Origin of the sequence: Vibrio sp. TRT 1302, from assembly GCF_050113875.1 — a bacterium.
Lineage (GTDB): Bacteria > Pseudomonadota > Gammaproteobacteria > Enterobacterales > Vibrionaceae > Vibrio.
Genome location: NZ_JBNJOF010000002.1, coordinates 172,140 through 287,482, shown reverse-complemented (window position 1 = coordinate 287,482; position 115,343 = coordinate 172,140). Strand labels below are relative to the sequence as shown.

100 protein-coding genes, 4 tRNA genes and 1 riboswitch (2 of these 105 cut by a window edge) are annotated in these 115,343 nt (G+C 45.1%); of the genes, 40 read left to right on the top strand and 64 right to left on the bottom strand.

The genetic code is table 11. The features are described from left to right. The 6 genes from ACQEXP_RS04105 to cysB all read right to left on the bottom strand — a co-directional run. On the bottom strand, positions 1-251 hold the start of the coding sequence (locus ACQEXP_RS04105) for a diguanylate cyclase (RefSeq protein WP_426968374.1). 1,213 nt of this gene lie to the left of the window's left edge; the window shows 251 of its 1,464 coding nt (coding positions 1-251); the start codon lies at positions 249-251; the stop codon falls past the left edge of the window. 124 nt (positions 252-375) lie between these two features. Then, complete coding sequence (locus ACQEXP_RS04100; protein WP_269376053.1) at positions 376-1,170, bottom strand: ABC transporter ATP-binding protein; 795 nt, start codon at positions 1,168-1,170, stop codon at positions 376-378. Then, complete coding sequence (locus tag ACQEXP_RS04095; RefSeq protein WP_269376054.1) at positions 1,167-2,111, bottom strand: ABC transporter permease; 945 nt, start codon at positions 2,109-2,111, stop codon at positions 1,167-1,169. The genes ACQEXP_RS04100 and ACQEXP_RS04095 overlap by 4 nt, the downstream gene beginning before the upstream one ends. Before the next feature lie 65 nt (positions 2,112-2,176). Further along, entirely contained in the window at positions 2,177-3,142 is a 966-nt protein-coding gene (locus tag ACQEXP_RS04090; protein WP_269376055.1) for an ABC transporter substrate-binding protein, read from the bottom strand. A 327-nt stretch (positions 3,143-3,469) separates the two neighbouring features. Beyond that, a complete protein-coding gene (locus ACQEXP_RS04085) occupies positions 3,470-4,663 on the bottom strand; it encodes a methyltransferase (RefSeq protein ID WP_426968372.1) in 1,194 nt (397 codons plus the stop codon). Between the two features lie 54 nt (positions 4,664-4,717). After that, positions 4,718-5,692 (bottom strand): HTH-type transcriptional regulator CysB, encoded by a 975-nt coding sequence (gene cysB / locus ACQEXP_RS04080; protein ID WP_269376057.1) that lies wholly within the window; start codon positions 5,690-5,692, stop codon positions 4,718-4,720. Positions 5,693-5,985: 293 nt separating this feature from the next. Here cysB and ACQEXP_RS04075 point away from each other — a divergent pair, with 293 nt between their 5' ends. After that, positions 5,986-6,750 (top strand): DNA repair protein, encoded by a 765-nt coding sequence (locus ACQEXP_RS04075; protein ID WP_426968370.1) that lies wholly within the window; start codon positions 5,986-5,988, stop codon positions 6,748-6,750. Positions 6,751-6,824: 74 nt separating this feature from the next. Next, positions 6,825-7,601 (top strand): tRNA isopentenyl-2-thiomethyl-A-37 hydroxylase MiaE, encoded by a 777-nt coding sequence (gene miaE / locus ACQEXP_RS04070; RefSeq protein ID WP_426968368.1) that lies wholly within the window; start codon positions 6,825-6,827, stop codon positions 7,599-7,601. A gap of 56 nt (positions 7,602-7,657) precedes the next feature. Here miaE and pyrF read toward each other — a convergent pair whose 3' ends face one another. The 13 genes from pyrF to tig all read right to left on the bottom strand — a co-directional run bounded on the left by pyrF (position 7,658) and on the right by tig (position 21,934). Next, positions 7,658-8,353, bottom strand: a complete 696-nt coding sequence (pyrF, locus tag ACQEXP_RS04065; RefSeq protein WP_269376060.1) for an orotidine-5'-phosphate decarboxylase — start codon at positions 8,351-8,353, stop codon at positions 7,658-7,660. An 81-nt stretch (positions 8,354-8,434) separates the two neighbouring features. Then, entirely contained in the window at positions 8,435-9,604 is a 1,170-nt protein-coding gene (gene lapB / locus ACQEXP_RS04060; RefSeq protein WP_269376061.1) for a lipopolysaccharide assembly protein LapB, read from the bottom strand. Between the two features lie 27 nt (positions 9,605-9,631). After that, a complete protein-coding gene (locus tag ACQEXP_RS04055) occupies positions 9,632-9,910 on the bottom strand; it encodes a LapA family protein (RefSeq protein ID WP_006881263.1) in 279 nt (92 codons plus the stop codon). Between the two features lie 140 nt (positions 9,911-10,050). Continuing rightward, positions 10,051-10,332 carry an integration host factor subunit beta gene (ihfB, locus tag ACQEXP_RS04050; protein WP_006881264.1) on the bottom strand — a complete coding sequence of 94 codons (282 nt, stop codon included), beginning with the start codon at positions 10,330-10,332 and terminating at the stop codon, positions 10,051-10,053. 210 nt (positions 10,333-10,542) lie between these two features. Next, entirely contained in the window at positions 10,543-12,213 is a 1,671-nt protein-coding gene (rpsA, locus tag ACQEXP_RS04045; protein ID WP_269376063.1) for a 30S ribosomal protein S1, read from the bottom strand. Positions 12,214-12,315: 102 nt separating this feature from the next. Next, a complete protein-coding gene (gene cmk / locus ACQEXP_RS04040; RefSeq protein ID WP_269376064.1) occupies positions 12,316-12,996 on the bottom strand; it encodes a (d)CMP kinase in 681 nt (226 codons plus the stop codon). A gap of 142 nt (positions 12,997-13,138) precedes the next feature. After that, positions 13,139-13,432, bottom strand: a complete 294-nt coding sequence (locus ACQEXP_RS04035; RefSeq protein WP_426968366.1) for a ComEA family DNA-binding protein — start codon at positions 13,430-13,432, stop codon at positions 13,139-13,141. A 135-nt stretch (positions 13,433-13,567) separates the two neighbouring features. Then, positions 13,568-15,427 (bottom strand): peptidylprolyl isomerase, encoded by a 1,860-nt coding sequence (ppiD, locus tag ACQEXP_RS04030; protein ID WP_426968364.1) that lies wholly within the window; start codon positions 15,425-15,427, stop codon positions 13,568-13,570. Positions 15,428-15,605: 178 nt separating this feature from the next. Then, positions 15,606-15,884: an HU family DNA-binding protein gene (locus tag ACQEXP_RS04025; protein ID WP_269376233.1), complete on the bottom strand. Its 279-nt coding sequence runs from the start codon at positions 15,882-15,884 to the stop codon at positions 15,606-15,608. A 186-nt stretch (positions 15,885-16,070) separates the two neighbouring features. Further along, positions 16,071-18,422: an endopeptidase La gene (gene lon / locus ACQEXP_RS04020; protein ID WP_269376067.1), complete on the bottom strand. Its 2,352-nt coding sequence runs from the start codon at positions 18,420-18,422 to the stop codon at positions 16,071-16,073. A gap of 129 nt (positions 18,423-18,551) precedes the next feature. Then, a complete protein-coding gene (gene clpX / locus ACQEXP_RS04015; protein WP_138970764.1) occupies positions 18,552-19,835 on the bottom strand; it encodes an ATP-dependent protease ATP-binding subunit ClpX in 1,284 nt (427 codons plus the stop codon). Between the two features lie 65 nt (positions 19,836-19,900). Next, on the bottom strand, positions 19,901-20,527 hold the full coding sequence (gene clpP / locus ACQEXP_RS04010; RefSeq protein WP_426968362.1) for an ATP-dependent Clp endopeptidase proteolytic subunit ClpP: 627 nt from the start codon (positions 20,525-20,527) through the stop codon (positions 19,901-19,903). 105 nt (positions 20,528-20,632) lie between these two features. After that, entirely contained in the window at positions 20,633-21,934 is a 1,302-nt protein-coding gene (gene tig, locus ACQEXP_RS04005) for a trigger factor (RefSeq protein ID WP_269376069.1), read from the bottom strand. Positions 21,935-22,436: 502 nt separating this feature from the next. Here tig and ACQEXP_RS04000 point away from each other — a divergent pair. Further along, positions 22,437-24,215 (top strand): sensor histidine kinase, encoded by a 1,779-nt coding sequence (locus ACQEXP_RS04000; RefSeq protein WP_426968360.1) that lies wholly within the window; start codon positions 22,437-22,439, stop codon positions 24,213-24,215. A 13-nt stretch (positions 24,216-24,228) separates the two neighbouring features. Then, positions 24,229-25,572: a sigma-54-dependent transcriptional regulator gene (locus ACQEXP_RS03995; protein ID WP_138970768.1), complete on the top strand. Its 1,344-nt coding sequence runs from the start codon at positions 24,229-24,231 to the stop codon at positions 25,570-25,572. Positions 25,573-25,720: 148 nt separating this feature from the next. On the opposite strand, the gene ACQEXP_RS03990 is transcribed toward ACQEXP_RS03995, so the two are convergent. The 9 genes from ACQEXP_RS03990 to ACQEXP_RS03950 all read right to left on the bottom strand — a co-directional run bounded on the left by ACQEXP_RS03990 (position 25,721) and on the right by ACQEXP_RS03950 (position 35,844). After that, positions 25,721-27,082: a TRAP transporter large permease gene (locus tag ACQEXP_RS03990; RefSeq protein ID WP_269376071.1), complete on the bottom strand. Its 1,362-nt coding sequence runs from the start codon at positions 27,080-27,082 to the stop codon at positions 25,721-25,723. Positions 27,083-27,085: 3 nt separating this feature from the next. Beyond that, positions 27,086-27,757 carry a TRAP transporter small permease gene (locus ACQEXP_RS03985; protein WP_426968358.1) on the bottom strand — a complete coding sequence of 224 codons (672 nt, stop codon included), beginning with the start codon at positions 27,755-27,757 and terminating at the stop codon, positions 27,086-27,088. Between the two features lie 100 nt (positions 27,758-27,857). Further along, positions 27,858-28,853, bottom strand: coding sequence for a TRAP transporter substrate-binding protein (locus ACQEXP_RS03980; RefSeq protein WP_426968356.1), 996 nt, complete (start codon positions 28,851-28,853; stop codon positions 27,858-27,860). A gap of 411 nt (positions 28,854-29,264) precedes the next feature. Continuing rightward, complete coding sequence (locus tag ACQEXP_RS03975; RefSeq protein WP_426968354.1) at positions 29,265-30,380, bottom strand: ABC transporter ATP-binding protein; 1,116 nt, start codon at positions 30,378-30,380, stop codon at positions 29,265-29,267. Between the two features lie 5 nt (positions 30,381-30,385). Then, positions 30,386-31,243: a carbohydrate ABC transporter permease gene (locus ACQEXP_RS03970; RefSeq protein WP_006881279.1), complete on the bottom strand. Its 858-nt coding sequence runs from the start codon at positions 31,241-31,243 to the stop codon at positions 30,386-30,388. After that, a complete protein-coding gene (locus ACQEXP_RS03965) occupies positions 31,240-32,163 on the bottom strand; it encodes a carbohydrate ABC transporter permease (protein WP_269376075.1) in 924 nt (307 codons plus the stop codon). Before ACQEXP_RS03965 ends, ACQEXP_RS03970 begins: the two co-directional genes overlap by 4 nt. A gap of 117 nt (positions 32,164-32,280) precedes the next feature. Continuing rightward, a complete protein-coding gene (locus ACQEXP_RS03960) occupies positions 32,281-33,528 on the bottom strand; it encodes an ABC transporter substrate-binding protein (protein WP_426968351.1) in 1,248 nt (415 codons plus the stop codon). A gap of 143 nt (positions 33,529-33,671) precedes the next feature. Then, positions 33,672-35,132, bottom strand: coding sequence for an ATP-binding protein (locus ACQEXP_RS03955; protein ID WP_426968350.1), 1,461 nt, complete (start codon positions 35,130-35,132; stop codon positions 33,672-33,674). Continuing rightward, positions 35,122-35,844, bottom strand: coding sequence for a response regulator (locus ACQEXP_RS03950; protein WP_269376078.1), 723 nt, complete (start codon positions 35,842-35,844; stop codon positions 35,122-35,124). The genes ACQEXP_RS03955 and ACQEXP_RS03950 overlap by 11 nt, the downstream gene beginning before the upstream one ends. 290 nt (positions 35,845-36,134) lie before the next feature. Here ACQEXP_RS03950 and ACQEXP_RS03945 point away from each other — a divergent pair, with 290 nt between their 5' ends. Continuing rightward, positions 36,135-39,248 carry a response regulator gene (locus tag ACQEXP_RS03945; protein WP_426968348.1) on the top strand — a complete coding sequence of 1,038 codons (3,114 nt, stop codon included), beginning with the start codon at positions 36,135-36,137 and terminating at the stop codon, positions 39,246-39,248. On the opposite strand, the gene ACQEXP_RS03940 is transcribed toward ACQEXP_RS03945, so the two are convergent. Beyond that, on the bottom strand, positions 39,245-40,711 hold the full coding sequence (locus tag ACQEXP_RS03940; protein ID WP_426968346.1) for a protein adenylyltransferase SelO: 1,467 nt from the start codon (positions 40,709-40,711) through the stop codon (positions 39,245-39,247). The genes ACQEXP_RS03945 and ACQEXP_RS03940 overlap by 4 nt on opposite strands. A 454-nt stretch (positions 40,712-41,165) precedes the next feature. On the opposite strand from ACQEXP_RS03940, the gene ACQEXP_RS03935 reads away from it, so the two are divergent. Next, on the top strand, positions 41,166-43,163 hold the full coding sequence (locus tag ACQEXP_RS03935) for a methyl-accepting chemotaxis protein (RefSeq protein WP_426968558.1): 1,998 nt from the start codon (positions 41,166-41,168) through the stop codon (positions 43,161-43,163). 38 nt (positions 43,164-43,201) lie between these two features. Here the strand turns inward: ACQEXP_RS03935 and ACQEXP_RS03930 are convergent, their stop codons facing one another. Further along, complete coding sequence (locus ACQEXP_RS03930; RefSeq protein WP_269376081.1) at positions 43,202-43,813, bottom strand: DUF2913 family protein; 612 nt, start codon at positions 43,811-43,813, stop codon at positions 43,202-43,204. A gap of 204 nt (positions 43,814-44,017) precedes the next feature. Continuing rightward, positions 44,018-44,094, bottom strand: a tRNA-Arg gene (locus tag ACQEXP_RS03925). A 202-nt stretch (positions 44,095-44,296) separates the two neighbouring features. Between ACQEXP_RS03925 and folD the strand changes: the two genes are divergently transcribed. After that, positions 44,297-45,160, top strand: coding sequence for a bifunctional methylenetetrahydrofolate dehydrogenase/methenyltetrahydrofolate cyclohydrolase FolD (folD, locus tag ACQEXP_RS03920; protein ID WP_426968344.1), 864 nt, complete (start codon positions 44,297-44,299; stop codon positions 45,158-45,160). Positions 45,161-45,214: 54 nt separating this feature from the next. On the opposite strand, the gene ACQEXP_RS03915 is transcribed toward folD, so the two are convergent. The 4 genes from ACQEXP_RS03915 to ACQEXP_RS03900 all read right to left on the bottom strand — a co-directional run bounded on the left by ACQEXP_RS03915 (position 45,215) and on the right by ACQEXP_RS03900 (position 48,947). Further along, entirely contained in the window at positions 45,215-46,414 is a 1,200-nt protein-coding gene (locus ACQEXP_RS03915; protein ID WP_426968342.1) for a NupC/NupG family nucleoside CNT transporter, read from the bottom strand. 225 nt (positions 46,415-46,639) lie between these two features. Then, entirely contained in the window at positions 46,640-47,584 is a 945-nt protein-coding gene (locus ACQEXP_RS03910) for a LysR family transcriptional regulator (protein WP_269376084.1), read from the bottom strand. 56 nt (positions 47,585-47,640) lie between these two features. Further along, the gene (locus ACQEXP_RS03905) at positions 47,641-48,612 is read right to left on the bottom strand and encodes a lytic murein transglycosylase (protein ID WP_426968340.1); all 972 of its coding nucleotides are present in this window, start codon (positions 48,610-48,612) and stop codon (positions 47,641-47,643) included. A 44-nt stretch (positions 48,613-48,656) separates the two neighbouring features. Beyond that, a complete protein-coding gene (locus ACQEXP_RS03900; protein ID WP_269376086.1) occupies positions 48,657-48,947 on the bottom strand; it encodes a YcgL domain-containing protein in 291 nt (96 codons plus the stop codon). A 161-nt stretch (positions 48,948-49,108) separates the two neighbouring features. On the opposite strand from ACQEXP_RS03900, the gene minC reads away from it, so the two are divergent. Genes minC through minE form a run of 3 tightly spaced genes read left to right on the top strand, consistent with a single transcriptional unit; the run spans position 49,109 to position 50,866 of the window. Next, on the top strand, positions 49,109-49,771 hold the full coding sequence (gene minC, locus ACQEXP_RS03895) for a septum site-determining protein MinC (RefSeq protein ID WP_426968339.1): 663 nt from the start codon (positions 49,109-49,111) through the stop codon (positions 49,769-49,771). 18 nt (positions 49,772-49,789) lie between these two features. Then, positions 49,790-50,602 (top strand): septum site-determining protein MinD, encoded by an 813-nt coding sequence (minD, locus tag ACQEXP_RS03890; RefSeq protein WP_269376088.1) that lies wholly within the window; start codon positions 49,790-49,792, stop codon positions 50,600-50,602. Then, positions 50,603-50,866 carry a cell division topological specificity factor MinE gene (minE, locus tag ACQEXP_RS03885; protein ID WP_138971563.1) on the top strand — a complete coding sequence of 88 codons (264 nt, stop codon included), beginning with the start codon at positions 50,603-50,605 and terminating at the stop codon, positions 50,864-50,866. Between the two features lie 230 nt (positions 50,867-51,096). On the opposite strand, the gene adhE is transcribed toward minE, so the two are convergent. Beyond that, positions 51,097-53,796, bottom strand: a complete 2,700-nt coding sequence (gene adhE / locus ACQEXP_RS03880) for a bifunctional acetaldehyde-CoA/alcohol dehydrogenase (protein ID WP_269376089.1) — start codon at positions 53,794-53,796, stop codon at positions 51,097-51,099. A gap of 633 nt (positions 53,797-54,429) precedes the next feature. Between adhE and ACQEXP_RS03875 the strand changes: the two genes are divergently transcribed. Both ACQEXP_RS03875 and ACQEXP_RS03870 read left to right on the top strand, forming a co-directional pair. Next, on the top strand, positions 54,430-55,068 hold the full coding sequence (locus tag ACQEXP_RS03875; RefSeq protein ID WP_269376090.1) for a YchE family NAAT transporter: 639 nt from the start codon (positions 54,430-54,432) through the stop codon (positions 55,066-55,068). A 63-nt stretch (positions 55,069-55,131) separates the two neighbouring features. Further along, positions 55,132-55,968, top strand: a complete 837-nt coding sequence (locus ACQEXP_RS03870; RefSeq protein ID WP_269376091.1) for an ion transporter — start codon at positions 55,132-55,134, stop codon at positions 55,966-55,968. Positions 55,969-56,129: 161 nt separating this feature from the next. On the opposite strand, the gene asd is transcribed toward ACQEXP_RS03870, so the two are convergent. Beyond that, on the bottom strand, positions 56,130-57,245 hold the full coding sequence (asd, locus tag ACQEXP_RS03865; RefSeq protein ID WP_269376092.1) for an aspartate-semialdehyde dehydrogenase: 1,116 nt from the start codon (positions 57,243-57,245) through the stop codon (positions 56,130-56,132). A gap of 449 nt (positions 57,246-57,694) precedes the next feature. Between asd and nhaC the strand changes: the two genes are divergently transcribed. Next, complete coding sequence (gene nhaC / locus ACQEXP_RS03860; RefSeq protein ID WP_269376093.1) at positions 57,695-59,140, top strand: Na+/H+ antiporter NhaC; 1,446 nt, start codon at positions 57,695-57,697, stop codon at positions 59,138-59,140. A 70-nt stretch (positions 59,141-59,210) separates the two neighbouring features. Here the strand turns inward: nhaC and ACQEXP_RS03855 are convergent, their stop codons facing one another. From ACQEXP_RS03855 to yejK, 3 genes are all read right to left on the bottom strand, one after another. Further along, on the bottom strand, positions 59,211-60,359 hold the full coding sequence (locus ACQEXP_RS03855; protein ID WP_426968336.1) for a chemotaxis protein: 1,149 nt from the start codon (positions 60,357-60,359) through the stop codon (positions 59,211-59,213). Between the two features lie 74 nt (positions 60,360-60,433). Next, entirely contained in the window at positions 60,434-61,666 is a 1,233-nt protein-coding gene (locus tag ACQEXP_RS03850) for an Hpt domain-containing protein (RefSeq protein WP_426968334.1), read from the bottom strand. 108 nt (positions 61,667-61,774) lie between these two features. Next, positions 61,775-62,776, bottom strand: coding sequence for a nucleoid-associated protein YejK (gene yejK / locus ACQEXP_RS03845; protein ID WP_138973578.1), 1,002 nt, complete (start codon positions 62,774-62,776; stop codon positions 61,775-61,777). 84 nt (positions 62,777-62,860) lie between these two features. Between yejK and ACQEXP_RS03840 the strand changes: the two genes are divergently transcribed. The 7 genes from ACQEXP_RS03840 to ACQEXP_RS03810 all read left to right on the top strand — a co-directional run bounded on the left by ACQEXP_RS03840 (position 62,861) and on the right by ACQEXP_RS03810 (position 67,939). Next, positions 62,861-63,085 carry a YejL family protein gene (locus tag ACQEXP_RS03840; protein ID WP_269376096.1) on the top strand — a complete coding sequence of 75 codons (225 nt, stop codon included), beginning with the start codon at positions 62,861-62,863 and terminating at the stop codon, positions 63,083-63,085. Between the two features lie 28 nt (positions 63,086-63,113). Further along, a complete protein-coding gene (locus tag ACQEXP_RS03835) occupies positions 63,114-64,916 on the top strand; it encodes a DUF3413 domain-containing protein (RefSeq protein ID WP_426968332.1) in 1,803 nt (600 codons plus the stop codon). 54 nt (positions 64,917-64,970) lie between these two features. Continuing rightward, positions 64,971-65,047 (top strand) — tRNA-Pro (locus tag ACQEXP_RS03830). Between the two features lie 173 nt (positions 65,048-65,220). Continuing rightward, positions 65,221-65,311 (top strand) — tRNA-Ser (locus tag ACQEXP_RS03825). A gap of 422 nt (positions 65,312-65,733) precedes the next feature. Further along, positions 65,734-66,966, top strand: a complete 1,233-nt coding sequence (locus ACQEXP_RS03820; RefSeq protein ID WP_426968330.1) for a PAAR domain-containing protein — start codon at positions 65,734-65,736, stop codon at positions 66,964-66,966. Then, on the top strand, positions 66,963-67,361 hold the full coding sequence (locus tag ACQEXP_RS03815; RefSeq protein WP_426968328.1) for a hypothetical protein: 399 nt from the start codon (positions 66,963-66,965) through the stop codon (positions 67,359-67,361). The genes ACQEXP_RS03820 and ACQEXP_RS03815 overlap by 4 nt, the downstream gene beginning before the upstream one ends. Before the next feature lie 119 nt (positions 67,362-67,480). Beyond that, positions 67,481-67,939, top strand: a complete 459-nt coding sequence (locus ACQEXP_RS03810; RefSeq protein ID WP_426968326.1) for a hypothetical protein — start codon at positions 67,481-67,483, stop codon at positions 67,937-67,939. A 439-nt stretch (positions 67,940-68,378) separates the two neighbouring features. Here ACQEXP_RS03810 and ACQEXP_RS03805 read toward each other — a convergent pair whose 3' ends face one another. Both ACQEXP_RS03805 and ACQEXP_RS03800 read right to left on the bottom strand, forming a co-directional pair. Continuing rightward, the gene (locus tag ACQEXP_RS03805; protein ID WP_269376098.1) at positions 68,379-68,861 is read right to left on the bottom strand and encodes an NUDIX domain-containing protein; all 483 of its coding nucleotides are present in this window, start codon (positions 68,859-68,861) and stop codon (positions 68,379-68,381) included. Between the two features lie 12 nt (positions 68,862-68,873). Further along, positions 68,874-69,797, bottom strand: a complete 924-nt coding sequence (locus ACQEXP_RS03800) for a histone deacetylase family protein (RefSeq protein WP_426968324.1) — start codon at positions 69,795-69,797, stop codon at positions 68,874-68,876. Between the two features lie 302 nt (positions 69,798-70,099). Here ACQEXP_RS03800 and ACQEXP_RS03795 point away from each other — a divergent pair, with 302 nt between their 5' ends. The 7 genes from ACQEXP_RS03795 to ACQEXP_RS03765 all read left to right on the top strand — a co-directional run bounded on the left by ACQEXP_RS03795 (position 70,100) and on the right by ACQEXP_RS03765 (position 77,874). After that, complete coding sequence (locus tag ACQEXP_RS03795; RefSeq protein WP_426968322.1) at positions 70,100-71,113, top strand: LacI family DNA-binding transcriptional regulator; 1,014 nt, start codon at positions 70,100-70,102, stop codon at positions 71,111-71,113. 10 nt (positions 71,114-71,123) lie between these two features. After that, complete coding sequence (locus ACQEXP_RS03790) at positions 71,124-72,368, top strand: ABC transporter substrate-binding protein (RefSeq protein ID WP_426968320.1); 1,245 nt, start codon at positions 71,124-71,126, stop codon at positions 72,366-72,368. Positions 72,369-72,424: 56 nt separating this feature from the next. Next, positions 72,425-73,414, top strand: a complete 990-nt coding sequence (locus ACQEXP_RS03785; protein WP_426968319.1) for a carbohydrate ABC transporter permease — start codon at positions 72,425-72,427, stop codon at positions 73,412-73,414. Between the two features lies 1 nt (position 73,415). Continuing rightward, positions 73,416-74,297 (top strand): carbohydrate ABC transporter permease, encoded by an 882-nt coding sequence (locus tag ACQEXP_RS03780; protein WP_426968317.1) that lies wholly within the window; start codon positions 73,416-73,418, stop codon positions 74,295-74,297. A gap of 16 nt (positions 74,298-74,313) precedes the next feature. Continuing rightward, positions 74,314-75,663, top strand: a complete 1,350-nt coding sequence (locus tag ACQEXP_RS03775; RefSeq protein ID WP_426968315.1) for a GH1 family beta-glucosidase — start codon at positions 74,314-74,316, stop codon at positions 75,661-75,663. Further along, entirely contained in the window at positions 75,663-76,757 is a 1,095-nt protein-coding gene (locus ACQEXP_RS03770) for an ABC transporter ATP-binding protein (protein ID WP_426968314.1), read from the top strand. The genes ACQEXP_RS03775 and ACQEXP_RS03770 overlap by 1 nt, the downstream gene beginning before the upstream one ends. A 97-nt stretch (positions 76,758-76,854) precedes the next feature. Further along, positions 76,855-77,874 carry a LacI family DNA-binding transcriptional regulator gene (locus ACQEXP_RS03765; protein ID WP_426968312.1) on the top strand — a complete coding sequence of 340 codons (1,020 nt, stop codon included), beginning with the start codon at positions 76,855-76,857 and terminating at the stop codon, positions 77,872-77,874. Positions 77,875-77,928: 54 nt separating this feature from the next. Here ACQEXP_RS03765 and ACQEXP_RS03760 read toward each other — a convergent pair whose 3' ends face one another. Next, positions 77,929-79,437 (bottom strand): sulfotransferase, encoded by a 1,509-nt coding sequence (locus ACQEXP_RS03760; protein WP_426968310.1) that lies wholly within the window; start codon positions 79,435-79,437, stop codon positions 77,929-77,931. A 257-nt stretch (positions 79,438-79,694) separates the two neighbouring features. Continuing rightward, a complete protein-coding gene (locus ACQEXP_RS03755) occupies positions 79,695-80,999 on the bottom strand; it encodes an arylsulfotransferase family protein (protein ID WP_426968308.1) in 1,305 nt (434 codons plus the stop codon). A gap of 209 nt (positions 81,000-81,208) precedes the next feature. Between ACQEXP_RS03755 and ACQEXP_RS03750 the strand changes: the two genes are divergently transcribed. The 3 genes from ACQEXP_RS03750 to ACQEXP_RS03740 are packed head-to-tail and all read left to right on the top strand — an operon-like array spanning position 81,209 to position 83,558. Continuing rightward, positions 81,209-81,751: a YbhB/YbcL family Raf kinase inhibitor-like protein gene (locus tag ACQEXP_RS03750; RefSeq protein WP_426968556.1), complete on the top strand. Its 543-nt coding sequence runs from the start codon at positions 81,209-81,211 to the stop codon at positions 81,749-81,751. Between the two features lie 15 nt (positions 81,752-81,766). Next, entirely contained in the window at positions 81,767-82,579 is an 813-nt protein-coding gene (locus tag ACQEXP_RS03745) for an AraC family transcriptional regulator (RefSeq protein ID WP_269376111.1), read from the top strand. A gap of 1 nt (position 82,580) precedes the next feature. Beyond that, positions 82,581-83,558 carry a DUF3080 domain-containing protein gene (locus ACQEXP_RS03740; protein ID WP_426968305.1) on the top strand — a complete coding sequence of 326 codons (978 nt, stop codon included), beginning with the start codon at positions 82,581-82,583 and terminating at the stop codon, positions 83,556-83,558. Here the strand turns inward: ACQEXP_RS03740 and ACQEXP_RS03735 are convergent. Beyond that, positions 83,555-85,510 (bottom strand): DNA topoisomerase III, encoded by a 1,956-nt coding sequence (locus ACQEXP_RS03735; RefSeq protein ID WP_426968303.1) that lies wholly within the window; start codon positions 85,508-85,510, stop codon positions 83,555-83,557. The two genes, ACQEXP_RS03740 and ACQEXP_RS03735, sit on opposite strands and share 4 nt — an antisense overlap. An 85-nt stretch (positions 85,511-85,595) precedes the next feature. Further along, entirely contained in the window at positions 85,596-85,931 is a 336-nt protein-coding gene (locus tag ACQEXP_RS03730; RefSeq protein ID WP_426968301.1) for a Grx4 family monothiol glutaredoxin, read from the bottom strand. Between the two features lie 303 nt (positions 85,932-86,234). Here ACQEXP_RS03730 and sodB point away from each other — a divergent pair, with 303 nt between their 5' ends. The 3 genes from sodB to ACQEXP_RS03715 all read left to right on the top strand — a co-directional run bounded on the left by sodB (position 86,235) and on the right by ACQEXP_RS03715 (position 88,325). Continuing rightward, positions 86,235-86,819 (top strand): superoxide dismutase [Fe], encoded by a 585-nt coding sequence (gene sodB, locus ACQEXP_RS03725; RefSeq protein WP_069446954.1) that lies wholly within the window; start codon positions 86,235-86,237, stop codon positions 86,817-86,819. Positions 86,820-86,952: 133 nt separating this feature from the next. Next, on the top strand, positions 86,953-87,456 hold the full coding sequence (locus ACQEXP_RS03720) for a VC2046/SO_2500 family protein (protein ID WP_426968300.1): 504 nt from the start codon (positions 86,953-86,955) through the stop codon (positions 87,454-87,456). 206 nt (positions 87,457-87,662) lie between these two features. Next, positions 87,663-88,325, top strand: a complete 663-nt coding sequence (locus ACQEXP_RS03715) for an SDR family oxidoreductase (RefSeq protein ID WP_269376115.1) — start codon at positions 87,663-87,665, stop codon at positions 88,323-88,325. 41 nt (positions 88,326-88,366) lie between these two features. Here ACQEXP_RS03715 and ACQEXP_RS03710 read toward each other — a convergent pair whose 3' ends face one another. Next, the gene (locus ACQEXP_RS03710; protein ID WP_426968298.1) at positions 88,367-88,819 is read right to left on the bottom strand and encodes a low molecular weight protein-tyrosine-phosphatase; all 453 of its coding nucleotides are present in this window, start codon (positions 88,817-88,819) and stop codon (positions 88,367-88,369) included. A gap of 109 nt (positions 88,820-88,928) precedes the next feature. Between ACQEXP_RS03710 and cobO the strand changes: the two genes are divergently transcribed. After that, the gene (gene cobO / locus ACQEXP_RS03705) at positions 88,929-89,534 is read left to right on the top strand and encodes a cob(I)yrinic acid a,c-diamide adenosyltransferase (protein WP_269376117.1); all 606 of its coding nucleotides are present in this window, start codon (positions 88,929-88,931) and stop codon (positions 89,532-89,534) included. A gap of 59 nt (positions 89,535-89,593) precedes the next feature. On the opposite strand, the gene ACQEXP_RS03700 is transcribed toward cobO, so the two are convergent. The 3 genes from ACQEXP_RS03700 to apbC form a co-directional block, all read right to left on the bottom strand. After that, a complete protein-coding gene (locus tag ACQEXP_RS03700) occupies positions 89,594-91,732 on the bottom strand; it encodes an AsmA family protein (protein WP_426968296.1) in 2,139 nt (712 codons plus the stop codon). A gap of 154 nt (positions 91,733-91,886) precedes the next feature. Beyond that, a complete protein-coding gene (gene udk, locus ACQEXP_RS03695) occupies positions 91,887-92,528 on the bottom strand; it encodes a uridine kinase (protein WP_269376119.1) in 642 nt (213 codons plus the stop codon). 247 nt (positions 92,529-92,775) lie between these two features. Continuing rightward, the gene (gene apbC / locus ACQEXP_RS03690) at positions 92,776-93,849 is read right to left on the bottom strand and encodes an iron-sulfur cluster carrier protein ApbC (protein WP_426968294.1); all 1,074 of its coding nucleotides are present in this window, start codon (positions 93,847-93,849) and stop codon (positions 92,776-92,778) included. Between the two features lie 157 nt (positions 93,850-94,006). Between apbC and metG the strand changes: the two genes are divergently transcribed. The 4 genes from metG to ACQEXP_RS03670 all read left to right on the top strand — a co-directional run bounded on the left by metG (position 94,007) and on the right by ACQEXP_RS03670 (position 100,063). Further along, positions 94,007-96,082 (top strand): methionine--tRNA ligase, encoded by a 2,076-nt coding sequence (gene metG, locus ACQEXP_RS03685; RefSeq protein WP_426968292.1) that lies wholly within the window; start codon positions 94,007-94,009, stop codon positions 96,080-96,082. A gap of 199 nt (positions 96,083-96,281) precedes the next feature. Further along, positions 96,282-97,094, top strand: coding sequence for a hypothetical protein (locus tag ACQEXP_RS03680; RefSeq protein WP_269376122.1), 813 nt, complete (start codon positions 96,282-96,284; stop codon positions 97,092-97,094). A 296-nt stretch (positions 97,095-97,390) separates the two neighbouring features. Then, on the top strand, positions 97,391-98,353 hold the full coding sequence (locus tag ACQEXP_RS03675; RefSeq protein WP_426968290.1) for a transposase: 963 nt from the start codon (positions 97,391-97,393) through the stop codon (positions 98,351-98,353). 510 nt (positions 98,354-98,863) lie between these two features. Beyond that, positions 98,864-100,063, top strand: coding sequence for a type III PLP-dependent enzyme (locus ACQEXP_RS03670; protein ID WP_426968288.1), 1,200 nt, complete (start codon positions 98,864-98,866; stop codon positions 100,061-100,063). A 96-nt stretch (positions 100,064-100,159) separates the two neighbouring features. On the opposite strand, the gene udp is transcribed toward ACQEXP_RS03670, so the two are convergent. From udp to moaA, 9 genes are all read right to left on the bottom strand, one after another. After that, positions 100,160-100,918, bottom strand: a complete 759-nt coding sequence (gene udp / locus ACQEXP_RS03665; RefSeq protein ID WP_045953819.1) for a uridine phosphorylase — start codon at positions 100,916-100,918, stop codon at positions 100,160-100,162. A 255-nt stretch (positions 100,919-101,173) separates the two neighbouring features. After that, the gene (locus ACQEXP_RS03660) at positions 101,174-103,474 is read right to left on the bottom strand and encodes a zinc/cadmium/mercury/lead-transporting ATPase (RefSeq protein WP_426968286.1); all 2,301 of its coding nucleotides are present in this window, start codon (positions 103,472-103,474) and stop codon (positions 101,174-101,176) included. A gap of 57 nt (positions 103,475-103,531) precedes the next feature. Beyond that, positions 103,532-104,998: an MATE family efflux transporter gene (locus ACQEXP_RS03655; RefSeq protein WP_426968284.1), complete on the bottom strand. Its 1,467-nt coding sequence runs from the start codon at positions 104,996-104,998 to the stop codon at positions 103,532-103,534. A gap of 76 nt (positions 104,999-105,074) precedes the next feature. Further along, positions 105,075-105,491 (bottom strand): CBS domain-containing protein, encoded by a 417-nt coding sequence (locus tag ACQEXP_RS03650; protein WP_138973601.1) that lies wholly within the window; start codon positions 105,489-105,491, stop codon positions 105,075-105,077. Positions 105,492-105,808: 317 nt separating this feature from the next. Continuing rightward, on the bottom strand, positions 105,809-106,267 hold the full coding sequence (gene moaE, locus ACQEXP_RS03645) for a molybdopterin synthase catalytic subunit MoaE (RefSeq protein WP_426968282.1): 459 nt from the start codon (positions 106,265-106,267) through the stop codon (positions 105,809-105,811). Positions 106,268-106,269: 2 nt separating this feature from the next. After that, complete coding sequence (gene moaD, locus ACQEXP_RS03640) at positions 106,270-106,515, bottom strand: molybdopterin synthase sulfur carrier subunit (protein WP_426968280.1); 246 nt, start codon at positions 106,513-106,515, stop codon at positions 106,270-106,272. Beyond that, entirely contained in the window at positions 106,512-106,991 is a 480-nt protein-coding gene (moaC, locus tag ACQEXP_RS03635; protein ID WP_269376130.1) for a cyclic pyranopterin monophosphate synthase MoaC, read from the bottom strand. The genes moaD and moaC overlap by 4 nt, the downstream gene beginning before the upstream one ends. Before the next feature lie 15 nt (positions 106,992-107,006). Further along, positions 107,007-107,519, bottom strand: coding sequence for a molybdenum cofactor biosynthesis protein B (gene moaB, locus ACQEXP_RS03630; protein WP_138973605.1), 513 nt, complete (start codon positions 107,517-107,519; stop codon positions 107,007-107,009). Between the two features lie 76 nt (positions 107,520-107,595). Then, positions 107,596-108,585 carry a GTP 3',8-cyclase MoaA gene (moaA, locus tag ACQEXP_RS03625; protein WP_269376132.1) on the bottom strand — a complete coding sequence of 330 codons (990 nt, stop codon included), beginning with the start codon at positions 108,583-108,585 and terminating at the stop codon, positions 107,596-107,598. After that, positions 108,574-108,710: riboswitch (molybdenum cofactor riboswitch) on the bottom strand. (Overlaps the previous gene by 12 nt.) A 168-nt stretch (positions 108,711-108,878) precedes the next feature. Here moaA and ACQEXP_RS03620 point away from each other — a divergent pair. Beyond that, a complete protein-coding gene (locus ACQEXP_RS03620; protein WP_269376133.1) occupies positions 108,879-109,766 on the top strand; it encodes a YvcK family protein in 888 nt (295 codons plus the stop codon). On the opposite strand, the gene luxU is transcribed toward ACQEXP_RS03620, so the two are convergent. The 3 genes from luxU to uvrB all read right to left on the bottom strand — a co-directional run bounded on the left by luxU (position 109,752) and on the right by uvrB (position 113,783). Then, a complete protein-coding gene (gene luxU / locus ACQEXP_RS03615; protein ID WP_269376134.1) occupies positions 109,752-110,093 on the bottom strand; it encodes a quorum-sensing phosphorelay protein LuxU in 342 nt (113 codons plus the stop codon). The genes ACQEXP_RS03620 and luxU overlap by 15 nt on opposite strands. Next, positions 110,093-111,487 (bottom strand): quorum-sensing sigma-54 dependent transcriptional regulator LuxO, encoded by a 1,395-nt coding sequence (gene luxO, locus ACQEXP_RS03610; protein WP_269376135.1) that lies wholly within the window; start codon positions 111,485-111,487, stop codon positions 110,093-110,095. The genes luxU and luxO overlap by 1 nt, the downstream gene beginning before the upstream one ends. 265 nt (positions 111,488-111,752) lie before the next feature. Continuing rightward, on the bottom strand, positions 111,753-113,783 hold the full coding sequence (gene uvrB / locus ACQEXP_RS03605; protein ID WP_426968277.1) for an excinuclease ABC subunit UvrB: 2,031 nt from the start codon (positions 113,781-113,783) through the stop codon (positions 111,753-111,755). A gap of 537 nt (positions 113,784-114,320) precedes the next feature. Between uvrB and ACQEXP_RS03600 the strand changes: the two genes are divergently transcribed. Then, positions 114,321-114,396: transfer RNA gene (locus ACQEXP_RS03600), tRNA-Asn, on the top strand. A gap of 473 nt (positions 114,397-114,869) precedes the next feature. Here the strand turns inward: ACQEXP_RS03600 and ACQEXP_RS03595 are convergent. Next, complete coding sequence (locus ACQEXP_RS03595; protein ID WP_426968275.1) at positions 114,870-115,316, bottom strand: immunity protein YezG family protein; 447 nt, start codon at positions 115,314-115,316, stop codon at positions 114,870-114,872. A gap of 1 nt (position 115,317) precedes the next feature. Further along, a protein-coding gene (locus ACQEXP_RS03590) for a DNA/RNA non-specific endonuclease (protein WP_426968273.1) crosses the window boundary here: on the bottom strand, positions 115,318-115,343 show its 3' portion. The gene runs 2,341 nt beyond the window's last position; the window shows 26 of its 2,367 coding nt (coding positions 2,342-2,367); its start codon lies beyond the right edge, outside the window; its stop codon occupies positions 115,318-115,320.

The window sequence follows — 115,343 nt, the reverse complement described above, 5'->3', positions numbered from 1 at the left end:
TCGACAATTCGACGATTATGTTCAAGCAGCATAAAGTTTGCGGTCTTATCATGGTTGGAAAAACTATAGTCTATCGCGGCAACGACTTTAGCGGCGCGAGACGTGGCCTCAACGACACGAGTGTATTCATCATCGATATCGCGATTAACGGCGTCATAATAGTTTTTTAACGTCAATGCGAGCACGACTAAGGACAAAACCAAAGGTGCTAAAAATACAAACTTTAAACTAAAGTGCCTGTCAACCTGCATCTATTTCCTCACAAAAACTAAACCCATCAATACTGTAATACAATTGATGGGTTTAGTAGATATCCAGATTGAGATTATCTCATAGATTTGGTGGATATTTCGGTAACAATTTGTCAGCAACTCGTTAATTTAGCAGTAAGCTATCATCCGCCAGTTCTTCGCCACGAACCTTAGAAAACATCTCTAAAAGATCTGGAACTCGCATATTCGCTCGCTGTTCACCGGATACATCCAGAACAATCTCGCCTTGGTGAAGCATCACGGTACGGTCACCACAAGCTAACGCGTCTTTCATTGAGTGAGTAACCATCATCACAGTGAGGTTGAACTCCGAAACAATTTTCTTCGTCAAATCAATAATAAACGCAGCCATACGTGGATCCAGCGCAGCGGTATGTTCATCCAATAACAATAATTTGCTATCAGAAAGCGTCGCCATCACAAGGCTCACCGCTTGTCGCTGGCCGCCCGATAATAGACCAATGCTGTCACCTAGGCGGTCTTCCAGTCCCAACCCTAAGATACTAATACGCTCTTGAAAAAGTTTGCGACGCTGAGATGAAAGAGAAAGATTCCACCCTCTCTTTTTGCCACGCATATATGCAAGTGCCATGTTCTCTTCTATCGTCAACTCTCCACACGTACCAGCTAAAGGATCCTGAAACACGCGAGCACATTGCTTGGCTCGCTGATCCACCGTTTGACGAGTAACATCGAGTTCATCAATCACGACGCGTCCACCAATCATTGGCGTTTCGCCGGTAACAGCACCGAGCAGCGTTGATTTGCCTGCACCATTCGAACCAATCACGGTTAGGAATTGGTGCTCCGGAACCTCAAGAGAAACACCACGCAAAGCACGATTTTCTAAGATGGTTCCTGGATTGAACGTCACCTGAATATCTTCTAGACGAATCATGCTACTTCTCCTGACTCTTTATCCTGCTTGGATAGATTTTTGCTCTCCATCGCAGGGCTAAGCTTTTTTGATTTAAGGTTACCTTTAATCTTGGGCGCAATCAGCGCTGCGGCAACCAGAACTGCCGTGACCAAGTTGAGGTCTGAGGCTTGCAATCCGAACATCCCTGAACTGAGGGCAAATGCTACCGCCAGACGGTAAAGCACTGAACCGACGATAACTGCAACAACAGCCACCCATATTTTTCTTCCTGGAATAAGCGTTTGACCGAGTATCACAGCAGCTAAACCAACCACGATCGTACCCACACCAGAAGTCACATCAGCAAAGCTGTTCGTTTGAGCAAACAAAGCTCCAGCAAAGCCAACAAAACCATTGGATAACGCCAGACCAAAGTAGGTGTAAAAGGATGTGCTTGCCCCTTGCGCTGAAACCATGCGGGCATTGACTCCCGTCGCGCGTAGGCCAAGACCGAAGTCGCTGTTCAGTAGACGTACCACCAGCCAGGCAGAAACCAACACCAATATACCAACCACCAATGGGCGAACTAACATAGGATCGCCGTACGCCTCAAACGGGGTCAGAATAGTGTCCTCACCAAGCAGAGCTAAGTTTGGTCTACCCATGATACGGATATTGATCGAAAAGGCCGCGATCATCGTTAATATCGATGCCAGAAGATGGAGGATTCCACAGCGAACCGCTAAGAACGCGGTCACCCACCCCGTCGCGGCACCCGCTACGATCGCCATCAAGGTCGCCAGCCACGGATTTATACCAGCAACAATTGCGGTCGCTGCAACGGCAGCCCCCATAGGAAAGCTACCATCTACACTTAAGTCAGGAAAATCAAGTACGCGAAAGGTGAGATAAACGCCAAGGGCTACGAGACCATACAGCAAGCCAATTTCCAAAGCGCCAAAAAATGCAAAAGCAGACATAACAACTCCCTTTTCTGCTAAAGACTCAACACCCCCCAAGCAACGCGGTTGCTTGGGGGATTGGTTTATTTCACGCTTGTCGCACGGTCTAGTACAGACTGTGGAATTACCACACCAAGTTTGGTCGCTGCGCTTTGGTTAACAACCAGATCTGAGCCCTTTGCCACTTTGACATCAAGCGAACCAGGCGCTGCACCTTCAATGATAGCTGCAACATAATCGGCGGTTTGAACACCCACTTGGTAGTAGTCGAATCCTAAGCTCGCAATGGCGCCTTTTTCTACGTATGAAGTCGCCCCACCCAATACTGGTGTTTTAGCCTGATTAGCCGCAACGATCATACCTTCAATCGCACTCGCTACCGTGTTGTCTGTTGGCGCATAAATCACATCTGACTTCGCGGCGATAGCTTGAGTAGCAGATTGAACATCCGCACTTTTCAGAGCTGTCGCTTCGATAACTTGAATACCCTGCTCTTGTGCGCTGCGTTTTAGAAGTTCTACTAACGTCACCGCATTCGCTTCACCTGGGTTGAATACCACGCCGATAGATTTCACCTCTGGAAGAATCTCTTTGATCAATTCAACATGCTGGCTGACGGGAGAGAGGTCGGATAGACCAGTAACGTTCTTACCTGGTTGTTCCAATGTCTTAACTAACTTGGCACCAACTGGGTCAGTAACGGCGGTAAATACAACTGGGATAGTGCGAGTAGCTGAAACGAGTGCTTGAGCAGTAGGAGTCGCGATACCGACTAAAACATCCGGTTTTTCACCCACATATTGACGGGCAATCTGAACCGCAATAGCAGGATTGCCCTGTGCAGTTTTGTAGTCGAATTCTAGGTTTTTGCCTTGCTCGTAACCTTTGGCTTTTAGCCCGTCGATTAGACCTTGGCGAGTGGCGTCTAGCGCGGGATGCTCGACAATTTGTGATACGGCTACCTTAGCCGTTTTTGCCATGATGCTGGTTGATGAGAGTAACGTAACACCTGCGAGAACTGCGGTCGCAATAGCTTTTCCTGCTTTCATCTTGACTCCTTGATGTCGTACCAACGCCACTGACTATCTAAACATTCTTCGAGGCCAAGAGTGCAATCACTAAAATTACGGTGATGACGCCATAAGAATGACAAAGTAACCGCCACTGGTACGGTGCTCTCAGTCCCTTCTGCCTAGCAATAACCTGAGTACACAATTAATGGCGCTGGTATAAGCAATAATATGTTGTGTGAAGTTCTGTTTTGTATTTATAAATTGCACACTTTATGTGCACATCAATTATTATTACCAGCAAGCTGTACAAAAGAAAAGCACGTTTTAACATTAGAGCAACAAAAAGAGACACCACCTTGCTATCTACACTTTCACAGCATGAATCAGTATGTTACGCGGAGTCATCTCTCGTGAGCAAAACTCCGAGATTTGAACGCGATAGCCGTTCTCATTCAGGAAAAGTCCCTTATCCAGCACCAGCCACATTTCCAAACAACGCCTGAATGGTTGCTGAATCAAACTGATGCGTTCCATTTGCCAATACTTTTCCAAGCCCAATTGTTCAAAATAACTAAAATCAACATCCGGTAGAACGATACCTTTACTATCACTCGCCCAGCGACAAAACGCTTCAAAGCCTTGAGACAGTTGCGACTTCTTAATACTTGGCACAGGTTGATAGCGTTCGAATCCCAGCACCTTACGTAACAACAGATCAAAGCCAAGACGGTATGACATCTCTTCGATTCGGTGTCTTCTCACCCGCTCGCCACCGGTGACCGTTTCTTGAAGCGGGATCCGCAACTCAGACTTGCTCAACCCAAGCTTAGATTCTTTCCCTTGGATAGAGAGTGCTTGATAGTGCTCATTGGCGATCAAATGATAACAACAGGGAGAAAAAGTAATCGCAGGTAGCCTCTTGTCGGTAGCATGACTCAGAAGCGATACATGTAGGTCTCCGCAAGCATGCAGAGCGACGGCGTGCTGGCTTGAACTGAATACCTGTTGGGCTTCGCGACTCAACGCATCTCCCTGAACAAAATGCATCGGCAGATTCTGTTTGTCCGCTTCAAACTGCCCCGCGTCACAAAGCATTTGCTGAAACTCAAAACTGGTCACCTTATGCTGGGTTTGACTCGCGAGTATTCTGCCGAGAAATCCCTTACCTGAGCACCACTCTAACCATTCGCTACCGTGGTGATCGCGCAGTGCCGCCTCTCCCATGGATAGGATTTGCTCAAGCTTACGCCCCGGGACACCATTTTCGACACCACGCGCTAGTGCTAATCCCTGCTTATCGATAGGGGGCAATGTTGTCCACTGGGAAGTCTGCTCGACACACGCCAGATAGGGCTTTAAGGCGTTAATAAGACTTAGGTTATTCTGTTTATAGCCTTCAATTTCTTTTGGGCTCAAGCCGTCTAACCAAGCACACAGCTGTGGATTAGATTCTTTCCAGGGCAAATGGCTATCTAAACATGAAATGAAAGCTTCAAAACGCCAATATTGCTGATTTTGCGTTAGAAACTGATCGAGTGATTTGAATTGAGTATGCATGACTTCCCCCCGGTGTGCGTAGTGTAGAGGGAAGTCACTAGAGATGGTAGTCGCTTAACGAACCGGAAGGTCGATATCTTTGAACATTTCTTCGATTTCTGCGCTCGATTTAAGCGACAACGCCTGCTCAACAACAGGACGCGTTAAATGCGGCGCAAAACGTTCCATAAAGTCGAACATGTAACTGCGTAAGAAGGTGCCGCGTCTGAAACCAATACTTGTGGTGCTCGCACCAAAGATATGGCTCGCATCAATTGCAACCAAATCAGTGTCTTGCTCTTTGTCGATCGCCATACTCGCAATCACACCAACGCCAATACCCATACGCACGTACGTTTTAATCACGTCTGCGTCTGTGGCGGTAAAGACAACTCGTGGAGTCAGGCCATATTTATTGAACGCCGTATCCAGCTCAGAGCGACCTGTAAAACCAAATACGTACGTCACCAATGGATAGGAAGCCAGATCTTGAATGGTCACCTTTTCCTTCTGTGCCAAAGGATGGGATTTAGGCACAACAATGGAGCGATTCCAGTGGTAACAAGGCAGCATGATCGCATCTTGGTAAAGATGCAGGGCTTCCGTCGCAATGGCGAAATTAGCGGTACCCTTGGCAATCGCCTCTGACATTTGAGAAGGCGTACCTTGGTGCATATGGAGTGATACTTTAGGGTAACGAGCGGTAAATCCTTTAATAACGTCAGGAAGCGCATAGCGAGCTTGTGTGTGTGTCGTCGAGATATTGAGAGTTCCCATCTCAGGATGGGTATGCTCACCGGCAACGGCTTTAATGCTTTCGACACGAGCTAAAATTTCCTGAGAAATGCGAATAATATCTTCACCAGCACCCGTCACTTGAGTAAGGTGTTTTCCACTACGTTCGAAGATCTGAATGCCAAGCTCATCTTCCAGCAAACGCACCTGCTTACTGATGCCCGGCTGAGACGTATACAGACTTTCCGCAGTCGCTGATACATTTAAGTTATGGTTAACGACCTCAACAATATACTTCAATTGTTGTAATTTCATTCTCGACCTCGTAATCCCTTACTCTACGCCCCATAGCGAGCGAACATAGTTTATAATATTTAGTTATAACGCCTATGGGTTCAAATTGATAGTCCAATCGTTATCAAGCCGCAGAAAAGCAGAGGCTTATGGCTATTTTGCAATCAAATACGCAGAATCAACCTTGCATTGGTATTTTTCATTAATAAAATCGAACATTTGAGCGATAATACAAAACAGGTGCAGGGAGTGATTAGAATCGTGTATGCTTTCTTGCTAGCCAGTAAAATAATAAAACATAAGATACGGAATTTATGAATATAGGGTTAATCATAGCTTTAGTTGCCATCTTACTTGTATTGGTATTGGGCTATAACATAATGCTTCAGTACAAAGTCAAAGCTGAAACTGCACGGAAGCAGGAGAGTTCGCGCTATCTTCAAATCATAGATGCAACAGAAGAATTAATCGGTCACGCACACCATATGCCTTATAGTAAGGAGTTATTGGTGTGTCTAAACACCCGTATCTTAGACTCACTACAAAGTATGCATGAGCTGGATCCAAAGAATAAACAGCTTGAACAACGCGTCGAGCACGTCAAACAACAGATCAGACAACTTGACGAAAATTACCAAGGTGGCGAGAGCACAACCTTTAAAGTGCCAAGCAGTGATAAGCAAGCGATCGTTATGCTTAAGCTGGTTAAACGCCTTCGCGACACTATCCGTAGTGAACACAACAAAGGTCGTTTTGAAACTCAAGCCTACGTTACCGAGAATGCTCGCTTGGAAACCATCCAGATACGCATCAACATTGAAAACGTCATCAAACGTTCAAACGATGCGATCGTACGTGGTCAACCGGGTACGGCTGTGCAACTGCTTCGTAAAGGACTTGATGCTCTTAGCACCAAGAATGACAACTATTCGAACCAAGCACGCGAGAAACTTCAAGGAATGTACGACGACCTTGAATCGAAAAGACAAACTCGCAACGCTGAAGAGTTACACCAAATCGAAGAAGACCAACGTAAAAACGATATGGATGCGCTCTTTGGTGAGAAGAAAAAATGGTAATATAACTGCCATTACACATCCTCTAAAGGTCGCTGTTGCGGCCTTTTTCATTTCAATTGACAGATTTGTTCAAGATGATTGAGTTAAACCAATACCAAACCTTGTTAGAGCCGATAAACGGCTTCTTACACTGTTCTACGCCCGATGCATGGGTTGTGGAAGCCCGCAAACCCGAAAACCTAAAGGTGGTACTCATCGACCATCTCCTTTGCGAGCTCAAGGCCGGACAGTCCGCGATGTACCTAATCCGCAAGTACGCTGTCGATAAGGAAAGCGCACATAGCCTATTAGATTGGTTCCAACCCTACGAAAACTTCGCCTATCGTAAAATGGGAAGTCTGGAAACATTAAAGGGGAAAAGCCAAATATCGAAAACGATCATGGCCAAATCTGATTCGCCTTACAGCCAAGATCTAATCGACAAAATGGTGATGCTGATTAAAGAAGAGTTACACCATTTTTATCAAGTGCTGGAAATCATGGACAAGCGCAATATTGCCTATGAGCCTGTCCAAGCTAGTCGCTATGCAAAGGGGTTAATTGGCAGCATGGCAACGCATGAGCCCCAAAGCTTGATCGATAAGTTAATCATCGGCGCATACATAGAAGCTCGATCGTGTGAACGATTCGCTAAACTCGCACCGCATATGGATGAGGATATTGGCAAGTTCTATGTCTCTCTCTTACGCTCAGAAGCCCGTCACTATCAGGACTATTTAACGCTTGCAGAAGAGATTGCTGGCAAAGACATCCGTGAGAGAGTGGCTTACTTCGGTAAGATTGAAGCTGAGCTAATTACCTCTCCCGATAGCGACTTCAAGTTTCACAGTGGCGTTCCAGACCGCATTTAGCCTTAGATGAGTGACAAAAAAGCCAGCAAATGCTGGCTTTTTAGATGAATCAATCTTCACACAAGTGTCGCATTGATGTCTGCCAACACTGCGGCAGGATCGGCGGCTTGGGTAATTGGACGACCAATAACCAAGTAATCTGAGCCAGCCGCGATAGCATCTACTGGAGTCATAATACGTTTCTGGTCTCCCACTGCCGCACCAGCTGGACGAATGCCAGGAGTAACCAGTTTAAACGCCTTACCCAGCTCACTTTTCAGCATTGATGCTTCTTGTGCAGAGCACACTACACCATCCAAGCCTGAATTTTTTGTCAAATTAGCCAAACGAATCACTTGTTCCTGCGGCGCAATATTAAGACCAATGCCTGCCAGGTCGCTTTGCTCCATGCTGGTTAGTACAGTCACACCGATAAGTAGCGGACGATCTTTACCATAAGGCTCAAGAATCTCTCTTGAAGCCGTCATCATACGCTCCCCACCACTCGCATGGACGTTAACCATCCACACGCCCATTTCAGCTGCCGCACGAACCGCTTTCGAACACGTGTTAGGAATATCGTGGAACTTGAGGTCTAGGAAGACTGAAAAGCCACGTTTGTGCAGTTCTTTGACGAAGTCAGGACCAAATAAGGTAAACATCTCTTTGCCGACTTTTAGACGACATGAGCTTGGGTCAATTCTATCAACAAAAGCGAGTGCATCGGCTTGGTTGTCATAATCCAGTGCAACAATTACTTTTTGGTCGATCATTTCATCTCCTAACTATAAATAAATCGAAAAAAAGCAGCGGGATCACCGCTGCCATTTTGTAATGGGTCAAGCCCATAAAAACTATTCACCATCCAACCCGCGGATTGGCTTAATTGTTCCCCACCCCTTACACGAGGGACAATGCCAATACATTGAGTGGGTTGAGAAACCACATTTACGGCATCGATAATGCGGTTTCACTTTTAACTGTTCACCAACCAGTTTTTGTAGCGTACCCAAACTGGCCTTTGCCCGACCTTCTTCAGCCTCTGCTAAATGATAGTCCATCAGACGGTAAAAGCCCTTCATCGTAGGGTTTTTTACCAACTGTCGCGTCAATAGCTCTTGAGCGGCGCCCACACCATCGTGTTGAGCAACGAGTTGAGCCAGCATGAGCTCTGCTGATACACCGACTTTATTGACGATGCATTGGCGTAAAAAGCTCAGTAGTTCATCTTCTTGACCAAGATGGTGATAACATTCCGCTAATGTGGGAAGAACCTCACTAACAAAATCGCTATCTTGCTCTAGGACACGCTCCATATACTCAATAGTGCTGCGATAGTCTTCTATGTCTAGATAGAGTTTTCCTAAAGCGATTGAAGCTCGTACACACTTTGGGTCTTCCGCTAATGCACGTTTGAAGTACTGCATTGCCTGAGCGTCATGTCCTTCCGCTTTTTCCTGCATCGCCAATTCACACCAAAAGTGACCAATACTGGTACGCATTCGCTTACGACCCATCTTAACCAGTAGAGAGGCATAATTGATTGCCTTGTTCCACTCTCGGGTTTGTTGATAGATCGCGACCAGTTGCTGTAGCGCGGCTTCACGATGCTCCGGTTCATCCACCAGCTGCTCAAAGATTTTTTCAGCACGGTCAAGAAAACCCGAAGCCATGTAATCTTTTGCTAATTGCTGCAACGCAATGTTTTTTTGGTCGATGGTTAACCCAGAACGGGAAATGAGGTTTTGGTGGATACGAATCGCTCGGTCAACTTCCCCTCTCGATCGAAATAGGTTACCGAGAGCAAGGTGAGTATCAATCGTTTCGTTATCGACTTGGAGAAGTTCAATAAAGTGGTCGACCGCCTTATCAGACTGATCCGATAAAAGCAGGTTCAAACCCGTCACATATTGACGTGAGATTTGATTGGATTGTTTCTGCTTGTCTTGCTGGGCGCTGCGATTACCCATATACCAGCCGTAAGCGGCTGCGATTGGCAATAACAAGAACAGGATTTCTAACATCGAGTGACAGCCTACCTAATACTACTTTTAAGCTTTGCCTTGAGTTGGTTCACTTGCTGCTGGAGAGAGCTTAGTTAACTGTTTTCTTAGTTTGCGTACTTGCAACTGAGATTTAAGATGCAAGCTACCAAATATTAGCCATGCTAGGAGGAAACCAACAATAAACACACCACCCAACAGTGTGGATAGGTGGAACTCTCCCTGAGCTAACAAATAGTTAAATGTTACAATCGCTTGATTCTGAGAGCCTAAGGCCAGTGCAATCAAAAATAGGGCCAGTACAAGAACGATTTTTATAATTTTCATAGTCCATCACCTAAGATAAGTTCTGCCGTTACGATTATGCAGTAAAAGCATCAAACAAACCATGGTTATCTCTGTAATTCGAATGATAAAAAAGCGGCATACGCTATGTATGCCGCTCATTTTACAGTCAATTCGAGTTACTAACCGATGTTTACTCGCTCACGTAATTCCTTGCCAGGTTTAAAGTGAGGAACAAATTTTCCTTCAAGCTCTACTTTGTCACCTGTTTTAGGATTACGTCCCACACGTGGCTCGCGGAAATGAAGAGAGAAACTACCAAAACCACGAATCTCAATTCGGTCTCCACTTTCCAGTGTTGAAGCCATATGCTCTAAAATATCTTTTACAGCATCTTCAATCTCTTTAGCCGAAAGGTGAGTCTGTTCTGCACAGAGTCTTTCGATCAATTCAGACTTAGTCATAGTTGCCCTCATAGAGTAATTTATCACTTATTATAGTAAGTAATACCAGTTCCAACAAACACTTGCCTACAATTTTAGACAAAAATTGAGCAATGTGTGTAATGAAAAACTACATTTGACAAAACATCTTGCAGAGATTGGTATTACCACTAGCCATGAATGAAACATAAAAAAGGAGCCTTTCGGCTCCTTTTTCTTAAAAGCGACTAATTATTCGCCTTTAGCTGCTTTGAAAGCGTCAGCCATAGCGTTACCGAATGCCGCTTCATCAGCGCTGTTCAGTGTAGCCATTGCTTCTTGCTCTTCAGCTTCATCTTTAGCTTTGATAGATAGGTTGATTACGCGGTTCTTACGGTCTACACCTGTGAACTTAGCTTCAACACTGTCACCAACACTTAGGATTAGAGTAGCGTCTTCTACGCGGTCGCGAGAAACTTCAGAAGCGCGGATGTAACCTTCTACGCCTTCTTCAAGTTCGATAGTTGCACCTTTAGCGTCTACTGCAGTAACAGTACCGTTAACTAGTACACCTTTCTTCTTCTCAGAAACGTAAGCATTGAATGGGTCATTTTCCATTTGCTTAACGCCTAGAGAGATGCGCTCACGCTCTGCGTCTACTGCTAGAACTACTGCAGAGATTTCGTCGCCTTTCTTGTACTCACGTACAGCTTCTTCACCAGCAACATTCCAAGAAATGTCAGATAGGTGAACTAGACCGTCGATGCCGCCTTCTAGACCGATGAAGATACCGAAGTCAGTGATAGACTTGATCTTACCAGTAACTTTGTCGCCTTTAGCTTGCGCTTCAGCGAAAGATTGCCATGGGTTAGCTTTACACTGTTTCAGACCTAGAGAGATACGACGACGCTCTTCGTCGATTTCAAGAACCATAACCTCAACTTCGTCGCCAACATTAACAACTTTAGATGGGTGGATGTTCTTGTTAGTCCAATCCATTTCAGAAACGTGTACTAGACCTTCAACGCCTTCTTCGATTTCAACGAAACAGCCGTAGTCAGTTAGGTTAGTAACGCGACCAGATAGTTTGTGACCTTCTGGGTAACGCTTAGCGATTGCTACCCATGGATCTTCGCCTAGTTGCTTAAGACCTAGTGATACGCGAGTACGGTCACGGTCGAACTTAAGAACTTTAACTTGGATCTCGTCACCAACGTTAACGATCTCAGAAGGGTGCTTAACGCGCTTCCAAGCCATGTCAGTGATGTGTAGAAGACCGTCAACACCGCCTAGATCTACGAACGCACCGTAGTCAGTAAGGTTCTTAACGATACCTTTAACTTCTGCGCCTTCTTGTAGAGTTTCTAGAAGCTCATCACGCTCAACGCTGTTCTCAGATTCGATAACTGCACGACGAGAAACAACTACGTTGTTACGCTTCTGGTCAAGTTTGATAACTTTGAACTCTAGCTCTTTGTTTTCTAGGTGAGCAGTATCGCGGATTGGACGCACGTCTACTAGTGAACCTGGAAGGAAAGCACGGATACCGTTTAGTTCAACAGTGAAACCGCCTTTAACTTTACCGTTGATGATACCAACAACAGTTTCAGCTTCTTCACAAGCTTTCTCAAGTACGATCCAAGCTTCGTGACGCTTCGCTTTCTCACGAGAAAGTTGAGTTTCACCGAAACCGTCTTCTACAGCGTCTAGAGCTACGTCTACTTCAGAACCAACTTCAACTTCAAGTTCGCCAGCAGCGTTCTTGAATTGTTCAGCAGGGATAGCAGACTCAGACTTAAGACCAGCGTCAACAAGAACGAAACCGTTCTCGATAGCTACTACAGTACCTTTAACGATAGTACCTTGTTGGAATTCAGTCTCGTTTAGAAACTCTTCAAAGAGTTGAGCAAAAGATTCAGTCATTATTTAATCTTCAATAAATTAAACGTCCACGGGTGTCCTACCACATGGGGTTATTAACTTCGCCGGTCATCATCCTTGCGACCAACGTTCTTACCTAGCAGCCTAGGCTACTAGCTTAGATTCGATATATTGTAGTGCCTTTTCTACCACTTCGTCGATACTCATCGTAGTAGAATCTAGCAAAAGCGCATCCTCAGCAGGGCGTAATGGCGCTACTGGGCGGTTACGATCTCGGTCGTCACGCTCTTGGATCTCGCTTAAAAGGTCGTCAAATTTAACATCTAACCCCTTGCCTTGCAACTGTTTAAGACGGCGACTTGCTCGCTCTTCAGCACTTGCGTCCAGAAAGATTTTCACTTCAGCTTGAGGGAAAACAACCGTCCCCATGTCACGACCATCAGCCACCAAACCTTGACCTTCTGCAAAAGCGCGCTGACGACGCAGAAGGGCTTCACGAACACGCGGTAAAGCAGCGACCTTTGATGCAGCCATGCCCGTTTCTTCTTTGCGCAGCTCACCAGAAACATCTTCGCCTTCAAGGATCACTTTGACCAGCTCACCTTCAGCCACAAACTGCACATCCAAATGGGTCGCTAAAGGAACCAGCGCATCTTCCGACTCAAGATCAACGCCGTGATGAATTGCAGCTAGGGCTAAGACACGATAGATAGCGCCAGAGTCAAGTAAATGAAACCCTAGTTTTTTTGCAAGCAGCATACAAAGTGTGCCCTTGCCGGCACCACTTGGTCCATCAACGGTTACTACCGGTGTATGAGACGACATGTTTTACTCCGTGTTGTTTTCTGATCAACGTTCGACTCGTTGACCTTGTTTCGGCGTGGAATTATAGAGGGAAATGCCCACAGGTTCTAGGCAGGATTTGTCGTATGCGCAAAAAAGAGCGCCAAGGCGCTCTCCAATCCGTTTATAGCTTAATTCGGTCTCGGTTCTGCGCCACAATTGCGGCACCAATACCTTTGACTTTCTCGAGGTCCTCAGCACTTGTGAAGTTACCATTGAGCTGACGGAACTCGACGATTGCCTGTGCCTTCGCTAATCCAATACCTAACAAAAGGTCGGCGATCTCTTCAGCACTGGCTTGGTTAATGTTAACCGTGATCTCGATACCTTGATACTTGGCATCGGTGCTAGCTTCTTCAGCTTGAGTGATGGCAGGAAGTGATAGTAGAAGAGTCACTAGCAGTAGTTGTTTTAACATTTTGGTTTCCTTGTGTACTTATGTGCAGGCCCAGACTAACCACTCATCACTAAAAGGAAACCACGTAAACATTAAAACAAAACGGACTGCTGATGCAGTCCGTTAATATAGATATATCAATTACATTTGAGCTGATTATTGCGTCACAATGTAATATTCGATATCGATAGTCTTGCGCAGGATACTGATCAAACCAGAAAGGTCTTGCTGAGCATTCACTTGTGTCAGCTGTGCACCAATCTGCTGGTTGTATTGCGGGTCAAACTCTGATGCGACATTAACAAGCTCAACAACGATCACATCACCATTGAGGTCTTTCGCCTGAGCAAACTCTTTTCCGCCATCAGCAGGTTTCGCCATTGAGAAAACAACGTCTGCAAATGGTGAACTGCGGTCTAGTGTTTCCATCTCACCGAATGACAAACCACTCTCAGCCAATAGCTCTTGCTTACCTTGCTTAAGTTCAGCAACTAGGTTTTGAGCGAGTTCGATAGCAGCTTGCTCGCCTTTCACATTAGCGAGTGACTTAGTAACGTCAGCGCGGACTTGCTCCAACGGTAGAACCGTTTCATTGCGGCTATCTTCAACACGGACAACAACAACATGCTCTGGGGCAACTTCAATCACTTCTGAGTTGAGACCATCTTCTTTCACTTCAGGACTTACAATCGCTTGTAACACCGCTGGAGCTTTCAAAAGCTCAGGAGCGTCTACTTGTGAGATAAAGTCTGTTGTCTCGATCTTAGCGCTGATTGCTTTCGCAGCTTCATCGAGTGAATCCGGATACTCAAACGCCACTTTCTCTAGTTCACTTTGAAGCGCGTAGTATTGGTCAACAGCTTGCTGGTCTCGTAGCTCTTGTTTAACTTCCGCTGCAACTTCTTGGTACGATTTCGCAACTGAGTCTTTGAGCTCATCAAGTTTAATGATGTGGTAGCCAAAGTCTGATTTAACAAGACCTGTCATATCACCTACATTTTTAAGTGCAAACGCCGCTTCTTCGAATGAAGGATCCATAACATCACGTTCGATCCAACCCAAAGAACCACCTTCAGATGCACTGCCGAAGTCATCAGATTTCTCTTCAGCCAGTGCAGCAAAATCCGCACCTGCATTCAGTTCATCTAGGATGGCTTGCGCTTTTGCTTCATCGTCACCCTCAATTAGGATATGGCTTACACGACGTTGCTCTTCTGAAGAGTATTTATCGATGTGCTCTTGGTAGTATTTTTCAGCTTGCTCGTCAGAAATCTCAATGTTTTCTTTTAGCTTTTGAGCCGATAGTTCTACGTAAGCAACTTTAACTTGCTCTGGGCGCGTGTAACGCTCTGAGTTTTGTTGGTAATATTCGTTGATCTCTTCTTCTGATAGCTCAGCTTTAGCCGCAAAGTCTTCCAGAGAAAGGGTAACCTTTTTGATATCACGAGTTTGGGTCAGTAACTTGCTTTGAGCTTCTACTTCACCCGGCAATGAGAAATCACTACCTTGAATTGCGGTCATCAGCTGATTACGCACTAGGTCACGGCGTAAGTATTCTGCAAAGCTATCTGCTGAGAAGCCTGCTCGACGTAGCGCAGCCTGGTAGATTTCTTGATCAAATTTGCCATCAACTTGGAACTGAGGCATTTCTAGAATCAACGTACGAACTTGAGTGTCGCTTACGCGCAGCCCTAGCGATTCTGCGTGCTGCTCTAGAAGCAAGTCATTGACCATACGATCAAGAACTGATTTACGGAAAGATTCTACATAGCTTGGGTCAGCCAATAGGTTTGAGAAGTAATCACCAAGCTGAGCTTGCATACGATTACGTTCATTTTGGTAAGCCTGTTCGAACTCACCACGACCAATTTCAACATTGCCTACTTTCGCCGCAGAGTTGTTTGAGCCACCTACAATGTAACTACCAACACCTGCAAATACGAACGATAGGATGATAAGCCCTAGGATAATTTTAACCGCGATGCTGTTAACGCCTTCGCGTAATCGGTCCATCATACTTAAACTACTCTCCGCTTATGTGCCGTACTTAAGCCCACTTTAAATCCGTGAGTTCGGCACATTTCATAAATAAAAAATTGAATAGCGCGATAATACCAGAAAAAGAAATGCGCATCAGTATGATGCGCATAATTTAAAAAGGTTCTAAAAAATCACCTCAAGTGGCGATTTTTTATTAGTTGCAAGAATCTTTAAGAGCTTTACCAGCTTTGAATGCAGGAACTTTAGCTTCTGCAATTTGAATCTCTTCACCAGTCTTAGGGTTACGGCCTGTACGTGCTGCACGAGTACGAACACTGAAAGTACCAAAGCCAACTAGAGCAACTTGATCACCAGATTGAAGAGTTTCACCAACTGCTTCGATGAATGCATCTAGAGCACGACCTGCAGACGCTTTAGATAGATCTGCATTTTCTGCGATTTTTTCTACTAATTGTGTTTTATTCACTGTGATTCCCCTTTGCGCTGCCTGTTTATATTTTTATGGCAGCTATACGTTCCATTTCATTTCAAATTTGCGACAAACCCTTATTTTTCAAGGCTTGCAGCTATCGTCGATAACGTTAGCGTCCAAAAAAAACGCTGACAAGCATTTTTGTACTTATCAGCGTAATCTTTTACTTATTTTTGCTGCACATCACTATTTTGCGGCAGCAAACTCCACGCCTGAAGGCTCTTTCTCTAACGCGACTTTCAATACTTCATCAATCCACTGTACCGGAATGACCTTAAGATCGGCGATAACATTGTCAGGAATTTCCTCCAAATCACGCTCATTATCTTTAGGAATCAGTACTGTTTTGATGCCGCCACGGTGCGCTGCAAGCAGCTTCTCTTTAAGACCACCGATCGGTAAAACTTCACCACGAAGGGTAATTTCACCTGTCATCGCGACTTCGGCTTTTACAGGGTTACCCGTCAAGCTCGACACTAACGCTGTACACATCGCGATACCGGCACTAGGACCATCTTTCGGCGTTGCACCCTCTGGTACGTGAACGTGAATATCACGCTTCTCATAGAAGTCAGAGTTAATACCCAAGGCTTCTGCGCGAGAACGCACCACTGTCATTGCAGCCTGAATCGATTCCTGCATGACATCACCAAGAGAACCCGTCTGAGTTAGCTTGCCTTTGCCTGGCATTGATTGCGTTTCGATCGTCAGCAGGTCACCACCGACTTCAGTCCACGCTAAGCCAGTCACTTGACCGATGCGGTTACTGTCGTCTGCTTTGCCGTAGTCATGGCGTTGAACCCCTAAGTATTCTTTGAGGTTGTCCATGTTGACGGTGACCGTTTTAAGCTCACTGTTCAGCAAGATGTTTTTCACTGCTTTACGACAGATTTTTGAGATCTCACGCTCTAGGCTACGAACACCCGCTTCACGAGTGTAGTAACGAATAATGCCAATGATTGCTGAGTCTTCAATGGTAATCTCGTTGGCTTTTAGGCCGTTACGCTTGATCTGCTTGTCGACCAAATGGCGTTTAGCAATGTTGAGTTTTTCATCTTCTGTGTAACCCGACAGACGGATCACTTCCATACGATCCAATAGAGGACCTGGAATATTCATCGAGTTAGACGTTGCAACGAACATAACATCGGATAGGTCGTAATCGACTTCGAGGTAATGGTCGTTGAATGCGTTATTTTGCTCAGGGTCCAATACTTCCAATAGCGCCGATGATGGATCACCTCGCATGTCTGAAGACATCTTGTCGATCTCATCCAGAAGGAACAATGGGTTCTTCACACCAACTTTCGACATTTTTTGAATTAACTTGCCTGGCATTGAGCCGATGTAAGTACGGCGATGACCACGGATTTCCGCTTCATCACGTACGCCACCCAGTGCCATTCGTGTATATTGTCGACCAGTAGCTGCTGCGATTGAGCGGCCTAGGGAAGTTTTACCCACACCAGGAGGACCCACGAGACACAAGATAGGACCCTTGAGTTTGTTGATACGGTTTTGCACCGCTAAGTACTCAAGAATGCGCTCTTTAACGCGCTCTAATCCATAGTGGTCTTCGTTAAGGATCTCTTCTGCTTTAGCAAGGTTCTTCTTCACCTTAGTTCGTTTGTTCCAAGGAACCCCTAGCATCCAGTCGATATAACCACGAACGACCGTTGCTTCTGCCGACATCGGAGACATCATCTTGAGCTTTTGTAGCTCTTGTTCTGTCTTCTCACGCGCTTCTTGAGGCATCTTAGAATCGATGATTTTCTGTTTCAGAGTTTCAAACTCATCAACACCATCTTCACTTTCACCAAGCTCTTTCTGAATAGCTTTCATTTGCTCATTCAGATAGTACTCGCGCTGAGATTTTTCCATCTGCTTCTTAACGCGGGTACGAATGCGTTTTTCAACTTGTAACAGATCGATTTCTGATTCCATCTGACCCATGAGGAACTCTAAACGTTCTGTAACGTCAAGTAACTCAAGAACAACTTGCTTGTCTGCCAATTTCAGAGGCATATGGGCTGCAATGGTATCCGCAAGACGTGCTGCTTCATCGATACCGTTCAGAGATGTCAGTACTTCTGGTGGAATCTTCTTGTTGAGCTTAATGAAGCCTTCAAATTGATTAATTGCACTGCGGACAATGACTTCCTGCTCACGCTCATCTAACTCAGCAGTCGTGAGATACTCAGCATCAGCATAGAAAAATTCGTTTTCAATAAAGTGGTTAATGCGCGCGCGCTGCTGGCCTTCAACGAGTACTTTAACAGTACCATCTGGCAGCTTTAGTAGTTGAAGGATGGTCGCAACGGTACCAACGTCAAACATATCGCCTTGAGTCGGTTCATCGGTATCCGCTTCTTTCTGCGCTACCAATAATACTTGTTTGTTGTTGTCCATTGCCGCTTCTAAGCAAGCAATAGATTTTTCACGACCAACAAACAATGGAATTACCATATGCGGGTAAACGACTACATCTCTTAGAGGTAGTACGGGGATCTCGATACGTTCGGAACGTTCCAAGTTCATATTCTTCTCTCTTCCGCTTAGTCCTATGAGCAGTATATGGGGGCTAATTGGTTGGATTCAATGAAAGAATAAAAAAAAGGGAGTAATTGATTACCCCCTTTCTATCTACTTCAATTTCTGTGAATCAGATTATGATTCTGCACCAGCAGCTTGATTATCTGAGTTGCTGTAAATAAGCAGTGGTTCAGACTCACCCTTAATTACTGACTCATCAATCACAACCTTGCTCACATCTTTCATCGATGGTAGTTCGTACATGGTCTCAAGTAGCACGCTTTCTAGAATCGAACGCAAACCACGAGCACCTGTCTTACGCTCCATTGCTTTCTTAGCAATCGCGCGCAGTGCATCTTCGCGGAATTCAAGTTCTGAGTTTTCAAGCTCGAATAGTGCTGCATACTGTTTTGTCAGTGCATTCTTCGGCTCACACAGAATTTGAATCAGTGCTTCTTCATCCAGTTCTGTCAACGTTGTTGTTACTGGTAAACGACCAATAAACTCAGGGATCAGACCATACTTCACTAAGTCTTCCGGTTCTACCTGAGTAAACAGCTCGCCGACAGTCTTAGTTTCGTCTTTAGAACGGACTTCCGCTCCAAAACCGATACCCGTACCTGTCGCGACACGTTGTTCAATCACTTTATCTAGGCCAGCAAAAGCACCACCACAAATAAATAGAATCTTAGATGTATCTACTTGTAGGAACTCTTGTTGAGGGTGCTTACGACCACCTTGAGGTGGAACCGATGCAACCGTACCTTCAATAAGCTTCAATAGCGCCTGCTGAACACCCTCACCCGATACATCTCGTGTAATAGATGGGTTTTCAGCTTTACGAGAAATCTTATCGATTTCATCGATGTACACGATACCACGCTCTGCTTTCGCTACGTCGTAATCACATTTTTGCAGAAGTTTCTGGATGATGTTTTCTACATCTTCACCAACGTAACCCGCTTCAGTCAGCGTTGTTGCGTCGGCCATAGTGAACGGTACATCTAGGAAACGAGCCAGTGTTTCAGCCAGTAGCGTTTTACCACTACCCGTTGGACCGATAAGCAAGATATTACTCTTACCTAGTTCAACACCTTCGCTCGTTGTATCTCCGTTACGTAAACGCTTATAGTGGTTATAAACGGCTACTGCTAACACTTTCTTAGCGTAATCTTGTCCAATCACATAGTCGTCAAGGTGTTCACGAATGTCTCTTGGCACTGGTAGCGCCTCAGACTGCTTCTTAGGGAGAACATCCTTAATTTCTTCACGAATAATGTCGTTACATAAGTCGACACATTCATCACAAATATAGACTGATGGACCAGCGATTAGCTTGCGAACTTCGTGCTGGCTTTTACCGCAGAAAGAGCAGTAAAGAAGCTTACTACTACCGCTCTCTTTGCTTTTATCTGTCATTCGCTAACCTCTTAGCCTTTACTCATATGACTTGAGTGTATATCAATATATACCAATGTTGCTAGTTATTCGCCGCGATGAGTCAGAACCGCGTCAACTAAGCCATACTCTACTGCTTGTTCAGCCGCCATGAAGTTATCACGATCAGTATCGCGCTCAATCACTTCTAGAGGCTGACCTGTATGATCTGCAAGAAGTCTGTTCAACTTCTCTTTGATCGTTAGAATCTCTTGAGCATGAATTTGAATATCCGAAGCTTGGCCTTGGAAACCACCTAGCGGTTGGTGAATCATTACGCGTGAGTTAGGCAATACATAACGTTTACCTGGCGCACCACCAGCAAGTAGGAATGCACCCATTGAACACGCTTGCCCCATACATACTGTGCTCACGTTTGGCTTAATAAACTGCATAGTGTCGTAGATTGACATACCCGCAGTTACGCTGCCACCCGGAGAGTTAATATAAAGGAAGATATCTTTGTCAGGATTTTCTGATTCGAGGAAAAGTAGCTGTGCCACGACAAGATTTGCCATGTGATCTTCTACTTGACCAGTTAAGAAAATAACACGTTCTTTTAGCAAACGAGAGTAGATATCGTAAGAACGTTCACCACGGGAAGTTTGTTCAACCACCATCGGTACTAGCGCGTCTAGAATTGGCGACATTGCATTTTTTTCTTGGTAGCTCATATTCTTATGTCCCTAAAATAAATGGCCCGGATGATAATTATCATACGGACCATTGTTAGCAGAATAGTTAACGCTAAGTCAACCTTCTAAGCAATATATTGCTTATTACGCAGGCTGTTGGTTCATTAGCTCGTTAAAGCTAACCGCTTTTTCAGTAACCTGTGCTTTAGCGATGATAGCGTCGATCGCTTGCTCTTCTAGAGCAACGTTACGCATGTTGTTCATCATTTGCTCGTTTTGCTCGTAGTAAGCAACAACTTCAGCTGGATCTTCGTAAGCAGTCGCCATCTCTTCGATAAGCGCTTTCACTTTCTCGTCGTCCGCTTTTAGCTCTTCAGACTTGATCACTTCACCTAGTAGAAGACCTACAACTACGCGACGCTTAGCTTGCTCTTCGAACAGCTCACGTGGAAGTTGAGCAGCCGCTTCTGGGTTGCCACCGAAACGCTGTGCAGCTTGCTGACGTAGAGCACCAATTTCTTGGTCGATTAGAGCTGCTGGTACGTCGATTTCGTTCTCTTTAACTAGACCGTCGATAGCTTGCTCTTTGATGCGGTTCTTAACAGCTTGCTTAAGCTCACGCTCCATGTTCTTACGAACTTCAGCTTTAAGAGCGTCAACGCCACCTTCAGCAACGCCGAACTTAGCAACGAACTCGTCGTTTAGCTCTGGAAGCTCACGAGCTTCAACTTTGTTTACTTTGATTGCAAACTTAGCCGCTTTACCTTTTAGGTTTTCTGCGTGGTAATCTTCTGGGAAAGTCACGTCGATGTCGAATTCCATACCAGCAGTCTTACCTGCGATACCGTCTTCAAAACCAGGGATCATGCGACCAGCACCCATTTCTAGTGGGAAGTTTTCAGCTTTACCGCCTTCGAACTCTTCACCGTCGATAGAGCCTACGAAATCGATTGTTGCACGTTTGCCGTCTTCAGCCGCTTCTTCAACTACAACCCAAGTTGCTTGTTGTTTGCGTAGAGTGTCGATCATCTCTTCAACATCTGCGTCTTGAACTTCTGTTGCTGGTTTTTCAACAGTGATGTTCTCTAGACCTTTAAGCTCAACTTCTGGGTAAACTTCAAAAGTCGCGTTAAATACTAGATCTTCGCCTTCTTTAACTTCAACTGGAGCAAAAGTAGGTGCGCCTGCTGGGTTGATCTTCTCTTTAACGATCGCTTCGATGAAGTGACGTTGCATTACTTCACCCATTACGTCTTGACGTACTGCTTTGCCGTACATCTTCGCAACCATTTTTAGAGGCACTTTGCCTTTACGGAAACCATCGAAACGACGGTTTTTTGCGATGTTGCGTAGTTCCGCTGTTACAGCATCTTCGATGTTTGCAGCAGGAACAGTAATGTTTAGACGGCGCTCTAGGCCCTCTAGCGTTTCAACAGTAACTTGCATTATTCATTAACCTCAAAACTGGCTCAGAAAACTGAGCTTATGTGCTCTATCCTCTTTCGGACAGAACCCATCCTTGTTTGTACTCTATGAGTACTCTTTTATAAACCGAGTATCGACAATCGAACAAGCCAATTGTCGGACTAATGAGTGATATCTTTTCGAAGGATATTCGGTAAAGGTATCTCTGATTAGCCTCAAGATAAAATTCAGACGCAGCATTCTACCGAGCAGATCGTTAGCTGTCGAGCCGAACCCTACGATCGCTGCGGGATTACCCTAAAAACTCACTTAACTGCTAAAAAAAACACCAATAAAGCAGTCTTTGTTTCCAGAAATGGGGACATTAATGCCTTTTTCAATGGAAACTAACGTTTTTTTTTGATTAAAGATTAAAAGTCGATCTAAGTCCGGTTTTATCACTCAATTTATCATGATGAGTAAACACATTTGTAACAAAAACATTTACGCTATGGCGGAGTGATGTAGTTTGGCAAGGATTAAAATGTTGACGTATCGACGGGGTAAGTTCTCTCTGCTTGTTCTGTACGTAATTGCGATCGTAGGTGGCTCTAGTTGGATTTGGAATTCAAGCGAGAACAACCTTATCGTAACGCATAAGGAACAACTCGAACGCTTTGCTGAGTTCATTTCCAGCAAATTGGACAAATACGCACACCTGCCACAATTGATTGCTAAAGATAGTGAGTTAATTTCCGCACTTCAGTCGCCTAATAACTCCGCCCAAATCGATTTGACCAACCGTTATTTGCAGCACATCAACCAAACGATCCAGTCGACTGACGCCTATCTGCTCGACGAGTTTGGCAATACCATCGCATCAAGTAACTGGGACTTAGAACGCTCCTTTATCGGTCGAAACTATGCTTGGCGTCCCTATTTCTCCGACGCGATTCTCGGTAAGCCTAGCCAATACTTTGCGCTTGGTTCTAGCTCAAAACAGCGTGGTTATTACTTTTCGTACCCAGTCACTTATGCGGCCGAAATCATCGGCGTGATCGTTATTAAAATGGATTTGACTGCGATTGAAGCTAACTGGCAGGACAAGAACAATATCTTTGTTGCTACAGACGCCAATAACGTGATTTTTATGTCAAGCAACGATGACTGGCTATTTAAGAGTCTAACCACGCTCTCAGAATCAGCTCGCCAGTCCATCCTTAACAGTCGCCAATATCTGGATACACCGATCCGCTCATTTGGTCTGGTGGGAGATCTAACTCAGGAACATTCCGAGCTGAGAAACCCTAACCTATCTGGATTTGAAAACGACTATCTCGTTTCATCTCGTTCACTGGATAAACACAACTTAACGCTGCGTGTCCTCACCTCTAAAGTGACCCTGTTATGGTCCATGCTGAGTTACTCGCTCGTAATCAGTTTAATGTTCGTCATTGCGTATCTCTCGTTTGCACTGGTACACCAGCGTCAACTGAAAAAGCGTCAATTCGAACAGTTACAGTCAGAAGCGAAGCAGAAGCTTGAGTTTCTTGTTATGGAACGAACCTCTGAACTTCAAGCTGAAATCAGTGAAAGAAGCAAAACGGAGCAAGTGCTACGCCAAACACAAAATGAGCTGATTCAGGCAGCTAAATTGGCGGTATTGGGGCAAATGTCAGCCAGTATCAGTCACGAGCTCAATAATCCCCTCGCAGCAATACGCAGCTTTGCTGACAATGGACGGCGGTTTTTGGAGAGAGAAAGTTACGATCGAGTCGATGATAACCTCTCACGTATTTCTGCTCTAACGGAGCGCATGGCAAAAATCAGTAACCAGTTGCGCACGTTCGCCCGTAAAAGTGACAGTAATGATGTGAGCAAACTGGACGTGAAGCCACTGATTTGGTCGGCGAAAGAGTTACTCTCTCCCCAGTGCAAGGCCAAACAGGTTGAGCTCATTCTTGAACTTGACGAAACATTGCCCGCTGTGGAAGTCAATCCAATACAATTTGAGCAAGTACTAATCAACCTTGTTACCAATGCAATGCAAGCGGTCGAGGAACAAGAGAAACGCAGTATTAAGATCTCGACCTCGGTGTCCAATTGCCAACTGCACATTTTTGTCGATGATAATGGACCCGGTATCGCTTATAGTGAGCAACATCAACTGTTTGAGCCTTTCTATACTACGAAGAAGAATGGACTTGGATTGGGGCTATCAATTTCACAACAGATCACCCAAGCGATGGGAGGGGAACTCGACGTCGCGGACTCGCCTCTGGGAGGCGCCCGATTTGTAATCACTCTCCCCGTCGATGCCTAATCAAGGAATTAAGATGTACGATGTTATCTTCATTGATGATGAAAGCGATATTCGCCTAGCGATCGAACAGAGTTTCGAGCTGGAGGATATCAGTGCCCGTTTTTTTGCTAACGCTGAAGATGCTCTGTTGGCGATAAAAAGTGACGGTCTACCGAAAGTCGTAATCACCGATATCTGCTTACCTGGTTTGTCTGGCGAAAATATTCTATCCAGCATACTGCACCAAGACGAAAACATTCCGGTCATTCTGATAACGGGGCATGGCGATATCTCGATGGCAGTTAATGCCCTACGCAATGGCGCGTATGACTTTATTGAGAAGCCCTTCCCAATTGATCGTTTGATCGATACCACCAGACGCGCGTTGGAAAAACGCGAACTCACTTTAGAGAACCAAGAATTAAAACGCAGCCTTAAAGCGAGTCAAGCGCTGGGCCCTCGCATCATCGGTGACACCCCTTCTATTCAACTCCTCCGCGATACCATCGTCCATATTGCTGACACCAATGCGGACATCTTACTGTTCGGCGAGACCGGTACAGGTAAAGAGCTGTTTGCTCGTTCTATTCATGAGCAAAGCTCTCGACGCGACAATAACTTCGTAGCGATCAACTGTGGTGCCGTACCAGAAAACTTGATTGAAAGTGAACTTTACGGCCACGAGAAAGGCGCTTTTACGGGTGCAGACTCAAAACGAGTGGGTAAATTCGAACATGCTCAAGGCGGTACACTTTTTCTCGATGAAATTGAATCAATGCCCCTTCAAGCGCAGATTCGTTTACTGCGGGTTTTGCAAGAGAGGGTCATCGAACGTGTGGGCTCCAACGAACTGGTTCCTATCGATATTCGCGTCATTGCCGCGACTAAGGTCGATTTAAAACAGGCGGCAGCTGAGGGTTCATTTCGCGAAGATCTCTACTATCGACTGAATGTGGTCACTCTAGAGCTTCCTCCGCTCAGGCAGCGTAAGGAAGATATTCCAACTCTATTTCATCACTTTTTGCTGGTTGCCGCTTCACGCTATGGCAAGTCCGCACCAGCTATCGAAACTCAGCAAATTCATCAACTGATGACGCACGATTGGCCGGGGAACGTTCGCGAACTCAGAAATGCCGCCGAACGTTTTGTCCTATTGGGAAGATTAACTCAATTTGATTCAGAGTCTGCGTTTGCAAGCCGAGAAATGAGCCTCGCCGAACAAATTGCAGAATTTGAAAAGAGTGTTATAGAACAAGCGCTTAACCAGTGTCATGGCAGTATCAAGCAGACCATGGATAGGTTGCAACTCGCGCGTAAAACTCTATATGACAAGATGCAAAAATACGGTTTGGATAAAAGTAACTATAAAGGTGAATAAACGGTTCATCCTGTATTCAGACTAAAAGCGTTAAGTTAGATTCATCAAAAGGAACTGATACAAATGAGCTAAGAATTTAGTTCATCCACTGTCCTAAGAACAAAGCCCCGAATAACGAGTTATTCGGGGCTTTCTTTTTTTAGTTCAGTTATTTGGTGATGATTTCAGGTCCCATCAGGGTGGTTGGTAACCACGTTGACACCCAAGGAACATAAGTCACGATAATCAAGAACAAGAACATGACCCCAACCCAAGGCAAGGCGGCTTTCACCACTTGCATCATCGACATCTTAGCGACCCCTGCGGTAACAAACAGGTTGAGACCAACGGGCGGCGTGATCATCCCTATCTCCATGTTCACGACCATCATGATACCTAGGTGAATAGGGTCAATGCCTAGTGCAATAGCTATCGGGAACACCAGAGGTGCAACGATGATAAGTAGGCCCGATGGCTCCATAAACTGACCGCCAATCAACAACAGTAGGTTGACCACAATCAGGAAGGTAATCGGACCAAGACCAGCAGACAACATCGACTCAGTAATCATCTGAGGAATACGCTCTTCTGTGAGCACGTGCTTGAGGATCAAAGCATTGGCAATGATAAACAGTAGCATGATAGTCAGTTTACCGGCGTCATAAAGCGTATGTTTGGTGTCTTTATGCACAAAGGCTTGAACGACTTTAACCAATACAGGCTTGGTATTTTCCTTATCAGCAAACGGGCCCATATCCTTGTAGATAAAGTTCGCGATTAAGAACGAGTAAACCGCCGCCACCGCTGCCGCTTCTGTTGGCGTAAATACCCCACCGTATATACCCCCTAGGATAATAACGACCAGTAATAAGCCCCAGCTCGCATCTTTTGCTGAATCGAACATCTCCTTCCAACCAACAAACGGCTGTTTTGGAAGGTTCTTAACACGCGCAGCGATGTAGATGGCAATCATCAGCATCACCCCAGCCAGAAGACCTGGGATCACGCCACCTAGGAACATACGACCAACCGATACATCCGTAGCCGCAGCGTAAACCACCATCACGATAGAAGGCGGGATCAAAATACCAAGCGTACCTGCATTACAGATAACCCCAGCCGCGAACTCTTTTGAGTAACCGTTTTTAATCATACCTGCGATAACAATACTACCGATGGCTACAACGGTCGCCGGCGATGAACCAGACAGTGCGGCAAACATCATACACGCAACAACCGATGCCATTGCGAGACCGCCACGGAACCAGCCAACCATGGCAATAGCGAAACGGATAATACGTTTAGCAACCCCACCCGTAGACATAAAACTAGAGGCAAGAATAAAGAATGGAATCGCGAGTAGCGTGTAGTGGCCAGCAAATGCATTAAATAAGGTCTGAGCAACGGAAGCAAGTGACGCATCAGAGTGCATCATCAGGAAAATAATGCTCGATAAACCAAGGGAAATAGCAATTGGCACACCCACAAGCATAAAGCCAATCACCATGATGAATAAGAATAGAATTTCCATGGCTTAGCCCTCCTTGCTCTGGTTGTTATTGCTTTTTGGTTCCATTACTTCTCCAGCGTCTTTGAGTTCCTCTTTCAGAGCTTCGAGCTCTTCTTCAGCCTCATGACCTGCGATCAAGCGGTCCAACTTACCAGTAATAATTTGCAACGTAACTTGAACAAAGCGGAAAGTGAGTAACGCCATACCTATAGGCAGTGCCATGTACGGAATGAATCGAGGTAATTTTTCGTAACGCTCACCTTCATTCAACCAGTCAGCCAAAAACTGCAATATTTCCGGCATCGGAATATCGTCGGTTTCATACCATGCACGTTCAGTTGCGAACGGGTACCAGTAGTTCCAAGAGCCAATAAGCAGCAAGATTGAAAAAGCCAAACAGGATGCCGCAGCGATCAGCGCATAAACTTTACGCAGATGGTCTGGCGCTAGGTTAATAACAACATCAACACCAATGTGAAAATGTTTTTTCACGCCGTATGATGCCCCGACGAGTACCATCCAAGCGAACATGAACACGGTTAGCTCAAGTGCCCATAAAATGTTGTCATTAAATACGTAGCGAAATACTACATTGGCAAAGGTGAGCATGGTCATCGCACCCAAGAAGAACGCGATAAGAGTTTCCTCGATTGCGTCTGTCACCTTGCCAATTCTGGCAAAAATAGACTGTTCCATAAGTTACTTCACTTTCTCAAAAGAAAAGAAAGGCCCTCTTCCCGATATATCCCGAGAAGAAAGAGATACTAAGAGGGCCAAAGGTTAGGGGAAATTGTTATTATTTATTTGATGCGACAGCCGCGTCGATCAGGTCAGAGCCGATATCTTTCTCGAACTTCTTCCATACTGGCTGAAGCGCAGTTACCCACTGTTGGCGCTCTTCGGCAGTCAAGGTACGAACGACACCACCCGCTTCGATGATGTTATTTTTGTTCGCTAGGTCGACACGAGAAGATTCAGCATTACGCTCAGTCGTCACTTCTTCAATGATTGTGGCAAGCTGCTGACGTTGGTCGTCTGGTAGACCTTTCCAGAAGTCGTTCGAGGTAACGACTAGGTAATCAAGAATACCGTGGTTTGTTTCCGTGATACCGTCTTGAACTTCGAAGAATTTTTTACCGTAGATGTTAGACCAAGTGTTTTCTTGACCATCGATAACTTTAGTTTGTAGACCACCGTAAACTTCTTTGAATGACATTTTCTGAGGGTTGGCACCTAATTGCTCAAACTGAGCAACAAGAACATCTGATGCTTGCACGCGGAATTTCAGACCTTTTGCATCTTCAGGAGTGATAAGTGGCTTGTTAGCAGACATCTGTTTCATGCCGTTGTGCCAGAACGCTAGACCTTGAAGACCGCGACGTTTCATCGCATTTTTCAGCTTCTCACCCGCTTCTGAGTTTTGGAAACGGTCAACCGCTTCTACATCTTCAAATAGGAATGGTAGGTCGAAAATACGGTACTTCTTCGTGAACTTTTCAAACTTTGATAGAGAAGGGGCAGCAAGTTGCACGTCACCGTTAAGAAGCGCTTCTAGAACTTTGTCATCATCATACAGTGTTGAGTTAGGGAATACCTGAAGACAAACTTTACCGTTCATCTCTTCATTAACACGTTTTTCAAGTAATGAAGCCGCGATACCTTTCGGGTGCTTATCTGTATTCGTTACGTGACTGAATTTAATCACTGTTTCACCTGGATCACAGTTAGCCGCAGCGTTGAAACTGGTCACAGCAAGAATCGATGCAGATAGTAGGGTCAATGGCTTAAACATTATTATTCTCCTTGTTAAATGAACAACCCCATCACTGGGTGTTGATATTTCTATAAGGGCAATAACTAAGCCAACTTTAAACTAATTACAAAAACATTTAAAAATCATAAAGTTAATAAAAACCCTCTCTCCTACCAGCTATTTTTAAATCACACTTTTCAAAAAAATGGGTGGATTTCCACCCATCATATTTATCACAACGGGTGAATTTACACATATTTAACAAAGACTCATTATAAAAAACAAATGGCAGCCCAAGGGCTGCCATTTTTGTTACTAGAGATTCGACGAGCAATAAGGAGACGAAATCGCCCATCTCCCCTCAAATGTGCATGAAGCTCGTTCATGCTATAGCTCTAAGCATAGTCGACTATGTGCATTTTACTAACAATATTGTTAACAAATTAATCATTAATGAAAGTCGATGCGTTTCTCTGTTGTTGCATCAAAGAACACCGCTTTAGAGAGATCAAAGTGCAATGGTGCCACTTGGCCTGCAACCACATCAAACTCAGGAGAAAGACGACACGCGACTTCTTGCTCGTTGACTTTGATCATCGCAATCGTATCTGGACCCGTTGGCTCCAAAACTTCCAGCATCAGATCAAGCTTGGTGCTTGCTTGTGAATCTACATTCTCGCTATCTGTAATGTGTTCTGGACGAAGCCCAATAACGATCTCTCGTCCATCTTGTTCACGCATTGATGCCGGCAAACTAATGTGATGTTCTTGACCGTTGCTGCCTTTCACTTTGATCACTGGGTTATCCTGCACATCCAGATCGACCATAGTTTTGATGAAGTTCATCGACGGTGAACCCATAAAACCTGCGACAAACATATTGGTTGGCTTGTTGTAAATCTCTTGCGGAGTACCTAGCTGCTGAAGTTCACCATCCTTCATAACTGCAATACGGTCCGCGAGAGTCATCGCTTCAATCTGGTCGTGGGTTACGTACACAATGGTCGTTTTAAGCTGTTGATGAAGACGCTTAATCTGATGGCGCATCTCTACACGAAGTTTCGCATCAAGGTTCGATAATGGTTCATCAAACAGATATAGCTTAGGGCGACGGGCCAGTGCGCGTCCCATTGCGACACGTTGACGCTGACCACCCGAAAGCTGTGATGGTTTACGGTCTAACAGATGATCAATTTGCAGCATGGTTGCAACTCGCTCAACTTCTTCATCAATCTCAGCCTTAGGCATCTTGCGAATTTTCAAACCAAACTCAATATTGCCGCGAACCGTCATATTTGGGTAAAGCGCATAAGACTGGAACACCATAGCAATGTCGCGATCTTTGGGTTCAACCTGAGAGACATCTTTTCCATCGATAACAATTTCACCAGAACTGATGTTTTCCAATCCAGCAATGGTGTTCATCAAGGTCGATTTACCGCAACCCGAAGGCCCAACCAAGATCAGGAACTCACCTGAATCAATGTTAATGTCGATACCCTTTAAGGTTTCTTGCTCCGCTTTCGGGTAGGTTTTACGGATCTGTTTAAGTTCGAGTGTTGCCATGATAATTATCCTTTTACCGACCCAGCCGTTAGGCCGCGAACAAAGTATTTTCCTGCTAATACATAAACTAATAGTGTTGGCAGCGCCGCGATAATCGCCGCAGCCATATCAACGTTGTACTCTTTAACACCAGTACTGGTGTTAACCAAGTTATTGAGTGCAACAGTTATTGGTTGAGTTTCTGAGCCTGAATAAACCACCCCGAACAGGAAGTCATTCCAAATCGCTGTGAACTGCCAAATCACGGTCACCATGATGATAGGCGTTGATATTGGTAACAGGATCTTGAAGAAAATAGTGAAGAAACCTGCACCATCCAGCTTCGCCGCTTTAACCAGTTCATCAGGGATGCTGATATAGAAGTTGCGGAAGAACAGTGTCGTAAACGCCATACCGTAGATAACGTGAACAATCACCAGCCCAGCCGTTGTATTCGCCAAACCTAACTTGCCAAGTACTGCTGCCATTGGCAGTAGGATGACTTGGAACGGAATGAAACAACCGAACAGCAATAGGCTGAAAAACAGATTAGAACCACGGAATTGCCATTTGGTCACAACGTAACCATTAAACGCACCTAAAAGAGTTGAGATTGCCACTGCCGGAATAACCATCTGGAAAGAATTCCAGAAGTAACCTTTAACACCTTCACACTTAACACCAGTACAAGCACTGTCCCAAGCTTTAAACCAAGCGTCGAACACCCACTCAGTCGGTAAGCTCATCAAGTTACCCGCTTTGATATCTGGCAAGGTTTTAAAGGAGGTAATGAACATTACGAACAGTGGCATCAGGTAAACCAGACAGAAGAACACCAGTGTCGAATAGATAAATAGTCGAGAGAAATTCACACTACGCATCATGATTTTTTCTCCCTAAGTTCAGAGTACAGATAAGGTACTAAGATGGCTAAGATACCCGCTAGCATCATCATCGCACTCGCCGCACCCAGACCTATCTGACCACGAGTAAATGAGTGAGCATACATAAATAGCGCAGGCAGATCGGAAGAGTAACCAGGTCCACCGGCAGTCATAGCGGTCACCAAGTCAAAGCTCTTGATTGCAATATGCGAGGTAATAATCACCGCGCTGAAAAATACCGGGCGCAAACACGGCATAATGATTTGCCAGTAGATCGTCGGTAAACTTGCGCCATCAATTTGCGCCGCTTTTATGATCGAAGAGTCGATACCACGCAAGCCGGCTAAAAACATCGCCATTACAAAGCCAGAGGACTGCCACACCGCGGCGATGACCAAGGTATAAACAGACATATCCGAGTTAACCAACCAATCAAATTTGAACTCAGTAAAGCCCCAGTCCTGCATTAATTTTTCGATACCTAATCCCGGGTTAAGAATCCACTTCCACGCCGTACCGGTAACGATGAACGACAGCGCCATCGGGTAAAGGTAAATCGTACGAATCGCCCCTTCTTGGCGGATGTTCTGGTCGAGGAAGATAGCCAAAGCCACTCCCAAACCTATCGCCACCAACATAAACAGCAGGCCAAAAATACCAAGGTTTGTGATGGATGTGATCCAACGGTCGTTCTCCATTAGCTTTTCATACTGGGCAAAACCCACGAAGTTAAAGCTAGGCAGAAAGCGCGAGTTGGTCATTGAAAGTGCCGCCGTCCAGAAAATGTAACCATAGATACAAACCACAGTCACAAGCACTGTCGGGGCAAGAACGATTTTCGGTAGCCAATGTTGAAGTCGGTCACCTAGGTTAACCTTGGCTTTAGACTTCTTATCAGACCGATTGACAACATGCTCCATAACGAGTCCTTACGTCATAAGACCCTAATCAAATTCCTGATCAGGTAATAGAGAAAGGGCAGACAGGCTCCCCACAAGCCTGCCTGCCCTTTGGGGGTGTACTTAAACTAGCGAAGTTTAAATGGCTGCTTTAACGGCCTTAGCAAGTTTTTGAGCTGCTTGCTTAGGATCCGCTTTATCATCATTGAAGAAGTTGGTCACTACGTCGTAGATGGCGCCTTGTGCATAGCTCGTTGTTGATAGACCGTGTGCCATACTTGGTACTAGGTCACCAGACTGAGCACTCGCCTTAAATGTCGCCATAGAGTCCAGTGCACACTGGTCAAACTTAGACATATCCATATCTAGACGCACAGGAATTGAACCTTTGTTTAGGTTAAACACCTCTTGGAACTCTTTAGTTAGGATTGTACGAGCTAGGTCTTGCTGAGCTTTCTGATTGTCTTTGTTGCTAAGCTCGAAGAAAGCGAAGCTGTCGATGTTGAACGTGAACTGTCCATCCGTACCTGGAGCAGGTGCACAGATGTAATCTTTGCCTGGCACTTTGCCTGCTGCGGTAAATTCACCTTTCGCCCAGTCACCCATGATTTGCATCGCCGCTTCACCGTTAATCACCATTGAGGTTGCGACGTTCCAGTCACGTCCTGGTGAGTTTGCATCGATGTAGTCACGCATCTTCTTGAACTTGGTGAACACTTCCACCATCTTGTCACCAGAAAGCACATCCATGTCTAGGTCTACAAACGCTTTGTTGTAGTCTTCACTACCTAACACATCCAGTGCGACTGCTTCGAATACAGTGGCATCTTGCCAAGGCTGGCCACCATGTGCGAGTGGTACAAAACCAGCGGCTTTAATTTTTTCGGCCGCAGCAAAGAATTCATCCAATGTGGTTGGCAACTCTACGCCCGATTTCTTAAGCACTTCAGGGTTAGCCCAAATCCAGTTAACGCGGTGAACGTTCACTGGCACTGCGACGTACTCACCGTTGTATTTCATCACTTTAGTGACTACTGAAGGTAGGATTTCATCCCATTTTTCTTGTTTTGCAGTGCTCTCAAGAGAAGTCAGGAAACCAAGACCGCCCCACTCCTGAATGTCATGACCTTTGATTTGAGCTGCTGATGGTGGATTACCTGATACAGCACGAGTTTTCAAAACCGTCATAGCAGATTCACCGCCACCACCAGCTACTGCGAAATCTTTCCAAGAGTGGTTTTGCTCTTCTAGCATCTCTTTAAGAACAGCAGCAGATTTTGCTTCACCGCCCGCAGTCCACCAGTGAAGAACTTCAACTTCACCAGCAGTTGCAACATTAGCAGCAGACAATAGAGAGAGGGTAAGTAGGGTTTTATTAAGTTTCATTATTATCTTCCATGTATTGGATTAGACATTCAGGCCAACAGCTCAATGACCCCAAGCGTTCTTGCTTGTACTAAACAGAGTCTATCCAAATTGAAATTTAAGATTGAAACAAACGGTAAATGCCATGTAACAACTATGTTACATTACACCTCTAGGTTCGATGGAATATAGATTTGGGCGCGTAGCCCTTTTCTGGGTAAGTTGTCAATAATGAGATCTCCGCCATGTCCGTGAAGAATATTCCGGCAGATACCTAAGCCTAAGCCATGTCCATTTTCATCATTTGCCAATCTAAAATAGGGTTCAAAAACGGCTTCGAGCTTATCTTCAGGAATACCTGGACCATGATCCTCAATGACAACACTGACCCACTCCTGATTGGTGATCACTTCAATCTCAGCACGATGACCATATTTCACTGCGTTATCGACTAAATTACTGATCACTCGCTTGATCGCTAGTGGTTTCGCAACAATTGGCTCAATTGGATAAGGATCAAACTCAACCGTTTGCTGGTGTTGGTTTAATGGTTCAATCACACTCAGTATCATCTCATTAAGATCAATGTAAGCATTGTTTTCATGTAGGTCGGTGTCACGAACACACTGCAACGCCCCTTTAACCATCATTTCTAGTTCATCAAGGTCACGATTGAACTTGTCGCGTTTGGTGTCGCTTTCAAGCAACTCAGCCCTCAGCCTTAAGCGTGTGATGGGGGTTTTCAGGTCATGGGAAATCGCCGAGAAAAGATGCTCCCTATCCGCCACATAACGGCGTATCCGCTGCTGCATACGATTAAATGCACGCGTCGCGGTAATCAATTCGCTCGCCCCCTCTTCCTTTATAGGCGCTTGATCGATGTCCATGCTCATCTCATTCGCGGCCTTAGCTAATCGCTTGAGTGGCTTAACCTGACGCCGTACCAACAAATAAGTAAGAAACAATAAAATCGTGGTAGAGAAGAGCAGAAACATCATCTGTTCACGACCGATCAAAGTATCGTCAAGGGTGACATAAGGCGCGGGTAATAAAGCCGCAATATAGACCCACTCATGTGTTTTAAGCTCAATTTGTACCACGAGAATCGGTGGATCAATGGGATTGAGTGTCAGCGTATGGTGAGCCCACGACTTAGGTAAATCATGCAGATAAATATCATTTTTGAGGAGCCTTAAGTTATCTGGATGAGAAAAGTCGACTTGAATCGACTCCACCTTAGGTAACTTTTTGGCTAACACACTTTCAATTGCTTGCAATGAAGCCAATTTCAGCGGGGTATCCTCTATCGGCTCGACGACTAGCTGCTCTTTATTGAATGAGACGAAAAAACGAGTCCCGCCCATATTTCGGATTTGGTCCAATACAATATGGCGATACTTGACCGGCAAAGATTGAAAGAAGGTCACGGTCGAAGAGAACATATTTGCCATGCTTTCAGAAGCAGAGCGAATACCTTCCAGCTCCTTCTGTTTCGACTCGGCGTACCAAATTGTCGTCGCTACACCTTGAGCGAGCGCAACCGCCAACAGCGTTAACCCCAGAGTTCGGCTTACTAGCGAATTGGGCTTGAAACGGCGTAACCAATTTTGCAATTTATTGCTCATAACTCACAGGCACCGCAAGAATATAGCCATTGCCACGCATGGTTTTGATGTAATGCGGAAATCTTGCACTATCACCTAATCTTTGGCGCAATCGGCTAAGCTGAACATCGATACCGCGTTCAAAGGGCAACGCTTCTCGACCGCGAGTCGCGAAAGAGATGGTGTCCCGGTCAAGAACTTCATTTGGACGTTTAAGAAAGAGCATCAGCAATGCAAAGTCGCTGCCTGACAAGTCATGAGACTCATGGGTCTCGACATGAGTAATTCTGTGTGCCAAGGGATCCAATTTCCAATCACCAAATACGATGGTTTTAGCGGTAGCACTGGCAGGCAGTTCTTCTGCTACGTTAACTCGGCGCAACACGGCTTTTATCCGCGCGGTGAGGTGGCGTGGATTGAACGGTTTTGCGATATAGTCATCGGCACCAATTTCAAGGCCGATGATCTGATCGGTATCATCGGAGACCGCAGTGAGCATAATGATGGGGACAGAAGAGTGGCGGCGCACTTGCTGACACAAAGTAAAACCATCATCTCCCGGCAACATCACATCAAGCAGGATAAGTTCAGGGTAACCCTGTTGTTCAAGATACAACTTCATCTGTTCGCCGTCATTGACCGCGTCAACCTGATAACCTTGCTTCGTCAGGTATTCTTCCAATAACTCACAAATCTCTTGATCATCATCGACAACAAGAATTTTAGCTGACATACCCCTACCTACTACTGAGCGACTTTAATACTGAGGAGTGTAAACAGTTCTTATTCGGTGATTTATAGGATATTACGTAGAATTTGAACCCCTTGCGGACTCACATCACATCTTATTAACAAAAAACGAATAATCGAACCTTCTAATATATGACTTTGGGTCTAAGCTAAAACAATAAAACCTCTTTTTGCTGCGGTGTTTACGATGAAAACGGCCCCAAACGATGCGCTTAATGTCTGTTTTCAGCCCAACCTACAGCGATTTAGTCTATCAATTTTAATGAATGATCTATGCCGCTGACTCGGAAACTGCTTCTGATTATCGTTTTGTTAACTCTGGCCATTTTTGTTGGGACGGGGATTTATATTGTTGGTTTCTCTGAGCGAGTATTGCAGGATAAAGCCCACCAGCAACTCAGCGGATCATTAGAGCTCACTGAAGGAACAATCGACGGATACAACCAACGCATGAGTTCAATCTCCACCCTGAATGCGAGAAATCACAACGTCATTAAAGCACTAGAATCAGGCTCAAATCAGGGAGTATCGCTAGAACTGGACGACACGATAACCAACGGACAGTTTATCAACTATATCTTTATCCTCGACTCTCAAGGCCGCGTATTCTCCACTTCTACAGTGAATTATCTCAACAACGAATTTGCTGGCGACCAATGGCTCAACTACAACATCGCTAATAATGATAACTTCGCTTCATTACTGACGAGAAACACTGTCATCAGCACGCCGAGCGAAGATCCGTTTTTATCCCAACAGCCTTTAGTTTCTCAGTGGATTGTTAGCCCGATTTTTATGCGCAGTGAAATCTTGGGCTGGATCGTCATCTCTTTCGATTGGCACAAGAGCATGCTTGAGCTCCTTAATACCACATATGGCCGTTTAGAACGGGCCTACTACCCCATATCCCAAATAAAACTGGCCGACGAAATTAGTACCGACATCCAAGTAACGGTAGGCAGAGTCTTAAACGAAACGGAAACCATCACGGCAAGCAAAGACATGTTCTTTGACCAGTCCAACTACCTGATTACCGTGACTTTTAATGCGTCACAAGCGTTAAAAAGCTTAGACGACATTAAGCACACCATGCTGGTCATGTTTGCTACCTCCGCCATTTTACTCACCCTGACAATGTGGTTCGCACTGCGAGCCTCCATCGTTCAGCCAATTAAGTCTCTTAATAAACACATTCTGGCACTGAGTTCTCAGCGAGAAACCAATCCGCTGCCACCTTCTAGTACGATAGAAATAAATTCCATCGTGTCAGCGATAAACCTTTTATTAGAAAGGCTAAAAAACAACACAATATCGTTAAAACGACTCGATGAAGAGATTGACTTAAAACGCCAATCAGAACAGCAACAAAGCCTGCTCAGTCAAAAGCTAGAGGCCATTTTGGATACCGCGGCCGATGGCATCGTAACCATAGATAAACAGGGGCGAATTCTTAGCTTCAACCAAGCTGCACAACGAATGTTTGGCTATTCAGAACAAGAGGCGATAGGCATGCCAGTAGAGGTTCTCATGCCTGCCAAACAAGCCGCGATACACCAAAACCATATCGACTCATATCTCGCAACTGGGCACGGCAAGATCATCGGTGTGACCAACAAGGATGGCCGTCTTGGGCGTGAACTTGAGGCAATAGATAAGCAAGGCCAAACATTCCCAATTCTTCTTTCTATCGCGCGGGTCGATACGGCTGATGGCACTCTTTTCTCTGGTTTGATTAAAGATATCTCCATCCAGAAAAAGGCCGAGCTTGAACTTATTAATGCCAAAGAGCAGGCCGAAATGGCGGCGAAATCGAAAAGTGAGTTTCTTGCGGTGATGAGTCACGAAATTCGTACGCCGATGAATGGCATTATTGGTATGCTTGATTTGCTGCTAGAAAATGACCTCAACCACTCGCAATCACATCAGGCTTACCTTGCCCATAGCAGCGCACTATCACTGCTCGCTCTACTCAATGATATTCTTGATTTCTCGAAAATTGACGCAAACAAACTCGAACTCGAAAAACAGCATTTCAACCTGAGACATATGCTAGGCGAGTTTGCTGAGTCGATGGCCGCGAGCTTAACCAATCCCAATGTCGAAATTATTCTCGATACCATAGACGTCGACCATTCAATGGTCCTCGGGGATAGTACCCGTATCCGGCAGATCTTCTCAAACCTAGTGAGTAACGCCCTTAAATTCACGGAGCGTGGTGAAGTTGTCATTACCACTCGACTCCACGAACATGACGAAACAACGTGGAGACTTGAGGCGAGCATTCGGGACTCAGGGATCGGTATCCCCTCAAGCAGGCTCAGTTCACTGTTTGATAAATTCAGCCAAGTCGATGCGTCTACGACACGGCGGTATGGCGGTACCGGACTTGGACTTGCTATCGTCAAACAACTTTGTCAAATCATGGATGGCGACGTCAGTGTGACCAGTCAAGTTGGTCAAGGCAGTGAGTTTTCGTTCCATATTCTCGTCGGAAAATCTAATCAAGCGACGAAGGTAATACCAAGTATCGACATATCACAGCTTGAGATCCTCGTTATAGACGACAATGCAATAAACAGAGAAGCCATTGTGAGACAGATGCAATATTGGGGAGCCAAAGCACTTGCTGCATCTTGTGCGAGTGAGGCGTTGGAGATATGTCAGCGCCGTTTTGAGGACAATCTTGCCATGTTCGACATCGCATTTGTCGACATGCAAATGCCCGAGAGTGATGGGCTGGAGCTCGCAAGAAAATTCAAACAGCAAGCCGAAACGGAGTCGATAAAACTGATCATGATGACCTCAATCGAAGCCGTTTCGCAGCAAAATGCCTTTCAGAAGCTTGGCTTTAGCGGCTACTTCGTTAAACCCGCCACTACGCACGATCTGTTTAACGCTTTGAAAGTTATCGCCAGCCCAGATTTTGCTCCTGGTAAACAGCTGGTGACCCATAACGTCATCTCTGCGATGGAGACGGAAAAACCTCCTGAAATCGAGGTGGATTCCAATATCCGTCTACTGGTTGTGGAAGACAATCGTGTTAACCAAATCGTCATCTCGGGCATCCTGCAAAAATTGGGGCTACAAAGTACCATCGCGGAAAATGGCAAAGAAGCACTTGACCTCCTCGCCTCAACAAACACGTACGATATTGTCTTAATGGATTGCCAAATGCCCGTGATGGATGGCTACGAAGCGACTCATAGGATACGCAATGGCGCAAGTGGTGAGGACGTGAAAAACATTCCAATTATTGCTTTGACTGCCAATGCGATGGAAAGTGACCGTATTGCTTGCAGAAAAGCAGGCATGAACGACTTTCTAACCAAACCCATCAACCGTACTCTACTCAAAGAAAAACTCATCGCTTGGAGCCCACGCCATTAAGATGAGCAGCTAATCTCCATCTTTTTGCCCCAATCAGGTGGTAGGTTGGCATACTGACTCATCTCAGGCTGCTCATCAAAAGGGTTTCTCAACAAAGTGGCAAGGCGCTCTACTTCGCTGTAATCGCCCTCTTCTGCTCGATCAATTGCAATTTGAGCAAGATAGTTACGCAAGATGTACTTCGGGTTTACTCGACGCATAGCTTCACAACGTTCTGCTCCGGAAACCACCTCTCCATGACCATTATGTTCATGCTGACAGCGTTCTAGGTATTGTGCCAACCACTGATTTATCGCCTGCTGGTCGACAAAAAGATCCAGTACCGCTTGAGTCCCTTTGATATCGATCGATGACAATTCGCGTAAAAAACGTGTGTAATCAATACTCTGTTGATGTAACAACTCAAACATTGCGCCAAACAGCTGTGTGTCACTTTGCTGCTGACTATTGATGCCCAATTTACTTCGCATTAGACGACTAAACTCTTGACCTAACAATGGCTCAAACTGCGATAGTGCTTGTTCTAGATCCTCTCTCGATATAAGAGGAGACAAACTGTGAGCTAAGGCAGATAGATTCCAAAGCGCAATGCGTGGCTGTTGATTAAATGCATAGCGCCCTTGGTAGTCAGAGTGATTGCAAATATAACTTGGGTCATAATCGTCAAGAAAACCAAATGGCCCGTAATCAAATGTGTCGCCAATGATGGACATATTGTCCGTATTCATTACTCCATGCGCAAAACCATACGCCTGCCATTGCGCTATCGTTGTTGCGGTGCGTTGGACGATTTGATCAAACATTGCGAGATAAGGTTTCTCGCTGTCCCGTGCTGAGGGGAAGTGCCACTCAAGAACTCTGTCAGCCAGCAACTGAAGTTCATCAAGTTGATTGGTATAGAAGAAATGCTCGAAATGACCAAAACGAATATGACTTCGTGCCATTCTAATTAACAGAGCACCTTGCTCACACTTCTCTCTATAGACAGGGGTATCACTCACTAGCATCCCTAATGCTCGCGTCGTTGGGATACCAAGTCCTGCCATCGCTTCACTGCATAGATACTCACGAATTGTAGAGCGCAATACTGCCCTGCCATCCCCCATCCGTGAATAAGGCGTTAAACCGGCACCTTTAATATGCAAGTCAAAGACTTCGTTGTGATGATTAGTCAACTCACCGAGCAATAGACCACGGCCATCCCCTAACTCAGGGTTATAAACACCAAATTGGTGCCCCGCATACTTCATGGCAACAGGCGGCGAGTTTTCTATGATGTATTCACCCGTCAGAAACTGTTTCAGCTCTCCGTCAGGAGCCTGTAGGGGCAAATTAAATTGCTCAGCAAACTGTCCGTTCCAAATAATCCAACGCGTATTATCAAGAGGTTGCGGTGCGACAGGCGTATAAAAAACATCTGGTAAGGAGGCAAAACGATGAGAAAGTGACGACAGCGAAAACATATACAAACCATTAACAGTATGAGTCACTGCGAAACTAACATAGCAAATGGGTGAGATCCAGAGCTGCCTTGAGTCTCCGTACACTTAAGTGAGTAATTACTTCCTCATCAAGGCTTACTCAGAAAACTAAAGAATACTGAACACAAATACAATGCCGAACAATGAAAACAGACAAGTGCGGCTGATAACGCCAAAATTGGAAGGTTGGATCATTTCTTGATGCTGCATAAACCACTCTCTCTTTTTTGTTACATAGTCATTACAATATGATGAATTTTCAATATTTTCACAATGCACACTAAGATTAAATTTTTATGACAAGCGTCTACACTTTTTATTCCCCTTTTCTAACTATGGATAATTAGAACAATAGGGGGTAAATCACTTAAAAGTTTACTATGTTCATATACAATAAGTGGAACATTATTATAACGTATTTAGTCAGGAGGCCATGATGACAGCATTTTTGAAAAAATTCTCGCTTCATCATATATTTACTGCTCTAGCGGTTATTCCGCTGATCCTTGCATTGTCGATGTCTGTAGAGCTTTCACTCAATCAAAAGGCAACGGTAGAACAAGCAAACAAAGACAAAGAAATCATTCAGTTGACATTGCTGTACGATAACTTGGCCCACAATCTTGCTGTAGAACGTGGACTGACAGCTGGTGTATTAGGCAGTAAAGGCGCATCTGAGCAAGTCGCCAAACTTAAAGAGCAACGAACCACGGCAGATAAACATATTTCCGCGTTTAAAGCCTTTAGCCCACAATATATCTCGACTGACCTAGCCACCAAACTTAAGCAATCTGTCCTTTCCGAGCTTTCTCAGATCAATGATATTCGCAGCCAAGTCGATCGTTTATCTCCTCAAAGATCACCTTTCGCCTACTATTCGAATCTCAACCAACTTGCGATTGACAATGCAACACTACTTATCTCAGGTGTTGCGAACTCTGAAACCATTAGATTAGGTAACTCGCTGACTTCTATCATGACCATTAAAGAGAGAGCAGGACAAGTCCGCGGGGCTCTAAATGGTGCATTCGCGCGTAAGCAATCGTCACAAGGTCAATACACGGCGATTGAAAACTATCTTAACTCGGGTAAGTACAGTGAAAGAGCCGCGATGTTAACCATGCCTAGCGAATACTTAACCCTGTTTAATGACGCGAAGCAAAATCCGATTTGGAAACAAGTTGAAGAGATCCAAGAGCAGTATTTGGCGCAAAAAAATAGCCTAGACAATCTGCAAGGCCCATCAGCGTTAGCATGGTTTGGCGCGGCGACTGAACGCATTAAATTGGTCAATCAGATCCGCAATAGCCTAGTGGAAAAAATGACCACCATTGTAACTCAGCAGGCTGATGCTGCAATGTGGCAGATGAGCGTAATGATCGCATCGACACTCTGTTTAAGTATCATTCTTATCGGTGGTTTGGTCATTAGTCTTTCAAGCCTTAAATCCCGCGTTGGTGAACTGACCTCTGAATTGGCACATATGTCAGAAACCAACAACTTAAGCGTGGTACTCAACTCCGAAGGTAAAAACGAACTGTCACAAATATCGTTCAGTGTTAACGGACTAGTCTCAAGTATTAAGAGCTTGCTGCTTCAAGTCACCGACAGCAATAGCCACAGTAACGAAAGACTGGCACAAATGGTGAAAGGCGCCGACGACCTAGGAGACAGCAGCCGAGCGACAGCGGATAAATGCAGTAACATTGCCACCGCTATGACCGAGTTATCTCAGTCGAGTCTAGAAATTGCGGCCTCCTCTGAGCGTGCTCTTGAAGAGACCGAGCAGATGACCAACAAAGTCCTGACTTGCCAACAACAGAGCCAAGCTTCGTACGATATTGTAAAAGCGTTGGTTAGCCAGATTGAACAAACGCAAAGCTGTATGCTTCAGCTTGAGCAAGATGCCCAAAGCGTGAGCAAGATTGTTGATACTATTAATGGCATCTCGGAACAAACCAATTTGCTCGCACTCAACGCAGCGATCGAAGCGGCTCGTGCAGGTGAACACGGGCGTGGGTTTGCAGTGGTATCATCCGAAGTCAGAGATCTTGCTCAGCGCAGTAAAGAGGCGACGGAGCATATTTCTCAACTGCTTGGAAATATCACCAACAACACTCAAACAGCAGTGAGCAACATGCATAAGAGCCGTGAAGCCACAGACTCTACCTTTAATTCCGTGTCTGAGGTAAACAACAGCGTCTCTCAGCTAGAAACATTGATTGAGACGGTGAATCAACACATCACCAGTATTGCTAACTCAACTGTCGAACAATCTAAAGCGAGTGAAGCGGTCGATCTGGATGTCGATGTTCTCACTGAAATTGCCCAGACTACGGGGCATCTCGCTGACACAATGAACGATATTGTGGCGAGCTATCGAGAAGAAGTGAACGAAGTCAACGAGCAGTTACAAGAGTTCAAACTCGCTTAATGAAGCAAATCAAAAAAAAGTGGCCATGTGCCACTTTTTTATTTTTGTAAGCTCAAAGAGATACGTACAAAGTCGCCATCTTCAAATTCGACTTTATGCTCAAATAAGGATGACGAATAAATCGTACGCATAAAGGTATGCTTTTCACCGTGAGTCCCACGGAACAGCATAGAAATATCCGCAACCAAGCGATTACGATTGTTGAAATGTGCGTTGAGATCCGTAGAAAGCACACACAGCAAACAGCCTTTCGGGTTATGTTTTAGATCCACCTCTTGAGGACTTGAAACCAACACTGTGGTGTTTAACTCCCTCTCTAAGGTGTTAACCAACAGCAAAAAACTGTCGAGATGAGGTAACTCGTCCCCTTCTACCGGAGGGAGTAAATTTCCAAGCATCCCTTCCATATCTAAGCGCTGTGAGCGAGCATGACTGACTAACGAGCGTACTTTCTTCTTGAAGGGTTTGTATTTCTTGCTATTTGCAGCTTTGTTAAGCCAAGCAGAAAGAATATCGTTCACATCGGAACGTGGCTTTCTCGCCAAAGACACTGCGGTATGATTAGTGCGCAAATGAAGTAAAGCGTGAAGAGCAAGTTCTGCTAATAGCGGCTCAAATTCAGGTTTAATTTTAGTATGGATACTGCGCATGGTTCACTAAAGATAAGTACTCGGTTCGAACTTGGCCAAGACGGAAACGTCAGAGGAGCGACATGCTACCGAAAAGCGCAGCTTATGTACAGTGAGCATATTAAATCGGTTGAAATAGCGCCGAATATAGGTTGTGTATGTAACGATCCACTAGAAACGACAAAGCCCCGACAACTCATCGAGTTATCGGGGCTTCTGAATAAATGGCACGCCCTGTAGGATTCGAACCTACGACCACATCCTTAGAAGGGACGTGCTCTATCCAGCTGAGCTAAGGGCGCGCTACAGGGACAGGATTATACGAGTTCGAGGCGTTAAAACAAGAGCTTTTCTTAACATTCTGATCTGAATGACTAAAAAAAGGCCACTGAACTCTTATTTGATTAAAATCACCACAAAGCAAACGTTTGCTTATAGATGTTCGTCAAATAATTTGCGACAATGCGCTGCAAATACGTCGCCATTCATTTCTTAAGGAAAGTCATGACAGCTCAAAATATCGATGGAACTCTTATTTCACAAACTGTTCGTTCAGAAGTTGCAGCACGTGTTAAAGCTCGTAAAGAGGCGGGTCTTCGTGCACCAGGCCTTGCTGTTGTGCTCGTTGGCGAAGATCCTGCGTCACAGGTTTATGTCGGAAGTAAACGCCGTGCTTGTGAAGAAGTCGGTTTTGTTTCCAAATCATTCGACCTTCCAGCGACCACAACTGAGCAAGAACTGCTTGCGTTGATTGATGAGCTTAACGAAGATGCTCAGATAGATGGTATTTTGGTTCAATTACCCCTTCCTGCGGGTATCGACGCCACTCATGTTCTAGAGCGCATCCACCCAGAGAAAGACGTTGATGGTTTCCACCCTTACAACGTTGGTCGCCTAGCTCAACGCATCCCTAAGCTTCGCTCTTGTACGCCAAAAGGGATCATTACTCTACTAGACCGCTACAATGTCGAACTACGCGGTAAGCATGCCGTTATCGTAGGCGCATCAAATATTGTTGGCCGTCCAATGACTCTTGAGTTGTTGCTAGCAGGTTGTACAACAACAACGTGTCATCGCTTTACTAAAGATCTTGAAAGCCACGTTCGTCAGGCTGATGTGGTTGTAGTCGCAGTCGGTAAACCTAACTTTATCCCAGGTAACTGGATCAAAGAGGGTGCTATCGTGGTCGATGTCGGTATTAACCGTCTTGAATCAGGAAAGCTGGTCGGTGACGTCGAGTACGATAAAGCAAAAGAAAAAGCGAGCTTCATTACACCTGTACCTGGCGGTGTGGGACCAATGACAGTTGCAAGCTTAATCGAAAACACCATGCTGGCGTGTGAGCAGTTCCATACGAAGAAGAAATAGCGTAGAACTGGAGAAAGTTTGAAGGGTTGGCGCTTAGCGTCAACCCTTACCTCCTTAAAGGCTTAGAATCACACCCGCAATGGATGCGCTCATCAAGTTCGCCATCACACCAGCGGCAATAGCTCGGAAGCCGTATTTAGAAATAAACGAACGCTTTTCTGGCACTAGACTGCCTAGGCCACCAATAAGCATAGCCATGGTCGAAATGTTGGCAAAGCCGCACAAAGCAAAGGTTACGATTGCTTGTGAGTGTTCACTTAGCTGATCTTTCACTTCCATCAATTGGATAAAAGCAACAAACTCATTCACAACAATTTTGTTGCCAATCAACGAACCTGCTGTAATGGCTTCATTCCATGGGATACCTAGTAGCCATGCAATCGGTGCAAACAGGTAGCCCAAGATCAGTTCAAAGCTCAGCGGCATACCAATAAGGTCACCTACCCAACCAAGCATACCGTTCAGCATTGCAATAACACTCACAAAAGCCAACAGTGTTGCTCCTACTGCAACAGCAATTCGTAGTCCCGACATTGCACCGTCTGCCATTGCCTCGACCACGTTAGTCGCTCTTGGCATTTCAACATTGTCCAGTTCAGTTTCCGAGTCAATCGTTTGAGTTTCTGGCAGTAAAATCTTTGCCATCAACAGACCCGCTGGCGCAGACATGAAAGCAGCCGCAATGAGGAAGTTTAGGTCAACCCCAAGTGAGGCGTAACCCACTAAGGTTCCCCCGGCAACCGATGCAAGACCACCAGTCATCACAGCGAAAAACTGAGAATCAGACATATGCTTCAAGTAAGGTTTTACGACTAAAGGTGCTTCGATCATACCGACAAAAATATTTGCCGTTGCAGAGAGCGATTCAGCTCGACCGATACCAAGTAGTTTCTGTAAACCCCCACCAATCAAGTTGATCACCTTAGGCATTAAACCAATATGGTACAAACCTGAAATCAGAGCCGAGAAAAAGATGATGATACCCAGCACGTTAATCGCAAAGGTGAAACCGCCCGTGGCTAAACCACCAAACAAGAACGCGATGCCCTCTTGTCCATAGTTGATAAGATTAGAGACCGCACCAGTCACACTGTTCAGTACTTCTTTACCCGCTGGTACATAAAGAACCAACAAAGCAAAAGTGATTTGCAGAACGAATGCCAATGAGACCGTTTTATAGTTGATGTTTTTTCTGTTTGTAGAAAGCAACCATGCGGTTAGCAAAATGGCAATAACGCCAAAAATTGAGTTCATAAAGTGAATCCGACAAAAGGGGGAACAAGATTGGCGCCGGAGTGTAATCGGATAAAAATGAGATGCAAATCACAGTTGTTAATCGTATGTATTTTGTGATGCTCAAAACACCACCACAAATATAACCCTATGATTTATTTAAGGATAAACGTTTGCTTTGCTTGATATTTTCCATATAGAAAGGATGTTTCTAGTTTGAGAAACAATTCGACCCTAGCAATTGATTCATTGTGGCCTCTGAATGTAGGGCTGTAACCTTTGATCCCAGTGACAAGGCGTGCCTATCTTTTGCTTGATGAATTCAATCACGGCACTGGTCTTTTTAGGCAAGAAACGTCGACTCGGATAAACCGCATAAAATGGCATACTCTGCGATGCTCGCCATTCTGGTAGCAACTGTATGAGCTGACCATTTTTAAACTCATCACCGATTAAATAGGTTGCTAAGTAAGCTATCCCCCACCCTGCAACCGCAGCGTCTCGCACCGCTTCAGCCAAGTCCACGGAGTAGTTTCCTGAAACCTTGACGCTGAGTTGTTCCTCACGGTTAGAAAAGGCCCAACGTGTGTAATCTCGCTCCCAGCTACGATAAATAAGGCAGTTGTGCTCACTTAATTGGTTCGGATGTGTAGGAACATCCTGCTTAACAAGATAATCAGGCGAAGCCGCGACAACAAACTGCGAGTCTGCCAATCGTTGTGCAACATAGCCCTCAGGCAAGTGTTCGTTGTTTGTTATCCAGAGATCCAATCCCTCTTCGAGCATATCGACTTTGTAATCGAATAAATGAACCTCAACCTGAAGATTTGGATACCGCTGACGAAGTTCATCAATGGCTGGGATGATGTGCAACGTGCCAAAAGATTGTGAGAGTCCAATTTTCACAAGACCCGCGACTTCATCACGCTGACTCTCTATTTCCAATTGAGCTTCTCCAACAATGGTAACCAACTGGGCGCAATGATCGTAAAAATGCAGCCCTGCTTCCGTTGGCGTAAAACTACGCGTGGTTCTCTGTACCAGTTTGATACCAAGAGACGATTCCAACTGAGCCAGTTGCTTGCTCACATGAGAGACAGAGACACCCAGACTTTTCGCCGCTAAGGTGAAATTCTTATGTTTAAGCAAGGCGGCAAAGACCACCATTTGTGCTGCACGTTCTGAAAGCACGATAACTCCAAAAGAAAAAGGAGCTCTATGAGCTCCTTTGCTAACAAATTGATTCTCTACAGTGTAATCCTGTCTGCCAGATGGCTAACAGCAAGTGCAAAGTAATAAGAGCGATTCCACTTCATCAATACATTGTAGTTGTTGTAGACCAGATAAACGCGTCCATTCGCATCATCAGGAGCAATCAACCACGCCTTAATGTCGTTTTCAAGTCGCGGTAATGGTCGCCCGTCATAACGAGTGATGCCAAGTTCACTCCATTGCTGAAGGTACTTACCTTTATCTTCACCTCTTCCCTGAATACTGGTATCAAATCCCTTTGGCAGTTTAACCTGACGCCCCCAAGTATAGCTGTCATCCCAGCCGGATTGGCTCAGGTAGTTCGCCGCAGAAGCAAAGACGTCAGCTTCACTATTCCAGATATCTTTCTTGCCATCTCCGCTACCATCCGCAGCAAAGGAGAGGAAAGAGCTTGGCATGAACTGACATTGCCCCATCGCGCCAGCCCAAGAACCTTTAAAGTCCTCGACGGCGATGTGTCCCTGCTCAAGGATTTGCAATGCAGCCATAGTTTCTGCACGGAAAAATTCTTCTCTGCGACCATCGTAAGCCATGGTAGAAAGAGCATCAATCACACGGTAGTTACCCGTGAACTTACCGAAGTTACTCTCGACACCCCAGAGTGCGACAATAAATCGTGGCTGCACACCATATTCATCACCGATCTTCTTCAGATCAGCGTAATGTTTCTTATAGAGTGCCTTAGCTTGATCCACTTTCCAGTCAGGAACCGCGCGAGGGATATATTCATCTAAGGTGAGTTTTTTCTCTGGCTGGTTTTTATCCGCCTTAACTGCGCGTGGCTTATGAGTGACGTTATCAAACGCCTGTTCAATAACGGATTCGGAAATTCCGTTTTGGCGAGCCTCAACTTTTAAACCTTCAACGTATTCCTCAAAGCTAATTTCATTAGCGAAAACCGATGAAGCTAGCGTAACCCCTAGAGCGACTGACATTAGTTTTTTCACATTGCCCTCCTTGAGCAACAGAATCTAACAGTCCGAATATAATTTTATTCTTCTTCAGACTGCTGACGAGCTTGTTTTTGCTCTTTATATTCATCGAGTAAATTTTTCGGTGGTGGCGGTAGTTGAAGGAAAAAACCGTCATCTTTCAGTGACTGCTTTACTTTCTCTACGTCTACTTGAGCCAGTGTACGCCCCTCTAACTTCACCACCATAACCATAATAGGTTTGCCAAACATCTGCATTAATGTGTCAGGAACTTGTGAGAAATCATCCTTTTTAGGGATATATAAGTAAGCACCTTCTTTTTTAGAACTTTTGTATATTGCACAAAGCATTGGAAGCCTTTTATCGTTTTAATTCATGGAACGTCAATGTTTCGCTATTTTTTTAAGCAAAACGGTCAATTGGGCACAAGATAACTTGCTGAGCTTATTCTGGGAATATAACATGACAACCCTAGTCTCAGGCAACGCCCTTAAGAGGTTGTACGTAAAAGATGTCAAATACTCCAGACCTAAAAGGCAGTAGCTTCACTTTGTCAGTTTTGCACCTTTCTGACAACGATGTGGAAAAAACTATTCATTTCTTACAAGAAAAGGTCGAGCAAGCCCCTGCTTTCTTCGCTCACGCGCCCGTGGTAATCAATATCGCGAAAGTAGAAGGCGATCTTGATTTTTCGAGGCTAAAACAAGGCATATCTCAAGCTGGAATGATTCCTGTCGGCGTTACTGGCTGTAAAGACAAGCGTACGCAAAACCTCGCTTCTGAGGCCAACTTTGCCGTGATGTCTGCCAGTAAGTCGCCTGCTCAAGCACCTGCAAAAATGAGCGCGACAAAAATTGTTCGTACTCCAGTTCGCTCAGGGCAACAGATCTATGCCAAAGACAGCGATCTTATCGTACTGAATCATGTCAGCGAAGGAGCTGAGGTTATCGCAGATGGTTCTATTCATATCCTCGGAACACTTCGTGGCCGAGCGATTGCCGGCGCAAGTGGAAACACTGGTGCAGTCATCATCTGCAATAAACTTAATGCCGAATTAATGTCGATTGCCGGACACTACTGGCTTACGGAGCAATTCTCCGAAGAGTTCTGGCAACAAAAAGTTATGTTCAGTTTGAACGACGACTCGCTCAAGTTCGAGTTGTTAACGATTTAATATTATAAGGAACACATAATGGCACGCGTTATTGTTGTCACATCAGGTAAAGGCGGGGTGGGTAAAACAACCTCCAGCGCCGCTATCGCATCAGGCCTGGCTGTAAAAGGAAAGAAAACCGCTGTTATCGATTTTGATATCGGCCTACGTAACCTTGATTTGATCATGGGTTGTGAACGTCGCGTTGTGTACGATTTCGTTAATGTTATCAATGGCGAAGCGACGCTAAATCAAGCTTTGATTAAGGACAAACGTACCGACAATCTATTTATTCTTCCTGCTTCACAAACACGTGATAAAGACGCGCTTACCAAAGAAGGAGTGCGCCGCGTTCTTGATGAACTGGATGAGATGGGCTTTGATTTCGTTATCTGTGATTCGCCTGCTGGTATCGAGCAAGGCGCTCTGATGGCGCTATACTTTGCAGATGAAGCCATTGTGACCACAAACCCAGAAGTCTCTTCAGTACGCGATTCAGACCGTATTTTAGGTATTCTCGACTCTAAGTCACTTCGTGCCGAAGAGGGGCTTGAGCCTGTAAAACAGCATCTGCTGCTTACACGTTACAACCCAGCTCGCGTTAATCAGGGTGAAATGCTTAGCGTTGAAGACGTAGAAGAAATTCTGCATATTTCGCTTCTTGGTGTTATTCCAGAAAGTCAGGCAGTACTGAACGCATCAAATAAAGGCGTACCTGTCATTTTTGATGACCAGTCAGATGCGGGTATGGCCTATGACGATACGGTAGAGCGTCTGCTTGGCCAGCAAGTGGATTTCCGCTTCCTGACCGAACAGAAGAAAGGGATTTTCAAACGACTTTTCGGAGGCTAAATGTCATTACTAGAGTTTTTCCGTCCGCAGAAAAAAAGCTCGGCAAACTTAGCCAAAGAGCGTTTACAAATCATCGTTGCAGAGCGTCGCAGCCAAAGCGACCCTGCTCCGTCTTATCTGCCTCAGCTAAAGGAAGATATCCTTAAAGTCATCGGCAAATACGTCGCGGTTGATCCATCTATGGTCGACCTATCTTTTGAACACAAAGATGATGACATTTCCGTTCTTGAGCTCAATATTAAGCTTCCAGATGACGAAAAATAGAAGCTAGAAGCTTGAAAAAAGGGTTGACGTGTAAGCGTCAACCCTTTTTGTTTGTGAGAAGAGAAACTACCAACGTTCACCGTTAACAAAGCAAAATACGCTGACACATCTCGGAGCGAAGCGCTGGGGTATCTCAAAAAAAAGCCCCAGTCTATCGACTGGGGCTTGGTCTTTTCCCGATAAGTAGGTTTCGTGCTAGCGAAAACCTATCTCAAACTGAATCTTACTTATTACGCTTCAGCTTTTGCTTTTTTCGCTTTAGGCGCGTCTTTCGCTACTTGGTCAGCTTTCTTTTTGATAACTGTAGTACCTTCGAAAGTTTCACCTTCTACGAACGCTTTACCGTAGTAAGAAGCAAGTAGAACTTCTTTTAGTTCAGCGATTAGTGGGTAACGTGGGTTCGCACCTGTACATTGGTCATCGAACGCTTCAACTGCTAGTTCATCTAGTTTAGCAACGAAGTCAGCTTCAGATACACCAGCCGCTTGGATAGACATTGGGATATCTAGGTTAGCTTTTAGTTCATCCAACCATGCTAGTAGACGTTCAATCTTCTGAGCAGTACGGTCACCTTCTTGGCTTAGGCCTAGGTGGTCAGCAACCTCAGCGTAACGACGACGTGCTTGTGGACGGTCGTATTGAGAGAATGCAGTCTGCTTAGTTGGGTTGTCGTTCGCGTTGTAACGTACCACGTTAGAGATTAGTAGTGCGTTCGCCAGACCGTGTGGTAGGTGGAACTCAGCACCAATCTTGTGCGCCATAGAGTGACAAACACCTAGGAATGCGTTCGCGAATGCTACACCAGCGATAGTTGCTGCGTTGTGTACTTTTTCACGAGCGATTGGGTCGCCTGCACCGTTCGCGTAGCTTGATGGTAGGTACTCTTTTAGCATCTTAAGTGCTTGTAGAGCCTGACCGTCAGAGTATTCGTTCGCTAGAACTGATACGTAAGCTTCTAGAGCGTGAGTTACTGCATCGTAACCACCGAATGCTGTTAGAGACTTAGGCATGTTCATAACAAGGTTAGCATCAACGATCGCCATGTTTGGCGTGATTTCGTAGTCAGCTAGTGGGTACTTAGCACCAGTCTTGTCGTCAGTAACAACCGCGAATGGAGTAACTTCTGAACCAGTACCTGAAGTTGTAGTGATACATACAAGCTCAGCTTTCTTACCCATTTTAGGGAACTTGTAGATACGTTTACGGATGTCCATAAAGCGCATTGCAAGCTCTTCGAAGTGAGTTTCTGGGTGCTCGTACATTACCCACATGATTTTCGCAGCATCCATCGGAGAACCACCACCTAGAGCGATGATTGTGTCTGGTTGGAAGCTCTTCATTGCTTCAGCACCTTTCTCTACTACAGATAGAGTTGGATCCGCTTCTACGTCGAAGAACGTTTGAACTTCCATGCCTTGAGCTTTAAGTAGGCGTACTACGTCATCTGCATAACCGTTGTTGAATAGGAAACGGTCAGTTACTAGGAATGCGCGTTTCTTACCTTCTAGGTCGCTAAGTGCGATTGGAAGGCTACCACGACGGAAGTAGATAGACTTAGGTAGTTTGTGCCACAACATGTTTTCAGCTCGCTTCGCTACAGTTTTCTTGTTGATTAGGTGCTTAGGACCTACGTTCTCAGAGATAGAGTTACCACCCCATGAACCACAACCTAGAGTTAGAGAAGGTGCAACGTTGAAGTTGTACAGGTCACCGATACCACCGTGAGTCGTCGGGATGTTGATTAGGATACGAGCAGTCTTCATCTTGTCACCGAAGTAACGGATGCGGTCTGCATTTACGTCTTGGTTAGTGTATAGACCAGACGTGTGACCGATACCACCGATCTCAACCATTGTTACCGCTTGAGCAACTGCGTCTTCGAAGTTGTCTGCACGGAATAGACCAAGCGTTGGAGATAGTTTCTCGTGTGCAAATGCGTCGTCGTAAGATACTTTGCCTAGACCTTCACCAACGAGAACTTTAGTGTCAGCTGGTACAGATACACCTGCCATTTCAGCGATTGCTGGAGCTGGTTGACCAACGATTTTCGCGTTTAGTGCGCCATCGATAAGAAGAACTTTACGAACTTTCTCTGCTTCTGCTTTGCTTAGTACGTAAGCTTTGTGAGAAGCGAAACGCTCTTTAACTTCGTCATAGACTTCATCAACAACGATTGCAGCCTGCTCAGAAGCACATACTACGCCGTTATCGAAAGTTTTAGACATTAGGATAGATGCTACAGCACGTTTGATGTCTGCTGTTTCATCGATAACTACAGGAACGTTACCTGCACCTACACCGATTGCTGGCTTACCAGAAGAGTAAGCGGCTTTAACCATGCCTGGACCACCAGTTGCAAGGATAAGAGCGATGTCATCGTGCTTCATAAGAGCGTTAGAAAGCTCTACAGATGGCTGGTCGATCCAACCGATGATGTCTTTTGGAGCACCTGCTGCTACTGCTGCTTCTAGAACAAGTTTCGCAGCGTCGTTAGTAGAATTCTTAGCACGTGGGTGTGGTGAGAAGATGATACCGTTACGAGTCTTCAGAGAGATTAGAGATTTGAAGATCGCTGTAGAAGTTGGGTTAGTTGTTGGTACGATACCGCAGATGATACCTACTGGCTCAGCGATAGTCATAGTACCTAGGTTGTCATCCTCTTCAAGGATGCCACACGTTTTTTCATCTTTGTATTTGTTGTAGATAAACTCAGAAGCGAAGTGGTTCTTGATTACTTTATCTTCAACAATACCCATACCAGATTCTTCAACCGCTTGTTGAGCTAGCGGGATACGAGCTTGGTTAGCTGCAAGAGACGCAGCGCGGAAGATTTTGTCTACTTGCTCTTGAGAGTAAGTAGCGAACTCTTCTTGCGCTTTCTTGACGCGAGCAATCATTGCATCTAGTTCAGCCATATTAGTTACAGGCATAGGGATTCTCCTAAAATTAGCAAATATTAAAAACTTTTTATTAAGAGTGCTGTTCGGAAGTCTTCTTTGTCAGCAATCTGAACAGGCTTCTTAGTAAATTGCTTTCAAGGCTGAGTATATTATTTCAGGTTATGAAAAAAATTGACCCAGATCAGTTCTGAAAAACTATTTACCCAATAAGTGGTACGCCAATCCCAAAAACAATCGTAACCTAATGATAAATAACAATTTAGATCACATTTTGTCGTTGAACAAAAATAAAGCAAACAGTCAGGCAACCACGAAAAATCTCAACATCTTGTAAAAAAGTTTCATTTTTTGGCCACAAACTTACATGTAGTCCACAAACTTTGTGCTACTGAGAGTATATCCAATGGACCATTTCTCTCTACAATTGGACTTATTTTTTATTGAAAATGTGCAATTGTTAACGTTTGTGTAAACATCAGTCCGCAAGCTCGTCTATTCTACGTAACAAAGTGTGTCATTTGTGTTTACTATTCTTTCAATAATAAGATTTTCTCAGTAATGAAAGAGGTTCTGCTTTAGTTTTTTTCATTCGTCGATGAATATATTTTCGACTATATTCCGCAAATGACCTGTTCCCTCTGTTGATTACTTTTAGGATCACGAATGCAAACGTTCGAAATCGCTATATTTTTGCAGTTCTTTCTTGGCTTGGTGGCGGCGGTTAACCCCGTCGGGATCATGCCGGTATTTGTTTCATTGACTGGGCATATGACTCAGGAAGAGAAGCACAAGACTGCCGTTACCGCTAACATTGCCGTCGCAATTATTTTGATTGTCTCGCTACTCGCCGGACAAATGCTATTGGATATGTTTAGCATCTCTCTCGATTCGTTTCGTGTTGCCGGTGGCCTACTGCTGCTAAGTATCGCCTTCTCGATGATGAGCGGTAAATTGGGCGAAGATAAACAGAACAAACAGGAGAAAACCGAATACGTCAGCCGTGAACAGATTGGTGTGGTTCCACTGGCTATGCCTTTAATGGCGGGTCCGGGTGCAATCAGCTCAACCATCGTCTACGGTTCACGCTACCCTGCGATGTTCGACACAGTGGGAATTATAGTCACTATCCTGCTATTCAGCCTTTGTACTTGGCTATTGTTCCGCTCAGCGCCTTTAATTGTTCGCTTTCTTGGCCAAACCGGAATCAACGTCATCACTCGTATCATGGGTCTGATCCTCGGTGCACTGGGTATAGAGTTTATCGCGAACGGTCTGCGTAACCTGTTCCCTGGTTTAGCCTAATCTCGTTATCTTCTGGTATGATGTTGCCATTCATTTCGTGTTTAACAATGACAGTGCAACATCATGCCTCGCAAGCCTTTTAAACATCATTTGTATGTAATCATTTTCGGCACTCACACCCCTGCCGGTCGCGCTTTTGATATCGCGCTGATTATTGCCATCATCGCTTCATTGGCAGTGTTGATCATTGAGTCCCTACCTAATGTATTAGACGATTGGTCACAACAACTTCGATACATCGAATATACCTTTACCGCACTCTTCACGATTGAGTATCTTCTTCGACTCTATTGCTCACCTAAACCCAGTTCCTATGCAATGAGCTTTTATGGGGTGGTCGACCTACTCGCAATTCTTCCTACCTATTTGGCTATCTTCTTCCCTGGGGCGAGCTTTATGGGCGTGGTACGTCTGTTACGTGTGATGCGTATCTTCCGTATCCTAAAACTGGTGCGTTACCTTCAAGATTCAAACATTCTGATGCGTTCGCTATTGATGGCTCGGCGTAAAATTTTCATTTTCTTCAGTGCTGTGGGGATTTTAGTCACCATATTTGGTGCGCTGATATTTGTTATTGAAGGCCCTGAGAATGGATTTACCAGCATTCCTAAAAGCATTTACTGGGCAATCGTGACAATCACAACCGTTGGCTACGGAGATATGGTGCCACAGACGGATTTAGGTAAGGCGATTGCGTCGCTGACGATGTTGCTCGGCTACTCTATTCTAGCGGTTCCAACTGGGATTATTACCGCTGAACTAAGCAATGAGATGAGTGCCCACAAGCAACTGGTAAAGTGCCCTAACTGTAACCGAGCGGGTCATGATTCAGACGCTATGCACTGTAAGTACTGCGGTAGCCAATTGGCAGACCCAGATAAGCGTGTTGTAGTGGAGTAGAGGCGAGAAAAAATTGAAGGGTTGACAATAGTTGTCAACCCTTCTGTTTTCATTCAGATAATTAAGACCAACAGAACCAAGATACTCAGCGACTTTCGAGGCAATCACTGCTGTTGGTCTCGAAGCGAAGCCTTCTTGAAGGAATCAGTCTGTTCTAATTCTTACGCTTTCTCAGCCAAGATGATTCGCAATGTGCGGCGTAGCGGCTCTGCTGCACCCCAAAGTAGCTGGTCACCAACAGTGAACGCGTTTAGGAAATCATCGCCCATTGCCATCTTACGTAGACGACCAACAGGGATAGACAGCGTGCCAGTCACTTTAGCTGGCGTCAGCTCTTGCGCTGTGATGTCACGATCGTTTGGAATCACTTTAACCCAATCATTATGAGTTGCGATGATCTCTTCAATCTCATCCATAGGTACATTCTGCTTTAGCTTGATAGTAAGCGCTTGAGAGTGACAACGCATCGCACCGATACGTACACATGTACCATCGATAGGAACCGGTGAATCTTGGAAACCAAGAATCTTGTTCGCTTCAACACCCGCTTTCCACTCTTCTTTGCTTTGACCATTGTCGCGCTTCACATCAATCCATGGGATCAATGAGCCTGCTAAAGGAACGCCAAACTTGTCTGTTGGGAACGAACCACTGCGCATGGTATCAGCAACTTTCTTGTCGATATCAAGGATGGAGCTCGATGGGTTAGCAAGTTCACTGCTAACTGAGTCATTGATGACACCCATTTGAGAAATAAGCTCACGCATGTTCTGTGCACCAGCACCCGAAGCCGCTTGATAAGTCATGGCACTCGTCCATTCAACCAAGCCTTTTTCGAACAGACCACCAAGACCCATTAGCATCAAGCTAACTGTACAGTTACCACCAACAAAGGTGTTAGTGCCAGCGTGAATGCCTTGCTGGATTTGCGCTAAGTTTACTGGATCAAGTGTGATGATAGAATCTTGCGCCATACGTAGAGTTGACGCAGCGTCAATCCAGTAGCCCTTCCAACCTGCTTGGCGAAGTGCTGGATATACTTGCTCCGTGTAGCTACCACCCTGACAGGTAATAACAGCATCAAGCTGCTTTAAGCTTTCAATATCAAATGCGTCTTGTAGCATTCCAGCATCTTTGCCTAGATTTGGAGCTGGGATGCCAATTTGAGATGTGCTGTAAAAAACTGGTTCAATAAGGTCAAAATCTTTCTCTTCAACCATACGTTGCATAAGTACAGAACCGACCATGCCGCGCCAACCAACTAAACCTACTCTCATTCTCAACTCTCCGTGTAATCAACTTAAATAATGGGATACCCCAATATTCAATTTTCGAAGCAAAATCTCAAGGGAAAATTGCATCAAATCTGTAACTTTTATCTACTCCCACTCCAAATAAGTGCAAAACCTACATTTTGCTCCCTTTTTGTTCGATTGTTATTTTCACAAACAAAACAAATGCTTCTTAAAACATAAGTGAAAAATACGTGCCACACCCTGATTACATTTCAAAACATTTCAACTCATGAAAATTAACGATTAACCATATATTTAACCACAAAAAATTACCATTACAGACTCAAATCACATTGAATGGACATTTTATCGAAATATTATTCTAACTGCGGTAAAGTGCCACTCGTAACAAAAAGGAGTTAACACTCGTAAAGCAGATAGTGCAGTGGCTTCTATTTGCTCTTGCTCACAACATTTATAAGAGGCTCTGTATGACGCAACTTACCCCACGTCTACCCAGCTTGATCCAGGTTATCGTCTCCCTTGGATTGTTCCTATTGATGGCATTTTCGTTCACTGCCCAATTGGATCTTCCTATCCAGCTTGCCCTATACATTGGCTGGTTCATTATCATGGTGCTCGGCATCCGTTTAGGACACCAGTACAAGGATCTTGAGAAAGCGGCGTTGGACGGCATCTCCAACGGCTTGGGAGCAGTACTCATTCTACTGGCAGTCGGTGCGCTTGTTGGCACTTGGATTTCAGGCGGTATCGTTCCTACCATCATCTACTATGGTCTGAAAGCAATTCACCCTTCAATTTTCCTTCTTGCAACGATGATCATCTGTTCACTGACGGCACTCGCAACGGGCACATCATGGGGTGCAGCCGGTACCGCGGGTATTGCAATGATGGGGATTGGTCAGGGACTTGGCGTTCCAGCACCGATCACCGCTGGTGCGGTACTTTCTGGCTGTTACTTTGGCGATAAGATGTCACCACTGTCTGATTCCGTGATCCTTGCCTCTTCGATGTCCAACGTAGAAGTCGTAGAACACATTAAAGGGATGCTACCAGTGGCTTTAATCAGCTACATCATTACTGGCATCATGTTCACGGCGTTTGGTTTCCACTACGCTGGCAACGTTGACATGACTCAGGTGCAATCTGTTATTCAGGCAATGGAAGAGCAGTTCTACATCACCCCTTACTCATTCGTTCCTGTCGTGATCGTTCTTGGTCTACTGGCGATGCGTATGCCTTCATTCCCAGTGATCAGCTTCGGCTCACTTCTCGGGATTATCTGGGCGGTGATGATTCAAGATGTTAACTTCCTTCAAGCATTCAACACTGCATGGGCACCTTTTGAAATCTCATCTGGCGTAACGTTCATTGACTCAATCCTAAACCGTGGTGGCATGTCATCAATGCTAGGTTCAGTTGCAGTCATTGTGTTTGGTCTAGGATTTGGTGGCTTACTCGATAAAGTGGGTGTACTAGAGACCATCGCAAAACTATTTGAACGTCGAGTGCAGAGCGCGGGTTCACTTGCGACAAGCACGATTGCTACCGCCTTTATGGGTAACGTTTTCGGTTCAGCGATGTATGTGTCACTGATCCTAACCCCTAAAATCTGTGCTAAGAACTATGACCGCCTAGGTTACAAGCGTAAAAACCTTTCTCGTAACGCAGAGTTTGGCGGTACCTTGACTTCGGGCATGGTGCCTTGGAGCGACAACGGTATCTACATGGCGAGCATCCTTGGTGTCGCTACACTCTCTTATGCGCCGTTCATGTGGTTAAGCTTTGTTTGTATCCTCGTCACCATTATTACGTCATATATGGGTTGGTTTGTTGATAAATGCGAACCAATTGAAGAAGCTGAATTGGCTTCCGAGGCTCAACAACCAGAGCAGTTGGCTAAGCAAACGGCTTAACCTCCTTTGACTACGAAAAAAGCGCCTAATCTAAGGCGCTTTTTTTGCATTTTCGTTCTTAGAAACTCATCTAAGCACTCTTCTTCACCGCACTTCGTTTACCAAGCAAGTAACCTAGGCCTAGAGGTGCGAAGAATATCGCGACGATAAACAGGACAAAATAGATAATGGTACTCTTAATCAGTTCCACCAGCTTGTCCATCGCGAGTGTCAGCACGTCTTGTGACACCTTATCGAGATCCTGAGTAAACTTCTCTCTCTCCGCACTGACGATCAAAGCAATCTCTGCACGCTCTCGAGCGACCATCTCCTCTAGCGCCTGACGTTCAAGACTCAATTGGTCGAGGCGTGCCGCGGTGCGAACATCGATATCATTAACCAGTGGCTGTAACTGAATCGCCATCTGTTTGGCAAGGTTCTCCATATACTCTGGATTGTTTTCTACAAAGTCCTGAAAAGATTCAGAAGTGGCCTGCAAACTTTGCAGCGTCGCCGTTAATTGCTCACCACTAATACTGCTGTTCATCGCGATCAGTTGCGCTTTCCAAGTCATTATCTTTGGCGTCTGCTCAGAGACAAGACTCAAGCGGTCCGACACATCACCCAGCGCTTCTGGCATTGTACCCAACGTCGAGACAGCTTCACTTTCACTGATTTGGTTTGCTTCTAACCAAGCACGATATGCGGGGGTTCTAATAAAACTTAAGTCTTCAAATGGGTGCTTAGCGGCAAACTCAGTCACAAATGTCTTAGTCGTGTTGTAGCTACTTCCCTTAAGCAAAGAGTGAGCTAAGTTATCGATTTCTTGAGATAACCTTTGCGAGACTTGCTTGGCATCGGATGTGACAAATAGCTCATTACCCGCACCAGAGTTAAAGAATTGATTCATCTGCTCCGTGAAGACCCAGCTATCGATCAGAGCTGCGGTTGGGCAGACTTGATACGCCGAACGTTGTAATCCTTCTTCGGCGTTGATCTTCCATAGCAAGACATAAGATTGGTTAACCTTGTCTTGAGGCTGATAATTGGCAGAGATAGTATCCGCCGCTTGTTCAACCTGAGAAAAAAACTGCTGTGTGTATTCACGAGTGAGCAGCCTCATATTAAGTTCTTGCTGCGTTAACGGCGTCGTTTGACTATCCAGTTTAACTTCTAGCAGGGAACAACCACTCAATGGCAATAACAGTAAAAACAACCAAATGACGGAAGAGCGACGCATTAACTAAACCTCAGATTGAGCGAATAAAAACAAGCTCGATAGTTTATCGATTGAAAGTCAGTATACCGTCAATTTCACTGATTATTATGCTCTTTTAGGAAAAGTCTGGCTTCTGAGATCGCTCTTTCCAGACGCCAAGTCAGCTCATCTAGTAAATCTGGCACCAGCGTAATATCGTCTTTGATCGCCACCTCTACTTTACCGGCTGCTTGACGTAGTTTGGTCGCGCCGAGATTGCCGCCCACCCCTTTGAGACTATGGGCTTTTCTTTGCGCTTCTTCAGGAGAATCTGTCAACAATAGCGTAATCTGCTCACCGTCTTTATGATGGTCCTCTATGAACACTTCCAACAACATGCATACCGATTCCATATCGTTGTTCAACGATTCAAGCATTTTTGCAAAGTTAATCTCAGGTTCATCTGATGCTTTGTTAAAGGTATTTTTTCTTACTGGCGTATCATCCGGAACCGCTTCGATGACAGTGGATGCTTCAATCTCTTGCTCTGACTCCTCTTCCTGCTGAGGCTCCGCCTGAAGAGTATGACGATAAGCAAGGGGGATCATCAGCAAGACCGCCAGCATAAAAATCAAAGTAAGCAATAACCCCAACCAAATATGCTTCATCAACAATTGATTGTAAGCAACTCTTTGAGTATCAATTTGAGCATACACATCGTGCGTCATCAGTTTATCAACAATGTACTGTCCTTGCGCGTAGCCCCCTAAAACCAACGAAATCTGGGCTAAGACTTGTTGCAAATCCTGCCGTGCATCCTTTGGTAACTGGGCAGACAACGAATAGATTTGGTCTAATTCTCGGTAGATTTTAGGACTCGATTTCCGGTCGCTGAAAATCGCTTCTAGGACATTGGCACTGATTCGGTAATAGAGCAGCGATAATTCGGGATCATTTGAATATCGTTCACGCTTTAGGCGAACCTGTTCAACAAGGGTCAGCAGATCTAAATTGTTATCCAAGTAGATCTGTGTCTGCTCAATAAATCGGTCGGTAGTAAACAGTAACTGATTGACATCTGGTAGGTACCAGCTTTCCTGATAATGCGCATCGATTTGTAATCGAAGAGCATAGATAAGCTGTAGATCGAGTGATTGCGAGTCCGCCATATGGACGCGATAAGGCGTATCAAACGAGAAAGTCTCTCGCAAGTCTTGAATACTGCTGCCGAGCTCATAGATTTGCTCTTTCGTCGCATTGGTCGAGCGATAACTGTTTGCGAGTACTGCAATGCAAGCGACCCACACACACAGTAACAACCACCCGATTTTAAGCGCCTTACCTTCCATGCTCCCGCCTAAATAGATTATTTCCCTTTAATACAAGAATATACACTATACAGAGGAAGTGGAGGACTAACTGACAAAATATTGCAGTCAGTCCAGTTCTTGTACCAATTATCTATTTCGAGTCAGTTGATCACGTAGATTTGGTGGTGTGCCTTTGATGGTTAGCGTGTCTGTTTCTGGATCGTAGAAAATGCGCTCACCAAGTAACAAACTGTCGAAGCTGACATTCAAACCACCACCAGCACCAACGTATTTGGTGAGTTTGCGCACGGCGGCACGGTCACCAGGAAAGCTCTCTTCCAACTGATATCCCTGCTCTTGTGTGTAATCCAAGAAACTGGTGCCATCTTGTGATGGAGGTAACTCGCCAGATAATTCTCTCACCTGAACTTCATCGCCAGATTTGATTTGCTCATTACAGTAATCTGCCACCTGTTTCTTGTAGCTGATCACTTCCTCTTTTTCGAGCTTCGAATCCGCACAGAAATCTTCGACCGCTTGCATCAATACTTGGTTTTGCACTTTGGCGTCTAGACCCACTTCTGCTTGCAGAAAATCGAGGAAGAAATCCGCAACCTTACGTCCAACGCGTCCTTTGATGTAAGCGAGGTAACGGTTGGAATCTTTGTCCGTCTCGAAGCTGGTCAAATCGATTCGTGCGGCAATATCCATTTTTGATAAATCAAGATAATCTGTTGCGCTGATGTCCAAACCTTCAGTGACCTTCAAACTCTGGTTAGAAGGAATAATCGCCACAAACAGGTAGTCAGTAGCCAGTGACTGATATTCAGCAATAACCAAAATGCCTTCATCAGCAAATGGGTATTTAGATAGCTCATCCTTCAGACGGTTGGCACTGAGCTGAGAGAAATCATAAAAATTTTGATTTCCTTGACGTAATTCTTGCAACCAGACCTGAAAATCGCTGTCTGATTTAAAGCTGCCGAAGCCTTTGCCTGCTTTTGAATTGAACACTCGATGCAGTTCAGCTACTAGATTTTCGGTAGAAGAATCGTTAGCGAGAGACTCGGTTCGAAAGTTAACAACCAGTTCATCGGCATCGTTTTTTTGCAGTTGATGAAGAATAACGTTTGAAAGATGAAGACTCATGATGAAATTTATCGCTGCGTAGGTTTCAGTTGCGTGGCATTGTAGGTTATCATAAGCCGCTTTACTATCATCATAAGAGTCTTTATGCCGATTACATCTAAATACAGCGACGAACAAGTTGAACGAATCCTAACGGAGATCGCCGCAGTACTTGAAAAACATTCTGCTGGCCCAGAGCTTGCATTAATGATTGCGGGTAATATCGCTACCAATGTCTTAAATCACGATATTGCTGCTTCACAACGCAAAACAATTGCTGAAAAATTCGCAGAAGCGCTTGTTTCTTCTGTAGAAACGAAAAAACACTAAGAACAATAACGGATAATAGAACACTTACATGGTTGATAACGGAAATACATACGGCGAACGCGTATCGCGGTTAGTGGGTTGGGGGCACTGGTTTGCCTTTTTCAACATCATCGCAGCAATGCTGATCGGAACCCGTTATATCACTCAATCTCCGTGGCCTGAAACACTACTAGGGCAATTCTACCTAGCAGTATCGTGGGTTGGTCACTTTGGTTTCCTTGTATTTGCCTTATACCTACTTGTTCTATTTCCGCTGACCTTTATCATTCCGTCACGTAAGCTGTTCCGCTTACTGGCGGTCTGTTTTGCGACCGTCGGATTAACTGTGCTACTGGTCGACACGCAAGCCTATCAAACCATCAATTTGCACTTGACCCCTGTGGTATGGGAAGTGCTATTTAGCGACGAAGGCTCAACGCTAACCGTAGACTTGCAGCACTTATTTATCGTCCTGCCACTGATATTCTTATTGCAGCTTGCCTTATCTGAATGGGTGTGGCGCAAGCAACGTAAGTTGTCGCACAAACATGTTGGCCGTCCGATCGCGGCACTGTTTTTTGTCAGCTTTATCTCAAGCCATCTGATTTATGTCTGGGCTGACGCGTATTTTTATAACCCAATCACAGCTCAGCGCGCGAACTTCCCTCTCTCCTACCCTATGACGGCGAAGTCATTCATGGAAAGACACGGACTGCTTGACCGCGAAGAGTATTTATTGCGCTTAGAACAAAGCCAAGACAGCAACGAACTAGTACGCTACCCACTGGAAAAAATTGAGTTTGACCGTCGTGCAAACCCACTTAACGTTTTGGTTGTTAGCGTCAATAACCTACGTTCCGACGTACTGACGCAAGAAACCATGCCTGCGGCTTATCAGTTCGCACAACAGAACCAGAACTTTACCAACCATTACAGCTCAAGTAATGACTCATTTGGTACCTTCGGCCTGTTCTATGGATTACCTAGCAGCTACTCAAGCAGCATTAAGGCACAAGGCTCTAAGCCCATCCTTATAGACACTCTTATCGAAAAGCAGTATCAATTCGGTCTGTTTAGCGGCGATAACTTTGATGAACCTCTTTACGGTGAAACGGTTTTCCGCGGCATGAACTTCACTGGTATTGCTTTTAACGACACCCAATCACCAGACTCACTAGCGATTCAAGCTTGGGCTGATTGGGCAAAACAACAAGGCAATAAACCTTGGTTTAGTTACATTGAACTGACGACCGTCGATAACTTTAACGCATACGACAGCGGTGAAGCACAGTCAGCAGCAAACAAATTGATTGCTGGCTATAAAAAATCGGTGGCAACGGCTGATCTAGAGATCGCTCAACTGCTCAAAGAAATCAATACGCTTGAGCTGAGTGATTCAACCGTGATCATCATTACCTCTAACCACGCTACAGAGTTTAACGAGACGAAAACCAATAGCTGGGGTTCAAACTCAAACTACAGTCGTTACCAGTTACAGGTTCCAATGATCATTCACTGGCCAGGTAAAGTTGCCGCTGAATATCAACATAGAACAAGCCACCTTGATATGTCGGTCACTCTGCTTCAAGACTTACTCGGTGTATCGTCGAATCCAAGTGATTTCAGCAGTGGTCGTAATCTGTTTGACGAGCGCAAGCGTAGATGGATCTTGGCAGGTGATTCGCGCGATTTAGCCTTAATTACCACCAAAGACACCACGGTTATAGATAAGTTTGGTAACTACAAACTTTATGACGAGAATTACCAACGTCTAAAAGATGAGAACCCAACTTTGCCGGTTCTGATGCAAGGCTTGACTGAATTGCAGCGTTTTTACGCAAAAAGCAACTAAATCATAGCGTTATAGGATTGACCCACAGCTTAATTAAGATTAGATTAAGGGCATCGGACTGTAGCGCAGCTTGGTAGCGCACCGTCATGGGGTGTCGGGGGTCGGAGGTTCAAATCCTCTCAGTCCGACCATACACCTAAAAAAAGAGAGCTTCGGCTCTCTTTTTTGTTGCCTTAACGCAACCAAAAGTATAAAAAACACTCGCTTAAACACCTTTTTACTTTCAACCGCTCAATATTAAAGCAAACAATAAAATTAGGGGTTTACAAGATTTGTGAACCTCTATATTATTCGCTTCAACAACGGAGAGATGGCTGAGTGGTTGAAAGCACCGGTCTTGAAAACCGGCATACGTTAATAGCGTATCTAGGGTTCAAATCCCTATCTCTCCGCCACATTCAAAACCCTAGTCGAAAGACTGGGGTTTTCTCGTTTTTAGGGACTCGTAATCACCTAGCTGATTGCCCCACTCTACCCTCAGAAAAATTCTTAACGTCTAATTTTCATCGTCTCGATCTGTCTTGTTTCTTACTTCTCTAAAGTCACCTGAGATCCGCTGTTTTACGCCTTTTGCCATAAACAACAAGTAACCGTGTGATTACAGTTCATAGCTAAACATATTGATTTGATGAATGCTCCTTTTTGATATTCATTAAGCCAAGCATATGAGCCTGATTGGTCGATAGATTTCAATCGCTCCTATACAAATATATGCGACTCGGAAGGCTTGTTATTTTAGCGTTCATCATTCCATTTGAACCAACTTGCGCGCTTAGACCGAGTAGCCAGAAAACTATGTGCTTAAAGTGAGGTGTTCATGACAGCATATGCGAAGGGACGAGGCTTAATCCATAAGGGAGATAAAACCACAACTGGCGGTGTTGTTACCCAAGGTGTTGGTTCTGTCATGCTTGTTGGCGAAGGAGTCACTCAAGTCGGTATGATTGCAACATGCCGAAAATGTAAAAAAGGTTGGGGACATATAGTTGCCATAGAAAAGTGGGATGTCTTTGTAGCTAATGTTCAAGTTGCTCTAGATAAAGATGTAGTAATGTGTGATTGCGTCGCTGGCAGCAACACCGTTATTTCCTCTGCTGGTGCGATGAGATTTACTAAACTAGACGGGAAGATTCACGGCTTTAAACCTCACACCAGTAGAGCGGAAATGGAATCCGCTTATCAAACTATGGCAGATTCTATTGCGGGACGTTGCGCTGATATACCAACATCTAGCACTGAACAACAGAACTTTGGAGTAAATGATGAACCAATTCCCTCGTCACATGCTACAACGACAGAGAATCGCAAATACCAGCTCAATCCGAATAACGCTTATTGGCCGCCTTATAACCCTTTAGCCAAAAATGGTGGAAAAACACTTAATGTTGAGTATGTTAACCCTATGGAAAGCATTGCTTGGATGTCCCCTGAGGAAGCCCATGAGTTTTTAAAGAACTTATATGAGGACATAGGCTACAAACAGACTCTAAGCAACATGAAAGACTATGGTCTTGGTTTAGGTAAAGGAACATATGACGCTGTAGAAACTGCAAGGGGCTTAGGCAGTTTAGGTGTTCAAGCCTACACAAAAACGATCAACGGACAAGATTGGATTATCATTAAGAACTATCGAAAACACCTTAAAACTCTTGAACGTGGGCATAAATGGAAAGCCAATAATCCAAGGATCATTCAATTAGGCTTAGGTTTAAATGATTTAAAAGGTGCAGTTCGTTTTGTACGCTTTAATGTCGGTCTGGAAATTGCCGTATCAATCGGTATCAATGCTGTGGATTATGCCTTACGAGACGAAGCTACATTAGCGGGGTTTGTTGGTAGTTCCGCAGGAGACATCGTCAAAGGCATCTTGTCCATATCGGCTGGAGCCACAGTTACAGCAGCTTTTGCTGCACCAGTCGCAACAATAATGGGGACCACATTATTTTTTGTTGGTGCATCTTTTTTCTTTGGACAAGCCTTAAATATTGTAGATAAAGAGATAGGGTTCTCAGAGTATTTAGTAGATAAAGCAAAAGGACTATACGAGTGATCATAGTTAGAATTATTACTTCACTAATTTTATTTTCTTTGGGTTTTTGGATTACTAAAATAAATATATCACCATTATTCTCTAATAGCCTTCTTATTACGACCTCTGGACCAATCAACATTTGGGCAGGAATTGCTTGTTTTATGTGGGGCGGATATGGTTTAATTTATTATATATTTTATAGCTACAAAAGAAATCATCCCATATTTGATTTCAATAAAGTTACGATAATTATTGGAACAATAATATCTCCTTTGTTAGCGATGATTATTATTTACAATATAAATATCAACATCATTGGTTATACAGAATGCAAAAACTTAAGAGAGTTATCAAGCCGTTATTCGAGTAGAACTTATGCCAAATCAATAGAGCTTTGCCAACAAGAACAGTAATGTAAATCCTTACTTTCTTGTCATTCTTATTCTATTCCTTATTGTCAGCATCGGTTTATCTGTCATTGGCTCAATTTATTCTTTTAACTCTTAAATCTGCCTTTCATATGCATCTTCGTATGAATCTGGTTCTATTTTTTATTGTTTTATTTAATCTATTAGCTTGCCTGCTAACATCTTTATTGTTTCTATCTGCAAGTGCTATTTTTAATTTTGCTAATGACTTAAAAGGTGCGGCTCGTTATGTGCGTTTTAACGTTGGCTTAGAGGTTGGCGTATCTTTAGGTATCAATGCCGTAGATTATACATTAAGAGATGAAGCAACATCAGCCGAGTTTGTCGGCAATTCGGCAGCCGATATGATAAAAGGGATTACCGCTTTAGGGGCTGTTGTATTGTTTACTGCGGCAGTACCAATATCCATTGGTATTGTTGGTTCAGGTATATTTTTTGCCACGGCATCATTTTTTATAGGACAAGGCCTTAATCATATAGACAAAGAACGTGAATTCACAAAATCACTAAAAGATTTAATTAAAGAGAAACTTAATGAACAATTTAAGAATTATATTATTTAGCATTTTGTCCATAGCAAGTGGCATTGTTTCTTTTTATAACTTCAATATCATTAATGACCATGTAATAGAAATACCAAGTGTTATAAACATATACTCTGCATATACTGTTTTCCTTATTAGCACCTACATTGTTATATATACAGTAAAGGAACAATTTAAATTAAATTGGAATATAGGTGAGATTAATAAAATAATATTCATCATTGCACTACTAATATCTCCCACATTATCCATTGGGACTATTTTAAAAACAAATAGCATTGTCCATAATTATGTGGAATGTAAGAATCTACGAGAAATATCCAGCCGATATTCAAGCAGAACTTATGCGAAGTCAGCCGAGCTCTGCCAAAAGAGTGATTTGTAAAATCACACTAAATAGACATCCAAACAACAGCCACCTACTGAAGTCGATGGCTTAGAATCGCAAATCACCGTTCTATAGTTGATTGATGTTTTCATACTGACCTTGGACGTAACTACCTAGATGGGTGGAAAACAGTCCTGATTCAATCAAATCCAGCACCTTGTTTTTTAGCTCTTTGGGATAGATGCGTAAGTCAGCTAACTCGGGAATCGGAACCCATTCTACGGACTGAATATACCTTTCATCATTAAGACCACGCAGGTTTCCTGTATGCGGAACGCCAAGGTAGCTGTCGATAAGATAGAAAAACTCTGCATGATAACGATTGGTGTGTGTCTCTAAAAACTCCCTGACGCAGATAAGCTCTCCGACCTCGACCTCTATTCCTGCCTCTTCTTTAAACTCTCGCACCACACAGGCCTTGGAGCTCTGGTCACAAGCTTCCATTCCCCCACCTGGCGGAATCCAATATTCACCACTAAAGTCTTTCACTTTTAGCAGCAACATTGCACCATCTTTTATCAATAGCCCTGCCGCTCGGATGCGATGCTCCATGAGTGCTCCTTATTAACGTCCATAAGTGTTTATCGCCGCACGAATCAGTTGCATGTGGATTGGAACCAATTCTTGATGCTCACTTCGATAGCCGCCCCCAACCACACAAGCGATGGGGATCTGCTTCTGTTTCGCTAACTCAAACATAAACTGATCACGAGCGTAGATCGCTTCACTCGTTACATTTAAATAGCCTAGCTCATCATCCTGATGAATATCGACACCTGCGTCATAAAGAATGACATCAGGTTGATGAAGATTGATCGCCATCTCAACAACGGAAGTAAATGCCGTAAGAAATTCTTTATCATCAGCGTCTCTTGGCAGGGCAACATCTAAATCCGAATCGGGCTTACGCGCGGGAAAATTCTTATCACAATGAAAAGAGAGGGTAATAATCCGCGTATCTCCATCGCATAAGGTCGCTGTACCGTCTCCGTGGTGCACATCACTATCAACGATTAAAACCTTATCGACACCTTCTATATCTAGGCCTTGCTTGGCGGCAAGCACGAGATCATTAATTAGGCAGAAGCCACTGCCAAAATCGTAATGCGCATGATGATAGCCGCCGCTGAGATGAATCGCGACCCCATTATCGTATGCCTGTCGAACGGTTTCACAGGTTCCACCAGCGGACATTAAAGTCCGATTTATCAACTGCTCACTCCAAGGAAAACCAATTCGGCGCATCTTAGTAACGCCAAGCGTCCCCGATATCAATGAATCAATGTAGTCGGGGCAGTGGCACTGACTGACTTGCTGCTGCGATAATGGCTGAGGCTCAACATAGTGCAAACTTCGGTGCCATTGAGGATCTTTCCCTCTTTGTTCTTCAATGGCTTCAAACAATAAACGGTACTTGTTGATAGGGTAACGATGCCCAGCCGGTAAAGGCAATTGTGAATAGAGCGAGTGATAAATCAGAGGGATCATATTGGTTCAATTTGAGCAAGGATTACGGCTCATGTTATCAGTTGGTTATTTGGTTGCAAGGCTACTCATCGACTTCAGTGGTCAGAGAGTTGCTCAATTCTCCCCTAACCTTTCACGTACAAAAAACAGCCATTTCATGAAACTGTTTCATGAGCTCAATCTAAACTGCTCATCACCTCATCCTTTGATAGATTCAGTCTTTTTATCACCAGATCTGTGTGATTTTTCTCACGCTACTGCATTTTCAAATCCTCAATACTAGCCTCATGAAAACGGTTTCTAACAGGATGTGAGGAAAAAGCGTGGCAACGATAAAGGATGTATCTGAATATGCAGGCGTATCAAAAGCCACCGTATCACGTGTTATTAACGGTACCAGCAGAGTCAGTCCGGATAAAAAAAGTAAAGTCGAGCAAGCTATCGAAGTGTTGGGCTATCGTCCGAATGCCATCGCTCAAGCTTTAGCGTCAAGTAAGACTGGCAGTATTGGAATCATTGTCCCTGAACTGGGCGGCCCATTCTACTCTGGCATTTTACATAGCATCGAAGGCCAGTTACGCCGCTTAGGTTACCATGCGGTCGTCACCGCAGGTTCAAACTCTGAGCAAGGTGAACGGGAGTCCGTTGAGTTTCTGTTAGAGCGCAAAGTTGATGCAATGATCCTCCATCCACAACACCTTTCTGATGACTACCTAATCAAATTAGTCTCTCAGGGGGTGGCCTTGGTTGTCGTTAACCGTTTAATCGCTGAAATCGCACAAAACTGTATAGAGATAGACAACACGTTAGGTGGAAGACTCGCCACTGAATATCTGTTGCGAATGGGACATCGCAATATCGCATGTATTACCGGACCTCTGAATAAATCCGATGCCCGGGGGCGTCTGCAAGGTTATCGTCAAGCGTTAGAAAACGCCGATATTTTGTTTGATGAAGCATTGGTATCAGAGGCCGGTTTTACTGAGCAATCCGGCGCTCACGCGATGGAAGCGCTGCTCGCCACAAAGCGTTCTTTTACTGCCGTGTTTGCCTGCAACGATCACATGGCGTTTGGCGCATTTGAAACATTAAAGGAGCGAGGCATCAAGGTGCCCGAGCAGATTTCGTTGATAGGATTCGATGACATCTTGTTTGCTCGATACGTCACACCACCTCTGACAACCATTAACTTCCCTATCGAGGAGATGAGTACTCAGGCCGTTCTACTGACGATTCAGATCCTCAACAGAAATAAACGAGATGTGAGCTTCAAGCTGTCACCAAGGTTAGTGCAGCGTAGCTCGGTCAAACTACTCGACAATAATAAAGTCATTTAAGGACAATACGATGAAACTAAAAACCCTGACGCTTGCTACTGTCACAGCACTTGGAATGGCTGCAACAGTTAACGCTGCGGATTCTGAAATCCGATTTGACGGTTTCCCCGATTTTGATAGCAGCCTGAAAGTTCTGCTTCCTGATTTTGAAAAAGAGACGGGAATTAAAGTCGATTACCTGATGAACAATCATGGCGATCATCACACCAAGCTCACAACAAACTTAGCAACAGGGTCAGGCGCAGGTGACGTTATTGTCGTTGATGTAGAGAAAATCGGACCATTTGTTGCTTCAGGCGGCCTAGTTAATTTGTCAGAAAACTATGGTGCAGACAAATATCAAGAGCGCTTCGCCCCCTACGCTTGGGCTCAAGGCAAAGGCGCTGACGGGGATGTCTATGGTATGCCCGTCGACCTTGGCCCTGGCGTAATGTACTACCGCAGCGATGTGTTTGAGAAAGCAGGCATAGACGTAAACCAAGCGATTAAAGATTGGGATACTTACATTAAAGCCGGTGAGACACTCAAAGCGCAAGGCGTGTATCTTATCGCATCTGCCGCCGATGTCGCTCAAGCGATTATCTTTACTACCGTTCCCGAAGGTGAAGGGCTTTACTTTGACGCAGACGGCAATCCAGTCGTCACATCACCGCGATTTGTTCACGCGTTTGAAGTCGCAAAAGAAATTCGAGATAAAGGCTTGGATGCACGTGTTCTTGCTTGGTCAAACGAATGGTATGAGGGCTTTCGTAACGGTACGTTCGCCACTCAACTTTCTGGGGCTTGGTTACTCGGACATTTGAACAATTGGATTGCACCAGAAACCGCCGGGAAATGGGGTGTATCCAACCTTCCTGATGGTATCTATGGCAGCTGGGGTGGTTCGTTCCTATCGATCCCTACCCAATCCAAGCACCAAGATGAAGCGTGGAAGTTAATTGAATACATGACCACTCGTCGTGATATCCAGCTTAAACACTTCGAAACCATCGCGGCCTTCCCTGCCAACACCACCACATATGATGATGAGCTTTTCCAGCAAGAAGTCCCCTTCCTTGGTGGTCAGAAAGCACGCCTGTTATTTGCTGAAGTCGCCAAAAACATCAAGCCTGTGGCACCAGCCAAAGGAGACCATGTCGCACGCTCTATAATTTTAGAGAATGCGCTTATGGAAGTGCTTGATGAGGGTAAAGATATCCAAACGGCACTCAAAGAAGCAGAACGCATGATTAAACGTCGTACGCGTAAACTTTAATCCATAGCTCACAGACAAGGAAGGCGACCTCGCCTTCCTGACTCGAGGTCAACACTATGAACCAAGCAGCTAGCAAGGTTGTTGAAACACCACAGGGTAAGTCTTTTTTTTCTCGCTTGAGTTTGAAACCGCTTACACCGTATGGATTCTTGCTACCTTTTCTGATCATTTTCTCAGTCTTTGGGGTTTTTCCTCTGCTGTTTTCCATCTACCTATCCTTCCACGAATGGAACCCCGTAGAAGGACTTGGGGCCATGGATTATGTCGGGCTTGAGAACTATCACATTGCGCTTACCGATCCCTGGCTATGGCGCTCTCTGAAAAACACGCTCTGGCTGGCGATTACCTCTGGAGTCGCGCAACATTTGGTTGCTCTGCCTGTGGCTTACATTTTGGTCTCATTGGGCGACAAATTTCGTCATTGGTTAACCTCTGCTTATTTTTTGCCGTTTATCACTTCTACGGTCGCCGCGTCACTTATCTTTTTCAATATGTACTCACCTAACGCCGGTATTATTAACCAGACCTTAATCGCGCTCGCTGACAGTTCTCTGTTTGGTTGGGCTTTCTCTTGGGTCAATGATTTTCAGCCTATACGTTGGTTAGATGATGCCACCATGGTCAAACCGTCTATCGCGATTATGGTGTTTTGGAAGTACACGGGGTTCAATATCGTGCTTTACACCACGGGCTTAATGACGATTCCCAAAGACATTCTCGAAGCAGCAAGAATGGATGGAGCCAACGCATGGCGCCGATTCTGGAGTATTTCGCTACCCATGATTCGTCCATTTATTTTCTTCGCGGTCACCATGACCATCATTGGCAACCTCCAGTTGTTCGAAGAACCCTTCGTGCTAACACGCGGCACAGGTGGCACAGGCCAATCGGGTTTAACGATTTCGATGTATCTCTACAAGGTCGGTTGGGAGTGGTTAGAAATGGGCACGGCTTCTGCAATCTCGTGGCTGCTGTTTATTTTGATTGCTGGCTGTACTGCCATCCAGTTTTTCTTCTTCGGTAAAAAAGGTCTGGGGGAGCAATAACATGAGCCATCAAAACACACCGATTCCACGCTGGCGTCCAAGCACGCGTACTCTCGATATCTTAACCAAGGTGTTGATGATCTTGCTGGCGGTGATTTTAATTGTTTCCGCCATCATGACGGTTTTCCCATTCCTTTGGTCGGCACTGCTGTCCACTCGGGATAGAACCGAAATTTTCGGCTTGGGGATCAGCTTTGCGATTGGGGACAGTCTAGCCATCAACTACGCTAAGCTTCTTGAAATCATGCCTTTCTGGCAGGCGATGTTTAACTCTATCTATATCGCCTTTTTGGGTACCACTATTTCGTTGCTGTTTTGCAGTATGGGAGGCTATGCCTTCGCGGTATACCAGTTTAAAGGCAAAAACCTGCTGTTCGGTATGCTGGTAGGTTCAATGATGATTCCCCCAGTATTGAGCCTGATTCCATATTTTATGATCGTTAAGTTTCTTGGCTTACTCGATAACTCACTGGCGGTTTGGCTTCCTTTTACCACCACTCCTTTTGGCATATTTTTGATGCGACAACACGTCGTGGCATCCGTACCGAAAGAACTGCTCGAAGCTGCCAAACTTGACGGTGCTGGAGAGTTCAGAACCTATTGGAGTGTTGTCTTACCCCTGATGAAGCCCGCGCTGGCAACCCTTGCTATCGTCCAGTTCGTGTTCTTCTGGAACATGTTCATGCAACCCTTGGTGGTCTTAACCACTCCTGAGAATTATGTGATTACACAAGCTCTAAGAAGCGTTCAGGGGATTCCAAATACGCCTTGGGGAGCGGTAATGCTCGGCACCACGATTTCGATACTACCACTGGTTATCACTTACTTATTTGCCTCAAGGCAGATGATAAGTGGTCTGACGTCAGGCGCAGTTAAAGGCTAAAAAGGTAAAAATTACAATGAATAAACTCCTACTCCCTACCGATTCTAAATTACGTCATCCTGATTTCCTTTTCGGTGTGGCGACTTCCTCATATCAAATTGAAGGTGGAGCGCAACTCGGTGGTCGAACCGCCTCAATTTGGGATACCTTTTGCAATCAACCTGGTGCGGTAGACAACGCAGATAATGGGGATATCGCCTGTGACCACTTCCACTTGTGGCAACAAGATATTGAAATGATCGAAGGACTTGGTGTGGATGCTTACCGACTCTCTCTGGCTTGGCCAAGAATCATTCCTCACGATGGTCAGGTTAACCAACAAGGTCTGCAATTTTACGAAAGAATTATTGATGAATGCCACGCCCGTGGACTCAAAGTGTTTGTTACGCTGTATCACTGGGATCTCCCTCAATACCTTGAAGATAAAGGGGGGTGGCTTAACCGAGAGACTGCTTATAGGTTTGAATACTATGCCAAAGTGGTGAGTGAATACTTCGGTGACAAAATCGATTCGTATGCCACTCTAAACGAACCTTTCTGCTCCGCGTATCTTGGCTATCGTTGGGGTATCCATGCTCCAGGCATTAAAGGTGAAAGAGAAGGCTTCCTTGCCGCCCACCATCTGATGTTGGCACATGGTTTAGCTATTCCTCATATGCGCAAGAACGCGCCAAACTCGATGCATGGCTGCGTATTCAATGCGACGCCTGCTTATCCGCTCAACGACACGGATATCGGTGCTGCTGAGTATAGTGATGCTGAAGGTTTCCACTGGTTCATGGATCCCGTTTTGAAGGGGGAATATCCACAACGAGTCGTTGAGCGCCAGTCACACAACATGCCGATGATACTCGAAGGCGATTTAGACATCATTCGTACCGAACTCGACTTTATTGGTATTAATTTCTACACCCGCTGCGTGGTTCGTTATGATGAACACGGTGATATAAAAGAGGTTCCACAACCAAGCAGCGAACACACTTTTATTGGTTGGGAAATCTACCCTCAAGCACTGACCGACCTGTTACTAAGACTCAATGATCGTTACAGCAATCTTCCTCCACTCTATATCACAGAAAATGGCGCTGCTGGCGAAGATCACTGTGTCAACGGTGCAATCCACGACAGCCAACGTGTGATGTATTTCCAAACCCATTTGGAGGCACTTGATAAGGCGATCAAAGCGGGTGTTAACGTCAGCGGTTATTTCGCTTGGAGCTTGATGGATAACTTTGAGTGGGCGTTTGGCTACAAACAGCGTTTCGGCATTGTTCATGTCGACTATGAAACCCAACAGCGCACGCTCAAACAGAGTGCCATCGCCTATCGCAATATGTTGCTGGCGCGTAGAGAGGAGAACCAGTAATGGCCAAGGTTGAGTTCAAAAACATTAAGAAATCTTATGACAATGTTGAAGTCGTCAAACACTTCGACTTTACCGTCAATGATGGAGAGTTTGTCGTTTTCCTCGGTCCATCAGGTTGTGGCAAGTCTACAACGCTGAGAATGCTCGCAGGTTTAGAAAGTATCACCTCTGGAGAGATCTACGTCGGTGACAAGCTGATGAATAAAATCGATGCCAAAGACCGCGACTTAGCCATGGTGTTCCAAAGCTATGCCCTCTATCCGCATATGACTGTTTATGAAAACATCGCTTTTGCACTCAAACTTAAAGGTATGACAAAGCAACAGATAGATAGCGAAGTACGCAAAGCGGCTAAGATGCTTGAACTTGAGCCCCTACTCGATCGTAAACCGAAAGAACTTTCTGGTGGCCAGCGTCAACGCGTGGCGATGGGTAGAGCGATGGTTCGTACGCCGAAAGTCTTTCTCTTTGATGAACCATTATCAAACCTAGACGCTAAACTGCGTGGCACGATGCGTGAAGAGATTAAACAGCTCCACCGCGAATTAAAAACCACCACCATCTACGTCACCCATGACCAAATTGAAGCAATGACACTGGCCGATCGCATCGTCATTCTAAAGGATGGCTATGTGGCTCAAGTTGGAACACCCACCGACGTATTCCAAAGACCGGCGAATAAATTCGTCGCCCAATTTATCGGCAATCCATCAATGAATATGCTGGATGCAAACCTGATTGAGGATAAGGAAGAGTGGCATATCGAACTGGGAGATCTGCGCATTCCTTTACCGCAGCGCTTCCATGCCCATGCCTCTAAAAATCTTGCTCTTCACTTTGGTATTCGCCCGACCGACATCCACTTACGAGCAGAGCAAGTTGCCCATCAGCGAGTGCTACCAATTCCAGTGAAAATAAAAGATAAAGAACTGTTGGGTGCAAGCATTCTGCTCAAAACGGAAATTGCCGGACAGCCATTAATGGTGGAAACCCAAGCGACGGAAGTCGATGTCGATCAGTTAACCCTCTATCTCGATTTAGACGCTATTCATCTTTTCGATGCGTTGAGTGAAAACTCCCTCGCCACGTTCTAACCCCCAGCGTAGAGCTCTCATTTCTATTGCAGTCATGTTGAGCTCTCGCTTCCTCTTTTCTATATTCAAAGCCTAGCTTGCACAGTTACACCTGTTAATGAAAACAACCAGAAAACAAAAAACGCCATCTATTTATGATGTGGCTAAACAGGCCGAGGTCTCGCCTGCTACTGTATCTCGCTTTCTCAATCGTACTACCTATGTCTCTGACGCTAAGAGTTCAAAAATTGAGCAAGCGATTAGAGCATTGGGCTACAAGCCAAACTACAGTATGAATCAAGGCCGCAATACTCGGTCAATGACCATTGGCGTCCTAGTACAAAATCCTGAAAGCCCTCACACCAGTCGCTTTCTTAACGACATGGAAAAAGTCCTCAACGAGCAGGGCTACTCCTTAGTGATCGCTACAGGGCATTGGAAGAACAAACTTGAATCTCATGCCCTTGAATATCTTGAGCGAAGCAATGTGGACGGTATCATCGTCGTGACAGGAACGCTGACAGACAAGCAAATACTCGACTACTCCGAAACTATGCCTGTGGTCGCGTTTGGCTATGACGTGATTGGTAAGCGCGTTCGCAGTATTAACATCGACAACGTACTGGGCGGGTATATGGCGACACTTCATCTGCTTCAGCAAGGTCATCTGAATATTGCCCACATCAAGGGGCTATTAAATCAGCCTGATGCAGTCGCACGATTTGTTGGCTACAAAAAAGCACTCCAAGAAGCGGGAATAAAAGTGCAGTCAAAGCTGATAAAACAGGGCGATTTTAGTAGCGAAACCGGATACAAAATGACCAAGGAACTGATCGAATCAAATAACCACTTTAGCGCGATATTTGCTGCCAATGACCAAACCGCGTATGGAGCAATCAAAGCTCTGCACGACCACGGCTTACGCGTTCCTGAAGATGTTTCCGTTGTGGGATTTGATGATCTCCCAACCTCCTACTACTTTACGCCTGCGCTGACGACCTTACGTCAACCAGTGGAGGAAATTGGTGTTGTCTGCGCAGAGTCGATTCTGAATCTATTGAATGGCAACAAGCACGAGGTGCGTTTACCACCGATGGAGCTGATCGTCCGCCAGTCAACAAAATCGATTTACCGCTAAGGCTAGCTGCGTGTGAGCGCATAGGTTATGCAACGACTATCGATGCATTCCGCTTTAGTTATGGTCGTCAATCGAGGAATCAGTCGCTCGTTGCTTAAGGGTATGATAGAGGGAAGCGACGCGGTTGGCCAAATCAAGGGGAAGCACAGAGTCTTCCTCACCAGCCATGTTACTTGAATGCAACAGCCCAGCCTGCTGAACCAGTAACTGCGCATGACTAAGATCGATAAAGTCAGCAATCCGGCGAAGCTCAGCTTCAGGTTGCTGACAGAGCTTATCAAAATCGACAAAGCAGATTCTGTCAGACTCAATGGCAACAAGGTGTCGATAGCAAGCACACCAGTATTCATACCAATACACGATATCTTCAGCACACCTTGACGTCGAGTGTTCCACCCAATGTTCGAAGTTCACTGGTTTAAGATTATCGCCAAAGTCAAAGTGCCCTACACCTGCCATATAGAGTTTTGAAAACTCATCTTGCTGATGGATGGTGAGAAAGTTTAAATGCTGGCGCAGTAAAGATTGGCAGTGTGCTGTTGGCGATCTGAATGGGATCAACACTTTAGCATCTGGCAACATCTGCAATAGAAACTCAACTCGGGCAATATTGAGGTTGTTTTTTGATAAGTAGCGTAGATCCCTATCACGACCTGAAGACGAACTAATTAACTTGCGCTGATGACGGATAAAAAAATCATCAAAACGACTTTTTGCGTGATCAGGCCAAACCGCTATCTGTTGACCATGATACTGCTCCTGCCAAAATGTCATCCACAATATTTCTTCAAAGGCTTCAGGACTATCCAGACCGACCAGCATGCCATCTCCGTGAGCTCTTTCTACTTCAGAAGCCTTACTCATAAACCGCTGAGCAAACCTTCTCCACAGCAAAGGAACAAGTACAAATGGCATATCTCGATAGGTGTGGGTAGCAAATTTGCCAGTATTAAAGCAGAGATCCATCAACAAGGTAGTGCCTGCTCGAGGCAACGCCGTAATAAAAACTGGCTGTGAGGATTGTGGGCTCACCGTTCGAAGCAAAAATCTATCTTCAATCTTAGCGAGGGCAAGCTGAATATCTCGAGTTGCAAACGCAAACAAGTGCAGCACTTTTTCGACAGAAGAATACCGAACTTCAAACCCTTTCCCTACTTTAGTCACATGGCTTTTTGAGCGCTGTTTCACCACTATCCAAACTAAGATACCGACTAGGGTCGAAACGATCAGAAAAGGGACAGACAACAGCTGCTGTGTCACCTGAGCAACCACAACCAACTCTGCTTTCTCGAGGATATACAGAGCAATTGCAGGCAGCAGGAATGCAACCATCAAACCTGCTAAAAATTGAACGAGTTTGACCAATAACTTTAGCGTTATTGACTGTATTTGAGATTCTTTCTGTTCATCGTCTAATGAAACATCACCAAATACGACCAGTACAGATAGTGCGGTTGTCCCGATCTGCCGGGCTCTTTTCGGTAAGTGCAAGACAAAAAACAGCACCAAAAAAAGGGCTAAAAATAGCCCTGAACAGAGATAGGCTAGTTGTTCATCACTCATTATCTATGCTCTTTTGTGCCTTCCTGCGCTTCCATGCTCTTTTAGCCGGATACCAAACAAACCCTACCAGAGCAAGAATGACAATCAGCACCAAAGCGACAAAGGTTCCGATCGCAGTGAGCCCAACGCCAGGTCCAATGTAGGCGTCAGCTCTAAGCGGGATAAACATCGTTAGAACAAAGAGATAGCTAAAACAATCTCGAAAAACTAGCCTATAGTTGGCATTCAATCTACTCATACAGCAACGGTTTCCTTCGTTATTGTTCCTTGTTTGCCCCACATTGTTGACTCACCCGAGTAAAAAAAGCAGGGTTAAACTCTGGCCCAAGGCGCTGAACTTCATCAATAAAACCGATAAGCCCATCTGGCAAAACATTGAAAAACTGCCAAACAATATCATCGCCTTTCAGCTCAAACGCTCTCCCGTTAGCCGCTTCCGTGATCAGTAAATTGCCATTGTCGAGCAGTTGATGTTTACCCATGATATGGCTAAAAAACGGTTTGTCATGACTGCCTTGATATCGAACAACAGGTTCGAGGCTATCACGGTTTAAATAGAGAATGCGGCTGAATGGCATCTCTGTGCCATAAGTATGAGTATAGTTATCAAATACTGAGATCGTGTTGCCATCAATAAAATCTGCATCATGCTGGCGGACGAAACTGCCGGTAAAGACCTTTTTGATTTTCATACTAGAATCAAACACCGCAACACTATGAATATTGCGCATGGATATCATGATATCTCCAGGTTCAAAGAATCCAGCGTTGAGACTAGAAGGAAACACTTTGACATCATTGAGATGCAAAGTATCACCGCTCAGCAACGGAACTCCTGCCCTATTGCTCGACATATACATTAAGCTTTCCAGATGGTTTTGCTTAAGAATGTCAAACAAACTCCACTCGTTGAGCAGCTCTCCATCAGAGGATAACTTGAATATTTTGAAGTCGTGATAGCCCGGAGCATAGGCAGGTAATGACTCCGATACCTGTTCTAAATAGTCCAGACCAAGTGTCCAAATATCGCCGTGTTCATCAAGAAAGACAGAATGGTGAGTCATCCTTGGAAAACGCCAGACCACTTGGCCGCAAGGGTCGATACGAAACAGCCCCGCATATTCAAGGCTAAAAATCAGATCTCCATTGCTCATGAGCTTTACCCCATGCGTAAAAGGTGTCGTCGTTTTTTGAATTTGTTGATGAACGTGTGTGGCATTTGGCCATAGCTGATGCCAATTGAGTTGCCAGTTGTGGATGACATTCCCGTCGGTATCAATCACTGAGGCTTGAGAGTGGCCATAGGGCCCTAATCCAGACACTAATGAAAGTCCCGGCTGAATTGAATCTCGCTCTAACACCTCCACCCTCGACACGCGGTGAGTTTGATGGAGATACCAAGGCAAATCACCTTGCAGTTGACTTCTGATTTCTCCAAAGCCTGCTTTTGCTAATTGATAGAGTTGATAAGGAAAATAGAGGCGCATGTCCGTGGTAATGACACCCAAAATAAAGGCTAGGACGGCAAGAGCGAGGTATTTTCGGATTCTATGCAATGTCACTGACTTACCTCTACTAAATCGACAACCTTAGTGGTACGTATCGTTTGGGGTCCAACACAAACATGCTATTCAAATCACTGTAAGTATCAAAATTCATCATAAATTAGATTATGATGATACTTATTGTTGAGTTACCACCTTACGCTTTCTCTAATCTGTACTGGTTAAAGACATTTTAAACATCAGATATAAGGAAGGTTAGTATGAAAATGAGTAAGCACAAACTTGGCTTGGTGTTACTTTCAGCCACCAGCATCGCTTTTTCGGGCGCGGCAAGTGCACTACAGCTCACCAGTAGCGATATTCAGGAAGGTCATCCAATGGCGAAAACCTTTGAGTATGCTGGCTGGGGATGCGATGGGGGTAACCTCTCACCACAATTGAGTTGGAAAGATATTCCTCAAGGTACCAAAAGTTTCGCTATCACCGCTTACGATCCAGATGCCCCAACAGGCAGCGGTTTTTGGCATTGGATTGCCATTGATATTCCAGTAGAAACAACTCAACTGCCAAGAGCGGCGAACATCAGTGAGCTTGGTGGGAAAGAAGTCCGTATAGATTATGGTTCGGTTGGATTTGGTGGTGCCTGTCCTCCTATCTCTGACGGCATGCATCGATACCAGTTTACCGTTTGGGCTCTGCCTAAAGCTGAACTCGGGCTCAACAAAGACACACCTGCTGCCGTAGTAGGATTTACTCTTAATAGTATGGCTTTAGATAAAGCGACACTAACCGCCACATACACTCGCTAAGCAAAAGGAGAAGTGATGACTCACCTCTATCAAGTGACAACGTTTCGAGCACAGCAGCTCCAAAAGCTCCGTAATGTGACGATTCACTCTCCTAGCCTGATTCAAATATTATCTGGCAGTAAAAGGCTGTTCCTTAATCAAGGTACGGTAGATCTTGCCTCGTCAACCTTGTTGCTGTGCGAGGCATCTTCTCGATTTAGCTTTGAGAATCTTCCAGATAAAGGGGCTTTTCTTTCTCGGGTATTCAGTTTTCACCACCCTGCCCCAGAAAGTTTGATTCAACTCAGTCATGACAATGCCAATAGGCTTCAACAATCTTGGATTAAAAACGATAAAGCGATTGAACAGACGCTAAATATTCTTTTTACTCTCGACTTAAAAACAATGAGTCACGCCACGCAGCGTCTGTGGCTGGCTCCGCTGTATCAGCAGTTAGCTGAGCGAGGAGCGCTTCACTGCCTGTTTAGTAGCGAGCAAACCTCGTTTAGCCAGCAACTGACTCGTTATCTTGCCCAATCTCCCAGTGAGGATCATCCATTAGAAGAAGTCGCTAGTCACTTTGCGATTAGTCGAGCGACCTTTATGCGCCGACTCAAAAAAGAAGGCACCCAATATCGCGATGTGCTTACCGAAGTGAGGCTCAATCATGCACTCAATTTAATGCAAACAAGGAACTGGAGTGTCCTTCAACTCGCTTTTATGTGTGGCTATCAATCTGAACAACGTTTTACGCAACGATTTAGATCTAAGTTCGGTTTAACGCCGACAGACTACATGCAGACCGTGAACAGCGATACATCTCACACCGCTCAAGCAAAGGTACATTAGAATGAAAAAGCTGACATTGGGATTGGTCGTCGTGGCTTGTTTGATTCTGAGCGCCTGTCAATCTGATAGCCCCAGCGTGTTCTTCGATGACTATCTTACTCGGGTGGTACGGGTTCAAAATGCGCCTCAAGTGGAGAGCACATTGGAAGAATATGTCAATCTACCTCGCAAGCGCGACCTATATATTGAGATACCCTCGATATCTATTGGGCTGCTCGATAGCTATCAACTGCGTCAGTGTGGCTTATTTAACTTGATTGCTGAGCGGAACTCCGTACTGGGTAAAGTCGCAGATGAGTTTCGCAACTACGATTATCAAAATGCACTATTGGGTGGCTTGTCACGTTGTATTAACAGTCCGCAACTTGATCCAGAATTACAGCAAGTGCTCACGGAGATAGGGACACAAAAGCGCGCACAGTTGGCATTGCATCAGTGGAATTTGCTCTTTGCCAGTGAAGCGATGCAAAAACAGTTACAAGGAAGTCAGTGGTTAGAGGCTAATCTTGGTCAAACGGTATCTGAGGTTAATGAGGCGCTGACTAGACTCAATCTCGCCTTCCATCAATCCGAAGAGAAAACCATCGACGTTCAAGAAATACTGGAGAAAAATAACATCATTGGCAATCTAAATTACTCTCTTGTCATGGCGACCAGTAAGCTCAATCTGGTCACGCAACAGCTTACCGAATATGACCATACTGTTATCTGCCAGCCCAACCGCGATACCACAAAATACCAGTACTTGAACAACGTCTTCGAACAGCAGTATGTCGCCAAAGTCCAACCTTATATGGCTCAGCTCGACCGCTATTATCAGACCCTATCCGCAAATTTGACTCTGCTTGCTCCTCAACCTGATATTCACAATTATGTTTATCCGTTAACGCAAAACCATCAAGCTTTTCGGTTAGCCATACGCCGCCACGTGGACTACTGGCAGCAGCTCTTTAAACGCTGTGGTCGTAAGCTCGGCTAACCGGACTTAGACGCCGTTTTCGTCGCAGGCTTTTTGCGATATCCACCCTTTTTGCGCTTGTAGGCAGGGCGCTCTACTTGCGGTAAGTAACGTAGAGATTGCGGGACGTCACCACTGCGAACTTGAATCATAAGGTCATCAATTCGTTGCTGTAGCGCCTGCATAAACGGTAGATATGCCTGATTGCGATCAGCCATACCTTGCAACTGGTGCTCCCAGTTTGCCGTCATGTCTGGGAATGTAGACTCACTCGGCAACGCGTGGATCAAACCACGACCCGCTGGCGTACTGAGAATCGATTTACCCTGTCGTTGCAGTAACTGGCGCTTAAACAGAGTATCAAGAATCCCTGCGCGTGTGGCTTCTGTGCCTAAGCCGTCGGTTTCTTTAAGAATCTTCTTCAGCTCTTTATCTGCGACAAAACGGGCAATACCCGTCATAGCTTGTAGCAGCGTCGCTTCCGTAAAGTGTTTCGGCGGCTCAGTCTGGCGATCTTTTATTTCACCCTCACGGCAAGTGAGTACACTACCTTCAGGCAGTGGCGGCACCGTATCTACCCCAGAATCTTCATCATCCACTTTGCCCATCAACTCTTTCCAGCCCGCGGACACCAACTGACGACCTTTAGCAATAAAGGTTCCTCCAACAATATCAAACACCAATTTCGCTTCGGCGTAGACTGCTGCTGGGTAAAACTGCATGAGATATTGTCTGGCGATCTGTTGATAGATCTTCATCTCGTTCGCAGAAAGCGCATTGTGTGAGGCTTTCTTTGGCGTCGGAATAATCGCATGGTGAGCGTCGACTTTTTTATCATTCCACGCTTTTGATTTAAGACTAAGGTTCGCACCCTTTACCGCCTCACCAAGCTCCTTGGCATTGTTAGCGATAGCGTCACAAACACTAGCGGCTTGACCATAGTGCTCAAGCGGCAAGTAACGGCAGTCAGAACGAGGATAGGTAATCAGCTTGTGTTTTTCATACAGCGATTGACAGGTATCCAGAACCTGCTGAGCACTCATGCCAAAACGTTTTGCTGCGTCAATTTGCAGTGCTGAAAGCGAATATGGCAGTGGCGCTGATTGTTTCGTCTGTTTCTGCTCAGACTCAACCACTTTGGCTGGTTGATTCGCTATTCGCTGAGCAACATTTTCGACCAACTTGCGGTTTAACACCCGCCCTTCTTCATCTTGCCACGGTTTACACGCTTCACTTGGCTTCCAACGCGCTCGAATATCAAACTGGTGCGAGCCATCTTGGTAAGGAATCAGTGCGTGTAATGTGTAGTAGTCACGAGGGATGAAGTTCTCGATCTCTTCATCACGACGTACAACCAGCCCAAGTACCGGCGTCTGCACTCGACCGACAGACAGTACCCCCTGATAGCCAGCCTTTTGACCAAGCAAGGTATACGCACGTGACATATTCATACCGTAGAGCCAGTCTGCACGGGAGCGAGCTAACGCGGAGATTGACAGTGGAATAAAGTCACGATTGCTGCGCATTTGGTTCAATGCTCGTTTAACGGCGGGTAAGTTAAGGTCGCTGATCAACAGACGTTGGGTCGCATCCTTCTTCGATTTGCTTACTTTGCAATAATCGAGCACCTCATCCACCAGCAGTTGCCCTTCTCGATCTGGGTCTCCAGCGTGGATTATCTGACTCGATTCTTTTAGCAATTTCCGCACGACGGTTAACTGTTTGCTGGCAGACTTTCGTGGTCTTAATTGCCACTGTTCCGGCACAATCGGAAGATCCGCCAGATTCCATTTTTTATAGCGTTCGTCATACGCATCAGGCTCTACCTGTTCAAGCAAGTGACCGATGCACCAAGTCACCACATCACCGCTGCCACAGCGAATAAATCCTTGCTCGTTTTTTTTAGGGCCAGGCAGTGCCGCAGCAATCGCGCGACCTAGGCTAGGTTTTTCAGCAATAAACAGACGTGACATAAAGTAGGACTAGCTAAAAACAATAAGGGCCACATTATCGAATGTGGCCCTTATAAATCAAGAAAAACTGTAAATTTACACAGTATTATTCTTCGTCAGACGCTGCACGCTCAGCCGCTTCTTTTACTAGAGGCTGAAGTTCACCTTTCTGGAACATTTCAATGATAATGTCACAACCACCGATCAGCTCGCCTTCAATCCATAGTTGAGGGAAAGTTGGCCACTGTGCGTAAGCTGGTAGCTCTGCACGGATATCAGGGTTTTGAAGAATGTCTACGTACGCAAACTTCTCGCCACAAGCCATCAACGCTTGTGCCGCTTGTGAAGAGAAACCGCAGCTAGGTAGTTTAGGAGAACCCTTCATGTATAGAAGGATAGAGTTATCTGCGATTTGCTGTTTAATTTTATCGATAGTTTCCATTGCTTCCTCTTAATGGAGTTACTGCAAATATTCTGGACATTCTAAACCATTAGCGCAGAATAAAAAGCCTATAATATCTATGGTTATTTACAAGGTTATGCTTTTGAGACTTGCTGAGCTTAACTAATAAAGAAATTTCATATAGAAAATGTCACCCTGCGCTTTTAATAAAGTAAAAACTTGCTAAACTAGAGCGCAAGTCAGCAAATTGATCTTGGTTGGTGATTCACTGACCACGAATAATAAATAACACTGGAAGCAATCGAGAGGGGCAACCCTTTCTCATCAATGGAGAATTGAGCAATGGCATTTGAACTACCAGCTCTTCCTTACGCGAAAGACGCACTAGAACCACACATCTCAGCAGAAACTCTAGATTTCCACCACGGTAAGCACCACAACACTTACGTTGTAAAGCTTAACGGCCTAATCCCAGGCACTGAGTTTGAAGGCAAAACTCTAGAAGAAATCGTTAAGACTTCTACTGGCGGTGTTTTCAACAACGCAGCTCAAATCTGGAACCACACTTTCTACTGGCACTGTCTAGCGCCTAACGCAGGTGGTGAACCAACAGGTGCAGTTGCAGATGCAATCAACGCTGCATTCGGTTCTTTCGAAGAGTTCAAAGCAAAATTCACAGATTCTGCTATCAACAACTTCGGTTCTTCTTGGACTTGGCTTGTTAAGAAAGCAGACGGCTCTCTAGAGATCGTAAACACATCTAATGCAGCAACTCCTCTAACAGAAGAAGGTACAACTCCACTTCTAACTGTTGACCTATGGGAACACGCTTACTACATCGATTACCGTAACCTACGTCCAGACTACATGAACGGTTTCTGGGCACTGGTTAACTGGGACTTCGTTGCAGAAAACCTAGCTAAATAATCCCTTCCCCTAGGATTAAAAATTTAGTCGCTTAAAAAGCCAGCACTTTGCTGGCTTTTTTGCTTTTCTCACTATGATTTTTCTAAAGTTTTCGGGATGCGAGTCGTTATAAAAGCATCACACGAGAGGCATTATGCAGATTCATACTTTAGACAAAGCAGCGATTATCAACGAGCTTCAGTTCGGCAATGGGATCAACCATGCTGTTCATGACGGTCGTCGTGCAGACTTTGCGCTAATTCTGTCAATGTTCTCTGATGACGTTCGCGATAACACGCCGACGGAAAAAATTGACCAAGTGGACACCAGTGAGCAAGCGTTACGCAAACGCTTCGAGTTGCAAGGACCACAACAATTGCGTTCAGATCAAAGCTCCTATGAACTTTCTGCCCAGCAAGCATCTCTCTTTCATAGCTCCGGTTTACCGAGTGCAAAACTGTGTCATTACTTAAAACCTGACGCTCTGACCTATCTGCCAGAAGATACTCATGACTTGCCAGAAGAGGTCTACCATAACCTGTCGGGTCATCAACGAAGAATGCTCAGTGAAAAAGAACCTAAGCCTTTGATGCCTATCGATCTTTATAATCAATTAATCAAAGCTCAACGTACTTTCCAAATCCAAGCACAAGCTTAGCACCATCATCCTACTTCACAGTTTTTTGTCTTAAATGTGCTACTCCGCTAGCAAGATCCCGCCAATGTGTGAATAGCGCCAAAGAAACGTAAATAACCTTCCATCTCACTAAGGTTATTTGACCTTATTCACAACTAAGTCACAGTTAATCTACCATGATATGTGGACACCTTTTTGCGCGTACATTGCTTATGGGGGGTAAGCCAATGGATATAAAAAAAGCTGTCGTTTTAATCACATCAGCAGGTTCTCAGATCGGGAGTACTCTTGCGTATCACTTCACTTCGCTTGGGGCGACCGTGGTTTTGTGTGATGTAAACAATCCACAATTAAAACAGACCTATCGTCTGTGCAGTGAGATCTCCGACAATGTATTCCAGTTCACGATTCAAGATCACTCACTAAGCTCAATTCAAGACCTGTTCGGTTTTATGGACAGCTCCGTCAAACGCTCACCAGATGTATTGATTAATGCTTTGACGGCAGAAGCCATGCCACACATTTTTGATCAACAAGCCAGTGCATTGTTTACCCAAAAGCTCTCCCTAATGGCAGCAACCATGTTCAGTTTTGGTCAAGCAACCGCAGAACGCATGCGACAAGAGAAGAAAAATGGCGTGATTGTTAATGTCATTGCACATCCGGAATATCAGGATTTGTCAGGTTTTGATAATGCCGCCTCGATGGTCGTTGGCTTCACACAAAGCTGGGCTCGTGAGCTCACGCCATTTAACATTCGTGTCGCTGGGGTGGTTCCCGCTCTTGAACATGACGACGCGCATTGGGCAGAAGTGCAAGATGAGTTGATTCGTAACACTGAATATATCGTATCCAATGACTACTTCAGTGGTCGAGTAATGGCAGCATAATTCGCTCACCACAGATAGCCAGCGTGGTGAGCAAACCGTCTCTAGATTGAGCGAAGAATCTTCTCAGAAGCTTCCTCTATTAAATCCAGTACGAGTTCAAAGCCACTATCTCCACCATAATACGGGTCGGGGATTTCGTCATAGTCTGAATCGGTATAACTTAAAAACAGCTCAATTTTACCTTGCAGATGAGTCGGGCATTGAGACATAAGATCCGCATAATTGTCTTTGTCGGCAGCTAGGATCAAATCGAACGTATCAAAATCACTACTGACTATTTTCCTTGATCGGATACCCTTAAACGAATAACCGCGTTTCTCCCCTGCCGCTTTAGCACGAGCATCGGGTGGATTACCTTGGTGATATCCTATTGTCCCTGCGGAGTCGACTTCCACTGCGACACCTAACTGCTCTGCTTTTGCTCTGAGTACCGCTTCACCTGTTGGTGAGCGACATATATTCCCCATACAGACAACGAGTATCTTTTTCCCCATTGTTTCGTCTCCTTACTCGCGGTCACTTGTCCATAAAACTGGTAGGTTTTTGCATCTACTCGAATCAGTTATCATAGCCATAAAGTGACTTAATAAAAAAGGATTAACCATGGTCTCTGAGAGCAACAAAGAAGCGCGTCACAAAGCAAGACAACAAAAAGTAAAACAAGAGGTCGATGCGAAAGTCGCGGCAGCTCAGGAAGAGAAGGGGCTGTTGCTGGTCATAACTGGAAATGGCAAAGGTAAATCAACATCTGGCTTTGGTACGATTGCTCGCGCTGTCGGTCATGGCCTCAAATGTTCTGTCGCTCAGTTTATCAAAGGAACATGGGACAATGGTGAACGCAACCTGCTAGAGAAGCTCGGTGTTGAGTTCCAAGTCATGGCAACAGGCTTTACTTGGGAAACTCAGAATAAAGCCGCCGATACGGAAGCGGCACAAATCGTGTGGCAAGAGTGTAAACGAATGCTTAAAGATGACTCAATTGACGTTATTTTGTTTGATGAACTGACCTATATGGTGAGCTACGGTTATATCGATTTGGATGAAGTTGTTGAAGCGTTGAATAACCGTCCTAAGATGCAATCAGTTGTGATTACAGGCCGAGCAGCGCACAGGACGTTGATAGAGTTGGCAGATACTGTTTCTGAAGTGAAGAATGTTAAACACGCTTTTGAATCAGGCGTCAAAGCCCTAAAAGGCGTTGACTGGTAGTTAAGAAAACAAATAACTAAAAGGCGCTCAAGTGAGCGCCTTTTCAATTTATGACCACGTTAGTTAAACAAACCCTTTATAAGGCTGTTCACCGCTTCTTTGGTTTTCTCATCTTTGATTTTGCCATCGAGCTTTTTCAGACCGCGGTCAATTTCCTTCTCTGCTTTCTGTTTAAGCACATCGTCAAACACTAGCTTAAATTTCGGTTCAGCCCAGCTACCTGAGATATTGATTGGGATGGTGACATCTCGCAGTTCATCAATATCCTTACCACCTTGCCCCTCTAGCGAGCCCACAATCGATGTGCTGACCGTGAAATCAACCGTCTCATTGATGTAGTTTGCACTACCGTTACCACGAATACGGAGCAGAGGTGATTGCATTGTCAGGTCGTTGGTCGACACATTGCCTTTGTTCAGTTTCAGTGTTGCTTTCATCGCACTAAAATCGGTCTTTTGTACCTGTTCGGTAGCCTCGACTTTCTCACCTTTGATTTTGGCGTAGTTTTCGCGAATAAGCTGAGCGACGTTTATACCGTTCACCGCACCATCTTCAAACTTAACCGCAACTGTACCGATTAGGTTTTTCTTGATGCCGGTTGGCGTTAAGCTGCTGCCCTTAACATCGACATCAATGTTACCAGTACCCTCTAGCATTTCGTTATTAGCGACATCTTTAAGTAGAGGAAGAACTTTTACGCCCTTGATATGTTTCACTGCGGTGTAACTTGCAGGTGATTTACGTGCATCTAAACGCGCGGTTGCGCTGATTGAACCTTGATATAGATTAGACGTAAACGAGGTTAATTCTGCAACACCACGGTTAACCGCAAAGCTCGCTTTCACATTCTGCATCTTGGCATTGCTGGCTTTAAACTTATCGATGCTGATATCACCTTTGACATCCAACGTTTTCAATGCGGTTAGATCAGGCTCTACTTCTTGAGCTGGCTTAGCTGGTGAAGTCTGAGAAGGTGTTTGCTCAGATTTAGTAGCTGGCGTTGAAGGTCCTTGCTGCTCAGTTGCTGGTTTATCCAAACCCAAGAACTCGTCCAAATCGATGTTTGGACTGTGCAGCGCAAAGCGCACTTTTGGGATCTCAGCTAAAGTAACGTCTGCTTTACCGTCAAACTGCAATGCATTCGCCGTCAGTTTCTCAAGAACAAAACTTAAATGACTTTTAGCGAGGTCGAATGATAGATCGGATGCCATATCGACTTTCATTGGAGATTGCGGTAGCGAGTCACCGTCGAATTTCGCGTCGAGCACTAGCTGGTTCATCACTACTTTACTGATTGCTTTATCAACCGTAAGGGAGGCAGAGCCTTTCATATCAAGGTCAAGACCAGCAGCGTTACCTACCACGGAATAGGTTAATGCGTTGGCTTTATCGAACTCGAATGTCTCTAAGCCAATCTTAGCGCTATCGATGCGAGTTGCAGGGTCACTCATACTAGCGTCAAGATTAATATTGCGTAACGCGTACTCCTTAAACCCTTTCGCCAGTTTGAACTCAGCATCACCTTTGGCACTGAATTTCTGCTGGTTGTTCTCGCCTTTAGCCGCGAATTCGACCTTAGTCCATTTCTCAGCGGCAAACTCCGACAAGCTTAGCGACACATCGTAAAGCTTAGTAAATGAGCCCGACTGCTTGTCCTGTACGTCAACCGAAGCGTTTGAAATCGTGACACCCGCTAGGTTAATCGTCCAAGCAGACGCTGCTGTTGGCTCTGTCGTCCCGGAAACTGGCTCTGCTGGCGCGTCCGTCGATGTTGATGTTGCGGCCGGCTCAGCCTGACTCGTTTGAGCCTGAGTCAGCACGTCTATGTTTCTCGTGCCATCTTTGAGTGTTTCCAGTGAGAAAGCGGCACCATCTAAAGTGATGTTGCCAATTTCTAGCTGTTGGCTGAACAGCGGCATAACCGAAACATCAATACCAACAGTATCAACCTTAAACATGTTCAGCTGTTCAAAACCTTGCGGGTTGCGCAATTCAGTCTGACCGAGCTCAAAGCCAATCGATGGGAAAAACTGCCAGCTAATGTCACCGTCGATGACCAGATCTAACCCAGTTTGAGTTTTGGCTTGTTCGACAATTAGAGGCTTAAATTGGTTGGGGTTAACGAGGGTAACCAACGCGATAATCGCACCAAGAATAGCAATTACAGGGATGGCTATTATTAGTAATAGTTTCTTCATCAGCAGTATCCTTGCTTGGTGAGCACACCAAAAAAGAGAGGCAAGCTCCAAGTATAAATGATCGTGGCAGAATACCAGACGACCATAAAAAGAAAGTGGCACTAAAAGTGCCACTTATCTCATAAAAAATAAAGTCTTAAGCGCTTATTCGGTATTAAGCTTTCAAAAGTTTTGCAATGTGAGCTTTTAGCACATCAATCGCGATACGGTTTTTACCGCCACGAGGAACAATAATGTCTGCATATTGCTTTGATGGCTCGATAAACTGCATAAACATTGGACGAACGGTTTCTTGGTACTGTTTAAGCACTGAATCCATTGTGCGACCGCGCTCTTCTACGTCACGTTTTACACGGCGTAGCAGACAGATATCCAACGGCGTATCCATAAATACTGTCGCGTGCATCAGGTCACGTAGACGAGGATCGGTCAGAAGAAGGATACCTTCAAGGATAATGACTTTCTTAGGCGTCATTGTTGTGGTGTTTTCTGTACGGGTGTGCTCAGTGTAGCTGTACTCAGGTACCTCTACTGCTTGTCCCTTAACTAACTGCTCTAGGTGTTCGCACAGCAGATCATGATCGAGTGCGCTTGGGTGGTCATAGTTGGTTTTTACACGCTCATCCATACTCAGATGGCCTTGGTCGTTGTAATAGCAATCTTCCGTAATCACACCAATTTGATGATCGCCCACTTTCGCACGTAATTCGTTGTAGATAGTGCTAGCGATTAAACTTTTTCCAGAAGCAGACGCGCCAGCAATACCGACGATGACGCATTGATTATTATCAGACATTATTCTTGCACCCGATGAATTAGATTGGTGTCATATGCTAATACTAGCAGTGCTCATCGAACCGAGCTCTGTGTATTAGGACAAATTTAGATAAACCGCCTGATTATAGGGAGTTAAGAGGTGAGTTGCCAGTCGCTATTAAGCCGATTTACGTAAATGGAATAAAAGTTTTCAACGCAATCGATTACACGGAATAAGAATTAAAAAGAGCGTCAAATGAACGCTCTTTTTTTAACCACACTACCGATTATTCGACCATGGTAAACAGTATTGAGTCGGGTTTTGCTTTACCCTGCCAGAACAATCTCGAGCTTACTGCTTCCGCCAAGGCGAGATATTGTCTTCCATGCTCAGACTCAGGTCGAGCAGCGACTGTCGGCTCGCCTCGATCGATATCTTCTCGCATTTGAATGTGCAGAGGGATCTGGGCTAACAAGTCTAAGCCATACTCACTGGACATTTTTTCTGCACCACCAGCACCAAAGATGTGCTCTTTTTCGCCACAGTGGCTACAGATGTGGTAACTCATGTTTTCGACAATGCCAACCACAGGAACGTCTACTTTTTTAAACATGGCTGCACCTTTACGTGCATCGGCCAACGCTAGATCTTGTGGTGTCGTGACGATAACCGCACCCGTGACCGGGACTTGCTGGGCAAGCGTTAACTGAATATCGCCCGTGCCTGGCGGCATATCGATAACCAAGTAGTCTAGCTCAGGCCATTCGGTTTCATTGAGAAGTTGAGCTAACGCTTTCGCTGCCATAGGGCCACGCCAAATCGCCGCTTCATCTTTTGAAACCAAGTAACCGATTGAATGTGTGTAAATGCCATGGGCAACAATCGGCTGCATCCACTTGCCATCTCTAACTTCTGGCTGAGCCTCCGTCTGCCCTAGCATAAGAGGAACCGATGGGCCATAGATGTCTGCATCAAGCAATCCGACCTTTGCGCCAGATTTTGACAGCGCAAGTGCAAGGTTTACCGATGTCGTCGATTTACCTACTCCACCTTTTGCCGACGTAACTGCAATAACATTTTTTACCCCTTTCACCTGTGAGGTAACGTGTGTCTCAAGGGCTTTTGGAGCAACAAGAATGTCATAGGAAAACGACGCCACCTCACCTTTCGATTGAGCAGCCGCTATCCAGTCATTAAGCTCCTCAACTAACCCGTTAGCTGCAAAAGGAATTTCTATCTTAAAGCCCGCCGCTTCGACACTAACGACCTTGGCTACTGACGCCCACTGTGGCGCTAAGCTTGAATGCTCAAATTGGTTTAACCAATCACAAAAATCTTGCTTTGAACTGAATTGACGCATAGGTCCTCCTTATGCATCTAATCGTAACACTCTGTCAGCCTAGACTGAACCATGAAAAAACTAGGGTATTCCTGTCACTGGTACCTTGGAGTCACTGGTTGGATAAGGTAGTATTACTCTCTATTTTTTTATACATCCTAAGAAGCGAATATTAAGTATGGCAAACGATCCAAGAACTCTTGATCCAAGGAAACTGCTGGTCACTTGTGCCCTTCCGTACGCTAACGGTTCGATTCACCTAGGTCACATGCTTGAGCACATTCAAGCAGACATCTGGGTTCGCTACCAACGCCTACGCGGCAACACTGTAAACTTCATCTGTGCTGACGATGCTCACGGCACGCCAATCATGCTAAAAGCACAACAGATGGGTATGACGCCAGAAGAGATGATCGCTGCAGTAAGTGAAGAGCACCAAAAAGACTTCGCTGGCTTCGATATTAGCTTTGATAACTACCACAGCACTCATTCAGAAGAGAACCGTGAGCTTGCATCTCACATCTATCTGGAACTGAAAAAAAATGGCTTTATCTCTAGCCGCACTATCTCTCAGCTTTTCGATCCTGAAAAAGAGATGTTCCTTCCAGACCGTTTCGTGAAAGGTACTTGTCCTAAATGTAAGTCTGAAGATCAATACGGCGACAACTGTGACAACTGTGGTGAGACATACAGCCCTACTGAACTGATTGATCCTAAATCAGCCGTATCTGGTGCAACACCTGTAATGAAAGATTCTGAACACTTCTTCTTCGACCTACCTCAGTTTGAAAGCATGCTACAAGAGTGGACTCGCTCTGGCTCACTACAAGCTGAAACTGCAAACAAGATGCAAGAGTGGTTCGAATCTGGTCTTCAACAATGGGATATCTCGCGTGATGCGCCTTACTTTGGCTTCGAGATCCCAGGCGAGAAAGACAAATTCTTCTATGTTTGGCTAGACGCGCCAGTTGGCTACATGGCTTCATTCAAGAATCTATGTAACAAACGTGACGACCTAGACTTCGATGAGTACTGGAAAAAAGACAGCACAACCGAGCTATACCACTTCATCGGTAAAGACATCGTGTACTTCCATTCGCTATTCTGGCCAGCAATGCTAGACGGCAGCGGTTTCCGTAAACCAAATAACGTATTCGTACACGGCTACGTAACGGTTAACGGTGCAAAAATGTCTAAGTCGAAAGGCACATTCATCAAGGCAGCGACTTACCTAGAGCACCTAGATCCTGAATGTCTGCGTTACTACTATGCAGCGAAACTCAACAGCCGTATCGACGATCTGGATCTTAACCTTGAAGACTTCACTCAACGCGTTAATGCTGACGTAGTTAACAAGATTGTGAACCTTGCTTCTCGTAACGCTGGCTTCATCTCTAAACGTTTTGAAGGCAAACTATCGGCAAACTTTGCTGAACCTGAGCTGTACAACGAGTTTGCGGCGGCGGCAGATCGTATCGCAGAACTTTACGAAACTCGCGAGTTTGGTCGTGCTATTCGTGAAATCACTGCACTAGCAGATAAAGCGAACCAGTACGTTGACGAGAAAGCACCGTGGGTAGTGGCGAAAGAAGAAGGCAAAGACCAAGATCTACAAGACATCTGTTCTGTAGGTATTAACCTATTCCGCGTACTGATGACATACCTCAAGCCAGTGATGCCAGAGCTTGCTGCGCGTACTGAAGCATTCCTGAACGAAGAACTGACGTGGGATGGCATTGCAACGCCACTGACTTCTCATGAAATTACGCAGTTCAAGGCACTATTCAACCGCATCGATCCTAAGAAAGTTGAAGATATGGTTGAAGCGTCTAAGCAAGATGCTGCCGCTGAAGTTGCAGCAAAAGAGAAAGCAGAAGCTGAAAAGAATCAAGCTAGCCAAACAGAACTAGACAAAGATCCAATCGCTGATGAAATTGAATTTGACGCTTTCGCCGCAGTGGATATGCGTATCGCACGTATTATCTCATGTGAAGAAGTGCCAAAGGCAGACAAGCTACTCAAGTTCCAGCTTGATATCGGTGGTGAGACTCGTCAGGTTTTCTCAGGCATCAAATCAGCTTACAAACCTGAAGAACTGGAAGGCAAGCTAACCGTAATGGTAGCAAACCTAAAACCTCGTAAAATGAAGTTTGGTATGTCTGAAGGTATGATCCTAGCCGCTGGCCCTGGCGGCAGCGAGTTGTGGATCCTTGAACCACACGAAGGTGCTCAGCCTGGCATGCGCGTCATGTAAACTGAATAAATTGTCTAACGCAGAGCCCTACTCATCGAGTGGGGCTTTTTTATTTCCCTCACATTATCAGTGCTTTATGCACCAAATCGGTTCAAAACAATCCAGAGGTAAATTTTAAGCTATTGAATTTTAATGAAATTACAATTGGCACCATATCTGCTCTACCACTTTATAGGTAAACATTAACAAGGAGTAAGTTATGTTTGTGCTTTTTTCACTAATCTTGTCCCTGACGATTCTTGCAACCCTATTTCACCATTCAAAGAAACGTCATTCCGGTCTTGAACGAAAATTCGAGATTTTAGTTCTGCTGCGCCAACTGTTGCTGCTTAGCCGACAACATAGAGCCATCACACATCAAGCATTGACTAACCAAGATTTTGAGCGCCAACAAAACACACTGGCGGGCATTTTCGATTCGATGATGGAACACTCCAATACACTTATCGCCACAGCCCAGTTCGAAAACAAGCCGATGTATCGAATTTTGCAATTAAAGCTCAAATCTCTGCACCAAGAGTGGCAGCATCGAACGGTGGCACGAAATCAGATTATTCACGGCAAAACCATTCGTCACTGTTTGTTTTTAATGGATGAAATCGCAATTGCATGGCTGATTGAATCTGGCCGAGAAGACATTAGTGACGAGTACCATATGAATTGGCAGCAAGTGCTCGATAGTATGGAAACGCTCACCCAATTAAGAATATCAATTCAGGATCTTGGCCATCCAGAAGGTATGATGCGAGTAAAATACTACTGCGATAAAACTCGACGCAAACTGAGCCAACTCTCATTGATTAGCCCACTTTCTGTTGCGTCACCACTGAGTTCCAAGGCAATGCATACACTGACAGAACTCAATGCCAATGATGCACTAGAGATGACCAGTGACGAGCTTTACCAGCTAACCACAGACATATCCTTGGTTATCTCACAAGTGTATGACCAAATGTTGTCTGACATGACTGAAAGTCTCTACCTGCCGCTACCTAAAATCGCATTTAGTTAACGCAAAGTCCTAAGCCCGCAACAATGGGTAGCAAGCATGCTACCTATTTTCTTGAGAGGACACACACCTCAAGCAAGTTTCCAAAAGCACAAATTTAAAGGACAGACACCTTACTCTGGACAAAGAAGCAAATGAAGGGAAGTAAATGAGGAAGTAAATGAAGGGACAGACGCCTCAAAGAATGAAATAAGGATGAGATGTTGATACCCCTACCAAAGGTTGCAACATACTCAGTTGCCGGGGCACCGTTACTCTCTTAGCTTGGATGAACTCTCTTCCACCAAGCGATGTTTGATATGACCACAGCAAGAAAAAACCAAGTATGTGTCGACGCTACTCCTTACTATCACTGCGTTTCTCGATGTGTTCGCCGCAGCTTTCTTTGTGGGGAAGATCCTCTCACCAACAAAAATTATCATCACCGACGCGCTTGGGTCGAACATAAGATTGCAGTGCTTTCACAAATATACTGCATCGATGTTTGCGCCTACGCCATCATGAGCAATCACTACCACTTGGTGATTCATATTAATCGAGAGAAAGCCCAAACGCTCTCCGACTATGAGGTCGTTGAACGCTGGCAACAAGAGCATAACCTTCCTGTCATAGTAACGCGCTGGCTCGAAGGTCAACTTACCAGCAGAGCAGAACTTGAAACGTGCTCAGCGATTATTGAATCCTGGCGTAAACGCCTATGGAGCTTGAGCTGGTTTATGAAAGAACTCAACTTTGACATCGCTTGCAAAGCAAACAAAGAAGACGATTGCAAAGGCCACTTTTGGGAGAGTCGCTTTAAAAGCCAGGCTTTACTCGATGAAAATGCTCTTCTTGCCGCCATGGTTTATGTTGACTTAAACCCACTCCGCGCCGGAGAAGCTAACAATCCTGAGACATCTAATTACACTTCTATTCGAACCCGACTTGAAGCATTAGACAATCAAAACGAAGCCACTCCTTGTCTTCATCCATTTATTGGTAGTAAGGCCAATAAACGGCTTGATGGTATTCCATACCGTCTTATGGACTACATCGAACTTGTGGATTGGACCTCTCGTCAATACCGCGAGGATAAAGCGCACTTGTCGCCAAACACCCCGCCAATCTTACAGCGTCTTAGCGTTAACCAATCCCAATGGTTTGAAGCCTGTACCAAGTTAGAACGACAACGGATTATGGCCGTCGGTTGTGAGAAGAATGCCATTCACGCAAAACGCTTGTTGCAGCGAAAGAGACTCAATCTTCTTAGGTTAGATGGCTAGTTCTCCATTTTTTTTAACGTATAACCAAGCAAAGTGTTTGCTCGGGAAGTATCCCTGCTCGCAAGCATCTTCAAACCTCACCTCTTAGTCGAAACCTCAAATTTTTCCCTGAATTGAGTCCCGTAACTCCTCAAAAATACAGATAAATGATGAATTCTGTGCGCTCAGATCTCTTTGTTGGCGTCGTAAATTTATGGCGACTGTCCCCATTAGATAGGGTGTGTGTCCTTTGTGGGGGAAGGGTTGATTGCGAGATAAACATTCCCTGTCGTAACAACAAAAATTATTCACTTTCTTTTATTCATCCAGCTATTGATTGCAAAGATTGATGCTTTTACTATCACTTCGCTTCTTGATGATAGCCAATCCGAGTACATCACAGCAGATTTGTGGCAAGGCGATAGAGCAACTATCCAAGAGTGACTTTGACTGCGCTTTGCGCATTTTTTGACGCTCCATGTTTCTTTGTTATCGCATTGAAACATGCCTATAACTTGTTGGAGACTGGCTATGGCTACTGCTCACTCTGTTCTAGATTTTCAATCTTATTCTGCTGGTGTTCTATCTGCACCAGAATCTCAACTTATTCAATCCTCGGTAGAGCAATTTGGCGCACCACTGCTGCTGCTAGATTGTGATGTTGTTCGTCAACAATATCGTGCCCTAAGCAACGCACTACCTAATGTCACGTTACACTTTGCGCTTAAGCCACTGCCTCACCCAGCCGTTGTACAGACACTATTGGCTGAAGGAGCTAGTTTTGACTTAGCAACCAGTGGTGAAGTTGACCTAGTGGCAGAGCAAGGTGTACCAGCAGAGCGTACTATCCATACTCACCCAATCAAGCGTGACCGTGATATTCGCGACGCACTGGCGTATGGTTGCCGTGTTTTTGTCGTCGACAACATTAACGAGTTAGAGAAATTCATCGCCTACCGTGATGAAGTGGAATTGCTCGTGCGCCTGAGCTTTCGTAATTCAGAAGCCTTCGCGGATCTTTCGAAGAAGTTTGGCTGCGCTCCGCAACAAGCGCTGGAGCTAATTGCGCAAGCTCAAGAGTGGAATATTCGTATTAAGGGTCTGTCGTTCCACGTTGGTTCACAAACCATGAATCCACAGAAATACGTTGACGCAATCAACACCTGTAAGCACCTAATGGAGCAAGTTGTTGAGCATGGTTTACCTGCGTTAAGTACTCTTGACATCGGTGGTGGATTCCCTGTGAGTTATAACACTCAGGTAATGCCGATTGAACTGTTTTGTCAGCCGATCAATGCGGCTTTAAACCAGCTACCAGAAACGGTTCAGGTTATTGCCGAACCTGGGCGCTTTATTGTTGCTCAAGCGATGACAGGTGTTGCATCAGTGATGGGACAAGCAGAGCGTGATGGACAGATTTGGTACTACCTAGATGATGGTATCTACGGTTCATTCAGTGGTTTGATGTTTGATGATGCTAAATACCCTCTCACAACGATAAAACAGGATGGAGAGTGGCTACCGAGTATTCTTGCAGGTCCAACATGCGATAGCATTGATGTGATTGCAGAAAACATTATGCTACCAAAGCTGAGCAATGGTGACTTGGTTGTCAGCCGCATGATGGGCGCTTACACGAGTGCCACAGCAACTGACTTTAACTTCTTTAAGCGTGCACAAACCATTCTGCTCAACGAAGAAGAAGCCGAGCAAGCTCGTTTGCTTGGTTAATAACAAACACATCTGGTGTCGTAACCGATAATCCGAAATAAATAAAAAGGCCCTGCGTATCAACGCAGGGCCTTATCTATTCAGTCACTGTAATCTTTACAGCATCTTACGTGCAGCTTCAACAACCACTTTGATTGAACGAGCTTCTGTCTCTTTTAGAGTTGAGTGATCAGGAATTTCTTTCTGAGTACGGTTGATAATTACACCCGCTACACAGCCAGCTTTAAGACCAGAACTTGCACACATAGTAAGAAGTGTTGCAGATTCCATCTCAAAGTTTAGAACGCCCATCTCTTGCCACTCTTTCATAGAGCCTTGGAAACGCTTAACAACACGACCAGAGAAAGTATCGTAACGCTCTTGGCCTGGGTAGAATGTGTCACTTGATGCCGTTACGCCCATATGAACCGTCGCGCCACTTTCTTCAACCGCGGCTTTCATTGCTGTCGCAACTTCAAAGTCTGCTACTGCTGGGAATTCCATTGGAGCGAAGTGCAAACTTGCACCATCAAGACGAACAGAACCTGTAGAAACAATCATATCACCCACGTTAACGTGTGGTTGAATTGCACCAGTCGTGCCTACGCGTAGGAAGGTACGAACGCCAAGTTGCGCCAATTCTTCAACTGCAATAGAAGTAGAAGGACCACCAATACCAGTTGAACATACGACAACAGGCTTGCCATCAAGCTCTGCACGGTACAGTGTGTATTCACGGTGGCTAGCAAGGAAAACTGGGTTCTCCATTTCTTCTGCAATTTTTTGAACGCGTGCTGGGTCACCAGGAATGATCGCTAATGTTGCGCCAGCGAGATCAGATTCAGTAACACCAAGGTGGAATACAGCTTGAGACATAGGGGACTCCTTATTGTGGCGAAATTTGGTTGATTAATTTTTACCATTCGCTCTATAAATTCATCGGGTACAGAACATACTGTAACCAACTACCAAGAGCTTTATAGTGACAACGATCACAACAACGATCGCAACAAAAACTTACATTGCAAGCAAAATCGGTTTCGATCACAATTTTTAGCAAATCCAATTTGTCAGTTGCATAAAAAATAGCCCTTACATCATAAATGTAAGGGCTATTTATTGTTCTATCCACTAATCGAGTTGGGACTTAAACTTCAACAATCGCAACGCATTGAGTGTCACTATCGCCGTCGCGCCACTATCAGCCAGTACCGCCACCCACAAACCCGTCAAACCGAGTAAGCTGGTGACAAGGAAGACACCTTTTAGACCGAGCGCCAAAGCAATATTCTGACGAATTATGCCTAACGTCGCTCTCGATAACTCAATCATTCCAGCCAGCTCAGTCAAGCGATTATGAGTCAAAGCTGCATCGGCCGTTTCAAGCGCCACATCAGTACCACCACCCATGGCAATACCAATACTTGACGCTTTCATCGCAGGAGCATCATTAATACCGTCTCCGACCATGGCGACATTATCGACCGCTGACAGCTGTTCAACGTAACTCACCTTATCTTGTGGCAGCAGACCAGCCTTGTAGTCAATACCGATCATTGAGCTAATTGCCAGTGCACTGCGAGGGTTGTCACCCGTCAACATTATCGAGTGAACACCCAATTTTTGTAACGCTTTAACCGCTTGTGCTGAATCATCTCGCAAGGTATCTTGCCACGCAATCAACCCCATTACTTTTGCTTGATTTTCAATCGCGACCACAACGGTTTTACCTTGCTGCTCTAACTCTTCAATCTGCGTCTGCCAATTTTCACTAAGTGGAAGAGTCACTTTACTTGGTGCTGTCACCTGATATTCAACATTATCAACGACACCTCGAACACCACTGCCAACCAAAGCTTGCTTATCTTGGGCTTCGGGAATGTCAACGCCCATGAGTTTGGCTTTGTTCACCAGAGACACCGCCAATGGATGACTTGAGCCGACTTCAATGGCAGCAATTTTCTCCACTAAGGTCATTTCGGTCCATTCACCAAAGGCAATAAGATCGGTCACGTCTGGTTTACCTTTGGTTAAGGTACCCGTTTTATCGAAGGCGACTGTGTCGATTTTTCCAAGCTGCTCTAAAGCCGCCCCACCTTTGATCAACGCCCCACGCCTTGCTGCCGACGCAAGCCCAGACGTAATTGCTGCTGGAGTCGATATAACCAATGCACAAGGGCAAGCAATAAGCAGTAATGCCAAACCTCGATAGACCCAAGTTTCCCAAGGTTGAGCAAACAGAAGCGGAGGTGTGATGATGACAAGTAGTGACACCAACATCATCAAAGGGGTATACCAACGGCTGAATTTATCCAAGAAACGTTCTAATGGTGCTTTACGCGATTCAGCCTCTTCGATGAGATGGAGAATACGATCAATGGCGTTTTCACCCTGTTTGGAGGTAATGGTCAGTCGAACAACTTTATCCACGACAACCGCGCCTGCCATTACAGATTCTTCTTGGTATCGTTCAACAGGCACAGATTCCCCTGTTAAAGCACTTTCATCGAAGCTAGCGACCTCCGCCAGCAACTTGCCATCGGCAGGAAGACGAGAACCGGGTGACACTTCAATCACATCGCCAGGGTGCAACTGACTTGCCGATACCTCAACACGTTTACCATCGATAATTTGGATTGCATTTTCAGGAACTAGCTCCATCAATGCCTGCACACCACTGCGTGCCCTTGAAGCAGCAAACGCTTCTAACCGCTCACCAATGAGAAACAAGAGTAATACCATCGCCGCTTCGATGGTTTCCCCCAAATAGAGCGCACCAAGTGCCGCAACGCTCATCAGGGTTTCAATAGCAAAAGGGGTACCCGAACGAGCAAGGGCGATCGCCTTTTTACTGATTGGATAAAGACCAGCAAGACAGGTGAAGATAAACATCCACTCACTGATTAGCGGAAATGAGGGTTTGATTAGCGCGGCGACCGCCATAGCAGAGGCAATCGCAATAATTTGACTGTTCTGAATAAATACCGATTTCCAACCCTGTGAACGTTTTTTGTCTTCACGCGTGCTAGAGCTAGAAAATGTAAATCCGGTATCAATGACAGCTTGCTCAACTAACTGAAGGACGCTAGCGCTATCGGTTTTAACGATGAGCTTCTCGGTCGCAAATAGTACCTTGGCTTCAGCAACACCGCTGACTCGGTTTACTGCGGTCTCAATTTTTCTTGCGCAAGATGGACAATCCATTCCATCAATTATCCAGCTTTGAGTAAAACGTGTAGAAAGACTGGGCTCACCCTCATCTTCACTAGGGTCTGACCCGCTGCTACAACTGTTCGAGCTGCAACAGCCTGCTTCTGCAGTTTCGACACTGGCCATTTTAATTGCTGAAATATTTGGGCTAGCGCAAGAACCAGATTGGCTTGGAACTGGTGCCATTTTGGTTGACTGGCATGCTTTGTGTTTTGTGCACATATGTTTATCTCCGTTCACTGTACACTCGAAGTGTAAACCTTAGAGCTAGCTCCAAGGTCAACCTTTTTCTCGATTTTGTTCTGTAACATCTGTGGTTGCGGCAACATCATCAATGAGCACGGCATCATGACTACAGAAAGGCTGACTGTTCACACTCGTAATTGCGGGATCAGAGGTCGAATGTTCAAGATGCACCGAGCGCATCAAATCATTAATATGCTTACGAAGCACCACGATGGCGATCAAACCAAAAACAACCGTGCCAAGCGCTTGACCATAAAGTACGCCCAGCGCACCGAACCACATTGCCCCTAAGTGGACAAAGGGCAGCGTCCCCAACGTTGCTTTACCAAGATTGAGCGCGGTCGAGTAGAGAGGTTTGCCAAGATTGTTAAACGACGTGTTGGCAACAAACTGAGCGCCGTTAAAAATGAAACTAATAGCCACATAGGTACAAAAGGCAGCAACGACCAACTCTGCATCTCCTGTAAGATTGAATAACTGTATGATGAGTCCTTGGCCAAAATAGAGAATGATGCACACCGTTAAGGTATATAGCGTTGTAACGATCAAAGAGTTATTAAGCGCCTCTTTGACACGATCCATTCTCTCAGCACCGTAGTTCTGACCGATAATCGGCCCGACGGCACCAGACAGAGCGAAAATCACGGCAAAACAGACAGGTGTAAGACGACCGATCACAGCAAACCCTGCCACATAATGTTCACCAAACTGCGCTATCGCAGAGGTGACAATCGCATTGCCAATTGGGGTCGCAATGTTGGTAATAATCGCAGGAACTGCAATCGCGAGGATAAGCTTGAGGTTGTTGAGCCAAACAGAGTAATTGAATCGCGCGACTAATTTATGAACTCGAATCAGTGGATATATAGAGAAAAACAACACAGTAAATCGAGCGAAAACGGATGCCAGCGCCGCCCCTTCTACATTCCAGTCGAAACCAAAAATGAAAATGGGATCTAAGATGGCGTTAACTAACCCACCGGACAGGGTCGCCCACATAGAACGCTTAGCATCCCCTGCCGCTCTTAGACCTGCTCCAGCCGCCATTGCGACTGCAATCACCGGTCCACTAGGAAGAATGATCCGCAAATAGGCTTCGGCACGCTCAGCGGCGACCCCTTGCGCGCCTATCGCTTGGAGCAACTCCGGAATAAACGTGAACATCAGCGCAGCGACAAGAACACTGATTGTCACCGCTGTCAGCATAATACTGGTACTCAGTTCGCGTGCGTGTTGTCGCTTACCCGCCCCGATCGCTTTGGAAACCAATGCCCCCATTGCGATTGAGGTACCAATAGAGATGGATGTTGAAAAAAAGACTAACGTTCCAGCAAAGCCCACCGCCGCTGCGAGCTCAACCTGCCCTAACATGCTGATGAACAACATATCAACCAGATCAACCACAAAGAGTGCCATCAAGCCAACCGAGCCAGCCCCCGACATCACTAGTATGTGACGCATGGTTGACCCCTGAACAAACTTAGCACTCTGATCGGACATACGCTTCCCTTTGAGATTGACGGGAAAACAACAAGAGGTGCACGTGGCACCTCTTATTATTTTCATGTTCTAACTGTTATACAGGATGTTTAAAGCAATCCTCAATATTTTTGCCTATCGCTCTGAGCACATCTCGTCGCGTAATGATGCCAACCAGTTTACCTGCATCTATAACAGGATAGACTTTCGGACGCCCTACCTTCATCATCTCTGCCAACTCAATAATCGATGTATCAGACGTAACGGATAACACTTCGCGATGCATACAATCTGCAACAATGTGACTGTCCTGACAGTAGTAACTCACATTAATGAGTTTATCGAGTAGATCTTGCCCAGAAAGAAAACCGATGACCTCTTTCTGTTCGTTAATAACTGGACCACCTAGATAGCGTGAATTCATTACCTTGTCGAGAGCTGCTGTTAATGACATCTCTGGGGTAAAGGTTACCGCTTGCAGGGTCATGTAGTCTTTTACTTTTAATGATTCCATCTGTGTCTCCTTGCGTGCAAGCTTTGCTGTATATTGTAATTGTTGTCTAATTTCTTGATTTTACTAAATGGAAATCAACAATTTTTGCAATAGGCTCAGTCTATTAAACCCCACGCCACCACTTACAATGCTTCTGAGCGTCCGTGTTGGCTCGCCATCCGCCTATCAAAAACCTTGCAAATAGCATGCAATGACTAGAAAACACTTAATCCAACAACCGCAGTTTCAGATCTTGCCAGTGAGACTCTTTCGCCCTTGTAATAAACAATAAAAAAGCTTCCCTAAGGAAGCTTTTATTCTCGCAATTCGCTCTGTCACTATTTCTGCTGCCAGCGTTCAGCAGCTTTGGCGTCTGAGTCTCTTGACTCAACCCAACGCGTCGTATCTGTGGTGCGTTCTTTTTTCCAAAAGGGGGCTTTGGTTTTAAGATAATCCATCACAAACTCACACGCATCGAAAGCCGCTCCACGGTGTGCGCTCGACACACCAACAAACACGATTTGATCACCGATATCCAAATCTCCAACACGGTGAATAACTCGGATATTTAAAAGTGGCCAACGTCGCTCTGCTTCATCACAGATTTCACCTAATGCCTTTTCAGTCATACCAGGATAATGCTCGAGCGATAAACCAGTAACATTATCGCCAAGGTTCATATCGCGAACCTTGCCAACAAACGTCACCACAGCACCAGCTGAAGTACCACCTGATAACGCCTGATATTCATCACTGAGAGAAAAATCTTCAAACTGAACCGATACACGACTGTCCATGTTTATCCCCCAGTAACTGGCGGGAAGAACGCCACTTCATCACCAGATTTAATCGGATGATCCAGCGGTACAATCGATTGATTTACCGCGGCGAGCAGTTTACCCGGCTCCAGAGCTAAGTCCCACTTACCTTCTTGCTGAACGAGATGTGCACGAATGGCTTCAACAGTAGCAAAGTCACCCTCTAACTCGAGTTCATCCTTGCCAACTAGTTCACGCGTCTGTGCAAAAAAAAGAACTTTAATCATTCTTCCACCTTAAAGTGACCCGATTTACCACCTGTTTTTTCCAGTAAGCGAACTTGTCCAATGACCATGTCTTTCTGTACCGCTTTACACATGTCGTAAATAGTCAGTGCCGCGACGGATGCAGCAGTCAACGCTTCCATCTCGACGCCAGTTTTGCCTGACAGCTTACATACAGATTCAATTCGTACCATATTTTCTGCTTCAATCGCTTCTAGCTGTACTTCAACCTTAGAAAGCAATAGAGGGTGGCACAGTGGAATAAGATCCCACGTTTTCTTCGCTGCTTGAATCCCCGCGATTCGCGCCGTCGCAAAGACATCACCTTTATGATGTTGACCAGAGACAATCAGCTCTAGAGTTTCAGCGGCCATGTGTACAAAAGCTTCTGCACGAGCTTCACGCACCGTTTCTGCCTTAGCCGATACATCAACCATGTTTGCTTCACCGGAAGCGTTAATATGAGTCAACTCGCTCATTGTTCGCTCCCAAAACTATACCGATAGGTGAGGCATAAAGTTACAAGGACGGTGACTCGCATCTAGCTGCTGCTTAATGATCTTAGTCCAACCCGTGCGGCAAGCGCCTGTTGAACCAGGCATCGCAAAAATAACCGTGTGGTTCGCAAAACCTGCGATCGCGCGTGATTGAATGGTTGACGTGCCAATCTCTTCGTATGAAACCATGCGGAACAATTCACCAAAACCTTCCACTTCTTTGTCGAATAATGGCTTCAGTGCTTCTGGCGTACTATCACGAGAAGTAAAGCCTGTACCACCAGTAATCATGATCGCTTGAACATTTTCATCAGCAATCCACTGTGAAACGATAGCGCGGATTTTGTACATATCATCGATAACAATCTGCTTATCGACCACGTTATGACCTGCTTCTTTAGCGTTTTCAACTAAGAAGCCGCCTGACGTATCGTTTTCTTCAGTACGAGTATCCGAAACGGTTAAAACTGCGATGTTTGCTGGTTGGAATTTGCTTTCTGCGTGACCCATTTGTTCACCTATATTTTTCAAAGTAATGTTCGCACCCTGCTATCACTGAAGTGCGTTATATGTTTGTTGAAGTGTATTAGCCGCCAATTGAAGCCAAGTGCGGGGTCATACCTGAATTTCCATCGTGAAGGAAGTGGCTGACCGACTTGGTTTGCAGCTGTGCTTGAATTCGTTCAATTAGCTCGGTTTCTTGCGCATCTTGCTGGAGCAAGTCGCGTAACTCGATGCCATGATCACCAAACAGACACAAGTGAAGCTTACCCGTTGCCGATACTCGCAAACGGTTACAGCTTTCACAGAAGTCTTTTTCATACGGCATAATCAAGCCGATTTCGCCTTGGTAATCAGGGTGGACAAAGACTTGCGCCGGACCGTCGTTCTTATTACGGACTTTAAGTAACCAACCATTAGCAATCAGTTGATTACGAATCGCAACGCCTGAAACATGGTGGCGCTTAAATAATTCATCCATTTCACCGGTTTTCATCAATTCGATAAAACGTAATTGAATCGGTCTGTCTTTAATCCAGTTTAGAAAGGCAGGTAACTCGTGAGCATTGAGATCTTTCATCAACACAACATTTACTTTGACCTGCTCATAGCCCACTTCAAACGCACGATCAATTCCCGCCATAACCTGAGTGAACTTGTTCTCACCTGTAATCTGATGAAACATGCGAGGGTCTAAGCTATCAACACTAACATTGACATGAGTAAGACCAGCTTGCTTCCACTCAGCGACCTGCTTCTCCATACGATAGCCATTGGTCGTAGTTGCAACTTTCTGAATACCGTCAGTAGAGGCGATGGTATGAATTATGTCGGTGAAATCTTTGCGTAAGCTCGGCTCACCACCAGTGATACGAACTTTTGACGTGCCACAATCAGCAAACGCGCGTACGACACGCTTAATCTCTGGTAAGGCTAGAAAAGACGAGTTTTTTTGCCCGGAAGGTTGATAACCATCAGGCAGGCAGTATGTGCATTTAAAGTTACAGACATCTGTAACAGAAAGACGCAAGTAGTAAAACTTGCGATGAAATCTATCTTCGAATTGTTGCGCCACGGAACACCTTTCCAAACACGGGAGGCATAATCATTTCCAACTATGCCCTTGTGACAACGCGTCACTGGCTCAAAACGCTTATTCAGTATGAACTTAGCTTTGTGAGCTCGGAGTTATGGCAACTACCCCTATATTGGGTAGTAGCTTTACATTAAAATACTTAATAATTGTACGTGATTCTACCCTCTAAACGAAAAAATCATGCTTAGAGCCCAAATTACCTATTATTGAGTATTTGATGTTAATGCAATAATCTAAATTGTAGTTGGTTATGAATAAAATAGAAGCTCAGCATGACAGTTTACGCTAGCAAGAAAGTCGTCGCAGTCGGTGGAGGCCATGGCCTTGGTCGCATGCTTGCGGCGCTAAAGGATTTTGGCAGCAACGCCACAGGTATCGTCGCAACCACAGATAATGGTGGTTCGACAGGACGGATCCGCCATTGTCAGGGGGGGATTGCTTGGGGAGATACACGTAACTGTATCAACCAGTTGATTACCGACCCTTCCATCAGTTCAATGATGTTCGAATATCGATTTAAAGGCGCGGGCGAACTCGATGGCCATAATCTCGGCAACCTGATGCTGACGGCACTCGACAACCTTTCCGTTCGTCCATTAGACGCCACAAATCTTATTCGCAATATGCTGAAAGTCGATGTGAACATCATTCCTATGTCGGAACATCCTTCAGATCTAAAGGCATTAGCACCAAATGGTCGTTGGGTGACCGGAGAAACCAGTGTTGACGAGATGCCAGATAAACTTCTCAGGCTAGATTTGGAACCCGAAGTACCCGCCACAAAAGAAGGTGTTATCGCACTCGAACAGGCCGATGCTATTATTCTCGGCCCAGGTAGCTTTTTGACCAGTATCATGCCGCCATTGCTGCTGCCAGAGATTGGTCGTGCTATTGCCAATAACCGTAAGGCAAAATTGGTCTTCGTCGAAAACCTCTCTGCCGAACACGGCCCCGCAGGAAAAATGACACTTAAAGAGAAGCTCGAATGGTGTGAACGCTCATGCCAAGGTCGACGCATTGACGTCGTGCTGGGTGAAGAGCCTCATCCTGAACTGGAAGAGTGGAACTGCGTCACGACGCCGCTAGCATCACCAAACCGTGATTGGCGCCATGACCGAAGCAAACTCCAGCAAGCAATAGAATACTTACTGTGTGAGTAATTGTTGATATCTCTGCTCAGTTTGATTGAGCAGAGATAGCATTTTGTCTTTGCAATCAGCAAGTTCAAGCGTCGCGCCCGACTTTCCTCGCGCATCGAGTTCAATCGAGTAAGCACACAACGCTTCTGCCCCAAAGCTTGCGGCACTGCTCTTTAAAGCGTGGCTGATTTCCTTGAGATACGCCTGCTGCCCTTCTCCTTCTTGTTGAGATAAGGTCTCAATATACATAGCGAGCTCATTCAAAAATATCTCTAGCAACACAGGCACGTTCTCAGGGCCAATCTCACTCGCCAGCCTGTCAATCTTACTTTGGTTCAAAATATCCACTATTGCACTTCCTTCGCGTTCCAAGCCTGTAGCTTACGGTAGATAGTCGACGGACTGACATCTAAATAACCAGCGGCTTTGGGAATATTGCCATCACACGCTTTAATGGCTTGCTCTATCGCATTTTTCTCGGTCAACCATAGAGGGAAGATATCTTGTACCGAGACCGCTTCACTTTGCGCTAATGGGACTCTAATCTCATTGGTAGCAGGCTTATTCAACGGTGGTGGCAACATCTCTAACAATATTTCCCTGCCGTTGTTGAGCACTACAACGTTGCGCAATACGTTCTGCAACTGACGCACGTTTCCAGGCCATTCGTAGCGAGCAAAACGTTCAACAACATCCGGCGCTAAGCGCACAAAATCTTTCCCCTCTTCCTTAGACATAAAGCCCAAGAGAGAGTACGCAATCTCAATTATATCATCGCCACGTTCTCTCAAAGGAGGTAGATGGAGTGGGATAACGTAGAGACGGTAGTACAAGTCTTCGCGAAAACGTCCTTCCTCCACCTCTTTCCAAGGGTCGCGGTTCGTTGCGCATACAAAACGTACATCGACACTTTTCATCTTAGAGGATCCGACCTTTTGGAAGGTACCTGTCTGGATGAATCTCAGCAGTTTCGTTTGCAACTCTAGATCCATCTCACACAACTCATCGAGGAATAGCGTGCCACCATCCGCCAACTCAGCCGCACCTTGTCGGTCAGTCGCGGCCCCCGTAAATGCGCCTTTAACATGACCAAACAATTCACTTTCAATCAGATCTTTCGGGATTGCAGCACAGTTAATCGCTATAAAAGGTTTATCCCCACGTTTGCTTGTCGCGTGAATCGCTTCTGCACACACTTCTTTACCGGTACCACTTTCGCCAGTAATAAAGATGCTTGCCTTACTCGCCGCTGCGGAATCTATGGTTCGATAGACCGCCTGCATGGTTTGGCTACTGCCGATAAAGCCTTGATAACCTTGGCTTGAAAGACTGTCGCCTTCGTTCTTTAACTTATTCGCTTTGCGTAAAGCGTTGTTCACGGTGACACGCAGACGGTCCGCTTCACAGGGCTTAATCAAAAAATCCTGAGCACCATGGCGCATTGCTTCAACCGCAGTATCAATTGAACCGTGTGCAGTCATAAAGATAACTGGAACATCTGGATTCTTCTCTTTGACCGCATGAAGTACATCCATGCCTGTCATATCAGGCAAGCGTAAATCTAGAAGGATCAAATCAGGGGTTCGAAAGTTGAGACTTTCGATCGCATCACGACCAGTGCCGACGATGTTGATGTCGATCTGAAGCGGAGTGAGATAAGAACGGTAGAGTGCGGCGACGGAAGCCGTATCCTCTACCATGAGCAGATATTTAGATTTTTGTGTTTGAGTACTATGTTGCATAACCTAGCCAATGGTTTCTTTGCATCTTGTATAATCATTGCATTGCGCTTTGCAATTTGCAATTCAAATACCCAAAAATGACCTATTTGAGTGAAATATGGCTCATTTTGGCCGCAGAATTTTTGGCACACTATATGCTATCAATTTCAATGACCCTAACGGGTCACCTAGCCAACTGACGTTGTTAGTGAATTTTATATTCACAAATTACAGCCAATAGATTCAAGATTTCTATTGGCTATTTTTTTAGTCCTGCACCAACAAATTAGCTGTTAGTAATAAACTTTTGTCTTAACCGATCTATCTGATCACGCTTCTCCGCCGCCAGTTCAAACTCCAGATCTTGAGCATGTTGATACATCTGCGCTTCAAGCTTCGCGATCTCTTTATCAAGCTGCTGAGGTGTCATTACATCGTAGCTTTGTGAGGACTCAGCCACTTTAGAGAGCGGCACGGTTTTGCTCACTCGCTGCTTCTTGCTCTTAGCAATATCACCCAGTTCCATAATATCTTTGACATTACGCTTAAGCGCTTGAGGCTCAATACCCATTTTCTGGTTGTACTCTTGCTGCTTCTCTCGACGACGGTTGGTCTCATCCATCGCCTTTTCCATCGATTTAGTGATCCGGTCAGCATACAAAATCGCTTTGCCCGCAACATTTCGCGCTGCACGCCCTATGGTCTGAATCAGAGAGCGCTCGGAGCGTAAGAAGCCTTCTTTATCTGCATCTAAAATCGCCACTAAAGAGACTTCCGGCATATCAAGACCTTCTCGTAATAAGTTGATACCGACAAGCACATCAAACTCACCAAGACGCAAATCACGAATGATTTCTACCCGTTCTACCGTATCAATATCTGAGTGAAGGTAGCGCACCTTTACATCATGCTCAGAGAGGTACTCTGTGAGATCCTCAGCCATACGCTTAGTTAACGTCGTCACAAGAACTCGTTCATCCTTGGCGGAACGAATACGAATTTCTGAGAGAAGATCATCAACCTGAGTCGCAACCGGACGAACCTCCAACTCTGGATCAAGCAAACCCGTTGGACGCACTACCTGATCGGCAACTTCGCCATCCGACTTCTCCAGCTCATAGTTACCTGGAGTCGCAGAGACAAAGATAGTTTGGGGAGCCAAAGATTCAAACTCTTCGAACTTCAGTGGACGGTTGTCCAGCGCGGAAGGTAAACGAAAACCAAATTCCACCAGCGTTTCTTTTCTAGAGCGATCACCTTTAAACATTGCGCCTATTTGCGGCACAGTCACATGGGACTCATCAATGATGAGCAGACCATCGTGAGGTAGGTAGTCAAAGAGCGTCGGAGGCGGCTCGCCTTCTTTGCGACCACTAAGATAACGGGAATAGTTTTCGATACCTGAGCAAAACCCAAGTTCGTTCATCATCTCAATGTCAAACTGGGTACGCTGGGAAATACGCTGCTCTTCTAGCAACTTATTGTTTTCCAGCAAATATTTTTTGCGTCCTTCCAGCTCGACCTTAATCTCTTCGATGGCATCAAGAATTCGATCTCTAGGCGTAACATAGTGAGTTTTGGGATAGATGGTGTATCGCGCTAAGTCGCGTTGCTTAACCGCCCCAGTCAGAGGGTCAAAGACACTGATACAGTCAATCTCGTCATCAAACATCTCGATACGCACTGCGTCCTGATCCGATTCTGCCGGAAAAATATCAATCACTTCCCCACGGACTCGAAACTGGCCTCGCTCAAATGCGACATCATTACGGCTGTACTGAAGCTCCGCTAAACGACGAAGGATATCCCTCTGGTCCATCATGTCTCCACGACGAATGTGAAGCATCATCTTCAGATAAGACTCCGGATCACCCAGACCATAGATCGCAGAGACTGATGCAACAATAATGGCATCTTTACGCTCTAACAGCGCTTTTGTTGCTGAGAGACGCATCTGCTCAATATGAGCATTGACGGAAGCATCTTTTTCAATAAACGTATCTGTGGTTGGAACGTAGGCCTCTGGCTGGTAATAATCGTAGTAAGAGACAAAGAACTCAACGGCATTGTTAGGGAAAAAGGATTTCATTTCGCCATACAACTGCGCGGCCAACGTTTTATTCGGGGCAAGTAAAATAGCGGGACGTTGCGCCGTCGCAATAACATTAGCTAACGTAAATGTCTTACCCGACCCTGTCACACCCAGCAAAGTTTGGTGAGCTAAACCCGCATCTAGCCCATCTAGCAACTGGCTGATAGCCGTCGGCTGATCACCAGAAGGCTGATAATCAGACACTAAATCAAATACTTTACTCATGACGCATCTCTGTCCTTGGCTGAGGGAAGGCTTCTATTGTGTCTGTATATATATACAGACTCAAGAGCCGATTATAAAATTAATCGCTGTTTTGCTTAAAGTCGTACCTTATGGCTAGATCATTCACTTCAATCCTGATATTATTCTTCGCCCTGCTAGAGATCTCCCTCTAAAAACCCCGAATAAATACTCACAGCTTATTCACATTTTTTGCCATTTTTGCATTCAATCCACAATCGCGGCCAATATTTTCACGTCGGTAATCTAAGTGAATAAATTCTAAAAATCCTTATTTAGCAAGCCATTAGATCCCGTGTTCTTTGAGTATCAATTCCATCAAGTTTGCATAAATCTGACTTACTCAAATTTAACACACACACTTATCCACAATTTTGGTGGATAAGTAAATATAGCCCTTGGTGGATAAGGGCTACAGAAAAGTAAAGACTTTTTTCTACATTTTAATTCACTTATTTTGCCGTTTGATAGTTGACACCTGAATAGGTGCTCGCTAACATTCGCAGCGCAAAATGCAATTCCCCCTTAGTTCAGTTGGTAGAACGGCGGACTGTTAATCCGTATGTCGCAGGTTCGAGTCCCGCAGGGGGAGCCAAATTCCAGAAGAAAGACGTCCTAGGACGTCTTTTTTTGTATCTAAACCTAGCTATTTCAAGGAATTTCATTCTCATAACGTCTTTCCCTGACTCGTTGTAGCTTAGAAGTTTAGGGTAGATAGTTCAGCCGAACTGAAAACGGAATATCACGAGCCTGATCCTGTAGTGGGATCAGGTTTCTTCTTTCAGGGCTTGAACCTAAACCACAATCCCTTCACAAATAATCCTCATATTCACCCTGTAACCCTCATACCTTAACCGTTAAACCAACTCCCACCCAGAGCCAGAACGACCAGATTACAGCCCTAATACCCCAGGGTTTAACAATATATTCCCGTGGCTGATACCGCTGGAATTTGCTGTTTCTGGTGGCGAGAGAGGGTTTTGTGGGTGGATTGAGTGATTCTGGGAAGGGGACGCCACTCGGATGAGTGGCGTGAGCACAAAACTTACAAAGTCACATATTTCCTAATTAAGACCGAGCTTGGCATTCTTTCCATACATCTTCAGGAACTGAATATGTTTCAGCTTCTTCTTTAGTTAATGAGCTAACACCTCTCATGTACAGACCACTCCAGCTATCTTCTTCTTCAATATACGCAAACTTAATATGAAACTGTCCCTCATCAGTTAGCGTTACTTTGCAATGCGTCCAGCGTTCTTGGTCAAAAATACTATGCTGCTGTAGTTCTTTTAACTGAGCTGAAATTAACTGAAGAACACTAGTTGGATGTTGTTCAAAATCATACCTCGATATATTTCCATCATGATCCAACCAGTTATACTTATAATCTCTAGATGCACGATATACTTGACAATAAAAGTACGCCTCCAGAGCATCTTCAGGAAAGATAGACCAAATCAGACGTCCTATTTCCTGATATATTTCTTGCGGATTTTTTATTTTGTGGTTATCCACTTTACATCCTCACATTCTCTATCGACT

Bases quoted from the DNA above. Each gene is read 5' to 3' on its own strand.
- ACQEXP_RS03730 (WP_426968301.1), bottom strand. From the start codon at position 85,931: ATGGAAACTATCGATAAAATTAAACAGCAAATCGCAGATAACTCTATC.
- ACQEXP_RS03950 (WP_269376078.1), bottom strand. From the start codon at position 35,844: ATGTCAGCTAAAATTCTTGTTGTCGATGATGATCAAGAGATTTGTGAG.
- sodB (WP_069446954.1), top strand. From the start codon at position 86,235: ATGGCATTTGAACTACCAGCTCTTCCTTACGCGAAAGACGCACTAGAA.
- ACQEXP_RS03785 (WP_426968319.1), top strand. From the start codon at position 72,425: ATGAACCAAGCAGCTAGCAAGGTTGTTGAAACACCACAGGGTAAGTCT.
- ACQEXP_RS03740 (WP_426968305.1), top strand. From the start codon at position 82,581: ATGAAAAAGCTGACATTGGGATTGGTCGTCGTGGCTTGTTTGATTCTG.
- ACQEXP_RS03765 (WP_426968312.1), top strand. From the start codon at position 76,855: ATGAAAACAACCAGAAAACAAAAAACGCCATCTATTTATGATGTGGCT.
- asd (WP_269376092.1), bottom strand. From the start codon at position 57,245: ATGAGAGTAGGTTTAGTTGGTTGGCGCGGCATGGTCGGTTCTGTACTT.
- ACQEXP_RS03780 (WP_426968317.1), top strand. From the start codon at position 73,416: ATGAGCCATCAAAACACACCGATTCCACGCTGGCGTCCAAGCACGCGT.
- cobO (WP_269376117.1), top strand. From the start codon at position 88,929: ATGGTCTCTGAGAGCAACAAAGAAGCGCGTCACAAAGCAAGACAACAA.
- udp (WP_045953819.1), bottom strand. From the start codon at position 100,918: ATGTCTCAAGCTGTATTCCACCTTGGTGTTACTGAATCTGATCTCGCT.
- pyrF (WP_269376060.1), bottom strand. From the start codon at position 8,353: ATGATCGACCAAAAAGTAATTGTTGCACTGGATTATGACAACCAAGCC.
- ACQEXP_RS03970 (WP_006881279.1), bottom strand. From the start codon at position 31,243: ATGATGCGTAGTGTGAATTTCTCTCGACTATTTATCTATTCGACACTG.
- adhE (WP_269376089.1), bottom strand. From the start codon at position 53,796: ATGCCTGTAACTAATATGGCTGAACTAGATGCAATGATTGCTCGCGTC.
- ACQEXP_RS03835 (WP_426968332.1), top strand. From the start codon at position 63,114: ATGGTTGATAACGGAAATACATACGGCGAACGCGTATCGCGGTTAGTG.
- ACQEXP_RS04090 (WP_269376055.1), bottom strand. From the start codon at position 3,142: ATGAAAGCAGGAAAAGCTATTGCGACCGCAGTTCTCGCAGGTGTTACG.
- ACQEXP_RS03955 (WP_426968350.1), bottom strand. From the start codon at position 35,132: ATGAGCAATAAATTGCAAAATTGGTTACGCCGTTTCAAGCCCAATTCG.
- ACQEXP_RS03715 (WP_269376115.1), top strand. From the start codon at position 87,663: ATGGATATAAAAAAAGCTGTCGTTTTAATCACATCAGCAGGTTCTCAG.
- ACQEXP_RS03655 (WP_426968284.1), bottom strand. From the start codon at position 104,998: ATGTCCGATCAGAGTGCTAAGTTTGTTCAGGGGTCAACCATGCGTCAC.
- ACQEXP_RS03915 (WP_426968342.1), bottom strand. From the start codon at position 46,414: ATGAACTCAATTTTTGGCGTTATTGCCATTTTGCTAACCGCATGGTTG.
- ACQEXP_RS03810 (WP_426968326.1), top strand. From the start codon at position 67,481: ATGAATCTGGTTCTATTTTTTATTGTTTTATTTAATCTATTAGCTTGC.
- ACQEXP_RS03940 (WP_426968346.1), bottom strand. From the start codon at position 40,711: ATGTTTTCGCTGTCGTCACTTTCTCATCGTTTTGCCTCCTTACCAGAT.
- ACQEXP_RS03680 (WP_269376122.1), top strand. From the start codon at position 96,282: ATGTTTGTGCTTTTTTCACTAATCTTGTCCCTGACGATTCTTGCAACC.
- ppiD (WP_426968364.1), bottom strand. From the start codon at position 15,427: ATGATGGACCGATTACGCGAAGGCGTTAACAGCATCGCGGTTAAAATT.
- ACQEXP_RS03875 (WP_269376090.1), top strand. From the start codon at position 54,430: ATGCAAACGTTCGAAATCGCTATATTTTTGCAGTTCTTTCTTGGCTTG.
- clpX (WP_138970764.1), bottom strand. From the start codon at position 19,835: ATGACAGATAAAAGCAAAGAGAGCGGTAGTAGTAAGCTTCTTTACTGC.
- clpP (WP_426968362.1), bottom strand. From the start codon at position 20,527: ATGAGCTACCAAGAAAAAAATGCAATGTCGCCAATTCTAGACGCGCTA.
- ACQEXP_RS03710 (WP_426968298.1), bottom strand. From the start codon at position 88,819: ATGGGGAAAAAGATACTCGTTGTCTGTATGGGGAATATATGTCGCTCA.
- ACQEXP_RS03790 (WP_426968320.1), top strand. From the start codon at position 71,124: ATGAAACTAAAAACCCTGACGCTTGCTACTGTCACAGCACTTGGAATG.
- ACQEXP_RS03935 (WP_426968558.1), top strand. From the start codon at position 41,166: ATGACAGCATTTTTGAAAAAATTCTCGCTTCATCATATATTTACTGCT.
- ACQEXP_RS04075 (WP_426968370.1), top strand. From the start codon at position 5,986: ATGAATATAGGGTTAATCATAGCTTTAGTTGCCATCTTACTTGTATTG.
- ACQEXP_RS03805 (WP_269376098.1), bottom strand. From the start codon at position 68,861: ATGGAGCATCGCATCCGAGCGGCAGGGCTATTGATAAAAGATGGTGCA.
- ihfB (WP_006881264.1), bottom strand. From the start codon at position 10,332: ATGACTAAGTCTGAATTGATCGAAAGACTCTGTGCAGAACAGACTCAC.
- ACQEXP_RS03775 (WP_426968315.1), top strand. From the start codon at position 74,314: ATGAATAAACTCCTACTCCCTACCGATTCTAAATTACGTCATCCTGAT.
- ACQEXP_RS03990 (WP_269376071.1), bottom strand. From the start codon at position 27,082: ATGGAAATTCTATTCTTATTCATCATGGTGATTGGCTTTATGCTTGTG.
- moaE (WP_426968282.1), bottom strand. From the start codon at position 106,267: ATGGACAGTCGTGTATCGGTTCAGTTTGAAGATTTTTCTCTCAGTGAT.
- minE (WP_138971563.1), top strand. From the start codon at position 50,603: ATGTCATTACTAGAGTTTTTCCGTCCGCAGAAAAAAAGCTCGGCAAAC.
- ACQEXP_RS03620 (WP_269376133.1), top strand. From the start codon at position 108,879: ATGACAGTTTACGCTAGCAAGAAAGTCGTCGCAGTCGGTGGAGGCCAT.
- cmk (WP_269376064.1), bottom strand. From the start codon at position 12,996: ATGTCGTCTCATACACCGGTAGTAACCGTTGATGGACCAAGTGGTGCC.
- ACQEXP_RS03660 (WP_426968286.1), bottom strand. From the start codon at position 103,474: ATGTGCACAAAACACAAAGCATGCCAGTCAACCAAAATGGCACCAGTT.
- ACQEXP_RS03760 (WP_426968310.1), bottom strand. From the start codon at position 79,437: ATGAGTGATGAACAACTAGCCTATCTCTGTTCAGGGCTATTTTTAGCC.
- ACQEXP_RS03855 (WP_426968336.1), bottom strand. From the start codon at position 60,359: ATGCGTCGCTCTTCCGTCATTTGGTTGTTTTTACTGTTATTGCCATTG.
- uvrB (WP_426968277.1), bottom strand. From the start codon at position 113,783: ATGAGTAAAGTATTTGATTTAGTGTCTGATTATCAGCCTTCTGGTGAT.
- ACQEXP_RS03800 (WP_426968324.1), bottom strand. From the start codon at position 69,797: ATGATCCCTCTGATTTATCACTCGCTCTATTCACAATTGCCTTTACCG.
- ACQEXP_RS03985 (WP_426968358.1), bottom strand. From the start codon at position 27,757: ATGGAACAGTCTATTTTTGCCAGAATTGGCAAGGTGACAGACGCAATC.
- luxO (WP_269376135.1), bottom strand. From the start codon at position 111,487: ATGCAACATAGTACTCAAACACAAAAATCTAAATATCTGCTCATGGTA.
- ACQEXP_RS03820 (WP_426968330.1), top strand. From the start codon at position 65,734: ATGACAGCATATGCGAAGGGACGAGGCTTAATCCATAAGGGAGATAAA.
- ACQEXP_RS04055 (WP_006881263.1), bottom strand. From the start codon at position 9,910: ATGAAAATTATAAAAATCGTTCTTGTACTGGCCCTATTTTTGATTGCA.
- ACQEXP_RS03675 (WP_426968290.1), top strand. From the start codon at position 97,391: ATGACCACAGCAAGAAAAAACCAAGTATGTGTCGACGCTACTCCTTAC.
- ACQEXP_RS03900 (WP_269376086.1), bottom strand. From the start codon at position 48,947: ATGCTTTGTGCAATATACAAAAGTTCTAAAAAAGAAGGTGCTTACTTA.
- ACQEXP_RS03850 (WP_426968334.1), bottom strand. From the start codon at position 61,666: ATGGAAGGTAAGGCGCTTAAAATCGGGTGGTTGTTACTGTGTGTGTGG.
- metG (WP_426968292.1), top strand. From the start codon at position 94,007: ATGGCAAACGATCCAAGAACTCTTGATCCAAGGAAACTGCTGGTCACT.
- cysB (WP_269376057.1), bottom strand. From the start codon at position 5,692: ATGAAATTACAACAATTGAAGTATATTGTTGAGGTCGTTAACCATAAC.
- ACQEXP_RS03840 (WP_269376096.1), top strand. From the start codon at position 62,861: ATGCCGATTACATCTAAATACAGCGACGAACAAGTTGAACGAATCCTA.
- ACQEXP_RS03750 (WP_426968556.1), top strand. From the start codon at position 81,209: ATGAGTAAGCACAAACTTGGCTTGGTGTTACTTTCAGCCACCAGCATC.
- minD (WP_269376088.1), top strand. From the start codon at position 49,790: ATGGCACGCGTTATTGTTGTCACATCAGGTAAAGGCGGGGTGGGTAAA.
- lapB (WP_269376061.1), bottom strand. From the start codon at position 9,604: ATGTTAGAAATCCTGTTCTTGTTATTGCCAATCGCAGCCGCTTACGGC.
- tig (WP_269376069.1), bottom strand. From the start codon at position 21,934: ATGCAAGTTACTGTTGAAACGCTAGAGGGCCTAGAGCGCCGTCTAAAC.
- miaE (WP_426968368.1), top strand. From the start codon at position 6,825: ATGATTGAGTTAAACCAATACCAAACCTTGTTAGAGCCGATAAACGGC.
- ACQEXP_RS03650 (WP_138973601.1), bottom strand. From the start codon at position 105,491: ATGGAATCATTAAAAGTAAAAGACTACATGACCCTGCAAGCGGTAACC.
- minC (WP_426968339.1), top strand. From the start codon at position 49,109: ATGTCAAATACTCCAGACCTAAAAGGCAGTAGCTTCACTTTGTCAGTT.
- ACQEXP_RS04100 (WP_269376053.1), bottom strand. From the start codon at position 1,170: ATGATTCGTCTAGAAGATATTCAGGTGACGTTCAATCCAGGAACCATC.
- udk (WP_269376119.1), bottom strand. From the start codon at position 92,528: ATGTCTGATAATAATCAATGCGTCATCGTCGGTATTGCTGGCGCGTCT.
- ACQEXP_RS03995 (WP_138970768.1), top strand. From the start codon at position 24,229: ATGTACGATGTTATCTTCATTGATGATGAAAGCGATATTCGCCTAGCG.
- ACQEXP_RS03965 (WP_269376075.1), bottom strand. From the start codon at position 32,163: ATGGAGCATGTTGTCAATCGGTCTGATAAGAAGTCTAAAGCCAAGGTT.
- ACQEXP_RS04095 (WP_269376054.1), bottom strand. From the start codon at position 2,111: ATGTCTGCTTTTGCATTTTTTGGCGCTTTGGAAATTGGCTTGCTGTAT.
- ACQEXP_RS03930 (WP_269376081.1), bottom strand. From the start codon at position 43,813: ATGCGCAGTATCCATACTAAAATTAAACCTGAATTTGAGCCGCTATTA.
- ACQEXP_RS03700 (WP_426968296.1), bottom strand. From the start codon at position 91,732: ATGAAGAAACTATTACTAATAATAGCCATCCCTGTAATTGCTATTCTT.
- ACQEXP_RS03975 (WP_426968354.1), bottom strand. From the start codon at position 30,380: ATGGCAACACTCGAACTTAAACAGATCCGTAAAACCTACCCGAAAGCG.
- moaC (WP_269376130.1), bottom strand. From the start codon at position 106,991: ATGAGCGAGTTGACTCATATTAACGCTTCCGGTGAAGCAAACATGGTT.
- ACQEXP_RS04085 (WP_426968372.1), bottom strand. From the start codon at position 4,663: ATGCATACTCAATTCAAATCACTCGATCAGTTTCTAACGCAAAATCAG.
- rpsA (WP_269376063.1), bottom strand. From the start codon at position 12,213: ATGACTGAATCTTTTGCTCAACTCTTTGAAGAGTTTCTAAACGAGACT.
- ACQEXP_RS03735 (WP_426968303.1), bottom strand. From the start codon at position 85,510: ATGTCACGTCTGTTTATTGCTGAAAAACCTAGCCTAGGTCGCGCGATT.
- yejK (WP_138973578.1), bottom strand. From the start codon at position 62,776: ATGAGTCTTCATCTTTCAAACGTTATTCTTCATCAACTGCAAAAAAAC.
- moaD (WP_426968280.1), bottom strand. From the start codon at position 106,515: ATGATTAAAGTTCTTTTTTTTGCACAGACGCGTGAACTAGTTGGCAAG.
- ACQEXP_RS03670 (WP_426968288.1), top strand. From the start codon at position 98,864: ATGGCTACTGCTCACTCTGTTCTAGATTTTCAATCTTATTCTGCTGGT.
- ACQEXP_RS04000 (WP_426968360.1), top strand. From the start codon at position 22,437: ATGTTGACGTATCGACGGGGTAAGTTCTCTCTGCTTGTTCTGTACGTA.
- ACQEXP_RS03870 (WP_269376091.1), top strand. From the start codon at position 55,132: ATGCCTCGCAAGCCTTTTAAACATCATTTGTATGTAATCATTTTCGGC.
- folD (WP_426968344.1), top strand. From the start codon at position 44,297: ATGACAGCTCAAAATATCGATGGAACTCTTATTTCACAAACTGTTCGT.
- ACQEXP_RS03960 (WP_426968351.1), bottom strand. From the start codon at position 33,528: ATGAAACTTAATAAAACCCTACTTACCCTCTCTCTATTGTCTGCTGCT.
- ACQEXP_RS03720 (WP_426968300.1), top strand. From the start codon at position 86,953: ATGCAGATTCATACTTTAGACAAAGCAGCGATTATCAACGAGCTTCAG.
- apbC (WP_426968294.1), bottom strand. From the start codon at position 93,849: ATGCGTCAATTCAGTTCAAAGCAAGATTTTTGTGATTGGTTAAACCAA.
- nhaC (WP_269376093.1), top strand. From the start codon at position 57,695: ATGACGCAACTTACCCCACGTCTACCCAGCTTGATCCAGGTTATCGTC.
- lon (WP_269376067.1), bottom strand. From the start codon at position 18,422: ATGAACTTGGAACGTTCCGAACGTATCGAGATCCCCGTACTACCTCTA.
- ACQEXP_RS03980 (WP_426968356.1), bottom strand. From the start codon at position 28,853: ATGTTTAAGCCATTGACCCTACTATCTGCATCGATTCTTGCTGTGACC.
- ACQEXP_RS03745 (WP_269376111.1), top strand. From the start codon at position 81,767: ATGACTCACCTCTATCAAGTGACAACGTTTCGAGCACAGCAGCTCCAA.
- ACQEXP_RS03945 (WP_426968348.1), top strand. From the start codon at position 36,135: ATGCCGCTGACTCGGAAACTGCTTCTGATTATCGTTTTGTTAACTCTG.
- ACQEXP_RS04035 (WP_426968366.1), bottom strand. From the start codon at position 13,432: ATGTTAAAACAACTACTGCTAGTGACTCTTCTACTATCACTTCCTGCC.
- moaB (WP_138973605.1), bottom strand. From the start codon at position 107,519: ATGGGTCACGCAGAAAGCAAATTCCAACCAGCAAACATCGCAGTTTTA.
- ACQEXP_RS03770 (WP_426968314.1), top strand. From the start codon at position 75,663: ATGGCCAAGGTTGAGTTCAAAAACATTAAGAAATCTTATGACAATGTT.